Consider the following 111,756-nt stretch of genomic DNA (forward strand, 5'->3'; position numbering starts at 1 on the left):
GCCGGCACAGGCCGGCGGACCAGCCACGCCCACGACACCGACCGACCTCATCAGGCCACCGAAACCACCCAAGCCGAATCAGCGCGGTGGATCAGGGATCAGCGGCAGTACCCGCAATGCTTGGTTGCTTCTCACGGCTCAACACCCACGCCGAACACCTTCCACGAATCTTGCTCGAAGACAAGAAAAAGGTCTATGGGCTTCTCAGCGGCCATATCACTGCTATTGATAAGGGCACCATCCGCGGACAGGACCTGCGACGCAGATTCGGTTACGGACATGGAGACAACAGAACCAGCAGTCTCCGGCTCCGTCGCCACCGCAGCATGAACCGTAAACCGCACGCCTGAGAATCGCTGATCTAGATCGTAGGCCCGCCGAATCTCGTCCCTCGCTGCTGAGCAAGCACCACATTCGGAGGTCGCGACTTCCTCGAGGCGTTGAACGTCACCAGTCTCATAGGCGTGTTCCAGCACCTCGAAGAAGTAGCGTGCGAAAGCCTCCGCCCCAGCGGCGGTGAGCTCACGAGCCTCAGGCGGCATCTCCGGCGGAGCAGGCGTGCTGGTCGCCGCCGCAGTCTCCGACGCAGACGTCGTAGATATCCCACTCGACGACGGCGCAGCCGTGCCAGCACTTCGAGTAGTCGGACTACTCGGCGTACTCGAAGCCGTCTCCGGCTGCTCCCCCGAGCACCCCGTGACCAGCAGGCCCAGCGCGAGCGCCAGCGAGGTTCCCCGTCGACCCATGGCGGCAGACAGTACTTTCCAGAACCCGACCTGACGAGACCCAGCAGCTCACCTGTGCACAACGACTTCCCGACGCCGCCCAGCCCGTAACCGCTGGCTCAGCTCACGCCGTCCGGCGCACCCACGCTCAGGTACCTGGGAGCGGCACCGGCTGCTGTTACGTTGACCGCCGTGACCGAGCCGGACTGCCGTCCGCTGCGCCGCAGTGACATCCACGCCACCGCCCGGCTGCACCGGCAGCACCTGGGCCAGGGACTGTTCCTCAACCTCGGTCCCAGGTTCGTCCGCCGGTGGCACCGCACGTTCATCGACAACCCGTACGGCTGCGCTCACGTCGTCACGGACCACGACGGCGAGCTCCTCGGGTTCATCCTGGCCGCCACCGACCAGCGTCGGTACGTCGGTGCCACGCTCGGCTCGGACAAGTGGTCGCTGATGGCGCTGGGGGCCCTCGGACTCGCCGTCCGGCCCCGCCTGGCCTTCCACTTCGTCCGCACCCGCGGACGCGCCTACGCCCGCCGGCTACTGGGCCTTGGACGTCGCCAGCGAGCAGCAGCCCCGGGCGGGACGTCTGCGGACGACGCCTCGCAGGCCCCGGTCGCCGTCGTCCACGCCATCGTGACCTCCGAGCAGGCCCGCGGCCGGGGGGTGGGACGCCGGTTGCTGGCCCAGTTCGAAACCTGCGCCGCCGAGGCCGGAGTGACCCGGCTCGAGCTCGTCACCGACGCCGACGGCGACGCCCCGGAGTTCTACCGGCGGCTCGGCTGGGTGCAGACCGAGGAGCGGCTCAACCGCGACGGGCGACGCGTGCTGCTGTTCACCAAGACACTGTCGGACGACGCTCCTCCCCAGGGGCGCACCGCCTCATGACGGACACTGGTGACATGACGGTTCCCCGCCGACGGCCCCCGACCGCCACCGAGCCCCGCGTGCTGCTCTCCCGTCGCCGGCTGCTCCAGCTGTCTGCCGGCGGTCTGCTGCTGGCCGGCTGCGGCACGGTCGGCGGCGAGAGCGAGCCCGGTTCGACCGAGGCCACCTGGCCGGACCCCGAGGTGACCCCGTCAGCCGCCCCCACCGGTCAGCCCGTCCCCGAGCCGGAGCCCGAGCCCGAGGACACCGCCGTCCCGCCGGTCGACATCCAGCCGTACACGGTGCTCCCGGGGGAGGTGGAGCCGGAGTGCAAGACGGCTGCGGTGCGCAGCCTGGAGACCGCGTTGACGTGGCGCGACGGCGAGACCGGCATGCAGGCCGCGGTGGACCGGCTCGCGGCGCTCGGCATCACCGGGGCCGCCGCGACGACGCTGGCGCCGGCGCTGGTGGGCGAGCGCTGGTCGTCGCTGCGGGTCACCTACCCGCAGTACGGCGGGATGCTCCCGGACCGCAGTCAGGCCAGCGTCATGGTCACCGGCACACAGATCGTCCCGCAGGACGGCGAGGCGAAGGAGCGCGGTCTCATCGTCGACGTCCGGCTCGCCAAGCAGGACGGCGCGTGGACCGTGACCGAGATGCTGCTGCCGCAGCGACCCGAGCCGACCGGTCCGACCGCGGCCGGCCAGGCGGTCATCGACCACGACAACATCATCCTTCCGGGCCCCGCGCGCCGGGACATCGAGGCGCGTCTCGTCGACGACCTCGTCTGCGAGCTGCTGCTGACCCTCGCCGAGACCTGGCGGCTCGACGTCCAGGTACTGAGCTCGGGCCATCCCTGGGACGTGTTCATGACCGGCCGGCAGTCCAACCACACGAAGGGCCGGGCGGTCGACCTCTGGGCACTGAACGGTATCCCGGTGATCGACCACGAGAACTCGCCGTGGCGCGAGGTGATGGAGGCGGCGGTCGCGGCCGGCGCCGGCCAGGCCGGCGGCCCGGAGGACCTCGACGGCGTCCGGGGCCGGCGGCCGTACTTCACCGACGCCGTGCACCAGGACCACCTGCACCTGGGATTCACCGACGACCAGTTCGACCCCACTCCGACGACGACCGCCCCACCGGTGGACGGCTGACCCGCAGCTGCGGACGCGATGCCGGTGCCCGCTCCGCGACTGCGGCGGCTAGAGTCCGGATGTGACGAATCTGCGAGTCAGTGACGTCGCCGCCCTGCTCCGGGTCAGCGACGACACGGTACGGCGCTGGATCGACCAGGGCAGGCTCACCGCAGGGCGGGACGACGCTGGGCGCATGGTCGTCCCTGGGGCCGAGGTCGCCGCGATGGTGCGCCGCCAGCGGGACGACGACGCGGACGGGACCTGGCGACAGTCCGCACGCAACCGGTTCGACGGCATCGTCACCGAGGTCCTCCGCGACGGACTGATGGCCCAGGTCGAGATCCAGGCCGGCCCGTTCCGAGTCGTGTCCCTCATGACCCGCGAAGCGGCCGACGAGCTGCACCTGGAAGCGGGCGCCCCGGCCACCGCGGTGGTCAAGGCGACCACCGTCATCGTCCAGGCGGGCGGCCACCAGTGAGCCCGTCGCGACGGCTGGCCGCCCTGGCCGGGACCGTCCTCCTCGCGCTCGCGGCCGCCGGCTGCGGGGTCACCGACGCGTCCTCCCCCGATGAGCCGGCGATCGTCCGGGTGGCGGCCGCCTCGGACCTCCAGCTGGCCCTGCCGGAGGTGCTCGAGGAGATCGACCCGGACGTCGAGGTGGCGGTGACGTACGGCTCCTCCGGCCAGTTCGTCCAGCAGATCGTCAACGGCGCCCCGTTCGACCTCTACCTGTCGGCCGACACCGGCTACGTCGACCGGCTCGTCGAGGCCGGGGCAGCCGAGGACGCCGACACCTTCACCTACGCCACCGGCCGGCTCGTGCTGTGGGTGCCGCAGGACTCCCCCATCGACCCCACCAAGGGCCTCGAGGTCCTCACCGATCCGGGCGTGCGCCGGGTCGCCCTGGCGAACCCGGAGCACGCCCCGTACGGCCGGGCAGCCGCCGCAGCGCTCACGGCCGCCGGCCTGGACGACGACCTCGCCGACCGGATCGTGCTCGGCGAGAACGTCTCCCAGGCCCTCGACCTCGTCGCCTCCGGCGGTGCGGACGCCGGCATCGTCGCCGCGTCCCTCGTCGCCGCCGGGCCGATGGCCGACCAGGGGCGGTGGTGGCAGCTGCCCCCCTCGGCGCACCCCCCGCTGGTCCAGGGTGGTGCCGTGCTGTCCGGGGCGCGCGACGTCGAGGCCACCCACGCCGTCCGCGAGGCCCTGCTCTCGGCCGAGGGTCAGGACGTCCTGCGCCGGTACGGGTTCGGACCGGCGCCGCAGACCGAGGAGGGCTGAGGTGGACTGGCAGGCCATCGGCCTGAGCATCCGGCTGGCGACGGCGACGACGGCGATCCTTCTCGTCGTCGCGGTCCCGCTCGCGGCCTGGCTGGCGTTCAGCCGCCGCCGCTGGACCGTTCTCGTCGAGGCGGTCGTCGCGCTGCCGCTCGTGCTGCCGCCCACGGTGCTGGGCTACTACGTGCTCGTCGCGCTCGGCAGCCGCTCCCCGCTGGGCCGCTGGTGGGAGCAGACCGTCGGGACGCCGCTGGCATTCAGCTTCACCGGACTGCTCGTCGCCTCCGTCCTGTACAGCCTGCCGTTCGCCGTCCAGCCGCTGCTCGCCTCGTTCGCGGGGGTGGACCGCCGGCTCGTCGAGACCTCGGCCGTCCTGGGCCGCGGCACCGCGGCAACCGTCCTGCGAGTCGTGCTGCCGCTGTCCCGCGCCGGTCTGGCCACCGCCGCGGTGCTGACCTTCGCGCACACCGTCGGGGAGTTCGGGGTCGTCCTCATGGTCGGCGGCAACATCCCCGGGGAGACGCGGACGGTGTCCATCGCCGTGTACGACGCCGTCCAGGCGTTCGACTACGCGACGGCCGGCCGCACCAGTCTGCTGCTGCTCGCCTTCTCCCTGCTCGTCCTCACCGCGACCTACGCCCTGCAACGTCGCGGCCAGGTGCCGGTGTGGCCGCGACCGTGACCGGCCGCCTGGACCTGCACGTCAGGCGGCACACCGTCGACGTCCGGCTCGACGTGCCGCTGGACGGCGTGACCGTGCTCTTCGGCCCCTCCGGAGCGGGCAAGACGACAGTGCTGCGCGCGGTGGCGGGCCTCGACCGCGCCGGCGGCCGGGTCGTCGTCGACGGACGAACCTGGGACGACGGCACTCGGTTCGTCCCCGCCCGCCGGCGGCGAGTGGGCTACCTGTCCCAGGAGCCGGCGCTGTTCCCCCACCTCGACGTCGACGCCAACGTCGGCTACGGCCTGGCCGGGGTCGTCCCCCGCCCCCGGCGGGCCGACGTCGTCCGCGAGGCGCTCGCGGCCGCCGGCGCCGGGCACCTCACCGGACGACGGGTGACCGAGCTGTCCGGAGGGGAGGCGCAGCGGGTGGCGCTGGCGCGCGCACTCGCGCCGGGCCCGCGGCTGCTCCTGCTCGACGAGCCGCTGTCCGCGCTGGACGCCCCCACCAGGGCGGTGCTGCGCGCAGACCTGCGCCGGCTGCTCGTCGCCCGGTCCCTGCCCACCCTGCTCGTCACCCACGACCGCACCGAGGCGCTCGCCCTGGGCGACCGCGTCGCCGTCGTCGTCGACGGGACGGTCCGGCAGGTCGGTGGTCCGGCGGAGGTGTTCGACCGGCCCGCCGACCCGGACGTCGCCCGGGTCGTGGACGTGGAGAGCGTCCTGCCCGGTGTGGTGCGCCGGGTCGCGGACGGCGTCACCACCGTCGCGGTCGGCGGACAGCTGCTCACCGCCGCCACCGGCGACGACCCCCCCGCCGGGCCAGGGGACGGCGTCCTGGTGTGCGTGCGCGCCGAGGACGTCGCCCTGGAGGCCCCCGGTGGGTCCCGGACGACGAGCCCGCGCAACCACCTGCCGGCCGTCGTCCGCGACGTCGTGGCCGAACGGGGCCTCGTCCGGGTGGACCTCGACTGCGGGTTCCCCCTGGCCGCGTACATCACCCGGCCGGCCCTCGAGGAGCTCGGTCTGCGCCCTGGGGTGCAGGTGACCGCGTCGGTCAAGGCACCCGCGGTCCACCTCATCCCCCGGGACGAGGCCTAGACTGGGGGGCTCAAGTTCTGTCCGGTTCATGCCGATGTACCGGCTCACCGTCCGCCCGGGCGGTTCCACGGAACCGGCTCCTTGCCGGAGAGGAGGCACGGTGGACGAACCGCAGACCGTCCCGAGCGACGAGGAGCCGTCGCCCCCCGAGGGTCACCCCGAGAAGGTGCTCGAGCTGCTGTCCGAGGGCGTCCCGGTGTCGCTCCTGCTGGATCTCACCGCACCGGCCGGACCGGACTCCGAGAGCATCCTCGACGAGGAGGGGGAGCCGGAGGAGGCCTGGTGGGAGCAGCCCTGACGGCGATTTCGTCGAGGCTCGGGCGGGTTGCTAGAGTCTACGGCGCGCGCCATTAGCTCAATTGGCAGAGCAGCTGACTCTTAATCAGCGGGTTCGGGGTTCGAGTCCCTGATGGCGCACTCTGACTGGCGGACCGGAAGTAGCACTACTGCTACCATCGCGCTGTGACGACCATCCCACAGAAGCAGCTGCGCAACGAGGTGGGCGATGTGCTGCGTCGCGTCGAAGCCGGCGAGACCTTCACCGTTACCGTTGCCGGCCGGCCCGTGGCCGAACTGGGACCGGCGCACCGGCGCCGCTGGGTCAGCGGACGCGCGCTCGCCGAGATCTGGCAGGGTCCGCCGCCACGAGACATGGATGACGACCTGACGCGACTCGGCGCCGAGCTGAGCGACCCGTTCGCCCGATGAGGGCGGTTCTCGACACCTCTGTGCTCATCGGCGCGGAGGCGCCGGGGGACGTGGAGGCGGCGATCAGCGTCGCATCGATCACCGAGTTGCACTTCGGCGTTCTGGTAGCCGCGGACGACGACGAGCGGGCCCGCCGCACGGACCGTTTGGCGTCGATCGAGGCGGCCTTCGACCCGCTGCCCGTCAGCGTCGAGGTGGCCCGGGCATGGGGCCGGCTCGCCGCCGCAGTCACGCGACGAGGCGGCAACCCACGGCGCCGGCAGATCGATCTCGCGATAGCGGCAACGGCCAACGTCGAGAAGGTTCCGCTGCTGACCTACGACCTCGCCGACTTCGAGATCATCAAGGACCTGGTCGACGCTCGCCACCCGCACTAGCGGCGCTCAACCGGTTGATGACGTCGGCGAAGTCCTCGAACCGGTCAGGCGTCACCGGATGCGTCTCCCACGTCACCGGACCCCTCCACCACACGAGGCCGGCGCCCGGACCGGCGTACCGTGATCCCCGCCGCCTACCACTGACGCCGCGCACCACTGACTGGAAGCCCGCCATCCGACGATGAACCCGAGCGAACCGCCCACCACCGGCGACCACGTCGACCCGCGCCGACTGCGGCGGGCCGTGCTCATCGTGGCGATGCTCAACCTGTCGTACTTCTTCGTCGAGTTCAGCGTGGCGCTGGTGGCCGGGTCGGTGTCCCTGCTCGCCGACAGCGTCGACTTCCTCGAGGACACCGCGATCAACCTGCTGATCTTCGTCGCCCTCGGCTGGCAGCTCGCCAGACGAGCGGTCATGGGCAAGGCGATGGCCCTGATCATCCTCGGGCCGGCCAGCGTCGCCGCCTGGACGGCGGTCCAGCGGTTCACCGACCCGGTCGCGCCCGACGTCCTGCCCGTCGTCCTCGCCTCGCTCGGCGCCATCGTCGTCAACGGCACGAGCGCGTGGCTGCTGGTCAGCGTGCGCCACCACGGGGGCTCGCTGAGCAGCGCGGCGTTCCTGTCGGCCCGCAACGACGTCCTCGTCAACGTCGCCATCATCGCCATGTCGGTGCTCACCGTCTGGACCGCGTCGGGCTGGCCCGACCTGATCCTCGGCTGCTTCATCATCCTGCTGGCGCTGCACGCCGCCTACGAGGTGTGGGAGGCCAGCGAGGAGGAGCGGCTGGCCGCCAAGGCCCTGGCCGGCGAGCCCATCGACTGACCCAACCCCGGTGCGGCGGCCAGGACGCCAGTGACCGTCGGTCCGCGCGCCGGTCATCCCCGCGGCAGCACTCGCAGGGGCAGACCGCCGTGCGGGCGCATCGTCACGAGCGCCTCGGCGCGGACCCGGTGCCCCGGCACGGGCAGCACGGCGTGGTCGCGCAGCAGCTCGGCGAGCACGAGCACGCTCTCCACGAGGGCGAAGTCCCGGCCGATGCACAGCCGCGGCCCGGCACCGAAGGGCAGGTAGGCCCCGCGCGGGACCGTGCGGGCGGCGTCCCCGAGGAACCGGTCGGGCCGGAACGCCTCGGGATCGGCGAACACGTCCGGACGCCGGTGCAGCAGCCACGGGCTGATGATCACGAGCGTGCCCGCGGGGACGGCGACGCCGTCGATCTCGTCGTCCACCACGGCGCGACGGCTCACCACCCAGGCCGGGGGGTAGAGCCGCAGGGACTCGTCGAGGACGGCGCGGGTGCGCGCCAGCGCCGGCAGGTCGGCCCACGCCGGCGCCCGCCCGCCCAGCACCTCGTCGAGCTCGGCGTGCACCCGTGCCTGCTCACCCGGATGGGTGGCGAGCAGGTGCAGCGTCCACGAGATGGCCGAGGCCACCGTCTCGTGGCCGGCGATCACCATCGTGACGAGCTCGTCGCGCACCTGCGTGGCGGTGAGCTCGCCGGCGTCCGCGGCCCGCAGCAGCAGGGCCAGCAGGTCGCCGTCGCCGTCCCGGACGCCGGCCTGGCGCCGGTGCGCGACAACGTCCGCCGCGGCCTGGTCGAGGGTCCGGACGGCGCGCGCCAGCCGCCGGTTGCGCGGGGTCGGGACGGCGGCCGGGACGACCGCGGGCGTGCGCACGCGGGACACGACGACGTCGAGGGCCTCCAGGACGGCGGCGACGACCCGTTCGCCGTCCTGCGCGACCGCACCGCCGAACAGGGTGCGACCGACCACCTCGAGGGTGGCCTGGAGGACTGCGGCGTCGACGTCGACGACTCCCCCACCGGCGGGGACCCGGGCGCGGACCCGCTGGGCGGCGGCCACCGCCTGGGAGGCGACCTCCTCGAGGCCGGAGTGGTGGAACGCCGGCTGGTCGATACGGCGGCGGTGGCGCCACTCCTCGCCGTCGGCGGTGAGCAGGCCGGTGCCGGTGACCAGGGACAGCGCGCCGTACTGGGCCGTTCGCTTGGTGTAGCCGGCGTGCCGCTCGACGAGCACCCGTCGGGCGGCGGGGACGGTGTTGGCGAGCAGCGCCGGCGTGCGGGGCATCGGGAAGGCGACGAGGTCGCCGTACCGTCCGACGAGGCCGGCGAGGAACGCCAGCGGGTCCCGCCGGATCGCCGGGACGGCCCGGACCATCTCCGCCGGCAGCGGCCCGTCGGCGTCCAGCGGGGTGTAGCGGGCGTTACGCCGCCGGCTGGGAGCGTTCAGAGGTACAACCCGGTGCTGCCGTCCTCGACCCGGGGGGCCGCGACGGCGTGGATGTCCCGCTCGCGCAGCAGCACGTAGTCGCGGCCCTGGAGCTCCACCTCACCGCGGTCCTCGGGGTCGAACAGGACCCGGTCCCCGACCCGGACCTGGCGCACGTGCTGGCCGACCGCGACGACACCGGCCCAGGCCAGACGACGTCCGACGGCGGCCGTGGCGGGGATGACGATCCCGGCCGAGGACCGGCGTTCCCCGCTGTCCCGGTCCAGGGCGACGAGGACTCGGTCGTGCAGCATCCGGATCGGCAGCCGGCTGTCCGGGGCGCTCTGCTCGCTCACCGGCGCGGTCAGCGGTACTGCGCCAACGGGTCGCGGCGACGACGCCGGCGACGCACGACGAGGACGACGACGGCGAGAACGGCGGCCGCAGCGGCGCCGATCCGCTCGACCCGCAGCGAACCGTCCTCGGCGGTGACGGCGGAGACGGCCCTGCCCCGGGCACCCGCAGCGGCACGACGGCCGACCTCCTTGGGGCTCAGGCGGGCGGTCAGCTCGTCGACGGTCGCGGCGAGCCTGGCCTGCCGCAGCGCGATCTCGCGCTCGATGGCCTCCGGGTCGCTCGGGATGTGGACCTTCGGCGGCGGCGTCGACGCGGCGTCGGCAGCGGGCGTACTCATGGGGGTCACGCTAGCGCCGACGTCTCACGCCTGCGCTCCGGGCACGGACAGCGGGTCGAAGCCGTAGGGCAGCTCCAGCCGGTGGGCGCTCATCAGCCGGCGGTCGGCGAGCAGGTCGCGGGTCGGGCCGTCGGCGACGACGCGGCCGTCGTCGAGCAGCACCGACCGCGGGCACAGCTGGAGCGCGTAGGGCAGGTCGTGGGTGACCATGAGCACGGTGACGTCGAGCCCGGTGAGGATGTCGGCGAGCTCGCGTCGGCTGGCCGGGTCGAGGTTGCTCGACGGCTCGTCGAGGACGAGCACGTCGGGCCGCATGGCCAGCACGGTGGCCACCGCCACCCGCCGGCGCTGCCCGAAGGACAGGTGGTGCGGAGGCCGGTCGGCGTGCTCGAGCATCCCGACCCGCTCCAGCGCCTCACGCACCCGCGCGTCGAGCTCGTCCCCCCGCAGTCCCGCGTTGGCCGGCCCGAACGCGACGTCGTCGCGCACCGTGGGCATGAACAGCTGGTCGTCGGGGTCCTGGAAGACGAGGCCGACCCGCTGCCGGACGGCGGTGAGGTGCTCGCGGGTCAGCTCCAGGCCGGCGATCCGGACGGTGCCCGTCCCGGTGCCCCCCGACACCGGGCCGAGGATGCCGTTGAGGTGCAGGACGAGCGTCGTCTTGCCGGCACCGTTGGGGCCGAGCAGGGCGACCCGCTCCCCCGGCTGGACGACGAGGTCGACGCCGTAGAGGGCCTGGCGGCCGTCCGGGTAGGCGAACGCGAGCCCCCGCACCTCGACGGCCGGGGTCCCGCCGGTCACCCTGCCACGCTCCACGCCACCACGGCGAGAACGGCAGCGGCCAGCGGCAGCACGGCGGCGCCGGCCCACTCGGCGGCAGTGGCGGCCCGGCCCTGGACCAGGACGCTGCGCCCGGTCCAGCCGCGGGCCAGCATGGCCTGCTGCACACGCTCTCCACGCTCGTAGGTGCGCACGAACAGTGCCCCGATGGTCGCGGCGACCGCGCGCAGCTGGCCCCACCAGCCGGGCGGGGCGCCGCGGGACTCCCGGGCGATGCGCATCCGGTGCAGGTCGTCGGCGACGACGGCGAGGTAGCGCAGCATGAAGGCGACGATCTGCACCAGGGCGTCCGGCACCCGGAGCCGCTCCAGCCCGGCGACGAGGTCCCGCGGGGTCGTGGTGGCAGCCAGGGTGATGGCCGCCACCACGCCGATGGTGGCCTTGGCGAGCAGGTTCCAGGCGCCGACCAGGCCCTCGACGGCGAGCGGGACGCCCAAGACGTCGACCCGCGGCCCGGTCGCCAGCACCGGCAGCAGCAGGGCGAACACGACGAACGGCACCTCGACCACCATCCGCCGGACCACGACGACGGCGGGCAGCCGGGCGACCCGGACGACGACGGCGAGGACGGCCGCGGCGGCGAGCAGGGCCCACCACTGCCGGGGCGGGACGAGGACGACGGCCACCACGAAGCCGAGCAGGGCGACGACCTTGACGTGCGCGGGCAGCCGGTGGACGGCGGTGTCCCCCGGGACCAGGAGCCCGTCGGCGGCGGCCACTGGCTCAGCGCCCAGCCCGGCGGACGTCCTCGGCCCGATCGGGCGGACGGCGACGGGCGGCGACCAGACGCCCGACGCCGGCGGCGACAGCGAGGGTGATCAGGACGCCGAGCACCCCGGCGAGGACGGCGCCGAGGCTCCCCAGCCCGCTGACGCCGTAGTCCGCCAGCGGGCTGCCGGCAACCGCCGAGTCGTGGGCGGCGCCGGCGAAGCCGAGCCGCTCGCCGACGTACTCCAGGCCGTCGGGGTTGCCGCTGGCGAGCAGGCTCAACCCGCCACCGACGAGCAGGCTGACCGCCAGCAGCGTGGCCAGCAGGCCGCGGCCGGACCGTTGCTCGACTGCGGTCGGGACGGTGTCCGCGGTGACCGTCCGCTGCCGGCCCTCGGCGTCGACGAGGACGAGCTGGCGCCGGACGTGGCGGGCGGCGTGGACCAGGTCGGGGCGGGTGGCGACGACCGCGCCGACGACGGCGGCGGTGATGACGGCCTCCCCGATCCCGATCAGCGTGTGCCACCCGAGCATCGCGGCGGCCAGCGTGCCGATCGGGATGCTGACCGCTCCCCCGACGGCGTACAGGCCGGTGAAGGCGAGGGCGGTGGCCGGGACCGACACGAAGGCCCCGACGGCGACCGCGGGCACGACGCTGCCCGGGTGGGGCGGCAGCACGGCCAGCACGGCCCGGGTCACGGCCCACCCCACGGCGACGGTCACGACGGCGATGAGGGTGACGTTCGTGCCCAGGGCGGTCAGGCCGCCGTCGGCGAACAGCAGGGCCTGGACGACGACCACCACGGCGACGGCGAGCAGGCCCGCCCACGGCCCGACCAGCGCGGCAGCGAGGGCGCCGCCCATGAGGTGACCGCTGGTGCCGGGCCCGACGGGGAAGTTGACCATCTGGGTAGCGAAGACGAATGCCGCGGTCAGGCCCGCCATCGGGGCGCCCGCGGTACGCAGCTGCGCGCCAGCCCGCTGCAGGGCGAGCCCGACCGCACCGGCGGCGACGGCGCCGGTGGCCAGGGAGGTGGGGACGTCGAGGAACCCGTCGGGCACGTGCACACGCCCATCCTCCCTCTTGTTGCGAACTGTTCGCAACAAGCGCGCCGGTAGCGTGGCGACGTGCACGTCCTCGTCGTCGACGCCGCGAACGTCGTGGGCAGCCGGCCGACCGGCTGGTGGCGCGACCGGGCCGGCGCCGCCGCCCGTCTGCACGCGTCCCTCCTCGCGGCGGACCTCGACACGAACCTCGACACGGACCTCGTCGTCCTGGTGCTCGAGGGCGCCGCCCGCGCCGGGCAGGCCGAGGGCACGGTGGGCCGGGTGCGCACGGTGCACGCCGAGGGCTCCGGGGACGACGCGGTCGTCGCGACCGTGCACGAGCACGTCGCCGGCGGGGACGACGTGACCGTCGTGACCGCCGACCGCGGACTGCGCGAACGGGTCACCGCCGCGGGCGGCACCTGCGTCGGGCCCTCGCGGCTGCTGGACCGACTGCCGGAGTGACGCCGCGAGCGCCTAGGCTGGCGAGCATGACCGAACGACTCCAGGTCGGCGACCCGGCGCCGGACTTCACCGCGCCCACCGCCGACGGCGGCACCTTCACCCTCTCGGAGCACCGCGGCCGGCACGTCGTCGTCTACTTCTACCCGGCGGCGATGACCCCGGGGTGCACGACCCAGGCGTGCGACTTCCGGGACAACCTCGGCTCCCTGCAGGCGGCCGGCTACGACGTCGTCGGGGTCTCCCCGGACGAGCCGGCCAAGCTGACGCAGTTCGCCGAGCAGGAGGGCCTGACCTACCCGCTGGTGTCGGACACCGACCGGGCGGTGATGACCGCCTACGGCGCCTACGGGGAGAAGACCTCCTACGGCAAGCCGAGCACCGGCGTGATCCGTTCGACGGTGGTCGTCGACCCGGAGGGCAAGGTCGAGCTGGCGCAGTACAACGTCAAGGCCACCGGGCACGTCGCGAAGCTCCGCCGGGACCTCGGGCTGGACTGACGGCCCTCGCCCGGCCGACGCGGGAGTGGTGTAACTGGCAGCCACGCAAGACTTAGGATCTTGTGCCTTCGGGCGTGCGGGTTCGAGTCCCGCCTCCCGCACCGAGCAGCCGGTCACCCGAGCACGGTGACGGTGACCGAGTGCCACCCGGACGCGCCGTCCGGGACGGGGTCGACCCGCTCGGCGGTCTGCGTCTCACCGGTGCCGTCGGTGGCCCGCACGCGCAGCGCGTGGCTGCCCGGGGTGGCGTCCCACTCCAGCCGCCACTGACGCCAGGAGTCGACGTCGTGCTGCTCGGCCAGCTGAGCGGCCACCCACGGCCCGTCGTCCACGCTGACCTCAACCCGCTCGATGCCGCGGGTCTGGGCCCAGGCGACGCCGGCGACCACCACCGGCCCGGGCTCCAGCCTCGCGGACGGCCGCGGGACGTCGATCCGCGAGGCGGTCTTGACCGGCGCCCTCTCGGCCCAGCCACGGTCGGTCCAGTAGGCGGTGGCGTCCTGGAACCTGGTGACCTCGAGGTCGACGACCCACTTCGTCGCCGAGACGTAGCCGTACAGGCCGGGCACCACCATCCGCACCGGGTAGCCGTGCTCGAGCGGCAACGGCTCACCGTTCATCCCGACGGCCAGCAGGGCCTGCGGGCTGCTCATCAGCACGTCGAGCGGCGTCGAGGCGGTGAACCCGTCCACGCTTCTCGACAGCACCATGTCGGCGCCCTGGTCGGGCCGGGCCCGGTGCAGCAGCTCGCGGACCGGCAGCCCCAGCCAGCGGGCGTTGCCGGCCAGGTCCCCGCCGACCGGGTTGGAGACACAGGTGAGGGTGATCCACTCCTCGACGAGGTCGGAGGCCACCAGGTCGTCGAAGGAGATCTCGACCTCCCGCTCGACGAGGCCGTGCACCCGGAGCCGCCAGTCACGCGGGTCGACGTGCGGCACCGCCAGCGCGGTGTCGATCCGGAAGAACTCGGCGTTCGGCGTCTGCCACGGCGTGATACCGGCCACGTCCAGGGTCACCGCGCCCGTCGGGGTGGGCGCCGCCCGCGCCGGCGGCGGCAGGTCCAGCGCCGCGCGGGTGGCGCTGACGTCGCGTGCGGAGCGTCCCACCAGGCGCCCGACGACCCCGCCCGTGGCCGCGGCCAGCACCGTGACCCCGACCGCGGTGAGGAAGGAACGACGGGCCGCGGCCGGCGTCGTCCGGCTCTGGGCGTCGCGGCGGCAGTCGGCCCCCGTGGCCAGCCGGTCGACGAGGCGCACCAGGACGACGGCACCGACGGCGACACCGGCCAGGCTCGGCAGCGCGTCGAGCGTCCCGGCCGCGGGGCGGGTCGTCGCCGCGACGACGGCCACGACGCCCAGCAGCGCGACGACGGCCACCCCCGCGTACCGCCGGCGCAGTGCCACCACCCCGGCCAGGGCGGCCAGCGCCGCCACGACGACCCCCATGCCGACGAACAGCGCGACCTTGTCGTTCGTGCCGAAGGCGGAGATGGCGACGTCCTTGAGCCACGAGGGCGTCACGTCCACGAACGCGTCCCCGACGACCAGCAGCGGCGCGGTGGTCGGCGAGATCACCGCCGCCAGCACCTCGGCGACGCCGAGCGCGAGCCCACCGGACGCCAGGCCGGCGGCGGCGGCGAGCGGCCACGGAGCGGTGGCTCTCATGTCGATGACGCGCCCCCGGGCCGCTCGGGGGCTGCTCCTCTCCTCAGACGACCACGCCGAGGGCTCGCGCCACGTGTGGCGCGAGCGCCCGGAACGCCTGCCCGCGGTGGCTGATCGCGTTCTTCTCCGCCGGGTCCAGCTCGGCGCAGGTCCGCCGGTACCCCAGCGGAGTCAGCACGGGGTCGTAGCCGAAACCGCCGTCCCCGCGCGGCGCGCGCTCGAGGGTCCCGACCAGCCGGCCGTGCTCGACGTGCTCCTCGCCCTGCGGGGTGACGAGCGCGGCGGCGCAGACGAACGCGGCACCGCGGTGGACGTCGGGGACGTCGGAAAGCTGGGCGAGCAGCAGCCGCAGGTTGGCCTCGTCGTCCCCGTGCCGGCCCGCCCACCGGGCCGAGAACACCCCGGGAGCCCCGCCGAGGACGTCGACGGTGAGGCCGGAGTCGTCGGCGACGGCCGGCAGCCCGGTCCGCTCGGCGACGAACCGCGCCTTGAGCAGCGCGTTCTCGGCGAACGTCACACCGGACTCGACGACGTCCGGCAGGTCGTACGCGTCCACCCCCACGACGTCCCGCTCGACGTCCAGGCCGGGAACGTGCCGGCCGAGCGCCTCGGTGAGGATGGCCCGCAGCTCGACGATCTTGCCCGGGTTGCGAGTGGCCAGGACGAGCCGGGGCATCAGCCCTCCAGGGCCTGGAGCTGGCGGCGGGTCAGGTCCGCGCACCCGGCGGTGCCCAGGTCGAGCAGGGCGTCGAGCTCGCGCCGGTCGAACGGCGCTCGCTCGGCGGTGCCCTGCACCTCCACGAACAGCCCGCGGCCGGTGACGACGAGGTTCATGTCGGTCTCGGCGCGCACGTCCTCGCGGTAGTCGAGGTCCAGGACGGGTGTCCCGTCGACGATCCCGACGCTCACCGCGGCGACGGAGTCGACGAGCGGGTCGGCGGGTAGCACGCCCTTCTCGCGGGCCCAGGTGCAGGCGTCGGCCAGGGCCACGTAGGCGCCGGTGATGGCGGCGGTGCGGGTGCCGCCGTCGGCCTGCAGGACGTCGCAGTCGAGCACGACCGTGTTCTCACCCAGGCGGGTCGTGTCGACGACGGCGCGCAGCGAGCGGCCCACGAGGCGGGAGATCTCGTGCGTCCGGCCGCCGATGCGGCCCTTGACCGACTCGCGGTCGCTGCGGGTGCTGGTGGCCCGCGGGAGCATCGCGTACTCGGCGGTGACCCAGCCCTTGCCGGAGCCCTTCAGCCAGCGCGGGACGCCCTCGGTGAACGACGCCGCGCACAGCACCCGGGTGGCGCCGAACTCGACCAGGACGCTGCCCTCGGCGTGGTCCAGCCACTTGCGGGTGATCCGTACCTCGCGCAGCTGGTCCGGCTCTCGGCCGTCGTGTCGGGTCATGAACCCCGAGCGTAACGGCCCACCCCGCGGGCGATCTCTGGAGGCTTTCCGGGGTCTCGGAGGCCTCGGAGACCCCGGAAGGCCTCCAGAGATCGAGGTCGGACGACGCGGGGGCGGGTCAGACGTCGAGGACGGCGCCGGGGTGGGCGAGCTCGAGCGGGCCGTCGTAGACCGCGCGGGCGTCGGCGAGGGCCCGGGCGGGGTCGTTCCAGGCCGGCAGGTGGGTGAGCACGAGGCGACGCGCGCCGGTGCGGGCGGCGACCTGGCCGGCACGCCGCCCGGTGAGGTGGATGCCGCGGACGCCGTCGTCACGGCCCTCCTCGAACGCGGCCTCGGCGAGCAGCAGGTCGGCGCCGGAGGCCAGGACGTCGAGACCGGGGCAGTCGTCAGTGTCTCCGGTGTAGGCGAGCACTCGGGTGCCGCCGTCCGGGCCGGGGCCCTCGACGCGCAGCCCGTACGCCTCGACCGGGTGACGGACCGGGTACGGCGTGACCGTCAGCGGGCCGACCCGGACCGGCGTCCCCGCGGTCCACTCCCGGACGGCGAGCTGGCGGCCCATCCCGGATCCCTCGGGCCGGCCGTACGCCTCGGCGATCCGCTGCGCGGTGCCGGTCGGCCCGTGGACCGGCACCTGCACCGAGCCGCCGCGCTCAGGGTCGTAGCGCAGCGCCACGTACAGACCGCACAGGTCGGCGAAGTGGTCGGGGTGCAGGTGGCTGATGAGGACCGCGTCGAGCTCGGTGAGCCGGGTGTAGCGCTGCAGCGGGCCCAGCGACCCGTTGCCGAGGTCGAGGACGACCCGCCAGGTGCGCCCGGCCGTGTCGTCGGCCTCGACCAGGTAGCAGGATGCGGGCGAGTCGGGGCCGGGGAACGAGCCCGAGCAGCCGACAACCGTCAGCCTCATACGGGCACCGCGACCAGTTCCGCGGCCGGGACGTCCAGCCCGAGGAACCGGCGGGCCAGGGCGGTGAACGCCTCCGGCTCGCCGGTGGTGAGGAAGCGGTGCTCCGGAGCGGGCAGGCCCTGCGCCCGGGTGAGGCCCTCGCGCACCAGCACCCGGTACACCTCCTGCGCGGTCTCCTCCGCGCTGCTCACCAGGGTGACGTCCGGGCCCATCACGTAGGACAGGACGCCGGTCAGCAGCGGGTAGTGGGTGCAGCCCAGGACGAGCGTGTCGACGGCTGCGGCCTGTACCGGCGCCAGGTACTCGCGGGCCACGTCGAGCACCTCCGGACCGGTGGTCGTGCCGGCCTCGACGAGCTCGACGAACCGCGGGCAGGCCTGGGTCACCACGTCGACGTGGGGCGCGGCGGCGAACGCGTCCTCGTAGGCGCCGGAGGTCACCGTCGCGGTCGTCGCGATGACGCCGACCCGACCGCTGCGGGTGGAGGACACCGCACGACGCACCGCCGGGCGGATCACCTCGACGACCGGCACCGGGTACCGCTCACGGGCGTCGTGGAGCACCGCCGCGCTGGCCGAGTTGCAGGCGATGACGAGCAGCTTGACCCCCCGCTCGACGAGCTCGTCGAGGCACTCCAGGGCGAACCTGCGGACCTCGGCGATCGGTCGCGGCCCGTAGGGCTGGCGGGCGGTGTCCCCGAGGTACAGGACGGGCTCGTGCGGCAGCTGGTCGATGACGGCCCGGGCGACCGTCAGGCCCCCGAAGCCGGAGTCGAAGATGCCGATGGGTGCGTCCGCCACGCAGGGCAGGGTAAGCGCTGCGCCGGGTCCGCCCCGCCCTCGCCGGCTGTCGGCTTCGTCACCGCCGCGGCTCACTCACCGCCGCGGCTCACTCACCGTCGCGGCTCACTCACCGTCGCTCAGGGCCCCGACGAGTGTCTCCTGCATCCAGGTGAGGAAGTCGTAGACCGCGGCCAGCCACACCCGCGGGTCGTCGGGGTCGGCGTCGGCGACGACGGCGGGCAGGCGCGCGGCGTCCTCGTCGGTGCGCAGCCCGAGCCGCTCGGCCAGCACCAGCCGGACGTCGGTGAGGGCGGTGAGCCAGGCCGCCGCCTCGGCGTCGCTGAGCCGCAGCGTGCGGCCGGACCGCTCGAGCGTGCCGCGCGCCGTCCGCAGCGCCTCCTGCTTGCGGGCCCGCAGGCCGCGCTCGGTGTACCGGCGGAACTCCGCCGCCTGCTCGGCGTCCTCGCGGGAGGCGTCGGGCAGCAGCCGGCGCAGCGCCGGGTCCGCCGGCGGCGTGGCGTCCTCGCTGATCCCGACGAGCTCGGCGAGCGGGTCGTCGTCGGCCGTCCGGCCGTCGTCCAGCATGTCGTGGACGTCGTCAAGCAGGCGGCCCACGAGGTCGCGCTCGGCGCGCTCGAGGCGGCCCTCGACCCCGTGCCGGGTGCGGCGGAACCGGCCCGCCATCAGGCGGGGGACCTGTCCTGGGAGTACGTGGCCCACAGGCCGAAGCCGTGCATGGCCTCGGTGTCCCGTTCCATCTCCTCGCGAGTGCCGGTGGACACGACGGCGCGGCCCTTCTCGTGGACGTCGAGCATCAGCCGTTCCGCGGTGGCCCGGTCGTAGCCGAAGTACGTCTGGAACACGTAGGTCACGTAGCTCATGAGGTTGACCGGGTCGTTCCAGACGATGGTGACCCACGGGACGTCGGGTGAGACGGTCTCCTGCGAGCGCGGCTCGTCGAGCTCGACGGGCGCGACTCCCAGGACGACGGGGCCGCTCCTCGCGGTGCACGCTGCGCCGGTCACGCCCACGACAATAGATTGGCGTCGTGACGACGGACCACAGCAGCGCCCTGCTGACCGACCGCTACGAGCTGACGATGGTGCAGGCGGCGCTGGAGGCGGGGACCGCCGAGCGGCACTGCGTGTTCGAGACCTTCGCCCGGCGCCTGCCGGACACCCGCCGGTACGGTGTCGTCGCGGGGACCGGCCGGCTGCTCGACCTGCTGGAGGACTTCCGGTTCGGCGACGACGAGCTCGAGGCCCTGCGGGCGCAGGGGGTCGTGGACGAACGCACCTGCCGCTGGCTGCGCGACTTCCGGTTCACCGGGGACGTCGACGGCTACCGGGAGGGCGACGTCTACTACCCCGGCTCACCTGTGCTGACCGTCAGCGGGACGTTCGCCGAGTGCGCGCTGCTCGAGACGCTCGTGCTGTCGGTGCTCAACCACGACAGCGCCGTCGCCGCCGCAGCCGCCCGGATGGTCGTGGCCGCCGGCGACCGCCCGGTCATCGAGATGGGGTCGCGGCGCACCCACGAGGAGTCCGCGATCGCCGCCGCCCGGGCCGCCTACCTGGCCGGGTTCGCCTCGACGTCCAACCTCGCCGCCGGGGCCCGCTACGGCGTCCCCACCGCCGGGACGGTCGCGCACTCCTTCATCCTGCTGCACGACTCCGAGACCGACGCGTTCCGTGCCGCGGTCCGGGCCCAGGGCACGCAGACCACCCTGCTGGTGGACACCTACGACATCCGCGAGGGCATCCGGCGCGCCGTCGAGGTGGCTGGTCCCGACCTCGGGGCCATCCGCATCGACTCCGGCGACCTCGCCGTCGTCGCCCACCAGGCCCGGGCCCAGCTCGACGAGCTCGGCGCGCACCGGACCCGCATCGTCGTGTCCGGCGACCTCGACGAGTACGCGATCGCCGCGCTGGCCGCCGCGCCCGTGGACGCCTACGGCGCGGGCACGTCGGTGGTCACCGGGTCCGGCGTGCCGACGGCCGGGATGGTCTACAAGCTCGTCGAGGTCGACGGCCGGCCCGTGGCGAAACGGTCGTTGAGCAAGGCGACCCAGGGCGGGCGCAAGGTCGCCGTGCGCCGCCACCGTCCCAGCGGCACCTCCACCGAGGAGGTGCTGCGCTCCCAGGCCCGTCCGGAGCGGCGTCCCGGTGACCGGGACCTGCAGGTACCCCTGGTGCGCAAGGGCGAACGGGTCGACGACGGGCACGACCTGCGGGCCGCCCGGGAGTTTCACCGCACCGCCCGGGTAGCACTCCCGTGGGACGGGATCAAGCTGTCCCGCGGGGAGCCGGCGATCCCGACGACGCTGATCCCGGCCCCGCCGCAGCAAGGAAGTCCCGAGCAGCAAGGAAGTCCCCAGCAGTGAGGAAGTCCCGAGGAGTGAGGAGCAGACCGTGACCGCTCAGAGCGCAGGCACCGCCGGGCTGTACGGGCCCGGGACGGCGCTCGTCGTCGTCGACGTGCAGGTCGACTTCGCCGACCCCAGCGGGAGCCTGTACGTCCCCGGCGGCGGGGACGTCGTCCCGGTGGTCAACGAGCACGTCGCCGCCGCGCGCGCGGCCGGCTCCCCCGTCGTCTACACCCAGGACTGGCACCCGCCGCACACACCGCACTTCGCCACCGACGGCGGCGTGTGGCCGGTGCACTGCGTGCGGGACACCCCCGGGGCCGAGCTGCACCCCGACCTGGACGTCGCCGGCCCGGTCGTGCGCAAGGGCACCGGTGGCGAGGACGGGTACTCGGCGTTCTCGGTGCGCGACCCGGTCTCGGGCGAGACGTCCGCGACCCGGCTCGGGTCCATCCTGGCCGAGCAGGACGTGCGACGGATCGTCGTCGTCGGGCTGGCCGGGGACGTCTGCGTCAAGGAGACCGTGCTCGACGGTCGCCGGCTCGGCTACGACGTCGTCGTGCCGCTGGAGGGCACCCGGTTCGTCGAGGTGTCGCCCGGCGACGGCGAGCGCGCCGTCCAGGAGATGCGCGCCGCTGGGGCTGACGTTCGTGGTGCGGCGGCGCTCTAGCGTTCCGCCGCACCACCGTTCTGGCCGGAGGCGGCCGGCGGGAGCGTGTGCTCCCACCGGCCGCCTCGTGCGTCCGACGACCGCGTCAGACGCGACCGCGTCGTCCGGTGAAGGAGAGGATCAGCCCGACGACGAGGACGGCGACGCCGAGCCAGATGAGGATCTCGCCGACGCCGGCGAAGCCGATGACGGCCAGGACGACCCCGACGATGATGAGCAGCAGCCAGAGCGACACGGTTACCTCCCGGACAGTTGGACAGCCCCGTACGCCGGCGAGCGTCCCACCTGCTCCGGGCCTGCGCACCTTGACCGTGGACGACCGTCGCTCAGCCCTGCGGACCTCGGCCCGACCAGGACCAGGCGTAGGCGCCGTCGTCGACGGCGACGCCGCCCTCGCCGAGCTCCAGGGGCTTGAACGTGTCGACCATGACGGCGAGCTCGTCGAAGTCCTCCTTGCCGAGCGCCTTCTCCACCGCACCGGGCTGCGGGCCGTGGCTGTGACCGCCCGGGTGCAGCGAGATCGAGCCCTGGCCGATACCGGACCCCTTACGGGCCTCGTAGTCGCCGCCGCAGTAGAACATCACCTCGTCGCTGTCGACGTTCGAGTGGTAGTAGGGCACCGGGACCGCCAGCGGGTGGTAGTCCACCTTGCGGGGCACGAAGTTGCACACGACGAAGTTCCCGCCCTCGAACACCTGGTGCACCGGCGGCGGCTGGTGGACCCGGCCCGTGATCGGCTCGTAGTCCTCGACGTTGAACGTGTACGGGTACAGGCAGCCGTCCCAGCCGACGACGTCGAACGGGTGCTCCGGGTGGACCACGACGCTGCCGACCACGCCGGAGGGGCCGTTGCCGCGGTGCTTGGTCCACACCTCGACGTCGGTGCCCTCGACGAGCAGCGGCTCGCTCGGCGCGGTGAGGTCCCGCTCGCAGTACGGGGCGTGCTCGAGGAACTGCCCGTACCTCGACAGGTACCGCTTGGGCGGGGTGATGTGGCTGTTCGCCTCGATCGCGTACAGCCGCAGCGGGTCCCCGCCGGTAGGCACCCACCGGTGCACGGTGGCGCGCGGCAGGACGACGTAGTCACCCTGGCGGGCCTCGAGGACGCCGAACATCGTCTCCACCGTCGCGGAGCCGGACTCGACGTAGACGCACTCGTCACCGATCGCGTTGCGGTACAACGGACTGGCCTCGCGGGCGACGACGTAGGAGATCCGCACGTCGCTGTTGCCCAGCACGAGCCGCCGGCCACGGACGGCGTCCACGCCCTCACCGGGCTTCTCGCCGGGGAACAGCTCGTGCAGCCGCAGGTGCCGCGGCTTGAGCGGGTGGTTGGGGGTGGTCGTCAGGTCCGGTAGGTCCCAGACGCGGGCGTCGACCATCGCCGAGGGGATACCGCGGTGGTAGAGCAGGGAGGAGTCGCTGGAGAAGCCCTCCTCCCCCATGAGCTCCTCGGAGTACAGGCCCCCGTCCGGACGACGGAACTGGGTGTGCCGCTTGTGCGGCACCTCCCCCACCCGCTGGTAGTGCGCCACGGCGTTCCTCCCTCACCACGCGCGTCCGCTCAGCGGACGTCCATGTATCTGTGGAGATACAGTGCGCTAGGCTCAGCGGACATGTCAACGGCCACCGCCGCACCGCCGCGCGCCCTGTTCCGGGGTCTCGTCGACGACGCCGCCGTGTTCCCGCCGGGCTCCGCGCCGATGCCGGAGGCGGTCCCGGCGCACCTGCGCCACCGGGCCGCCTGGTACGCCGACGTCGTCGGCCCGTTCCTCGTCCCGGCCACCGGCGTCGACGCCTTCCAGACCGCCGCCGGGCTGGCGACGCGAACACCGATCCGGGTCGGGGTGATCGCTGACCCCACCTCGGCGGACCCGCTGGCCGGGGCCCTGGACGCCGTCCGGCGCCTGGCGGACGGCGGACGGGCCGAGCCCGTCGCCGTCGAGGTCCCGCTCCCCCGGGGCACCCACCAGGGCGAGGCCGCCGCCGGGCTGCTCGCCCGGCTGGGCGAGACGCTGCCCAGCGGCGTGCGCGCCTGGGTCGAGGTCCAGCGCGAGGACGGCTGGCGGGAGGCGCTGCGCCGCATTGCGGACTCCGGCGCGCAGGTCGGCGGCAAGCTGCGCACCGGCGGCACCAGCGCGCAGGCGTTCCCCTCCGCCGCCGAGCTCGCCGCCTTCGTGCACGAGGCGGTGGCGGTGGGCGTCCCGGTGAAGCTCACCGCCGGCCTGCACACGGCGCTGCGGGGTCCGGACCCGACGGGGGCCCACCACCACGGCGTCCTCAACGTCATCTGCGCCGTGCACGCCGCGACCGGCGGGGCGACGGCGGAGGACCTCGTGGACCTGCTGGAGCAGACCGAGGCCGGCCCGCTCGTCGCCGCCGTCCGCGCGATGGGCCCGGGCGGGGTCGCCGCCGTCCGCGCGACCTTCGCGTCCTTCGGCTGCTGCGGGGTGACCGACCCGGTCGGCGACCTCGTCGGCCTCGGACTCCTCCAGGAGGTACCCGCGTGAGCGTGACGACCTGGGCCCCGGTCCCGCACGGTTCGCCGTTCGGCGTCCAGACCCTGCCCTACGGGGTGTTCTCCGTCTGGGGCGGGCCGCGGCGGACCGGCGTGCGGATCGGGGACCACGTCCTCGACCTGGCGGCTGTGGCCGGGACGCCGGCCGGCGACGGACTGCCCGCGGACGTCGGCGCGGCGCTGGCGGGGCCGTCGCTGGACGCGCTGCTCGCCCAGGGCCGGGACGGCTGGGCGGCGGCACGCCGCTGGGTCACCGACGTGCTCACCGACCCCGGCGCGCAGACCTGGGCCTCCGAGCACCTGCGCCCGCTGACCGACGTCCGGCTGCACCTGCCGTTCACCGTCGCCGACTACGTCGACTTCTACTCCAGCGAGCACCACGCGGCGAACGTCGGACGGCTGTTCCGGCCGGACGCCGAGCCGCTGCTGCCGAACTGGAAGCGGCTGCCCGTGGGGTACCACGGTCGGGCCGGGACGGTGGTCGTCTCCGGCACGGACGTCGTCCGCCCGTGCGGGCAGGTCAAGCCCGCCGACGCCCCCGAGCCGCAGTTCGGGCCGTCCCGCCGGCTGGACATCGAGGCCGAGGTCGGGTTCGTCGTCGGCACCCCCTCGCCGCTCGGCGAGCCGGTGCCCGCGTCCGCGCTGCCCGACCACGTCTTCGGTGTCGTCCTCGTCAACGACTGGAGCGCCCGCGACATCCAGGCCTGGGAGTACGTGCCGCTCGGGCCGTTCCTCGGCAAGTCGTTCGCGACGTCCGTCTCGGCGTGGGTCACCCCGCTGGAGGCGTTGGAGGCGGCGCGGGTGCCGCCGCCTCCTCGGACGCACGAGCTGCTGCCCTACCTGCGCGACGACCCGGACCAGCCGTGGGGCCTGGACCTGGATCTCGAGGTGGTGTGGAACGGCACCGTCGTCGCCCGCCCGCCGTTCGCGTCGATGTACTGGACGGCGGCGCAGCAGCTGGCCCACCTGACCGTCAACGGCGCGACCCTGCGGACCGGGGACCTGTTCGCCTCCGGCACCGTGTCGGGGCCCCAGCGGGACCAGCGTGGCTCGTTCCTCGAGCTCAGCTGGGGCGGTCAGGACCCGGTGCGCCTGGCCGACGGGTCGCTGCGGACGTTTCTCGAGGACGGCGACGAGGTCGTCATCACCGCGACCGCCCCCGGTCCCGAGGGCACCCGGGTCGGCCTCGGCGAGGTCCGCGGCCGCATCCTCCCGCCCCGCTGCTGAAGCGCCCCTGCTGCTGAACCACCCCCGCTGCTCGGCGGCTCAGAAGTGAGGTCCTAGGTCCCACCCCTCGCCCGGTGACCGGCTCCTACCCTGCAGGAAGGTAATCCTTTCCTCACAGGAGGGTGGCATGGCCGCTCAGGCGGGACCCCGCACACTCGCCGACCTGCCCCCGGGCTGTCTCGGGTGCATCGCCGAGATCGACGCCTCGCTGTCACCCGCGCAGGCGCAGCGCCTACGCGCCCTCGGCTTCCGCCCCGGCGCCGTCGTCGAGCGGTCTCGGACGGCGCCCCTGGGCGACCCCACCGTGTACCGGGTGTGCGACTACGACGTCTGCCTGCGGTCGGCGCAGGCGCGCGCCATCGTCCTCGCCGCATGAGCCACTGCGCCCCGGCCAGCCACGCCCCGGCCAGCGACGCCCCGGCCAGTGACGTCGTCCCGACGGGCACGAGGCACCTCGACATCGCGCTGGTGGGCAGTCCCAACGCCGGCAAGACGAGCGTCTTCAACCGGCTCACCGGCCTGCGGGCGCGCACCGGCAACTACCCGGGGGTGACGGTCACCCGCACGGTGGGCACGGCCCGCACCGCCGGCGGCGACGTCGTCACCATCGAGGACCTCCCGGGCACCTACAGCCTCACCCCGGTCAGCCCCGACGAGCAGGTCGTCGTCGACGTCGTCACCGGGCGAGTCCCGGGCACCCGTCCCCCCGACGCCTTCCTCGTCCTCCTGGACGCCACGACGCTGCGCCGGTCGCTGCCGTTGGTGGCCCAGACGATGGCGCTCGGACGCCCGGTCGCCGTCGTGCTGACGATGCTCGACGAGATGGCCGCCCGCGGCGGCCGCCTGGACGTCGGCGGGCTGGCCGCCGCCCTCGGCGTCCCGGTGGTACCCGTGCAGGGTCACCGCGGCCGTGGCACCGGGGCCGTGCGCGAGCTCCTCGACGACCCGGCCGCCTGGCCGCAGCCGCCCGTGCTGCCACCCGAGGACGACGACGAGGCGGCGGCCTGGGCGGCGTCCGTGCTGGCGGCGGCGTCGTGGTCCGCGCCGCGGCGTCACGCCCCCAGCGCCACGGTGGACAGGGTGCTGCTGCACCCGGTCTGGGGCGTGCTCGTCTTCGCCGTCGTCGTCTTCACCATCTTCCAGGTCATCTTCACGGTCGCGGCCCCGCTGCAGGGTGCGGTCGAGGCGGCGTTCGGCTGGCTCGGTGACCGGGTCGCCGCAGCGGTCTCGCCGCCGCTGCTGGCCGACTTCCTCGGCACGGCGGTCATCGGCGGCGTCGGCGCCGTCCTCGTGTTCCTGCCGCAGATCGCGCTGCTGTTCCTCGTCCTGTCCCTGCTCGAGACGGTCGGCTACATGTCGCGGGCCGCGTTCCTCATGGACCGGGTGATGGCGGTCTCCGGGCTGGACGGACGCTCGTTCGTCGCGATGCTGTCGGGGTTCGCCTGCGCGGTGCCCGGGATCATGGCGACCCGCACGATCCCGTCGTCCCGGGACCGCCTGGCGACCATCCTCGCGCTGCCGCTGATGACGTGCTCGGCCCGGCTGCCGGTCTACGTCGTGCTCATCGGCCTGCTCGTCGACCCGGGCACCCGCTGGGGACCGGTGTCCGCCCAGGGGCTGACGCTGTTCCTGCTGTACCTGCTCGGCGGCCTGGCGTCGATGGTCGCGGCCGGGGTGCTCAAGGCCACCGCGCTGCGCAGCGACGGGCTGCCGTTCTACATGGAGATGCCGCCCTACCGGCTGCCCACCGCCCGCACCGTCGCCCTGACCATGTGGGAGTCCGTCCGCGGCTTCCTCCGCAAGGCCGGCACGGTCATCCTCACCGCCTCGGTGATCCTGTGGGCGCTGATGAGCTTCCCCGCCCGGGACACCGCCGGGATGGACCCGGTCGCCGCCGACGCCTACGTGCTCGAGCACAGCTACGCCGCCACGGTGGGCAAGGCGATCGAGCCGGTGTTCGCCCCGCTCGGCTTCGACTGGCGCATCGACGTCGGGCTGGTGGGGTCGCTGGCCGCCCGCGAGGTGTTCGTCTCCACGATGGGTCAGGTCGTGGCCGCCGACCCCGGCGACCCCGCGGACGCGTTGGCGTCCCTCGTCCACGACGACGGGCCCCGCGCCGGCGAACCGGTGTTCGACGCACCGACCGTGGTGGCGTTGCTCATCTGGTTCGTGTTCGCCCTGCAGTGCATGTCCACCCTCGCCGTCATGCGCCGCGAGACCGGCTCCTGGAGGTGGCCCGCCGTGGCGTTCGGCTACCTGTTCGCCCTCGGCTGGACCCTCGCCCTCGCCGGCAGGTGGATCACGATCGCGGTGACGGGATGATCCCGCTGCACCCCGTGGCCACCACGGACCCGGCCACGCTGACGTGGGTGACGCCGGCGGCGGCCCGGCTCCGGCGGGGCGTCGTCCGGCGGGCTCCGGCGGCGCTGCAGACCCTGCTGGAGGACGGCACGCTGTCCCGCGCCGAGGTCGTCGGCGAGGGTGTGCGGACGACGCTGGCCACCGGCAGCTGGCGTGAGGCGGGCCCCCGGGTCCGGACGGCGCTGCACGCCTGCCTGGCCGCGGACGGCTGGGAGACGGACGACGGCACGCCGGCCGGCGAGGGACCGGAGGTGGCAGTCGGGCCCGGGCCGGACGCCGAGCTGCTCCGGACCGCGACCGAGGTGCTGGCCGGCGAGGTGGCCCCGTACGCGGCGACGCACGGCGGCGCCATCGACATCGTCGGCGTCCGCGACGGCGTCGTCGAGGTGACCCTGCGCGGGGCCTGCTCCGGCTGCCCCGCCGCGGCCGTGACCCTGCACGCCCGGTTCGAGGGGCTGCTGCGACGGCGGTGGCCGGCGCTGGTCGCCGTGCGGCAGGTCAGCCCGCGACGTCCAGGGCGAGGATGTCCTCGATCGTCTCGCGCCGCACGATGACCCGCGCCTCGCCGTCCCGGACGGCGACGACGGGCGGGCGCGGGACGTGGTTGTACTGGCTGGCGAGGCTGCGGCTGTAGGCGCCGGTCGCGGGGACGGCGAGCAGGTCGCCGCGCCGGACGTCGCCGGGCAGGTACTCGTCCTTGACGACGATGTCCCCGCTCTCGCAGTGCTTGCCGACCACCCGGGAGAGCACCGGCGGCGCGGTCGAGGCCCGGGAGGCCAGCGAGCACGAGTAGTCCGCGTCGTACAGGGCGGTGCGGACGTTGTCGCTCATCCCGCCGTCGACGGCGACGTACCGGCGCCGCAGCCCGCCGTCGAGCTCGAGGTCCTTGACCGTGCCGACCCGGTAGAGCGTGAACGTGCTCGGCCCGGCGATCGCCCGGCCCGGCTCGACCGAGACCCGGGGCACGGCGACGCCGAGGGCCCGGCACTCGGCGAGGACGACCCGGGCCATCCCGGCGGCGATCTCCTCGACCGGCTGGGGGTCGTGCTGGGAGGTGTACCGGATCCCGAACCCCCCGCCGAGGTCCAGCTCGGGCAGCTCGACGCCGTGGCGGCGGGCGATGTCGGCGTGCAGCCGCAGCACCCGCTGGGCGGCGACCTCGAACCCGGCGGTGTCGAAGATCTGCGACCCGATGTGGCTGTGCAGGCCGCGCAGCTCGAGCTGGGGGCGGGCCAGGGCGTCCGCGACGACCGCCGGGGCGTCGTCCATCGGGACGCCGAACTTCTGGTCCTCGTGCGCGGTAGCGATGTAGGAGTGGGTGTGGGCCTCGACCCCGACGGTGACCCGGACGAGCACCGGCACCGGCCGGGTGAGCCCGAGCCGGTCGGCGGCGTCGGCGACCCGGCCGACCTCCTCGGCGGAGTCCAGCACGAGGCGGCCGATCCCGGCGCGCAGCGCGGTCTCGATCTCCTCGTCGGACTTGTTGTTGCCGTGCAGCCCGATCCGCTGCGGCGGCACGCCGGCGCGCAGCGCGACCGCGAGCTCGCCCCCGGTGGAGGCGTCCAGGTGCAGGCCCTCCTCGGCCACCCAGCGGGCGATCGCCGTGCACAGGAACGCCTTGCCCGCGTAGTAGACGTCCGCTCCCCCGGCGGGCTCGGCGAACGCCTCGGTGAACGCGGCGCGGAACGCCCGGGCGCGGGCACGCAGGTCCTCCTCGTCGACGACGTAGGCCGGGGTGCCGAACCGCTCGGCGAGCTCGTGGACGTCGACGCCGGCGACGACGAGCGAGCCGCCGTCCGAGCGGCGCACGCCCGCCGACCACAGCCCCGGCAGCAGGGCGTTGACGTCGTGGGGCACCGGCAGCCAGGCCGGCCCGCCGTAGCCCTCGGCGTGCAGGGCGCCGGCCTCGTGGGCGCGCACGGCTACATCCGCTCCGGCGCGCCGACCCCGAGCAGGCGCAGGCCGTTGGCGAGGACCGTCCGGGTGGCCTCGTTCAGCCAGAGCCGGGTGCGGTGCACGTCGGTGACCTCCTCGTCGCCCATCGGGGTGACCCGCCTCTCGTCGTACCACTTGTGGTAGGCGGAGGCGAGCTGCTCGAGGTGCCGGGCGACCCGGTGCGGCTCGCGCAGCTCGGCCGCCTGGGCGACGACCCGCGGGAACTCCCCGAGCCGGGCGAGCAGCTCGGTCTCGGTCTCGTGGTCGAGCAGTCCGGGGTCGAAGCCGTCCTCGGTCCGCACGCCCAGGTCGCGGGCGTTGCGGCCGACGCCCGCGGTGCGGGCGTGGGCGTACTGGACGTAGAACACCGGGTTGTCGTTGCTGCGCCGCACGAGCAGGTCGAGGTCGACGTCGATGGGCGAGTCCACCGAGGAGCGGGTCAGGGCGTACCGGGCGGCGTCCACGCCGACGACGTCGACGAGGTCCTCCATGGTGACGACGGTGCCGGCCCGCTTGCTCATCCGCACCGGGACGCCGCCGGAGACGAGGTTGACCATCTGGCCGATGAGCACCTCGACGACGTCCGGGTCGTCGCCGAACGCAGCGGCGGCGGCCTTGAGCCGGGCGACGTAGCCGTGGTGGTCGGCGCCCAGCATGTAGATGCACAGGTCGAAGCCGCGGCGCCGCTTGTCGCGCAGGTAGGCCAGGTCCGCCGCGATGTACGCCGGGGAGCCGTCCGACTTGATCACGACCCGGTCCTTGTCGTCGCCGAAGTCGGTGGAGCGCAGCCACCACGCGCCGTCGGCGTAGTAGAGGTTGCCGCTCGCCTTGAGCTCCTCGACGACCGCCTCGACCTGGCCGGAGGAGTGCAGGTCGTCCTCGTGGAAGAACACGTCGAACTGGACGCCGAAGTCGCGCAGCGACGTCTTGATCTCCTCGAACATCAGCTCGACGCCGTGGGCCCGGAAGTACTCCTGGGCCTCGTCGTCCGGCAGGGTCGTGGGGTCGCTCGGCGCGGCCTGCACGACGCGGCGGGCGATGTCGTCGATGTAGGCGCCGCCGTAGCCGTCCTCGGGGACGGCCTGGCCGCGGGCCCGGGCGAGCAGGGAGCGCGCGAACCGGTCGATCTGCGCGCCGTGGTCGTTGAAGTAGTACTCGCGGGTGACGTCGGCACCGGAGGCCTGCAGGATGCGCGCCAGGGAGTCCCCGACCGCGGCCCAGCGGGTACCGCCGAGGTGGATCGGTCCGGTCGGGTTGGCCGAGACGAACTCGAGGTTCACCACCCGGCCGGCCATCGCGTCGTTGCGCCCGTAGGCCTCCCCCGCCTCGACGACGGTGCGGGCCAGCTCCCCGGCGGCCGCGGCGTCCAGGACGATGTTGAGGAACCCCGGCCCGGCGACGTCCACGCTCTTGACACCCGGCACCTCCGCCAGCCGGGCCGCGATCACTTCGGCCAGCTGCCGCGGGGGGATCCCGGCCCGCTTGCCGAGCTGCATCGCGACGTTCGTGGCCCAGTCGCCGTGCTCCCGGTTGCGGGGCCGCTCCACCCGGACGTCGTCCGGCACGTCGACGGTGAGGTCGCCGGCGGCGACCGCGTCGAGCAGGCACTGGCGGACGGCGCGGGCGAGGGCCTCGGGAGTCACCGGTCCAGGGTAGTGGCGGGCACGACGACGGCCGGTGCCGGCAGGTCGTCCTCGACCGCCCGCGGCCGGCTGATCACCCAGCCGGCGAGGACCTGGACGACGAGCGTGGCGGCGAGGAAGCCGAACGCCGCCCCCCAGCCGCCGGTGGCGTCCCGCAGCCAGCCGACGACGAACGGCCCGGCCCCGGCGACGGTGTAGCCGACACCCTGGGCGAACCCGGACAACGCGGCGGAGCCCTGCGTCGTCCGCGAGCGCAGGTTGACCATCGCCAGCGCCATCGGGAAGGCACCGGGGCCGGCCCCGGCGGCGACGACCCACAGCCAGGTGAGGTCGGCGGGGCGCAGCAGCAGCCCGAGGTAGCCGACGGCGTAGGCAAGGAGGAAGGTGAGCACCAGCCAGAAGGGGTTGCGCATCCGGAAGGTCAGCCACGGCACGAGCAGCGACATCGGCATCCCGACGGCGGCGAACAGGGCGAGCATCGTCCCGCCCTCGGCGGCGGTGAGTCCCGCGTCGAGCAGCAGCGTCGGCAGCCAGGCGAACATCGCGTACGTGTTGAGGGAGGTCATCCCCAGCAGACCGGCCAGTCCCCAGGCGACCGGGCTGCGCAGCAGCGCGCCGGCCGGCACGTGCGGGGCCGCGGGCAGGCCCGCGGTGTCGCGCCGGGCGCGGTGCGCGGTGACCAGCCAGGGCACGGCCGCCGCGAGGGACAGCAGCGACCAGGTCGCCACCGAGGCCCGCCAGCCCGCCAGGTCGGCGACCGGGACGGCGAGCAGCGGCGGCAGCGCCGTGCCGGCGGCGAGCAGCATGGCGTACAGGCCGGTGACGGCGCCGACGCGGTCGGGGAAGTAGCGCTTCACCAGCGGCGGCAGGACGACGTTGCCGACGCCCATCCCGCCGAGCGCCAGCAGCGACCGCGCGAGAAAGCTCACCGTGCCGGGGGCGACGGCCCGCAGCAGCAGACCTGCGGTGGTGAGCAGCATGGCGGCCCACGCGGTCCGCTCCAGTCCCCAGCGCCGGGCCAGCGCGGGGGCCGCGGCGCCGAACGCGGCGAACGCGACCGTCGGGACGGTGCCGAGCAGGCCGGCGGCCGTGGCGGACATGCCCAAGTCGGCGCGCACGTCGGCGAGCAGCGGGGAGACCGCGGTGACGGCCGGACGCAGGTTCAGCGCCACGAGCACCACGCCGAGGGCGACGGTGACCCGTCCCCCACGGGTGCCCCTGCTCTGGGACGATCGGCGCGGGCACACGACGGGGATGGTAGAGGTGAAACATAGGATGACTCGATGACGCGTCACGATGCGGACGCCGACGCCGCTCCGGTGCATGCCCGGCGGGCCAGCCGGATCGACCAGGTGATCGAGGTGCTCCGGGAGGAGCTCGGGTCGGGACGGTGGCCGGTGGGCAGCCGGATCCCGACCGAGCCCGAGCTGGCCGAGCTGACCGGCACCGGCCGCAACACCGTGCGCGAGGCGGTGCAGGCGCTCGTGCACGCGGGACTGCTCGAACGCCGCCAGGGCTCGGGCACGTACGTGGTCGCCGACAGCGAGCTCGCCGTGGCGGTGGGCCGCCGGGTGGCCGAGGCGCGCAACCGGGACGTCCTGGAGGTCCGCCGCACCCTGGAGGTGGGCGCGGCGCGGCTGGCCGCCACCCGTCGCACCGCCGCGGACGTCGCCGAGCTGCGTGAGCTGCTCGCCCGCCGGACGGCGGCGCGGACGGCCGGTGACCTGGACGACGTTGCCGCCGCCGACCTCGCGCTGCACCGGGCGATCGCCCGGGCGTCCCGGAACCCGGTGCTCAGCGAGCTCTACGACCACCTCATCGACGCGATCGCCGAGAACGTCCGGGTCAACATCGGCGTGCGGCTACGGACCGCCGACAACGACCACGCCGACCTCGTCGCAGCGATCGTCGACGGCGACCCGCAGCGCGCCGCCCTGGAGGCGGCGCGGTTCATCGACGAGCTCCTCGGCGAGGGGTGCTGACCGGCGCGCGAGCGCCACGAGAGCCGCCGAGAGCCTCCGGCCGCTTGCTCGCGTCAGGCCGACGACGCCTGGGCGAGGGTGTCGCTCCAGCGCCGGTTCCAGCGATCGATCGCGAGGAACACCGGCTCGAGGTCGCGGCCCATGTCGGTCAGCTCGTAGCGCGGGCAGCCGTCCTGGAGCCGGTGGCTGATGACGCCGGCCCGGCACAGCTCCTCGAGCCGCTGGGTGAGCAGTCGCGACGACAGGTGAGGTACCGCGTCGAGGAGGTCGGTGAACCGGACGGGCCCCTCGAACATGCGTCGCAGGATCGAGGCCGTCCACCGGCGTCCGAGGAACTCGATCGACTCCTGGAACCTCGGGCAGTGCGCGGCGTCCAACAACTCTCTCCTCACCACCCTCCAAGCATTGCATCGGCCCGGCGACCCCGCTACCTTACCCAAGGTAGTTACCAAAGATAGCAACGATGGGAGTCGAGATGGAATGGGTCGTGCTCGTAGGCCGGGTGCTGTTCGTCCTGCTGTTCTTCGGTAGCGGACTGGGGCACCTCACCCAGACCCAGGCGATGGCCGGGTACGCCGGCAGTAAGGGCGTGCCGGCGCCCCGCGCGTCGGTGCTCGGCAGCGGTGTGCTCATCGTGGTGGGCGGGCTCATGGTGCTGCTCGGCATCTGGGCCGACCTCGGCGCGCTCCTGCTGGTGGTCTTCCTGCTCCCGACGGCGTTCCTCATGCACAACTTCTGGAGCGTCACCGACCCGCAGGGCCGGCAGATGGAGCAGACCCAGTTCCTCAAGGACCTGTCCCTGGCCGGCGCCGCGCTGGCGCTGTTCGCCTTCTTCGCCACCACCCCGGACCTCGGGCTGACGATCACCGGCCCACTGCTGGACGGCTGGTTCGAGTGACGCTGCCCACCCCACTGCCGCCGCGGCCGGGGCCGCGCCCGCGCACCACGCCGTCCAACCCCCACACCCAGCTGGACCAGCAGCCGACGGACCCCAGCATCCGCGAGCAGCTGGCGGCCCGCCTGTTCGCCCTGCCGGGCGTCGTGGAGCGCCCGAGTGCGATCTCGGTGCCGGGTGCGCGGGCGCTGACGCTCCCGTCCGGTGGGCCGTCCCGGCTGTTCATCGTGGGCACCGAGTTCGCGCACCTGCACCCGGCGCCGGACTTCAGCGTGCACACCGTGCTGCCGCGAGAACTGGTGGCAGAGGCGATCGACGCGGGCTGGGCAGAGCGGCACCCGCTGGCGGGTCGCGGTCCGATCCCGGACGCCATCGTCATGCTCTACGCACCGCGCGACGAGACCGAGCTGGACGTCGTGGCCGGGCTGGTGACCGCTGCCCACGACCTCTTCGTCCCGGCCTGAGCGCGTCCCGGCCCGGAACGGGCCAAACAAGATCACCCGGTGCCCCCGGCAGGATTCGAACCTGCGCTCCCGCCTCCGGAGGGCGGTGCTCTATCCCCTGAGCTACGGGGGCCGGTCGTGCTCGGTGAGCCTATCAGTCGGCGGCTGACTGCCCGGCCACGTACTCCCAGTGCCACGGCTCGTACGGGCCGGCACCGCCGCGGCGGGCCCAGTCCGGGTTGTCCCACCCGAACGCCGGGGCGTTCTCCCGCAGCCACCGGTACCGGTGGTCAGCCACCTGGACGCCGCCCGCGAGGTCGACGGCCAGGCCCCAGCCGTGCTCGCTGGTCCCCGGGACGGCGGCCAGCCGGGGCTTGCGCGCGCGGACGGCGACCTGCGAGCGGTAGCTGCGGTAGGAGTCGGTGATGACGAGGTCCTCGCCGAAGTGGTCCTGGTAGGCGAACCGCAGCTTGGCCAGCGCCACGGCAGCGTCCGCGCGCAGCAGGTGGCCGGTGCCCCACAGCTCGCACAGGTCCCTCACCCGCAGGCGGCCGTTGGCGGCACCGACGTCGATGTTCGCGACGTCGCAGTCACCGACGGCCTCCTGCAGACGGGCCTGCTCCAGCGCGACCCGCTCACGCTCCCGGCTGGCCCGCTCGGCGCGCTCACGAGCGGCAGCCAGCTCCTCCGCAGTGGGCACCTCGGCGGTGTCCACCGCGAGCACCTCCGGGACGGCGACCACGTCGGTGACGCTGGGTAGCACCCGGAACGCCGTCCGAGCCGCCGCCGCGGGGGCGGCGGCCGCCGCCGTCGAGGTGGCGGCGTCCCCGTCGGTCGTGGGCAGGACGTCACCGGCCAGCGGAGCGACGATGGTGGCCAGGCCCAGGACGCCGACGACCCCGACCTGAGGCAGCCGGCCGACGACGAGGGCGCGGCGGCGGCGGCGGATCTCCAGCTCACGCAGCTGGCGCCGGGTCAGCGCGACGGCGGGACGGGAGGCCCGGTGCGCGGCCCGGTGCGCGGCCCGGCCCGCGGCCCGCCCAGCGACGTGCTCAGGAGCACGGTGGGCCGCTCGGCCAGCGGCACGGCCAGTCGCACGGCCAGAAGCCCGTCCAGAGGCGCGCTCTGCGGCCCGCAGCTCGCGGCGGCTCGGGAACTCTCCCGACGGCGTGGGGTTTGCGAGGACACGGGAGGGGGCACTACCGGGGAGACGCTCGGGCGTACGCCGCAGCGGGGTTCCGCTGGCACGGTGCGATGCCACGGGTGAGTACCTCCGCGGGAGACGACGGCAGACAACGGGCAGGGCAGGCAGTACAGCAGACCCGCACGGCCGACCCGAGACCGGCCGCGACCCACGGAGGGTGGACGGGTCACGGGACTATAACGGGACCGGCGGGTAGCGACGCAACCCTGGGTGAGCGGAGTCACCGGTTCAGTGGCGTCCTGCGGGTGACGTCTCGGATCTCCCCGACCAGCTCTTCGAGCACGTCCTCGAGGAACAGCACCCCCACCACGCGGCCCGAGTCGTCGAGCACCCGCGCCAGGTGGGACCCGCTGCGCTGCATGCTCGCCAGCGCGTCCTCGATCTCGTCGTCGTAGCGCACCGACACCAGCGACCGGACTCGCTTGTCGGGCACCGGCTCGTCGTGGGCGTCGTCCTCGGCGTACAGGACGTCCTTGAGGTGCAGGTACCCGACGAGGTCGCCGTCACCCGCCACGACCGGGAACCGGCTGAACCCGGTCCGCCCGACCAGCCGCTCGACGTCCGACGGGGTGCTGCCGAGCGGCAGGGTGACGAGGTCCTCCACCGGCACCATGACGTCGGTCGCCACGAGCTCGCTGAACTCGATCGCGCCGGTGAGCAGGCCGTGCTCGTCCTCCAGCAGCCCCTCGCGGGTGGACTCGGTGACGATGGAGTGCACCTCCTCGGCCGTGTACGCGGACACCACCTCGTCCCTGGGCTCGACGCCGACGAGCCGCAGGGCGAGGTTGGCGGCCGCGTTGAGCAGCCGGATCAGCGGGGAGACCACCCGGGCGACGAGCACGAGCGGCGGCGCGAGCAGGAGCGCGGCCCGCTCCGGGCCGGCGATGGCGATGTTCTTGGGGACCATCTCGCCCAGGACGACGTGCAGGTAGACGACGACGGCGAGGGCGAGCGCGAAGGCGGCCGGGTGGACCAGGTCCTCCGGCACGCCCAGCCACGCGAAGACCGGCTCGATGAGGTGCGCGAGCGCCGGCTCGGCGACCGCGCCGAGCCCGAGCGAGGCGACCGTGATGCCGAGCTGGGCGCACGCGAGCATGAGCGACACGTGCTCCATCGCCCACAGCGTCGTGCGGGCGGCCCGGCTGCCCGCCTCGGCACGCGGCTCGATCTGGCTGCGCCGCGCGGAGATGACGGCGAACTCGCCGCCGACGAAGAAGGCGTTGGCGGCCAGCAGCGCGACCCCGAGCAGGAGGGCGGCCCCGTCACTCACGACGCCACCTCCGCCCGCGCCGACGGGATGAACCGCAGCCGGTCGATCCGGCGTCCGTCGAGCCGCTCCACCCGGAGCACGCCGCCGGGGACGACGACCTCGTCGCCGACCCGGGCGAGCCGGCCGAGCCGGGCCACGACGAACCCGCCGACAGTCTCGTAGGAGGGTCCCTCGGGGATGTCCGCCCCGAGCCGGTCACGGACCTCGTCGGGACGCAGCAGCGCCGGCACCACCCAGGACCCGTCCCGCAGCCGGCGGGCCCCGGCCCGGGCCCGGTCGTGCTCGTCGGCCACCTCACCGACGAGCTCCTCGATGAGGTCCTCCAGGGTGACGATGCCGGCGGTCCCGCCGTACTCGTCGGTGACGACGGCCATCTGCAGTCCCTGCTCGCGCAGCTGGACGAGCAGCGGGTCGAGCCGGACGGTCTCGGGCACCCGCAGGGCCTCGGTCATCAGCGCGGCCGCGGGCACCTCCTCACGCTTGTGGTGGGGGACGGCGATGGCCTTCTTGACGTGCACGACCCCGGCGATGTCGTCGAGGTCGGTGTCGACCACCGGGAACCGGGAGTACCCCGTCGCACGGGCCAGCCGGACGACGTCCGCGGCGGTGTCCTCCCGACGGACGCTGACCATCCGCACCCGGTGGGTCATGACGTCGGCAGCGGTGCGCGTGCTGAAGCCCAGGGATCGGGCCAGCAGCGTCGCGGTGCCCTCGTCGAGGGTGCCGGCCTCGGCGGAGCGGCGGACGAGCGAGGCGAGCTCCTCGGGGGACCTGCTGGAGGACAGCTCCTCGCGCGGCTCGACACCGACGGCGAGCAGGACCCGGTTCGCCGAGCCGTTGAGGACCCGGATGAGCGGCCCCGTGACGAAGGTGAACGCCCGCTGCAGCGGGACCGCCCAGCGGGCGGTTGCCATCGGCACGGCAAGCGCCAGGTTCTTCGGGATGAGCTCGCCGACGAGCATCGAGGCCACGGTGGCGAGCAGCATTCCCAGGCCGACCGACGTCCCGCCGACCGCTGCCTCGGGCAGGCCGGCCGCCGTCAGCGGGCCGCGCAGCAACCGGGACAGCGACGGCTCGACGAGGTAGCCGACCAGCAGCGTGGTCAGGGTGATGCCGACCTGGGCCCCGCTCAGCTGGGTGGACAGCGTCCGCAGTCCGGCGAGCACGCCGGCGGCGCCGGGCTCACCGGCGTCCCGGGCGTGCTCGACCGCGGGGCGGTCCAGGGTGACCAGGGAGAACTCGGCGGCGACGAAGACCCCGGTGCCCAAGGTGAGCAGCACACCGAGGCCGAGGAGCAGCCACTCGGTCAGCACGGGGGTCCGCCGGGCGCGGACACCGATGAGGACCGGGCCGCAGATGAAGGATGATCGTCCATCGCGGAACCCATGCTAGCCGTGCGGGCACCGCCGCGGAGGTCACCAGCCGGTGGGCAGGGGCCGGCCCTCGTCGTAGCCGGCGGCGGACTGCACGCCCAGGACGGCCCGCTCGTGCAGCTCGGCCAGCGTCGAGGCGCCGGCGTAGGTGCAGGCGCTGCGCAGCCCCGAGGTGATGTGGTCGAGCAGGTCCTCGACCCCGGGACGCTGCGGGTCGAGCAGCATCCGGGAGGCGGAGATGCCCTCCTCGAACAGCGCCTTGCGGGCCCGCTCGAAGGCCGAGTCCCGGCGGGTCCGGGCGGCCACGGCCCGCGCCGAGGCCATCCCGAAGGACTCCTTGTACGGCCGGCCGGCCTCGTCGGTCATCAGGTCACCGGGGCTCTCGAGGGTGCCGGCGAACCACGACCCCACCATCACCTGGGAGGCGCCGGCGGCCAGGGCGAGGGCGACGTCCCGCGGGTGGCGCACGCCCCCGTCGGCCCACACGGCGGCACCGGCCTCGCGGGCCGCGGCCGCGCACTCGATCACCGCCGACAGCTGCGGCCGGCCCACGGCCGTCATCATCCGGGTCGTGCACATGGCGCCGGGGCCGACACCGACCTTCACGACGTCCGCCCCGGCCTCGACGAGGTCACGCACCCCGTCGGCGGTGACGACGTTGCCGGCCACGACGGGCACGGCCGGGTCCAGGGCCCGCACGGTGCGCAGCGCGGCCAGCATCCGCTCCTGGTGGCCGTGCGCGGTGTCGACGACGAGGACGTCGGCCCCGGCGGCGAGCACGGCCTCGGCGGTCGCCGCGACGTCGCCGTTGATGCCGATCGCCGCCCCGACCCGCAGCCGACCCGCCGCGTCGGTGGCCGGGGTGTAGAGCCGGGAGCGCAGCGCGCCGCGCCGGGTCAGCAGGCCGGCGAGGCGGCCCCTGTCATCGACGACGGGGGCCAGGTGCAGCCGGGCGCCGTCGAGGACGTCGAAGGCACGCTCCAGGCCGCCGTCGGCGAGCACGTCGGCGGCCTCGAGGGTGAACGGTCCGGCCGACATCACCTGGTGCACCTGGGTGAACCGGTCCACGCCGGCGCAGTCCGCCTCGGTGACGACGCCGACGGGCCGCTCGGCGTCGTCGAGGACGACCGCGGCGCCGTGCGCCCGCTTGGGCACGAGGTGCAGGACGTCGGTGACGGTGTCCGTGGGGCGCACGGTCACCGGGGTCTCCAGCACCGGGTGGCGCGACTTGACCCAGCGCACGACGTCGGCGACGACGTCGAGCGGGATGTCCTGCGGCAGCACGGCGAGGGCGCCGCGCCGGGCGACGGTCTCGGCCATCCGCCGGCCGCTCACCGCGGTCATGTTGGCGACGACGACCGGGACGGTGGCGCCGGTGCCGTCGGTGGGGGTCAGGTCGACGTCCAGCCGCGAGGCGACGGCGGACCGGCTCGGGACGAGGAAGGCGTCCGCGTAGGTGAGGTCGGTGGGCGGACGGCCGTCGAGGAAGCGCACGACACACCATGGTGGCACCCGGCCGTGACCTGCGGCGCGTCGTCCGGCAGGATGCCCGTCGAGGTCAGGGGGTGGCGATGGCGACCGACACGGTCCACCCGGGGCTGGTCGAGCTCCGCGGGCTGAGCAAGACGTTCGGGCCGGTGCGGGCCGTCGACGACCTCAGCGTGACGGTGCCACCCGGCAGGGTCACCGGCTTCCTCGGCCCGAACGGGGCCGGCAAGACGACGACGCTGCGGATGCTGCTGGGCCTCGTCACCCCCACCGCAGGGACGGCCACCGTCGGCGGTCGCCGGTACGCCGACCTCGAGGCGCCGCAGCGCACCGTCGGGGCGCTGCTGGAGGCCAGCGACGTGCACCCCGGTCGGACCGGTCGCGACCACCTGAGGGTGCTCGCCCTGACCGCCGAGGTCCCGGACTCTCGCGTCGACGCGCTGCTCGCTCTGGTGGGCCTCACCGACTCCGCTGACCGCCGCGCCGGCGGGTACTCCCTCGGCATGCGCCAGCGGCTCGGTCTGGCCGCCGCGCTGCTCGGGGACCCACCCGTGCTCGTCCTCGACGAGCCGGCGAACGGGCTGGACCCCGAAGGCATCGCGTGGCTGCGCGGGTTCCTGCGGGCGCTGGCGGCCGAGGGCCGCACCGTGCTGATATCCAGCCACGTGCTCGCCGAGGTGCAGCAGACGGTCGACGACGTCGTGATCATGGCCCGCGGCCGGCTGGTGCAGCACTCCTCGCTGGCCGACCTCGCCGAGACGGCGCGGCGCACGGTGCGGGTAGTCTCCCCGGACGCCGACCGGCTGGCCGGCGTCCTCACCGGGGCCGGGGCGAGCGCCACGACCGTGGACGGCGCCCCCGGGTCACTTCGGGTGCAGGGGATGACGGCCGCCGAGGTCGGCCACGCGGCGCACCGTGCCGGGATCGAGCTGCACGAGCTGCGGGCCGAGGACGAGGGGCTGGAGCAGACGTTCCTCCGGCTGACCGCCCACGAAGGGGTGGCGCGGTGAACGGGTTCCCCACGGCCCTGCGGGTCGAGCTGCGCAAGACGACGACCACCCGGATGTGGTGGGTGCTGCTCCTCGTCATGACCGGGTACGTGCTGGCGATCGCCGCCTTCCTCGCACTGGCCTTCACCGCCGGGCCGCAGGCCGCCGGGGGTCCGCCACCGCTGCCACCGGAGCAGATGCGTCTGGCGCTCTACACCGTCGCGATGCCGCTCGGGTACGTGTTCCCGCTGCTCGTCGGCACGCTCTCGATCACCACCGAGTACCGGTACCAGACGCTCACCTACACGTTCCTGGCGACACCACGACGCGGCCTCGCGCTGCTGGCCAAGCTGGTCTCGGCCACCCTGGTCGGCCTCCTTTTCGGCGTCGTCGGGGTGCTGGCCGGCCTCGGCGGCGCCGCGGGCGTGCTCGCGTTGCGCGGGGAGGACGCCGGGCTGACCGGTGAGGTGCTGCGCGCGCTGGCGCAGAGCGTGCTCGGCATGGGCCTGTGGGCCGCGGTCGGCGTGGGGGTCGGAGCGCTGCTGCGCAACCAGGTCGCCGCGGTCATCGTCGTCCTGGCCTTCTCCCAGCTCGTGGAGCCGATCCTGCGGCTGGGGCTGGGAGCGTGGTCGGCGACCCGCGAGGTGTCCCGCTACCTGCCGGGGGCCGCCGGTGACGCGATGGCGGGCGGGAGCCTTCTCACCGTCGGCAGCCCTGTCCAGCTGCTCGACTGGTGGGCCGGCGGTCTGGTCCTGGCCGGCTACGCCGTCGTGTTCTTCGTGCTCGGCTGGGCCTCCACGGTGCGCCGCGACGTCGCCTGACCGGCCTGCGGGCCGGCGTGCCCGCCGGCCCTGCCGACGACTAGGGTTTGGACCGGCGACCATTCAGCTCACGACCGTGGAAGAGGGCGATCCCCGCCGTGTCCCAGACCGACTCCTCCGGTTCCCGTCCCACCGGACCTGGGCAGAGCGTCCCGCCGGAGGCGGCGGCCGACTTCGGGCCCAACGAGTGGTTGGTCGAGGACCTCTACCAGCGCTACCTCGAGGACCGGAACTCGGTGGACCGTGCGTGGTGGGAGTTCTTCGAGGACTACAAGCGCGGCAACGGCGTCCGCGGCCAGGGCAGCGCACCCAGTGACCACGTCGAGCAGTCGTCGCCCGAGCCGGTCCGGCCGGGGCCGGCCCCGGAGCCGAAGGCCCGTGGGCCGGAGGCGGCGAACAGCGACTTCCGGCGCGCCGACGACACGGTGGCCGTCGGTGCTGCCGCCCCGCCGGTGCCCGCCGAACCGCGCACCCCCAAGCCCGCGGCCGCACCGCAGGCCGAGACCAAGCCGAAGAGCGCCCCCGCGGCGCAGGAGGGTGGCGGTGCGGAGCCGGTCGAGCCGGTCCGGCTCAAGGGCCCGGCGGCCCGGGTGGTCGCCAACATGGAGGCCAGCCTGGAGGTGCCGACCGCGACGAGCGTGCGGTCGGTGCCGGCCAAGCTCCTGGTCGACAACCGGATCGTGATCAACAACCACCTGGCCCGTTCCCGCGGCGGGAAGGTGTCCTTCACCCACCTCATCGGCTTCGCGGTCGTCGAGGCGCTCGCGGACATGCCGGAGATGAACTACGGGTACACCGAGGTCGACGGCAAGCCCGCCGTGCTGCGGAATCCGCACGTCAACCTGGGCATCGCCATCGACCTGCTCAAGGACGACGGCTCCCGCCAGCTCCTCGTCCCGGCCATCAAGAACGCCGAGACGATGGACTTCGCCCAGTTCTGGGCGGCGTACGAGGACGTCGTCCGGCGGGCCCGCAACGGCAAGCTCACCATCGAGGACTTCCAGGGCACGAGCATCTCGCTGACCAACCCCGGCACCATCGGCACCGTCCACTCGGTGCCGCGGCTGATGAAGGGCCAGGGCGCCATCATCGGCGTGGGGGCGATGGACTACCCGGCGGAGTACCAGGGCGCCTCGGAGGAGACGCTGGCCCGACTCGCCGTGAGCAAGGTGCTGACCCTGACCTCGACGTACGACCACCGGATCATCCAGGGCGCGCAGTCGGGGGACTTCCTGCGGATCATCCACGCCAAGCTGCTCGGCGAGGACGGCTTCTACGACCGGATCTACACCTCGCTGCGAATCCCCTACGAGCCGGTCCGCTGGGTGCGGGACATCTTCGTGTCCGAGGACGACGAGCTCAACAGGACCGCCCGCGTCTACCACCTGATCAACGCCTACCGGGTCCGCGGTCACCTCATGGCCGACACCGACCCGCTGGAGTACCGCCAGCGGCGCCACCCCGACCTCGACATCCAGACCCACGGCCTGACGCTGTGGGACCTCGAGCGGGAGTTCCCGACCGGTGGTTTCGGCGGCAAGCCGGTGATGAAGCTGCGCCACATCCTCGGGGTGCTGCGCGACTCGTACTGCCGCACGGTCGGCATCGAGTACATGCACATCCAGGACCCGGAGCAGCGCCGCTGGATCCAGGAGCGGGTGGAGCGGCCCTACGCCAAGCCGACCCGCGACGAGCAGCTGCGGATCCTCAAGCGGCTCAACGCCGCCGAGGCGTTCGAGACGTTCCTGCAGACGAAGTACGTGGGGCAGAAGCGGTTCAGCCTCGAGGGCGGGGAGAGCGTCATCCCGCTGCTCGACGCGCTGCTGTCCGAGGCCGCCCACGAGGGCCTCGACGAGGTGTGCATCGGCATGCCGCACCGTGGGCGGCTCAACGTGCTGGCCAACATCGCCGGCAAGAGCTACGGCCAGATCTTCCGCGAGTTCGAGGGCCAGCAGGACCCGCGTTCGGTCCAGGGCTCCGGCGACGTCAAGTACCACCTCGGCACCGAGGGGACGTTCAGCGCCGACAACGGGGACACCACGAAGGTCTACCTGGCCGCGAACCCCTCGCACCTCGAGGCGGTGAACCCGGTACTCGAGGGCATCACCCGGGCCAAGCAGGACCGCCTCAACAAGGGCGGGTCGACGTTCCCGGTGCTGCCCGTGCTGCTGCACGGCGACGCGGCGTTCGCCGGCCAGGGCGTGGTGGCCGAGACGCTGAACCTGTCCCAGCTCCGTGGCTACCGCACCGGCGGCACCGTGCACGTGGTGATCAACAACCAGGTGGGCTTCACCACGGCACCGGCGTCGAGCCGCTCGTCGTTCTACTCCACCGACGTCGGCAAGATGATCCAGGCACCGATCTTCCACGTGAACGGCGACGACCCGGAGGCGTGCGTGCGCGTCGCCCGGCTGGCGTTCGAGTACCGGCAGGCGTTCGACAAGGACGTCGTCATCGACCTGGTCTGCTACCGCCGCCGTGGCCACAACGAGGGCGACGACCCGTCGATGACCCAGCCGCTCATGTACTCGCTCATCGAGGCCAAGCGCTCGGTCCGCAAGCTCTACACCGAGTCGCTCATCGGTCGCGGGGACATCTCCGTGGAGGAGGCGGAGCAGGCGCTCAGGGACTACCAGCAGCAGCTCGAGCGGGTGTTCACCGAGACCCGCGAGGCGCAGTCCGAGGCCCAGCGGACCCCCGACCGTCCCGCGGACGACGACGCCCCGGCCGGGCTGGAGAAGCCGGCTGCCCAGCAGCACGAGCCGGTTGCCGAGGTGAAGGACACCTCGGTGAGCCTGGAGGTGCTCAAGCGCATCGGGGACGCGCACGTCTCCCCGCCCGAGGGCTTCGTCGTCCACCCCAAGCTGCGTCCGCTGCTGGAGAAGCGCTCCCAGATGTCCCGTGCCGGCGGCATCGACTGGGGCTACGGCGAGCTGCTCGCGTTCGGGTCGCTGCTCATGGAGGGCGTCCCGGTCCGCCTGGCCGGCCAGGACACCCGCCGGGGCACGTTCGTCCAGCGGCACGCCGTCCTGACCTCCAAGGCCACTGGCGAGGAGTGGACGCCGCTGCTGTACCTGTCCGAGGACCAGGCGCGGTTCTGGGTCTACGACTCGCTGCTGTCGGAGTACGCGGCGATGGGTTTCGAGTACGGCTACTCGGTGGAGCGGCCCGACGCCCTGGTGCTCTGGGAGGCCCAGTTCGGCGACTTCGCCAACGGAGCCCAGATCGTCATCGACGAGTTCATCTCCTCCTCCGAGCAGAAGTGGGGCCAGCGCTCCTCGGTCGTCCTGCTGCTGCCGCACGGCTACGAGGGCCAGGGCCCGGACCACTCCTCGGGCCGTATCGAGCGCTTCCTGCAGCTGTGCGCGGAGGGGAACATGACGGTCGCCATGCCCTCGACGCCGGCGTCGTACTTCCACCTGCTGCGCCGGCAGGCGTACGCCCGTCCGCGCCGCCCGCTCGTGGTGTTCACCCCGAAGTCGATGCTGCGGCTCAAGGCCGCCGCCTCGGCCGTGGAGGACTTCACCACCGGCTCGTTCCGCCCGGTCATCGGCGACACCGGTGACCTCGACCCCGGCGTGGTCGACCGCGTCCTGATGTGCACCGGCAAGGTGTACTGGGACCTCGCCGCGCACCGTGAGCGGGTCGGCGACCGCCGGACGGCGATCGTCCGGGTCGAGCAGCTCTACCCGCTCGACGGCGAGGCGCTGTCCGAGGCGCTCAGCCCCTTCGGGGACGCCGAGCTCGTGTGGGTGCAGGAGGAGCCGGCGAACCAGGGTGCCTGGCCGGCCACCGCCCTGGCCCTGCCCGACCTGCTCGGCGGGCGGACCGTGCGCCGGGTGAGCCGGCCCGCGTCGGCGTCGCCGGCGACCGGCTCCAGCCGCAAGCACCAGCAGGAGCAGCAGGCGCTGGTGGACGAGGCGTTCCAGCGCTGACCGCCGCTGAACGGAGGAGCATCCGGTGTACTTCACCGACCGCGGCATCGAGGAGCTGGAGTCCCGGCGCGGCGAGGAGGAGGTCTCGCTGGCCTGGGTGGCCGAGCGGCTGCGCGAGTTCGTCGACCTCAACCCCGAGTTCGAGACCCCGGTGGAGCGGCTCGCCACCTGGCTCGCCCGCCTCGACGACGAGGACGGCGAGTGAGCCAGGAGCGGCCGGCGCCGCTGCGGATCTGCGTCGTCGGGGACGAGCTCGTCGCCGGCGTCGGTGACCGCCGCGCGCTCGGCTGGGTCGGGCGGGTAGCCGCCCGCACCGCGGTGCAGGTGCCGGCGACCGGGGTGTTCGCGCTCGGGGTGCCCGGCGAGTCGACGTCCGGCCTGCTCGCCCGCTGGCGGGAGGAGACCGACCTGCGGTTCGCCACGGACGCCGACAACCGGCTGGCCGTCGGCCTGGGCCGGGCGGACGTCGATGCCGGGCAGTCGACGGCACGCAGCCGGCTGAACCTCGCCAACGTCCTCGACGACGCCGAGTCGCGAGGCATCGCGGCGTTCGTGCTCGGCCCACCGCCGACGCTGGACACGGAGGTCAACGCGCGGCTCGGTGACCTGTCACAGGCGTTCGCCGACGTGTGCCAGCGGCGCGGCGTCCCGTTCGTCGACGCGTTCGGCCCGCTGTCAGCGCACGACGCGTGGTTCGCCGACCTCGCCGGCGGGGACGGCACCCACCCGGGCCAGTCCGGCTACGGGCTGCTCGCCTGGCTGGTCCTGCACGGCGGCTGGCACGAGTGGCTCGGCGTCCCCCAGGACGCCTGAGCCGTCACGGCCGGGTGAAGACCACCTTGCCGAACAGGTCCCCGGAGACCATCCGGGCGAACCCGTCCCGCGCCTGCTCCAGCGGCATCGTCGCGTCGATGAGCGGCCGGACGCCGGTGCTCTCGCAGAACCGGACGAGCCGTTCCAGCTCGTCCCGGGTGCCCATGGTGGAGCCGACGACGGACAGCTGGAGGAAGAAGACCCGGTTGAGGTCGGCCGAGGGGTCAGCGCCGGAGGTTGCTCCGGAGACGACGAGGGTGCCACCGGGCCGCAGCGCGCGCAGGGAGTGCGCCCACGTCGCCTTGCCGACGGTCTCCATCACCGCGTCGACCCGCTCCGGCAGCCGCTCCCCAGGCTCGAACACCTGCTCCGCGCCCAGGTCGAGGGCGCGGGCCCGCTTGTCGACGTCCCGGCTCGTCGCCCACACCCGGTAGCCGGCGGCGGAGCCGAGGGCGATGAGCGCGGTCGCCACCCCTCCCCCGGCGCCCTGGACGAGGACCGTGCTGCCCGGCTGGGCGCCGGACTTCGTGAACAGCATCCGGTAGGCGGTCAACCAGGCCGTCGGCAGACAGGCCGCCTCCTCGAACGACAGCGAGGCGGGCTTGGGCACGAGGTTGCGCCGCGGCACGACCACCTCGTCGGCGAACGTGCCCTGGTACACCTCGGACAGCAGGGACCGGCGCGGGTCCTCGGTCTCGTCCCCGCTCCACCCCGGGCTGGACACGACGGCGTGGATGACCACCTCGTTGCCCTCGTCGTCCACCCCGGCCCCGTCGCAGCCGAGGATCATCGGCAGCCGGTCGGCGGGCAGGCCGACGCCGCGCAGGCTCCACACGTCGTGGTGGTTGAGGCTGGCGGCGCGCAGCCGCACCCGCGCCCAGCCCTCGGGCACCTCGGGCTCGGGCCGTTCGCCGAGCTCGAGCGCGCTCAGCGGGTCGTCGGTCGACTGTCGGGCGGCGTAGACGGCGAACACGGGACCGAACCTAGCGAAGGGACGCGGGCGACGGCAGCGGGGGCAGGATCAGCGCGGGCAGGTCAGCGGCGGGCGACGCCCTCGCGGCGCGCAGCCGCGGCCACCGCCGCGGCCACCGCGGGGGCGACCCGCTCGTCGAACACGCTCGGGACGACCTCCCCGGCGCTCGGGTGCTCGACGACGTCCGCGATCGCCCGGGCCGCGGCCAGCTTCATCCCCTCCGTCACCCGGCGAGCCCGCACGTCGAGGGCGCCGCGGAAGACCCCGGGGAAGGCGAGGACGTTGTTGATCTGGTTGGGGTAGTCGCTGCGCCCGGTGCCGACGACCGCGGCGTGCCGGGCGGCGACCTCCGGGGCCACCTCCGGGTCGGGGTTCGCCAGTGCGAAGACGATGGCGTCCTCGGCCATCGCGGCGACCGCCTCCTCGGGCACCGTGCCGCCGGAGACGCCGACGTAGACGTCGGCGCCGACCAGCGCGTCGGCGAGGGACCCGGCCAGGGCGCGCGGGTTCGTCGTGGCGGCGAGACGCCGCTTGTGGTCCGGCAGGTCAGCCCGGCCGGGCTCGACGACCCCGCGGCTGTCGCAGACGACGACGTCGAGCACCCCGGCGCGGCGCAGGATGGCGGCGACGGCGACGCCGGCGGCACCGGCGCCGGAGACGACGACCCGCAGACCGGCGAGGTCCTTGCCGACGACCTGCGCGGCGTTGACGAGACCAGCCAGCGTCACGATCGCGGTGCCGTGCTGGTCGTCGTGGAACACCGGGACGTCCAGGCGCTCCTGCAGCCGGCGCTCCACCTCGAAGCAGCGTGGGGCGCTGATGTCCTCGAGGTTCACCCCGCCGAACGTCGGCGCCATCCGGGCGACGGTGTCGACGATCTCCTCGACGTCGGTGGTGTCGAGGCAGATCGGGACGGCGTCCACGCCGGCGAAGTGCTTGAACAGCAGGGCCTTGCCCTCCATCACCGGCATCGCGGCACGCGGGCCGACGTCACCGAGGCCCAGGACGGCGGTGCCGTCGGAGACCACCGCGACAGTGTTGGCCCGTCCCGTGTACGTGTCGACGAGCGCCGGCTCGGCGGCGATCGCGAGGGACACCTCGGCGACGCCCGGGGAGTACGCGAGAGACAGGTCGGCGCGGTCGCGCAGCGCCAGGCGCGGCACCACTTCGAGCTTGCCGCCACGGTGCATGAGGAACACCGGGCGGCTCGGATCGTGGCCGGTACAGGCCGGTTCCACGGAGGATGCGGACATTCGTGACCCCTTGGATCGCTGGAGCGGTTCGCTGAGCGGTGCCGACCGCGGGATGACGATCACGACACGGTGGGCCGGGATCCTGCGGCTCGGCGGCGGGGGTCACCCGCGAGGTGGCTAGGGTGCCACAAGTTCTCACGTTCACCAAGGACCCGGGAGGATCCGTGATCCAGCACACCCGACGCCGTCTCGTCCTCACTGCGACAGCCGGCGTCACCGCCCTCACCCTCGCCTCCTGCGGCTCGGACGGCGACGTTGCCGGCACCGACGGCACCGACGGCGCGCAGTCGGGGGAGATCGAGCTCATCAGCGAGGGCAAGCTCACCACCTGCACGCACCTGCCGTACAAGCCGTTCCAGTTCACCGAGGGCGGCGAGATCGTCGGGTTCGACGTCGACATCGTCGACGAGATCGCGGCGGACCTGGGTGTCGAGCAGGAGATCATCGACACGCCGTTCGAAGGCATCCAGTCCGGCGAGGACCTCAACACGCTGAAGTGCGACATCGCGGCGGCCGGGATGACGATCACCGACGTGCGCGAGGAGAACCTGGACTTCTCCGACCCTTACTTCGACGCCACTCAGGCGCTGCTCGTCCCCGCCGACTCTGACGTCACGTCACTGGAGGACCTGTCCGGCGGCAAGCTCGCGGTCCAGCTCGCGACGACCGGTGAGATCTACGCCCAGGAGAACGCCCCGGACGACGTCGAGCTCGTCCAGTTCGAGGACCTGGCCCTGCTGCAGACCGCCGTCCAGACCGGACAGGTCGACGCGGCGATCAACGACAACGGCGTGCTGCTCGACTTCGCCGCGGAGAACGACGACGTCAAGGTGGCCGCCGAGTTCGACACCGGTGAGCAGTACGGGCTCGGCGTGCGCACCGGCAACGAGGCGCTGCTCGAACAGGTGAACGCCACCCTCGAGCGGATTCGCGAGGACGGCACCTACGACGAGATCTACGAGCGCTGGTTCGGTGAGGCGCCCGGCCAGAGCTGACGGTCGGCGCCGGCGGCCTGCTGACCGCCGGCGCCCCTCACCGGAGGAGTCCAGATGTCGCCTCGCAAGCGGGCGCAGTACATCCGCGGCGCGCAGTACCTGCTACTCCTCGTCGCCGTCGTGGCGATCGCCCTCCTGGCCGACTGGGAGCGCATCGGCGGCGCCTTCTTCGACCCGGAGGTCGCCGCCGCCCAGTTCCCCGAGGTCATCACCACGGCGCTGAAGAACACCGTGGTCTACACCGCACTGGGGTTCACGTTCGGCCTCGCCCTCGGCCTCGTCCTGGCGCTCATGAAGCTCTCCAGCGTCGCCCCCTACCGGTGGCTGGCGAACCTCTACATCGAGTTCTTCCGAGGCGTGCCCGCGCTGCTCGTGTTCATCGCCCTCGGCTTCGGCGTCCCGATCGCGTTCGGCACCCGGTTCGACAACTACACGACCGTCATGCTGGCCCTCGGCCTGGTCGGCGCGGCCTACATCGCCGAGACGCTGCGTGCCGGCATCCAGGCGGTGCCCAGGGGCCAGGCCGAGGCGGCCCGATCACTCGGCATGTCCGGCGGCCGCGCGATGGTCAGCATTGTCATCCCGCAGGCGTTCCGGATCGTGCTCCCCCCGTTGACCAACGAGCTCATCCTGCTGACCAAGGACTCGTCGCTGATCTACCTTCTCGGCCTGGCGGTGTCCGACTACGAGCTGACCAAGTTCGGCCGCGACCAGCTGAACCAGACCGGCAGCCTGACCCCCATCCTCATCGCCGGACTCTGCTACCTGATCATCACCGTCCCCCTCGGCCAGCTCGTCCGACGGCTCGAGGCCCGTTCCGCAAAGGCCAGGTGAACCCCGTGCCCGCCACCGGTGACGTGGTCGTCGACGTCCGGGACCTGCACAAGTCCTTCGGCCCCCTTGAGGTGCTCATGGGGATCGACCTGACGATCCGCCGCGGCGAGGTCGTCTGCGTGATCGGACCGTCCGGGTCCGGCAAGTCCACGCTGCTGCGCTGCGTCAACCTGCTCGAGCAGCCGACGTCAGGGACTATTCGGATCGGCGCGAACGAAGTCACCGACCCGGACGTCGACATCGACAAGGTCCGTACCCACGTCGGGATGGTCTTCCAGCAGTTCAACCTGTTCCCCCACCTCACCGTGCTGGGCAACTGCACCATCGCCCAGCGCAAGGTGCTCAAGCGGTCGGCCGAGGAGTCCGAACGAGTCGCCCGGGCCAATCTCGAGCGAGTAGGTCTGGCCGACAAGGTGGACGCCTACCCCGCGCAGCTGTCGGGTGGGCAGCAGCAGCGGGTCGCCATCGCCCGCTCGCTGAGCATGGACCCGGACCTCATGCTCTTCGACGAGCCGACGTCGGCACTGGACCCGGAGCTCGTGGGCGACGTGCTGACGGTCATGCGCCGCCTGGCCGAGGAGGGGATGACGATGATGGTCGTCACCCACGAGATGGCCTTTGCCCGAGAGGTGGCCGACCGCGTCCTGTTCATGGACGGCGGCGTGATCGTCGAGGAGGGCCCACCGGAGCAGGTGATCGGCGAACCGCGGCAACGACGGACCCGCGACTTTCTCCAGCGGGTCCTCGACCCCACCCACACGGACGTCAGCGGTAGCCGGTGAACGGTGGCCGGTCCTGCCTCAGACGCGCCGAGAACGCCCGCTGAGCCACCGGGGCAGCCGCCACAGCCCGACGGCCAGCACGTCGTCGTCCGGGACGGCCCCGACCAGCCAGGAGTCGACGCCGCGCTCGGGGTTGTCCCTCTCCACCCACCACCCCTCCGGCACCCGGCGGGCCAACCGCTTGACCGACAGCGGCCGTCCCCCGGGCAGGCGGACGACGGCAAGCCGCCCCGGCCGGGGACGGCCGCCCCACCGGACGAGCAGCAGGTCCCCCTCGCGCAGCGTGGGCTCCATCGACACGCCACGGACCCGGGTGAGCCCGAGCCCCCGCTGCGGCTGCACGACGTCTGGCACCGAGGTAGTGTCGCGGGAGATCGTTCCGGTCGTCGACGTCAACATGGAAGGGACTCCAGCATGCTCTCCCGTTTCCTCCGTCCGGTCGAGGTCAGCGCTCACTGCGACCTGCCCTGCGGCGTGTACGACCCCGCCCAGGCGCGGATCGAGGCGCAGTCCGTCAAGGCCATCGCCGAGAAGATGGCCGACAACGACGACCCCGACTACCGGGTCCGCGCGCTCATGATCAAGGAGCAGCGCTCCGAGCTCGTCAAGCACCACCTGTGGGTGCTGTGGACGGACTACTTCAAGCCCCCGCACTTCGAGAAGTACCCGCAGCTGCACCAGCTGTTCAACGAGGCGACGAAGCTCGCCGGCGGTGGCGGCGGGACCAAGGCCAGCAGCGACGTCGAGGTGGCAGACCAGCTGCTGGCGAAGATCGACGAGATCGCCGAGATCTTCTGGGAGACCAAGAAGGCCTGATCCCGCGCCTTGCTTCGGCCGCCGGTCGCGCGGTCCGTCTCACGGGAGCCGTAGACCCTGCTCGCACGCCCGCCGCAGCCGCTTGTGGCGGCGGACACGCTCGCGCAGGCCCGGCATCCCGGGGACGGTCCGCTCGGCCGGCGGTTCGGCGTCCAGGACCCCGTCGCGTAGCGGCCCGACGACCGTCCAGGAGGACCACCGCTCCAGGTCCGGCTCGGTGAAGTCGTGCCCGAGGAGCATCGCGGTGCCGGTGTCAGGCAGCGACTCACCGTCCAGAGGCTCCACCTGCAGCGGAGGGCCCCAGTGCGGGACGCGGACCGGCCGGACTCGGGGCACGTGGACGGCGCCGGGGTCGGCCGTCACCAGCAGGGCGTCGTCCGGCGCGGCGCGGGCGGTGAACGGCTGGACGTCGAGGACGTCGAGGTGGACCAGCAGCCGGGGCAGGTACCACCAGTGCTCCCGGCGCAGCAACGGTGAGTCGGCGAGGGCCCGCGACGGCGGGTGCTTGCGCAGCTCCTGGTCGAGCAGGGTCTCGACGAACACCTCGCCGCCCCGGTCCTCGACCAGCCGCGGGACGGCGGTCACCGCGAGCGGCGCCCACCCCGACGCTGTCAGGCGGGGGTCGGACAGGGTGAGCACGACGCGGGGGCGCGTGGCCAGGGTACGCGCCCAACCCGCCTCCGCGTAGGGGACGGCCAGGACCGGGTGGTCGACGTCGAGCAGCGGGACGACGGGACGGCCGGCCGGAGCGGCGTCCTCGGTCCAGCACACCTCCGCGGTGGCCGCGGCCCGCACCGAGCGGACGAGGACGTCCCCCACCGGCTGCTCGAGCACCGCTCCGCCTCCCCGACCGTCCGCCACCAGAGCCCTTGATCTCGGACAAGGCGGACACTAGCGTCGCCGCCAGGTTCGGCGACAACGGGGCCGCCGACCGTCACGGGAGGACTCCGATGCCCGCCATCGTCGTCGCTGTCGCCGTCCTGGCCATCTTCCTCGTCGGCTACCGCTACTACTCGGCGTACCTGGCCCGGCGCGTCTTCGGCCTCGACCCCGCGTTCGTGACGCCCGCGCACGAGCTGCGTGACGGCGTGGACTTCGTGCCGACGAACAAGCACGTGCTGTTCGGGCACCACTTCACCTCGGTTGCCGGCGCGGCGCCCATCGTCGGCCCGGCCATCGCGGTGTTCTGGGGCTGGGGTCCGGCGCTGGCGTGGATCGTGCTGGGGACCGTCTTCGCCGCCGGCGTCCACGACTTCGGGTCCATCGTCGTCTCGGTCCGTCACAAGGCCCGCAGCATCGGCACTCTCGCCGGCGACGTAATCAACAGGCGGGCGCGCATCCTGTTCCTGCTGATCATCTTTTTCCTGCTGACGCTGGTGAACGCAGTGTTCGCCGTCGTCATCGGCAACCTGTTCGTCGCCAACCCCGGAGCGGTGCTGCCGGTGATCCTGTCGATCCCGTTCGCGATCGGCATCGGGCAGTACATCTACCGGACCCGCAGCTCGGCGCTGGTGCCCTCGCTCGTCGGGGTGGCGATCCTGTACTTCTTCATCTGGGTCGGCGAGCAGGTGCCGCTGGACATCACCCCGCTGGCGACGGACCTCGGCTTCGACCGGCCGCGTGACCTGTGGGTCATCATCCTGTTCGTCTACACCTTCTTCGCCAGCCGGCTGCCGGTGTGGGTGCTCCTGCAGCCGCGGGACTACATCAACTCCCACCAGCTGTTCATCGCGCTCGGGGTCATCCTGCTGGGCATGCTCGTCGGGATGGACCGGATCGTCGCCCCGGTGCTCAACGACGTCCCCGAGGGCTCACCACCGATCTTCCCGTTCCTGTTCATCACCATCGCCTGCGGGGCGATCTCCGGCTTCCACTCCCTCGTGGCGAGCGGGACGACGGCCAAGCAGCTCGACAAGGACACCGACGCCCGTTACGTCGGGTACGTCGGCGCGGCCGGTGAGGGCAGCCTCGCGATGGGATCGGTCCTCGCCGTCTCCGCCGGCCTTGCCGCCACCCAGGTGGAGTGGGAGGCCTTCTACGTCGACTTCGCCACCGCCTCGGGCGGGGCGACCAACAACTTCGTCCAGGGCGTGGCGAACTTCGCCAACAACCTCGCGGTCCCGCTGGACGTCGCCGCCGTCTTCGCCGCGGTGGTCGTCATCAGCTTCGCCGCGACGACGATGGACACCGGCGTCCGTCTCCAGCGGTACGTCATCCAGGAGATCTCCGAGTCCGCCGGGTTCCGGCCGCTGGCCCGCAACCTCACGCTCGCGTCCCTGGTGGCAGTCATCGTGCCGCTGGTGATGGCGCTGCTGCCCGGTGGCGGCGAGGCCGGCTACACCTTCGGGGTGCTGTGGCAGCTGTTCGGGACCACGAACCAGCTCACCGCCGGGCTCGCTCTAGCGGTCATCGCGGTGTGGGTGACCCGCAGCGGGCGGCCGAGCCTGCCCGTGCTCGTGCCGCTGGTCTTCCTGCTGGTGATGACGTCGTGGGCGCTGGTCGTGAACCTCGGGAACTTCATCGAGGAGGGCCAGTGGGTGCTCGCCCCGCTGGACGCGATCATCTTCGTCCTGGCGGTCTGGCTGATCGTCGAGGCGGCGATCGCCCTGCGCTCGGCCCGTCGGCGTGACACCACCGAGCCGTCGGAGCCGGTCTCGGACCGACCGTGGACCGGCTGAGGCGGGCCTGGCGTCGCCTCGAGGCCGCTCATGACGCGGTCTTCGTGGCCCGGTGGCGCACGGAGCTGCGGCGAGAGGCGCGTCGCGAGGAGGAGGAGCTGCTCGGCGTCCTGCTGCTCGAGGCGATGGGGGCGCAGAGCCCGGTGTCGTACTACGCCCTCGAGGTGTACCCGTGGCTGCTGACCCGCACCCACCAGCTGCACGTCTCCCGGGGCATCGACCGGCTGTCCGGCAGTGCCTGCTGCTGAGGCGCTCACCGGCGTCCAGGTGCACCTCGTCGGCGGCAAGGGCGGGGTCGGCAAGACGACGGTGGCCGCGGCCCTCGCCAGGCTGCTCGCCAGCCACGGCCACCGGACGCTCCTCGTGTCGACCGACCCCGCCCACTCGACGTCCGACCTGCTGGGGGTGCACCCCCGGCGCGACCCGGTCCCGGCCGGACCTCGGTGGTCGGTGCTGGAGATCGACGCCGAGCAGGTGGCCCGCGAGCACGTGGCGCGAATCGCCGAGGACGCCCGCGACGTCGTCCCGGCAGCGGTGATGCCCGCGCTTCGGCGGCACCTGGACGCCGCGCTGGCCAGTCCCGGCACCCAGGAGAGCGCGCTGCTCGACCGGCTGTCCGACGTGCTGCTCGACGCGGTGACCGCGGGCACCTGGGACCGGGTCGTCGTCGACACCGCTCCGACGGGGCACACGCTGCGGCTGCTGACCCTGCCGGACCTGCTGTCCAGCTGGGTGGACGGTCTGCTGCGCACCCGCGAGTCGTTCCTGCGGACCGACTCCCTGGCCCGCGCCCTGGCCCGGGAGGACGCCGAACCGGCTCCGGACCCGGTCGCCACTCGGTTGCGGGCGCGACGCGACCGGCTCACCGCCGTGCGTGATCTGCTGCGGCGCGAGTCCGCCGTCCACCTGGTCGTCGTGCCCGAACGACTCGCCGTGCTGGAGACCGCACGAGCACGGGACGCCCTGCGAGCGGGCGGCTTGCCGCTGGGCCTGCTCGTCGTCAACCGGGTGCTCCCGAGCGGCAGTGCGGACCCGTTCCTCGCGGCGCAGGTCCGCGGCCAGCGCGCGTGGCTGGACCGGATCGACGCCGACCTCGGCGGGATGTCGCAGGTGCTGCTTCCCCACCTGCCCGAGGAGCCGGGGCCGCAGTCGCTCGACGTCCTGGGGGCGGTGCTGGCCGACGCGCTCGGCCGAGAGTAAGGAGGGGACAGACCGCTACTTCCAGCGCCTCCTGCTGCCCACGAGCTCCTGGAGGTAGCCGTACACGGCCACCGGCGACATCACCATCTGGTAGACCACGACGTAGGCGACGAAGCCGACGGCGTTGCGGCGCACCCGCAGGCCCAGCCGACCGAAGACGTGCCGGCGTTGGAACCGGTAGAGGATGACGTTGACCAGCAGGGTCAGCGGTAGGACGAACAGGGTCCAGGGGCCGACGACCCAGTAGTAGCCGGCCAGAGCGAGCACCAGCCCCGGCATCCAGATCAGCGTGTACCCGAGGTCGAGAGCCGGGATGACGAGGTCGAGCCCCGTCATCAGCCGGGTCATGGGTGTGTGCTGACGCCACGGCGGCACTGCACGCAGCCCTTCGAGCATCCCGCGGGCCCACCGCGCCCGTTGCCGGGCGAGGTGCCGAAGGCTCACGGGCACGTCGGTGAAGGCGACTGCGAGGGGTTCGAAGTACACCCGGCCGCGCTGTGCCAAGAGGTGCCAGGTGATGACGATGTCCTCGCCGATGGCGTCGGGCCACCCACCCACCGCCCGGACCGCATCGGTCCGGTACAGGCTGAAGGCGCCCTGGGCCACGAGGGTCCCCTGGTACAGGCCCTGCATCCGCTTGACCGAGGCGATGCCGAGGAAGTAGTCCCACTCCTGCATCCGGGCCCAGAACCCGTCCCGGCTGTTGCGGACGAGGATCGACCCGGCGACGGCGACGACGTCGTCCGGGGCGGACTCCAGGCGCGCCACCAGGCTCCGCAGCGCACTGGGGTGCAGCAGGGTGTCGGCGTCGAGCGTGACGACGAGGCCGGTGGTCACCCGGTCCAGAGCGGCGTTGAGCGCGTGACTCTTGCCCGGGACCGGGGCGTCCACGACGACGAGACGGACGCCGAGGTCCTGAGCAGCCTGAGCGGCGACCTCGGCGGTGCCGTCCGCGGAGCCGTTGTCCGCCAGTACCACCGTCACCGGCCCGGCGTAGTCCTGGTTCGCCAGGTAGCGCAGCGTCGTCCCGATGCCGGCAGCCTCGTTGCGCGCCGCGATGACGACGGTCACTGGGGTCGTCGGGGAGGTCACCCGCAGGGGCGGCTGCCGGTCCAGCACCAGGCTGGCGGCGAGGAACGCGACCACGCCGCCCGGGAGGTAGGCCACCAGCGTGATGACGAGGACGGCGATGACAGGGTGAGTGAGGTCGGCGAGGTCGCGGAGCCAGGGCAGTGACAGCCACACGGAGCCGGCCATCCACAGCACGGACCAGGCGAGGGCGATGGTGAACTTCACCTGGACGCTGAGGTACCGCCCGCTCCGCCGACGCGCCGCGGGCGGATCACGCAGCGGCGTGAGCAGCGACGGAACGCTCCCGGGCTCCACGGTCATCCATCGGCACGTGCGAACCGGCACTCAAGAGGCAATTGGGCGCGTACGGCACGATGGCGGCCGTGGACGACGCGACGGTGACGGGCCGGGTCCAGGTACGGCCGGCTGAGGACGACGAGATGGACGCGGCCGGGGCGGTGGTCGTCGCCGCCTACCAGGCTGACGGGCTCGGCGGGGACCGGGACTACCTCCAGGACGTCGGGAACGCGCGGAAGCGGGCCGCCCACGGGACGGTCCTCGTGGCGCTGGACGGCGACGAGGTGGTAGGCAGCGTGACGTACGCCCGGCACGGGTCGCCGCTGGCGGAGGTCTGCGCACCGGGGGAGGCGGAGTTCCGGATGCTCGGCGTCCACCCGGACGCGCGCGGCCGTGGCGTCGGCCAGGCGCTGGTGCAGGCGTGCATCGACCGGGCCCGTGCGGACGGCGCCCGCCGGCTCGTGCTGTCGACCGAGCCGCACTCGCACGCGGCCCACCGCATCTACCGCCGCCTGGGGTTCCGGCGCGAGCCGGCTCTCGACTGGACCCCGGTGCCGGGCGTGGACCTGCTCGTCCTCGCCCTGCCGCTCACGGATGATGCAGCCCAGGACGGCGGGGGCTGGTCATAGCGGTCCGGCGTCAGCCCTGCGCGGGTCCCCGGACCCGGGCGAGAAAGCGGTCAGCGTCGACGACGACGCGGGTCACCTCGCCGACCGCGAGCAGGCCCTGCTCGTCGTCCTCGGCCCGGACGGCGAACCGCACGAGCCGGCCGTCGACGGCGACGACCTCGGCCGTGACCGTCACCCGGGACCCGACCGCGCTGGGCCGCAGGTGCTCCATGCTGACCCGGGTGCCGACGCTCGTCCGGCCGGCGGCGAGGCGCTCCGGCACCGCGGCACAGGTGACGGCCTCGCACCACGCGAGCAGCCGCGGCGTCCCGAGAACCGGCAGGTCACCGCTGCCCAGTGCGGCGGCGGTGTCCTCGTCGGTGACGGTGAAGGTCCGGGTGACGGGGTCGCTGCTCACCGACCGCAGGCTACGTCAGGGGTCCGCTCAGGTGACCAGACCGAGCCGGCGCAGCTCGACCATGAGGTCGTGCGGGTGGCTCGAGGCGGCCATCGCGTCCTCGAGGGTGACCAGGCCGTCGCGCACGTAGGTGACGAGGTGCTGGTCGAACGTCTGCATCCCGTAGAACCCGCCGTCGGCGATGAGGTCGGAGATCGTGCTCGTCTTCTCCGGGTCCGCGACCGCGTCGGCGATCCGCCCGGTGCCCACGCAGACCTCCATGACGACGCACCGCCCCTGCCCGTCGGCACGCGGGACGAGCCGCTGGCACAGGATGCCGCGCAGGGACCCGGCCAGGGACAGCCGCACCTGCATCTGCTCGTGCGGGGGGAAGAAGTCGATGATGCGGTTGATCGTCTCCTGCGCGTCCGTCGTGTGCAGGGTCGACATGACGAAGTGCCCGGTCTCGGCGGCGGTGAGTGCGGCCCGGACGGTCTCGGCGTCCCGCATCTCCCCGACGAGGATGACGTCCGGGTCCTGCCGCATCGCGGCACGCAGCGCGGTGGCGAAGTCGGAGGTGTCGATCCGCAGCTCCCGCTGGTTGATCATGGCGAGCTCGTCGCTGTGCAGCACCTCGATCGGGTCCTCGATCGTGACGATGTGCACCTCGCGCTGGGTGTTGATGGCGTTGACCATCCCGGCCAGCGTCGTCGTCTTGCCGGAGCCGGTCGGCCCGGTGACGAGGACGAGACCGCGCGGCTCGAGGGCGAGCGTCCCGACGGCGGGCGGCACCCCGAGGTCCTCCAGCGGGATGGCACCGAAGGTCACCCGGCGGAACACCAGACCGGCGGACCCCCGCTGGCGGAACGCGTTGACGCGGAAGCGTCCGACGCCGGGCATGGAGTAGGCGAAGTCGGCCTCGTTCGTGGCCGCGAACTCCTCGACCAGGTCGGGCCGCAGCACCTCGGCCACCATGTGCTCGGTGTCCGCGGGGGTCAGCTCCGGGGCCTGCAGCTTGCGCAGGCGGCCGTCGATGCGGATCCGCGGCGGGGAGCCGACCTTGCAGTGCAGGTCGGAGCCGGCCAGCTCGACGAGGGCGAGCAGGTAGTCGACGACGGACAGCGGCGGGCGGTCGCCGTTCTGTGCGGGCTGCACCTCACTGACGCTCACCCCAGCAGTGTCGGTGCGTTCCGGCGCGGACTTGAGCGGACGCCGTCTCGTCGAACCTCGGCTCAGCTGCGGGCGAGGACCCGGGACAGGGCGGCGACCACCCGGGGGTCGTAGTCGTGCGCGAGGCCGAGGTGGATGCGCTCGAGCGCCACGGTGCGGGCGGCCTCGCCGCCGGACTCGCCGACGAGGTCGTCGTAGGCGTTGGCGACCCGGATGATCCTGCTGGCCAGCGGCACCTCGGCGTCCCCGGAGAGCCGGTCGGACGGCGTCCGGTAGGGGCGGTGCTGTCGGGCGACGGCGACGGCGACGGCCTCCGGGACGCCGGTGCTCGCGACGATGCCGGCGCCCAGCTCGGCGATCGTCTGCTGCTGCGCGGGGGACGCCATCACGGTCGCGCCACCGGGGATGGGGTCGGTCAGGGAGAGCTGGCCGATGTCGTGCAGCAGCGCCGCGTACTCCAGGTCGAGCAGCTCGGACTCGCCGAGCCCGAGGTCGCGGCCGATCGCGACGGCCAGTGCGCTGACCCGCTGGGAGTGCCGGGTCTCGGTGTACCCGCCGATCTCGGTGAGCCGGGACAGCGAGCGGATCGTCTGCAGGTAGGTCCGCCGCACCATGGCGTACCGGCGGAAGGCGAACTGCGTGATCAGCAGCGGGACGGCGAACACCGGCAGGGCCAGCAGGTCCATCGGACGGGCCGCCAGGGCGACGAGGACGCCGGTCGCGGAGATGGCCGCGCTGATCCCGGCCGCGGCGCGCACCTCGTCGACCAGCACGGGCCGCAGCGGGGCGTGCTGGCGGGCGGCCCGGACCGCGGCGGCGACGACCGAGTCGACGGCTGCGGCGAGCAGCGCGACGGCGATCATCACCAGGGCAGCGAGCCAGCGGTGGTCCTCCCAGTCGGTGACGTGCTCGACGAGCGGGCGTCCGGCCACCGGCACGGAGCGGAAGAGCACCGCGGCGATCGCCACGGTGAGCACCCGCCGGGCCAGCACGTCCGCGCGCGGCGCGCGGCCGGCCAGGGCGTGCGGCATGACGCCGACGAGGACGCCGACGGCGGTGACCGCGACGACCGCCCCGGCACCGAAGGTCAACGGCTCGTCACCGAGCTCGGGCACGAGGGCCAGCGCGAGCGCCATCGCCGCACCGATCGGTGCCGCGTCGCGGTCTCCCGGCAGGTTGAGGCGCAGCAGCTCACCGGCCGCGATGAGGACGGCGAAGGCGCCGAGCAGGACGACGGGGCCGAGCTCCCCGCGGCTCCACGACACCGCGGCGGACACGGTGGCCACGACGGTGACGAGCGCGGCGATCCCGGTGACGACGCCGGCCGGTGTCGTCCCCGGGACGGCGGGCCCGGCCCGCCCGGTCACGACGTCCCCAGGTCGGCGCCGTCCGGCAGCGGACGTGCGCCCCGGTGGAAGGAGGGGGCGTCGGGGTCGTCGTGGTCGAACCCACCGGCGTCCGCGGCGCCGGCGGCCACCTCGGCGGCCGGTGCGCGGGTCGGCTCCCACGGCTCGTGCTCGAGCGCGGCGACGAGCGCGTCGACGAACCGGGGCTCGAACTGCGTGCCCTTGCCGGCCTCGAGCTCCACCAGCGCCTCGTCCACCTCCCGGGCGCGGCGGTAGGAGCGGGTCGAGGTCATGGAGTCGAACGCGTCGGCGACGGCGATGATGCGCGCCAGCTCGGGGATGTCGTCGCCCGACAGCCCCATCGGGTAGCCCTTGCCGTCCAGCCGCTCGTGGTGGTGCAGGATCCCGGAGTAGGCGTCCTCGAGGAACTCGATACCGCGCACCATCTCCAGACCGCGGACCGGGTGCAGCGCGATGGCGGCGAACTCCTCGTCGGTGAGCCTGCCGCTCTTGCGCAGCACCCGGGTCGGGACGCCGATCTTGCCGACGTCGTGCAGCATCCCGGCGAAGCGCACCATCTCGACCCGGTCTGCGGCCAGGCCGACCTGGCGGGCGATGAGGACGCTGGCGTGCGAGACCCGCTCGTTGTGGCCGCGGGTGTAGAGGTCCTTGGCCTCGACCGCGCCGACCAGGGCGAGCACCGTCCGCTCGTACGCCTCCTGCTCGGCGGCGTACTGGGCCCAGGCCCAGCGGGCGACGTAGAGCGGGGCGAGGACGAGGACGGCCGAGAGCGGTCCGATGCCGGCGCCGTCCCAGAGCACGGCGAGCAGGACGCCGAACATGGCGTACCCGAGGTAGGGAGCGGCCCCGGGCCGGAGGGTCTCCCAGAAAACCCGTCCAAACGGAACGCCCTTGTGGAAGTGCACGATGCCGGAGACGAGAGCGGCGTTGACCAGGCACATCACCCCGGCGGCGAGCGTCATCGGCAGCAAGTTGCCCCAGACGAACTCCAGCCCGCTCAGGTGCGCGATGTCGAAGGACCCACCGGTGAGGCGATAGGTGGCGGCGGCAGCCAGAGTGGCCAGCCCGAACTGGGCCGCATTGAAGGTGCGGACGACGGGGTTCCAGCCGTTGATCTGGACGACGCCCGCCAGGGTCGCGACGAGTACGGCTCCCCACACCCCGAGCAGGGGGATTGCCGCGAGCTGGACGATGAAACCGACCGAGATCGCCTGACCGCCGTGGGACGAGACTCGAAGTGCGTACCCGCCGGCCCCCAGCACAACCAGGATGACGAGGGGGACCCAGCGCAGGTCGTGCCAGGGCTCGACAGCGGCACCCGTGGCAACAAGGTAGCCGACGTCCAGCACGACGAGCAGGGCGATGAACGCCCTCGCAGCACGCGGTAGGTCGAGCACGGGCTCCTCCGGTCAGAGGGAGCAACCGGGGTCGACAGCTCGTGGAGGATCAGCGACCCTCCCAGGACCAACCCGCCTCCGCGGAGAGCATGCGCTCCACCGCAGCCACGATGATCTTCATCTCGACATCACATCCTTCACGTGATGTCACGGACACCGCTGCTCGTCCGCGCGCGCTCCGCTCCGCTCCGTGGGAAACGCGTTCGAGGGTGAAGACTGACTCGGTCACGGGACTGTGAGCTGTCGGCCCCGCTTGCTCGCTCTGGAGTTGTGGCTCGGCGTCGCGGGAGTGCTGTGATCAGTGTGACCAGCGTGACGCCCAGGTACAGTGAAGTGATCGCCAGCCACCACGTCAAGCGAACAGTCCCTGACGTAGCGTGACTCACCCGTTCGCCGTACCGCCGAAACGGTCACGGGGTGACAATCGGTTGACGTCCCGCGATCCGGGCCCATTCTGCCCTACCCTCCGCGACGACGCGACCAACGACCGCTGGAGCCCGCCGTGCCCGCCCTACGCCTGCTGCCCGACCTCGAGGACGCCCTCTGCCAGCTGTCCGACGTCCGTGCGGTGAGCGTCGTCACCGACCCGGACGCCCGCCCCCAGGAGATCCACGTCCTGGCCAACCCGGGCAAGCCCGCCAAGCAGCTCGTCCGCGACGTCCAGTCCGTCGCCCTGGCCCAGTTCGACCTCGACCTGGACCACCGCATCGTGTCCGTCGTCCAGATCGGCGACCGGGACGCGACGCACGAGGAGGACTCCGCCGCCGAGGCGACGGCGGACCGGCCGGACCACGCGCGCGTGGTCGTGACGAGCATCGCCACCCGCACCGCCGGCGGCCAGTACGAGGTTGAGGTGACGCTGGGCGCCGGGGACGACGCGTTCACCGGCTCCGCGCTCGGCCCGCTCTCGCCCTCTCACCGGCCACGCATCGTGGCCTCGGCGACGCTGGCGGCCCTCCGCGAGCTGCTCGGCATGCGCTGCGAGCTGGAGACCGCGGACCTGGTCCGCACCGCCACCCGGGAGGTCGCACTTGTCGTTCTCGTCCTCGGTGTCCCGCGGGTGGGCGAGCAGGTGCTGACGGGCTCCGCGCCCGTGCGCGGAGACCACCCGGACGCCGTGGCCCGGGCCGTGCTCGACGCCCTCAACCGGACCCTCGCCGGCTGAGCCGCCCCTGCCAGTGTGGGACGATGCTGGCACGCAGACCACCGTCACCTCGAGGAGGACCCGGATGAGCAAGCGAGCCCGTAAGCGCCGCGCACGCAAGAACAGCGCCGCCAACCACGGCAACCGCCCCAACGCCTGACGGCGTCCGGGCTCAGTCCAGCTGGACGCGGACCTCGGTGATCCGCGCCATGATCCGGGTCCGCAGGCTGTCCGGGGCCGGCTCCTGACAGGACCGGCGCACGAGCGCCTTCAACGCCACCTCGAGGTCGAACTGCCGCAGGCACGGGGCGCACTCGTCGAGGTGCTGGCGGATGCGGACGAGGTCGTGGTGGGTGAGCTCGTCGTCCAGGTACTCGTAGACCCGGTCGAGGACGTCACGACAGTCCGTCTCGTGCGGGCGACCACAGCTCACGAGTCCTCCCCCGATCCTGACGTGGGCACCAGCCCACGCTCCCGGGCGTAGTCCTCCAGCATCGCCCGCAGCTGGCGACGTCCGCGGTGCAGCCGCGACATCACCGTGCCGATGGGCGTGCCCATGATCTCGGCGATCTCCTTGTAGGCGAAGCCCTCGACGTCCGCGAGGTACACCGCCATCCGGAAGTCCTCGGGCAGGGCCTGCAGGGCGTCCTTGACGTCGGAGTCGGGCAGCCGGTCGAGCGCCTCGGCCTCCGCCGAGCGCAGACCGGTCGAGGTGTGCGACTCGGCGCGGGCGAGCTGCCAGTCCTCGATCTCCTCCGCCTGCGACTGCTGCGGCTGCCGCTGCTTCTTGCGGTAGGAGTTGATGTACGTGTTGGTGAGGATCCGGTACAACCAGGCCTTGAGGTTCGTCCCGGGCCGGTACTGGTGGAACGACCCGAAGGCCTTGGTGTACGCCTCCTGGACGAGGTCCTCGGCGTCCGCCGGGTTACGGGTCATCCGCAGCGCCGCGGAGTACAGCTGGTCGAGGTACTGCAGCGCCTCGTCCTCGAAGCGGGCAGCGCGCTGCTCGGAGGTCTCCTCCTGAGGGGCGCGCGTCGTCTCCTCGCTCATCGCCGCTGAGCCTAGTGCTGCGCCTGAGCCGTCCGCGAACCGCGACGGGGCGACCCCGCCGGCAAGCACGGCGTCAAGGTTGACCAGCACGGGCGTGACCTCCGGACGGGGACGGGGCAGCGTTCTCACCCGGTGCGAACACCACCGCGACCGGGTGTGTTCCGCAGCCGCTGGAGCCAGGCGACGACGGCGCCGGCCACGGCGTCCGGGTCGGCTGCCAGGGCGTGGTTCCCGTCGACGGCGACGACCTCCACCTCGGCCCGGCCGTGGGGTGCCGCCGCCCGGACGTCGTCCGGGCTGCCGAAGGGGTCCCGGCGGCCCTGGACGACGAGGACCGGCCGGTCGTCCGGAAGCTCACCGGCCCGGCTTCGGTCGGGACGTCCCGGCGGGTGCAGGGGGAACGCCAGGCAGCACACCCCCACCGCGTCGAGGTCCGCGGCCGTCCGGCAGGCGACCCGCGCCCCGGCGCTGCGGCCGCCGACGACGAGCGGCCGGCGAGCGGGCAGGGCCCGCAGCACCTCGGTCCACGCGGCGTCGAGCCGGGCGGGTGCGGTGGCCACCCGGCGGCCGGCCACCTTCCACGGCTGGACGACGAGGGCCACTTCCCAGCCCGCGGCCACCGCCGCGTCCCGGACGGCGAGCAGGTCCGGGGCGTCGACCCCGCCGCCCGCCCCGTGACCGAGGACGAGCCGCCCGACCGGGCGTCCGGCAGGCTCGCTGAGCCGGACCTGCGCCGGGCCCTGCGAGGTCGGGACCTCGACCTCAGAAGAGCGCGGTGTCCTGGCCACCGAGCAGCTCCCCCGTCGCCGGGTCGACGACCCCGACCAGCTCCTCGACCGGCGCCGGCTGGGTCAGCTCTGGGCCGTTGTTGCGCACGTTGTTCACCCGCGGACTGACCGGGACGGCGGTGAACCGACCCGGTGGTACCGGTGCGAGCAGCCCGCGGACGTCGTCCGGGTCGGTGATCGCCGGGTCGAGCCAGGCGTCCCACCTCTCCCGGGGCAGGACGAACGGCATCCGCTCGTGGATGCGGTCGAGACCGGGCTCGGCGTCCGTCGTGACGATGGCGTACGTGGCCAGCCAGGCCGCCGGGTCGTCGGCGTCCCGGCCGGGGTCCCGCCACAGCTCGTACACCCCGGCGAAGGCGAGACCCTCGTCGTCGGCGGGGCGGATGTAGAAGGGCTGCTTGCGCGGCCGGCCCCGCCCGTCGGTGACGACCGGGCTGGCCTGCCACTCGTACCAGCCGTCCGCCGGCACCAGGCACCGGCGCACCGCGGCGGCGCGCCGGTAGGCCGGCTTGTCGAGCAGCGACTCGGCCCGGGCGTTGATCATCCGGTTTCCGACGGTGCGGTCACTGGCCCAGGACGGGACGAGCCCCCAGGTGAGCAGCCGCAGCCGGCGGGCGTCGTCCCGCTCGAGGACGACGGGGTTCGCCGTGGTCGGCGCGACGTTCCAGTCGGGGCCGTCGCGGCCCGGAGCGGCCGGCCGGTCCAGCTCCACCGTGTCCACCTCGAACTCCTCGGCGAGCTCGTCGGGGTGCCGGCTCGCCGCGTACCTGCCGCACATGGCACCCAGCCTGCCAGCAGCGCAGCCCCGGTGGTCTCGCGCCACGGGCCGTTCTGCGGTAGGACAAGGCACATGACGCTCGTCCGCCGCATCGCCCGTCCGCTGCTGTCCGCCGTCTTCATCACCACCGGCCTGGACCAGGTCCGGCACCCCGCCGCCAAGGCGGAGGCCGCGCGCCCGCTCGTGCACCGGGTCGCCGGACCGCTGCACCTGCCCGACGACCCGGAGACGCTCGTGCGGGCCAACGGCGCGGCGATGGCCGGGGCGGGCGCGCTGCTCGCCCTCAACCGCCTTCCCCGGGTGTCCTCGGCCGTGCTGGCCGCGACGCTCGTCCCGACGACGTACGTCGAGCACCCGTTCTGGACCGTGCGTGACCCGGAGGAGAGGCGCCGGCAGCGGACCCACTTCCTCAAGAACCTCGGGCTGCTCGGCGGCGTGCTGCTGGCCACCGTCGACACCGAGGGCCGTCCCGGCCTGGCGTGGCGGACCCGGCACGCGACGAAGGACGCCCGGCGCACCGCCCGGCACGCCGGCCGCGAGGCGCGGACCGTGGCGCGGCAGGCTCGCCGGGAGGCTGAGCGGGCGGCGCGGCGTGCCGGCAGCGCCGTCGGGGTCTGAGGCGTCAGGGGTCCGAGGCGTCAGGGTCCGAGAGCGAGCGTTCCGTGCACCGCACCGGGTCGTAGGCTCGCCACCTATGAGCCTGCCGCTGTGGCCGGCGCCGACCCCGGACCGGCCCGTCGACGCGACCGTCACCCTGCCCGGCTCCAAGTCGCTGACCAACCGCTACCTCGTGATCGCCGCCCTGGCCGCTCAGCCGTCCCGGCTCCGGGCGCCGCTGCGCTCCCGCGACACCCTGCTCATGGCCGGTGCCCTGCGGGCCCTCGGCGCCGGCATCGAGGACGTCCCGGGAGCGTCCCCGTTCGGTGAGGACTGGCTCGTCACGCCGGCCCCCCTGCACGGCGGCTCCGTCGACTGCGGTCTCGCCGGCACGGTCATGCGCTTCCTGCCCCCGGTCGCGGCCCTCGCCACCGGCGACGTCCGGTTCGACGGCGACCCCCGCGCCCGCGAGCGGCCGATGTCAGCGGTCCTCGAGGCCCTGCGCGCTCTCGGCGTCCGGGTCAGCGACGACGGGCGGGGGGCTCTGCCGTTCACCGTTCACGGCACCGGCGCCGTGACCGGCGGCGAGGTCGCCATCGACGCCACGGACTCCAGCCAGTTCGTCTCCGGGCTGCTGCTGGCCGCGGCCCGCTTCGAGCGGGGCCTCACGGTGCGGCACACCGGCGCGCCGATCCCGAGCCGGCCGCACGTGTCGATGACCGTCGAGGCGCTGCGCGACGTCGGCGTCGTCGTCGACGACCTCGAGCCGGACACCTGGCGGGTCGAGCCCGGGGAGATCGGCGGACTGGACGTCCAGGTCGAACCGGACCTGTCCAACGCCACCCCCTTCCTGGCCGCCGCGGCCGTCACCGGGGGTCGCGTCACGGTCCCGGGCTGGCCGCAGTGGACGACGCAGGCCGGCGACGCGATCCGGGACCTGCTCGACTCGATGGGAGCCGAGGTGACCCTCGAGCGGGACGGCCTCACCGTGCGGGGCACCGGGGAGCTGTACGGGGTGGACGCCGACCTGCACGACGCCGGCGAGCTCACCCCCACGGTGGCCGCGCTCGCCGCCCTCGCCGACACCCCGTCCCGGCTGTCCGGCGTCGCGCACCTTCGCGGCCACGAGACCGACCGGCTGGCGGCACTGGCCCGGGAGATCACCGGCCTGGGAGGCGACGTCACCGAGACCGCCGACGGGCTGGTCATCCGCCCCGCCCCGCTGCACGCCGGGGTGTTCCACACCTACGGCGACCACCGGCTGGCCACCGCCGGCGCGGTGATCGGCCTGCGGGTGCCCGGCGTCCAGGTCGAGGACGTCGGCACCACGGCGAAGACCCTGCCGGACTTCCCCGGCATGTGGTCGCGGATGCTCCAGCCCGCTCGGGAGGCCACCGGGTGACCCCCCGGTCGACGCGACGCCTGGACGAGAGCGACGTCCGGATCCGCCCCAACCCCAGAGGGTCTCGACCCCGGACGAAGGACCGGCCACGGCACGAGGACGCCGTCACCGGCCGGGTCCTCACCGTCGACCGGGGCCGGTACACCACCCTCGTCGACGAGGACGGCCCCACCGAGCGGGTCGTCGTCGCGATGCGGGCCCGGGAGATCCAGCGCACCGGCATCGTCGTCGGCGACCGGGTCGGAGTCGTCGGCGACGTCAGCGGGACGACGGACGCCCTGGCCAGGATCGTCCGGGTCCAGCCACGGGCCACGGTGCTGCGCCGGACCGCCGACGACAGCGACCCGGTGGAACGGGTCGTCGTCGCCAACGCCGACCAGCTCGTCGTCGTCACCTCGGTCGCCGACCCCGCGCCCCGGCACCGGATGGTCGATCGCGCGCTCGTCGCTGCGTACGACGCGGGCATCACGCCGCTGCTGTGCCTCACCAAGGCCGACCTCGCCGACCCCGCCCCGTTCCTGGCCGCCTACCGCGACCTCGACCTGACCACGCTCGTGACCCGCCGGCGTCCGGACGGCTCCATCGACGGGGTGGAGGACGTCCGCGCCCGGCTGACCGGGCACGAGACCGTGCTGCTCGGCCACTCCGGGGTCGGCAAGTCCACGCTCGTCAACGCCCTGGTCCCGGACGCCGACCGGGCCACCGGCAGCGTCAACGCCGTCACCGGACGGGGACGGCACACCTCGTCCTCGGCGGTCGCGCTGCGGCTGCCCGGCCGGTCCGGCTGGGTGACCGACACCCCGGGCATCCGCTCGTTCGGGCTCGCGCACGTGCAGCCGCAGCACCTGCTGCGCGCCTTCGAGGACCTCGAGCCCGGCAGCGCCGGCTGCCCCCGCGGCTGCAGCCACGACGAGCCGGACTGCGCCCTGGACGCGTGGGTCGAGGCGGGCAACGCCGGACCGCACGGCCGGGCCCGGCTGGACTCGCTGCGCCGGCTGCTGCGAAGCCGCACCGAGGCGGACGGGTGACCCGGGGGGACGCGGTCACCGCGGCCGCCGTCACCCTCGGTCTCGCCGCCTGGAACAACGGGCTCGGCGCGACGGACTGGCACTCCCGCCGCTACGTCCCGGCGAACAGCGCGGCCGCCGCCGGCCTACTGGTCCTGGCACGGGCCCGAGGGATCACCCCCGCCGAGCTCGGCACCGAGCTCGCGCGCGTCCCGGCCGGGCTGCGCCTCGGCGGAACCCTGGCCGCAGTGGTCGCCGGCGGCATCGCCGCCGCGGTCGCCGTCCCGGGGCTGCGCCGGCTGCTGGCCGACGAGCGGATCACCGAGCTGTCCGGTCGCGAGGTCGCGCACCACGTCGCGCTGCGGGTCCCCGTGGGCACGGCGCTGTGGGAAGAGGTCGCGTTCCGCGCCGTCCTGCCCGCGGTCCTCGGCCGGCTGCTGCCTCGGCGGCGCGCCGAGCAGGCCGCGGCGGTCGTGTTCGGTCTGTGGCACGTGCGGCCGGCGCTCGAGGCGGCCCGCGCCGACGGCGTCCGGGCGCCCCGGCGGCTCGCCGGGTCGACCGCGGCGGCCGTGGTGAGCACGTCGTTGGCCGGCTGGTTCCTCACCGCGCTGCACCGGCGCAGCGGCAGCGTCACCGCACCCCTCGTCGTCCACGCCGCGTCGAACGCCCTCGGCACGCTCGCCGTGGCGGCAGCGGACCGGCTGGCGCACCGGTAGCGTGCACGGGGTGAACCGAGGCTACGACGACGACCTGCGGCTGGCCCACGTCATCGCCGACTCCGTCGACGGCCTGACGATGGAGCGCTTCCGCGCCCAGGACCTGCGGGTGGAGGCCAAGCCGGACCTCAGCCCGGTCACCGACGCCGACCGCGGCGCCGAGCAGCTGGTGCGGGCCCAGCTCGGGCGCACCCGGCCTCGGGACGCGGTCATCGGTGAGGAGTACGCACCGACCGGACACGGCCCGCGGCAGTGGGTCGTCGACCCGATCGACGGCACGAAGAGCTTCGTCCGCGGCGTGCCGGTGTGGGCCACGCTCATCGCCCTCGTCGACGACGGGGAGCCAGTGCTCGGCGTGGTGTCGGCTCCCGCGCTCAACCGCCGCTGGTGGGCCGCGGTCGGCTCCGGGGCGTGGAGCGGGCCACGGCTGTCCTCGGCCACCCGGCTACGGGTCTCCGACGTCCGGCGGCTCCCCGACGCCTCACTGTCGTACTCGAGCCTCGCCGGCTGGGAGGAGCGCGGGTCGCTGCCGCAGTTCCTCGACCTCACCCGTCGGTGCTGGCGCACCCGCGCCTACGGCGACTTCTGGTCGTACGCGCTGCTCGCCGAGGGCGCGGTCGACATCGCCTGCGAGCCCCAGCTCGAGGTGCACGACATGGCGGCGCTCGTCCCGGTCGTCACCGAGGCGGGCGGCCGGTTCACCTCGCTGGACGGCGTCCCCGGTCCCTTCGGCGGCAGCGCCCTGGCCACGAACGGGCACCTCCACGACGACGTCCTCAGGGTGCTCCACCAGGACAGCACGGCGCTCCACCAGGACAGCACGGAGGGCGCGAGCAGGATCGCCCACAGGTCGAACCAGCCGTAGCCGCCGGCGGCGCCGCTCGGCGGGTTGCCCTGGGTGACGACCCCCAGGACCGGGTCCCGCTCGGCCCACTGCCAGGTGCCCCACGCCGTCCCGACCAGCTCCAGCCAGCTGACGACGAGGAACGCCCCCACGTAGAGCGTCCGGGAGCGGCCCCAGGCGAGGAAGCCGAGCAGGCAGGCGAACCAGAACGCGCCCAGGGCGTCGTGCCGCTCGGCCAGCGTCACGCCGTGCACCGCCCAGGCCCCGCCGACGACGACCGTCGCCGCGACGAGCGGGCGGGACCACTGCCGGAACAGCTCGCTGCGGCCGAGCGCCAGCGCGGCGAGGTAGACGAGCCCGTGCCCGGGCGGCACGTACGCGGGCACGGTCTCCAGCCGGTACGTGTACGCCTCGAGCAGCGGGGAGAACGTGTACTCGACCATCGTGGCGAGCACGACGACCACACCGGTCTGGGCCCGCACGAGCGGGGTCTCGCGACGGAGCAGAGCGATCAGCACTCCCCAGGTGAGGACGCCGAGCGCCACCTGCTCGAGCATCGGCCCGGAGCGGTCCAGCCACAGGACGACGCCGATCCAGGCCATCACCCCGGCGGCCAGGAGCAGGTCCCGGCGGCTGCGCCGGACCAGGTCACGGACGGTCACGGCGGCCACTGTGCCAGACGGCAGGACCGACACGGGCCGCTCAGTCCTGGCGGCCGGGAGCTCCCTGCGGGAGGCTGACCGCCATGCAGACACCAGGCGCCTCGTCGGAGACGACACCGGCAGTCCCGGGCAGCCGCGCGGCGACGCTGAACCTCGTCCTCGCCACGACGGGGTTCGCCCTGTCCTTCTGGGCGTGGGCCCTCCTGGGCCCGCTGGGTCCCCGACTTCAGGACGAGCTGTCGCTGAGCGCCGAGCAGCTGGCGCTGGTCGTCGCCGTCCCGGTGATCGTCGGCTCCTTGGGGCGCATCCCGGTCGGGGCGATGACCGACCGCTACGGAGCGCGGATCATGATGCCCGCGATCACGCTCGTCACCGTCCCGCCGGTCCTGTACCTCGGGTTCCTGGCGGACTCCTTCGTCAAGTACATCGTCGGCGGCTTCTTCCTCGGCATCGCCGGCACGTCCTTCGCCGTCGGGGTGCCGCACGTCAACGGGTGGTACCCCCCGGCCCGTCGGGGACTGGCGGTCGGTGTCTTCGGCGCCGGGATGGGTGGAACGGCCATCGCCGCCTTCACGACGGTCGGGCTGGTCGACGCCGTCGGGCCGTCCTTCCCGTTCGTCCTGGTGTCCCTGCTGCTGGTCGTCTACAGCCTCGTGGCGATGGCTCTCATCCGCCCCGCGCCCGGCCGCCCCGCACCGGCCACGGGGTCAGTGCTCGCCCGCTTCTGGACGACGCTGACGATGCCCGTGACCATCAAGGCCTCGCTGATGTACGCGCTGGGCTTCGGCGGGTTCGTCGCCTTCAGCGTGTACCTGCCTACGTACCTCAAGACGGCCTACGACCTCAGCCAGGAGGGGGCCGCGTTGCGGACCGCCGGCTTCGTCGTCCTCGCCGTCGTGATGCGACCTGCGGGAGGCTGGCTGTCGGACCGCCTCGGACCCCTGCCGGTGCTCGCCACCTGTTTCGGGGTCGCCGCCGTGGCGGCGGGGGCGGCCGCCCTGCACCCACCACTGGAGGTCCTCGCCGGCACGACGTTCCTCGTCCTCGCCGGTGCGCTCGGAGCGGCCGCCGGCGCCGTCTTCGCCTACGTAGCGCGTTTTGCCGACCCGGGCAAGGTGGGCGGGGTGACGGGGGTCGTCGGGGCCGCAGGGGGGATGGGCGGCTTCGTCCCGCCCCTCGTCATGGGCGCCGTCTACTCGACCACAGGTGGCTACGCGGCGGGTCTGTGGGCGCTGGCGGCTGTTGCTGCGACTGCCGCCGTCTGGGTGCTGGGGATGAACCGGTCGGCACGCACCGCACAAGGGCCGGTCCCCGCACACTGAGACGTCCGGAGCTGTCGCCGCGGGACGGCCGGTGTTCCCCCTTGCCCCAGCCGCCGCGGTGCGACAGGGTCACTGACAGGTACCGGGCGAGCCCGTACCGCCCGCTCGCTGCGAGGAGAGTCCGATGGCCACCGAGACGACGCCACGACGACGCGGCACGGGCGGTGGCGGGCTGGACGGTCCGCTGGTGAACGCCCTGGTCGGGACCCGTCGGTACTTCACGAAGGGGCGGGTGTCGGCAGACCGACGCACGCTGAGCCTCACCGGAGGCCGGCGCGCTGATGACTTCTACCGGGACCGCTGGAGCCACGACAAGGTCGTCCGCTCCACCCACGGCGTCAACTGCACCGGGTCGTGCTCGTGGAAGGTCTACGTCAAGGACGGGATCATCACCTGGGAGGCGCAGCAGACCGACTACCCGTCCGTCGGTCCGGACAGGCCGGAGTACGAGCCCCGCGGCTGCCCCCGCGGGGCCGCCTTCAGCTGGTACACGTACTCGCCGACCCGAGTCCGGTACCCGTACGTCCGCGGCGTCCTGCTCGAGATGTACCGGGAGGCGCGCGGACGTCTCGGCGACCCGGTCCTGGCCTGGGCGGACGTCGTCTCCGACCCTGAGCGGGCCCGCCGGTACAAGGCCGCCCGAGGCAAGGGCGGACTCGTCCGCGCCACCTGGGACGAGGCCACCGAGATGGTCGCCGCCGCCCACGTCCACACGATCAGGCACTGGGGTCCGGACCGTGTCGCCGGGTTCTCCCCCATCCCGGCGATGTCGATGGTCAGCCACGCCTCGGGCGCCCGCTTCATCTCGCTGATCGGCGGCACCATGCTGTCGTTCTACGACTGGTACGCCGATCTGCCGGTGGCGTCCCCGCAGGTGTTCGGCGACCAGACCGACGTGCCGGAGTCCGGCGACTGGTGGGACGCCGGCTACCTCGTCATGTGGGGGTCGAACGTCCCGCTGACCCGGACGCCGGATGCCCACTGGATGGTGGAGGCCCGGTACCGCGGGCAGAAGGTCGTCGCGGTCTCCCCTGACTACGCCGACAACGTCAAGTTCGCCGACGAGTGGCTCGCCGCACACCCCGGCACCGACGGCGCCCTGGCGATGGCGATGGGCCACGTCGTCCTCAAGGAGTTCTTCGTCGACCGCCAGGTCGGCTACTTCACCGACTACGTCAGGCGCTACACCGACCTACCCTTCCTCGTCTCGCTGGAGGAGCGGGACGGCGTCCACGTGCCGGGCAAGTTCCTCACCGCGGCCGACCTCGGCGGCGAGGAGGCCGAGGCCGAGAACGCCGCGTTCAAGACCGTCCTGCTGGACTCCCGGACCGGGCAGCCCGTCGTCCCCAACGGCTCTCTGGGATTCCGCTACGGGGAGTCCGGTGCCGGTCGCTGGAACCTCGACCTCGGCGAGGTCGACCCGCTGCTGTCCGCCGCCGGCGACGGAGCCGCCGTCGAGGTGGAGCTCCCCCGGTTCGACGGGATGGACGGCACGCAGGGCGCGATCCGCCGTGGCGTACCCACCCGTGAGGTGGCAGGACGCACGGTGACGACCGTCTTCGACCTGCTCCTGGCTCAGTACGGCGTCGGCCGGGACGGCCTGCCCGGCGAGTGGCCCACCGGCTACGACGACGCCACCCACCCCGGGACGCCGGCCTGGCAGGAGCAGTTCACCTCAGTCCCCGGTGAAGCCGCGGCGCGGATCGGCCGCGAGTTCGCCCGCAACGCCGAGGAGACCCGCGGCCGCTCGATGATCCTCATGGGCGCCGGCACGAACCACTGGTACCACTCCGACTCCATCTACCGGACCTTCCTGGCCCTCACCACGCTCACCGGGTGCCAGGGCGTCAACGGCGGCGGCTGGGCGCACTACGTCGGTCAGGAGAAGTGCCGCCCGGTCACGGGCTGGGCCCAGCTCGCGTTCGGGCTCGACTGGTCCCGGCCGCCACGCCAGATGACGCAGACCTCGTACTGGTACATGCACACCGACCAGTTCCGCTACGACCAGGTCAGCGCCGCGTCGCTCAACGGCACCCGGGCCGACGGCCTGTTCGCCGGCCGGACCACGGCCGACCTCATCGCCCAGTCGGTGCGGATGGGCTGGATGCCGTCCCAGCCGACGTTCGACCGCAACCCGCTAGACCTGGCCGACCAGGCCGAGACCGCCGGTGCGCCACCGGCCGAGTTCGTCGTCAACGAGCTCATGAGCGGCAGGATGCGGTTCGCCGTCGAGGACCCGGACTCCCCGGAGAACTTCCCCCGGGTGCTCAGCGTCTGGCGGGCCAACCTGCTGGGCTCCTCGGCCAAGGGCAACGAGTACTTCCTCCATCACCTGCTCGGCACCGACTCCTCCCTGCGCGCGGTGGAGGCGCCGCAGAGCGCCCGGCCCCGGGACGTGGTGTGGCACGACGAGGCACCCGTCGGCAAGCTGGACCTGCTGCTGAGCCTGGACTTCCGGATGACGAGCACGACGGTGTTCTCCGACGTCGTGCTGCCGGCGGCCACCTGGTACGAGAAGCACGACCTCAACACCACCGACATGCACCCGTTCGTGCACTCGTTCAACCCGGCCATCGCCGCGCCCTGGCAGACACGCACCGACTGGGACGCGTTCCAGGCCATCGCCCGCGCGTTCAGCACGCTCGCCGCACGGCACCTCGGCACCCGCACGGACCTCGTCGCCGTCCCGCTGCTGCACGACACCCCGGATGCGATGGCGACACCGCACGGCCGGGTCGCCGACTGGAAGGCCGAGGGCGTCCGACCGGTCCCCGGCGTGACGATGCCGAAGATCGTCACCGTGGAGCGCGACTACGCCGCCGTCGCCGACAAGATGACCGCGGTCGGTCCGCTGATGGACTCCCTCGGCGCCACCACGAAGGGAGTGACGTTCGACCTCACCCGCGAGGTCGAGTACCTCAAGCACAAGAACGGGACCGTCCACGGCGGTGTCGCGGACGGCCGGCCGTCGCTGGCACGCGACGTCCACGCCTGCGAGATGATCCTCGCCTTCTCCGGGACGACGAACGGGCACCTGGCGACCCAGGGCTTCCGGCAGGTGGAGAAGCGCACGGGCACCCGACTCGCTGACCTCGCCGCCGAGCACGAGGGCAAGCAGATCACCTTCGCCGACACCCAGGCGGCGCCCGTCCCCGTCATCACGAGCCCGGAGTGGTCCGGCAGCGAGACCGGCGGACGGCGGTACTCACCGTTCACCATCAACGTCGAACGGCTCAAGCCGTGGCACACCCTGACCGGTCGGCAGCACTTCTACCTCGACCACGACTGGATGACCGAGCTCGGAGAGAACCTGCCGACGTTCCGGCCGCCGCTGGACATGGCTCGCCTGTTCGGAGAACCCGAGATCGGGTCACAGGGCGAGCTGGGCATCTCGGTGCGCTACCTGACGCCGCACAACAAGTGGTCGATCCACTCGGAGTACCAGGACAACCTCTTCATGCTCAGCCTGTCCCGCGGCGGGCAGACCATCTGGATGTCCGACCGGGACGCCGCCAAGGTGGGCGTCAAGGACAACGACTGGATCGAGGCGGTCAACCGGAACGGGGTCGTGGTGGCCCGGGCCATCGTGTCGCACCGGATGCCGGAGGGCACGGTCTACATGCACCACGCCCAGGACCGGCTCATCGACGTCCCCCGTTCGGAGACCTCCGGCAAGCGCGGCGGCATCCACAACTCGCTGACCCGGCTGCTGGTCAAGCCGAGCCACATCATCGGGGGGTACGCGCAGCTCACCTTCGCGTTCAACTACCTCGGCCCGACCGGCAATCAGCGCGACGAGGTCACCGTCATCCGTCGTCGCTCGCAGGAGGTGCAGTACTGATGCGTGTCATGGCACAGATGGCCATGGTGATGAACCTTGACAAGTGCATCGGGTGCCACACCTGCTCGGTGACCTGCAAGCAGGCGTGGACCAACCGGGCCGGCGTCGAGTACGTCTGGTTCAACAACGTCGAGACTCGACCGGGTCAGGGCTACCCGCGCCGCTACGAGGACCAGGAGGAGTGGCAGGGCGGCTGGCAGCTGGACCGGCGAGGACGCCTGCGGCTGAAGGCCGGTGGCCGGATGAAGAACCTGCTCACCATTTTCTCCAGCCCCAAGATGCCGGACATCGGCGACTACTACGAGCCCTGGACCTACGACTACTCGACGCTGACGAACGCGCCGCTTCAGGAGCACACCCCCGTGGCGCGGCCCAAGTCGCTGATCAGCGGCAAGGACATGAAGATCTCCTGGAGCGCGAACTGGGACGACGACCTCGGCGGCGCACCCGAGCACGGCCACAAGGATCCGATGCTGGCGAACATCGCCGAGAAGGTGAAGTTCGAGTTCGAGCAGACGTTCATGTTCTACCTGCCGAGGATCTGCGAGCACTGCCTCAACCCGTCCTGCGCGGCGTCCTGCCCGTCCGGCGCGATCTACAAGCGCGAGGAGGACGGCATCGTCCTCGTCGACCAGGACCGCTGCCGCGGCTGGCGCAAGTGCGTGACCGGCTGCCCCTACAAGAAGGTCTACTTCAACCACCGCACCGGCAAGGCCGAGAAGTGCACGTTCTGCTTCCCGCGCATCGAGGTCGGCATCCCGACCGTGTGCGCCGAGACGTGCGTCGGCCGCCTGCGGTACATCGGGCTCGTGCTCTACGACGCCGACAAGGTGCTCGAGGCCGCGTCGGTGGAGGACGACCGCGACCTCTACATGGCCCAGCGGTCGGTACTCCTGGACCCCCGCGACCCCGAGGTGATCCGCCAGGCGGACCGGTCCGGCATCGCCCATGACTGGATCCAAGCCGCGCAGCGGTCGCCGGTCTACCGGCTCATCACCGACTACGAGGTTGCGCTGCCCCTGCACCCTGAGTACCGGACGATGCCGATGGTCTGGTACATCCCGCCACTGTCGCCCGTCGTCGACGTCATCCGCGACAGCGGCTACGACGCCGAGGACCAGGAGAACCTCTTCGCCGCCATCGACACGCTGCGGATCCCCGTCGAGTACCTCGCCGAGCTGTTCACGGCCGGGGACACCACGGTCGTGACGAACGTCCTGCAGCGCCTGGCGTCGATGCGCTCCTACATGCGGGACATCAACCTCGGCAGGGAGCCGAACGAGATGATCCCGGCCTCCGTCGGCATGTCCGAGGAGGACATGTACGAGATGTACCGCCTGCTGGCCCTGGCCAAGTACGACGAGCGGTACGTCATCCCTCCCGCGCACGCGGAGCAGGCCCACTCCCTCGAGGAGCTCGCCACCGAGTGCTCGCTGGACTACGACGGCGGGCCGGGGATGGGCGGCTGGGGACCCTTCGGTGAGGGCTCCGGCGGGGTGACGCCCATCGCGGTCGAGAACTTCCAGGCGTTGAAGGACCGGCAGACCGCCGACTTCGCGACCGACCCGGGTGACAAGGCGCGCCGGGTGAACCTCCTGAACTGGGACGGCAAGGGCTCGCCGCACGGTCTCTTCCCGCCCCAGGAGGGCGCCCACCGCGGAGCCCCGGACGTCGCCGGCAGCGGCGACCCGGACGCCGAGACGGAGCCCCGGCCGTGAACCGCCGGCTCGGTGACGAGGAGCGGGCGATCGCGTGGCAGGCTGCCTCGCTCCTGCTCGGATACCCGGACGACGACCTGCTGGCCCGCCTGCCGGCCCTGCGGGAGGCCGTCGGCCGGCTGCCCTCCCCCGTCGGGAAGCACCTCGGCCGGTTCGTCGAGCGCCTCGCGTCCGCTCCGCTGGGCGAGCTCCAGGAGCACTACGTGCAGACGTTCGACCACACTCTGCGGTGCTGCCCGTACCTGACGTACTACGCGTACGGCGACACCCGTCAGCGCGGGATGGCGCTGCTGAAGTTCAAGAACGCCTACCGGATCGCCGGTCTGGAGCTGACCGACGACGAGCTGCCGGACCACCTGGGCGTCGTCCTCGAGTTCGGGGCCACCGCCGACCGGCGGACCGCGGCCCGGCTCCTGCAGGACCACCGGGCCGGCGTGGAGCTCCTCCGGCTGGCGCTGCTGGACCGCGCCTCCCCCTACGGGGACGTCCTGGAGGCGGTGTCGTTGACACTGCCGCCGATCGGCGACCGCGACGCCGAGGCGGTCGCCCGGCTCGCCGCCGAGGGACCGCCGGCCGAGGAGGTCGGGCTCACCCCGTACAGCTCACCGGAGCTGCTGGCCGACCCGCGCGTGCGTGTCGCCGAACCGCCTTCGCCTGACCGCCAGGGGGCCCGATGAACGTCTCCACCGCCGAACTGCTGGCCTGGGTGGTCGTCCCGTACGTGTGCCTGGCCGTCTTCATCGCCGGCCACGTCTGGCGGTACCGCTACGACAAGTTCGGCTGGACCACACGCTCCAGCCAGCTCTACGAGTCGCGGCTGCTGCGGATCGGCAGCCCGCTGTTCCACTTCGGGATCCTGATCGTGTTCCTCGGCCACGTCATGGGACTGGGCATCCCGAAGAGCTGGACCGAGGCAGTCGGGATCGGGGAGGATGCCTACCACTTCATGGCCGTCTCGCTCGGCGCCCTGGCCGGGGTGTCCACCCTCGTCGGGATGGCGATCCTCATCTACCGACGACGGACGGTCGGGCCGGTGTTCAGCGCCACCACGACGATGGACAAGGTCATGTACCTGTTCCTCGCGATCGTCATCGTCCTCGGCCTGTGGAACACCGTCGCCTCGAACGTCCTCGACCACTACGACTACCGGGAGAGCGTCTCGGTGTGGTTCCGCGGCATCTTCCGCTTCGACCTGCAACCCGAGCTCATGGCCGACGCTCCGCTCGGCTTCCAGGCGCACGCGCTCGTGGCCTTCATGCTGTTCGCGCTGTGGCCGTTCACCAGACTCGTGCACGTCTTCAGCGCGCCGCTGGGGTACATTACCCGGCCATACATCGTGTACCGGTCCAGGGACGAGCAGCTCGGCAGCCGGACGCCGCGGCGCGGGTGGGAGAGGGTGGGCTGATGGACCACGTCGACCTGGGAGCCGTCGCCCGCGAGCAGGCCGAGGCCGCGGTCACCGCCGGCAGCGGCCGGGCCGCCGTCACCGTCTTCGGCGGCCAGGCGAACACCCTGCGCCAGACCGTCATCGCACTGCGCGCCGGCGCCGTCCTCGACGACCACGAGAACCCCGGCGAGGCGACGCTGCACGTGCTGTCCGGCCGGGTGCGGCTCGTCGGCGCGCAGACCGGCGACGCCGCCGAGGGGCAGACCGGGACCTTGCTCGTCGTCCCGGAGGAACGCCACCGGGTCGAGGCGGTCGAGGACTCCGTCATCCTGCTGACCGTCGGGAAGCACTAACCGGACGTCTACCCGACACGTCGAACGTCCCGAGCACCTCATGCATGGCGGGCTTCGTGGCCCCGATCTGACACGGCGAGCCTCCGCGACCCGACTCTGACCTGGACCTGCGGGTTGGCGGCACACGGGTCCGCGGACACCTGTACGTGTTCCTGGGAGATGTCCACCCGGAACCGCTGGCCCCGGTGCACGAGCGTAAAGCTCACCGCCTCCAGTCCCTCGGGTAGCCGCGGGTCGAACGTCACGGCGGCGTCTTGCAGCTGCACCCCGGCGAACGACCGAGTGACGATGTCGATCGTCCCTGCCATCGCCCCGAGGTGGACTCCCTCGCTCGTCGTCCCGCCCTGGGTGTCGTCCAGGTCGGCGGTCAGCGCCTCGCGGAACGTCCTCCACGCGCGTGCCGGGTCCATCCGGGCCAGCACCGAGGCGTGGACGACGCGGCTCAGGGTGGAGCCGTGCGCGGTGCGGGCCAGGTAGTAGTCGACGGTGCGGGCCAGCAGGTCCGGCGAGGTCTGGTAGCCCAGCCGCTGCAGCATCTCCTCCAGGCCGTCCGGCCCGAGCAGGTACACGAGCATGAGGACGTCGGCCTGCTTGGCGAGCTGGTAGCGGTTGGTCGTGTCGCCCTCGGCCTCCAGGATGAGGTCCAGCCGTCCGATGTTGCCGTAGGTGGTGCGGTAGCGGTCCCAGTCGAGCTCCTCCAGCGTCTCGTACCCGGCGAACTGGCTGATCACGCCGTCGTGGAAGGGCACGGCGAGGCGCCGGCTCAGGTGATCCCAGCGCTCGGGCTCCTCGACGGTGATCCGCAGGCGGGCGTGCAGCTCGTCGCAGTCGTGGCCGGCGGTCACGGCCAGGACGTCGCGGGCCCGCCGGCAGACCCAGGCGGCCAGCACGTTCGTGTACGCGTTGTCCCGCAGTCCTTCTCCCGGCGCGTCGGGGTAGCCGTCGTGGTACTCGTCGGGGCCCATCACGCCCTCGATGTGGAACCGGTCCTGGTCCGGGTCGTATGTCGCCATGCTGGCGAACAGCCGGGCGACCTCGATGATCAGGTCGGCGCCCCGGTGAGCCAGCCAGGCGACGTCCCCGGTGGCCTGGTAGTACTGCCAGGCGTTGTACGCGACGGCCAGCCCGACGTGGCGCTGCCGGTGGGAGTTGTCCGGCATCCAGCGTCCGGACCGCAGGTTGTACAGCTGCCGCGGGGTCTCCTCGCGGCCGTCGCTGCCGCTCTGCCACGGGAACAGCGCCCCCGCGAACCCCGCGCCGGCTGCGGCCCGGCGTGCCGCCCCGAGCCGCCGGTAGCGGTAGTCCAGCAGCGCCCGGCCGACCCAGGGCAGGTGCGGGGTCACCACCGGCAGCACGAACAGCTCGTCCCAGAAGACGTGGCCCCGGTAGCCCTCGCCGTGCAGGCCGCGGGCCGGCACCCCGGCGTCGACGTCGGCGGTGTGCGGCGACACCGACTGCAGCAGGTGGAAGACGTGCAGATTCAGCACGAGCTGCGTCTGGCGGTCGGCGTCCAGCTCGATCCCGAACCGCTGCCACAGCCGCGCCCAGGCGCTCTCGTGGTCAGGGAGCAGGTCTGCGAATGCCCGGGGCGGACACGACACGTCGCCCACTGCCGCCAGCCCGGGTGAGGCAATCGCCCGGTCCCGGGAGGTGTACACCGCCACGGTCTTCTCGACCGTGACCGGCTCACCGTCACGCAGCGGCAGGCCGAACTCGTGGCCCGGCCGCTGCCCTGACCTCCAGGTCGGAGCCGGAACCGCGCCGGCGCCGGCGACCGTCGTCCGGACGGCGGTTGCGATGCGCACCTGGCTCTGCGTCGTTTCCACCTCGACGAGGAACGTCCCGTCCCCGCACTCCTGCGCCTGGACCAACCGCAGGTGGCGGTCCGCCAGGGCCCGGTACTCCGCCACGTTGCGGTTGCGGACGGCGGTGTCGACACCGGACGCCACAGTCAGCCGGCCGCTCCAGCCATCGGCCACCAGGGTGGTCTGCAGGCAGGCCACGTGAGGGCGGGCCATGGAGACCAGGCGACGCTGGGTCAGCCTCAGCCGGCGCCCCGCTCGGTCGGTCAGGACCGCGCGTCTCGTCAGCACGCCGCGGCGCAGGTCCAGCTCGCGGCGCTCCCGGCTCGCTGTCAGACCGCCCTCGGACCACCACGGACCGGCGTCGGTGCGCAGGTCCAGGTGCAGCCAGTTCGGCGCGTTGACCAGGTGCTCGTCCTCCACCTGCCGCCCGTGCACCGTGGACGTCACGCGGTTGTACACCCCGGCGAGGTACGTGCCCGGGTAGTGCACGCCGTCGGCGGAGTGCTCCGGCGCCGCCCCCCGGGTGCCCAGGTACCCGTTGCCCAGAGCGGTCAGCGCCTCCCGGTGCCCCTCATGCGCCGGGTCGAAGCCCTCGTAGACGAGCACCCACGGGTCGGTTCGCAGCGCACCCAGGTCGAGCTGGGAGACGTCCTCGACGACGACGTCCGCCCCGGCACGCTCCAGCTGCTCCCGGTTACCGGACCGGGCCACGCCCACCACGAGCCCGAAGCCGCCACGACGCGCGGCCTCGACGCCCGACGTGGCGTCCTCCACGACGGCGGTCCTGGCCGCCGGCACCCCGAGCCGGCGAGCCGCCTCCACGAACGTGGCCGGGTCGGGCTTGCCGGGCAGCCCCTCGTCCGCCGCGACCTGACCGTCCACGACAACGTCGAACATCCCGGCCAGGTCCGCCGCCGCGAGCAGCGCCGCGGCGTTGCGGCTGGCCGTGACCAGGGCGACCGGCACACCGCCGGCGCGCAGTCGGCGCAGCAGGCCCACCGTGCCGCCGAACACCCGCACCCCGTGCCGGCCGAGCAGCTCCAGGTACATCTCGTTCTTGCGGGCCGCCAGGCCGTGCACGGTCCACTCCGACGGCCCGTCCCCGGGCGTCCCGAGCGGGACCTCGATCCCGCGGGACGCCAGGAAGGCCACCACGCCGTCCTCCCGGGACCGTCCGTCGACATAACGGCGATAGTCCACGTCCGGGTCGAAAGGTTCCCCGGCGGCGCCCACGCGGGGATCGGCCAGGACGCCGTCGAACAACTGCTTCCACGCCTGCGCGTGCACCCTCGCGGTGTCCGTGACGACGCCATCCATGTCGAAGATCACCGCGTCCTGCGGCGGAACGGCTCCCGTCGGCGCCACCCCGGCCGGCTCCGCTGAGCGACGCAGCATCTCCACAGCGACCTCTCCATCTGGTGCAGCGACACTAGTGCTGGTGACTTCCCCACAGGTGCGACGGGCTCGTTAGTGGTAGCCGTCCCTGCCGCCGTGTCGCCCAGACGCGCGGAGACTGCACGATGAGGTGCTGGCAGCGCTCGCTGCTACGACTCGACCTGGAACGGGTGCCGCCACCGTAGACCGGGAAAGCGCGCGAAGTCGCGATCCGTGGTGATCCACTCGCTGCCCGACTCGATCGCCAGCGCCGCGAGGTAGGCGTCAGGCACGAGATTGCCTGTGGCGCCTGACCGTCGACACAGGTCGACGAAGATCTCCCAGTGCCGTGGGCCAGGGGCGACGAGAACGCAGTTCGGTCGTGCGCGAAGCCTCCCGAGCTCGTCCAGCGCATGACCCAGGGGCGTCGGTGGCTGGAACACGCGGGGATGGGTGAGGACCCGTACGGCGCTACTGAGCACCATCTCGGCCAGTCCGAACGCGAGAGGCGTGGAGACTGCCTCCTCCAACCACCGCCGGTAGCGATCGTGCTGAGGAGCGTCGGCGCGCAGCGCGAGTACGAGCACGTTGACGTCGAAGAGGATCACGCGTCCTCGTCCATGAGGTCCAGGAGAGCCGCCGAGTCGTTCAAGTCGACACCCGGGCACAGGCCCGACCCCGCGAAAGGCCGCACCTGGTACGGCTCGACCGGCGCAGCCGCGCGACGTGACAGGGCCTCACGCAGCGCGTCCTCGACGACCGACGTGAGGGTGCGGCCCGATCGCGCCGCCTCCTCCTTGGCCTGCCGCATGAGCTGGTCATCAAGGTTCAGAGTCGTGCGCATGCAGAAAAGCATACTCCTCAGGCATCGATGTGCTCACTAGGGCGCACTCGACCCACCGCTACGGCTGGCGGTGCGGCGGCTGCGACTCCTGGTTCGCAGTCACCGCCGTGGTGATGGGCTGGATCGGTGCCGTCCTGTGGTGAACCGGCCAGGCCTTGGAACGGCGGTCGCGTGGTCGTACTGGACGCAGGTCGGCGACGATCGAGGTGGCGGATCCCCCCACGCCCGCGGGCCTCGACGCGCAGGAGCGACCGACGCGGCAGATGCCTTCGGTGCACGCCTGGTGGCGGAACCGGTCCACACGCCTCGGCGATGCCCAACGCCCGGCTGGAGGTACAGGCGCTCCCGGTGCAGCTGACGCTCCTCGTGGAGCTGGACGGCGGCGACCTCGGCTCGCGGTCAGAACGGGGGCTCCTCCGGCTCGTCGGCGTCCGCCGGCTCGGGCCCGGCGCCGGCGGCGTCCGTCGCGCTCAAGGCTGCGCGCAGCTCCTCGAGCGTCGCGGCGCCGAGGTCGTCGGCGTCCCAGTCGCCGAGCACCGGTGGGACGTCGGTGCGGTACGCGTGGCCGGTCGGGCTCGTCCACGTGACGCCGCCGTCGTCCCGGGACACGGACCAGCCGCCCTGGTGCCGGGCCCGGTGGTCGTGCGTGCACGGTGCATGGGTGTTGGCGGCACTGGTCGGCCCGTCCGGGAACACCACCACGTGGTCGATCTCGCCGGTCTCCGCTGGATGCATGCACGTCGGGGCTGTGCACGTGACGTCGCGGGCCACGACGTGGTCTCGCAGCTCCTGCGGTGGCACGTAGGTGGTGCGGCCGAAGTCGAGCAGTCGGCCGGTCAGCGGGTCGACGACGAGCCGCCGCCACGTTGCGTCCGCCGCGATGCGGCGGGCGACGTCGGCCGGCACCGGCCCATAGCCGCGCAGCTCCGCGGGCCGGTCGTCGAGCCCGAGCAGCGTGCTGGCGGCCACGACGACGTGCACCTGCGGCTTGCGTCCTTGACGCGTGGCCAGCGGTGTGGGACAGCTCTCCAGCGCGTGCCGAGCGAGCTCGACGAGCGCGTCGGTACGCAACGCGTCGAGCGGCCGGGCGTCACCTGCCTGACGCAGTGCCCGTGCCCGAGCGTCGAGCGCGTGGAACACCGACAGCGCGTCCTCCGCGGGCAGGTGGACGCCGAGCGTCGCCATCCCGTCCGGCTCGGGACGCAGCCAAACCGCCCGCCGCGCTCGCGCCTTCTCGTGCCGAGCCCGTGCGGCGTCCGGGTCCACGCGCAGCACTCGCCGCTGCACGCACGGCCGCAGCTGCCGGGCAGTCTGCTGCGGCGCGCGGCGCAGCACGTACTCCTCGACGGCACGGGCCTTGTTCGCCGTCAGCGTCGCGGTGTGCTCGATGACGACGCGGGCCCGCGCCCGGCAGATCTCCCCTTTCCGCAAGGCCTCCAGCGTCGCCGGCAACCGGCTCGTCAGGTCAACCGCCTCCGCGAGCCGGGTCTGCACGGCGCGCCGCGGCAGCTTGAGCCGGGCGGCGATCTCGTCAGCGGCGAACTCCGAGATGCCGCGCTCGTCGTCCGCGCGCGCCTCGCCCCGCCGGTTCGGCTCGACCGGCGCCGGACGCCGCCGGGCCAGCTCGGCCCACGCGACGTCCTTGGCCGCCTCGACCCAGGCCTCCAGCCGCGCCAGGCCGGCGATGTACTCGATGAGGTCGTAGCCGGCCAGGTGCGCCGGGTCCATCGAGGCGACCAGTGCGGCCAGCTCGGGGCCGGGCGCCATGCGCTCCAGCGCCGGCCGCGACACGACCGCCGCCCACCGCTCACCGTCCTGCAGGCGCCTTCCCTGCTCGGCATCCTCGACCAGGACCAGCTCCACCGGCTCGGGCTCCGGGCGCAGCGCCCGCCGAAGTCGTTCTGCCACATCCGTTGTCGTCGTCATGCGGCAACGCTAGAGGGCACCACTGACAACCAGTGGTCGTGCAAGAGCCCCTGCGGCGCAACGCATCCGGCCCATCTACTGCGCGTGTGACGATTCGACGGGCATCCGCCCGTCGATCGGGTTGCCCTTCAGAACCGACCGAGTTGCGAAGTTGCGAGGACAGCGCGCTAATGGGGTCGGTACCGCCATAGGCGTCGTCGGGGGAACCGTGGTCGGCACGATCGTCGGCACCTTCACTTCGGGAGCTGTGGACTCGCTGTGGGAAAGTGGGGCCGACAGCATCGGTGACGTCGGGGATGCGATCGTCGACGGGTGGCAGGAGGTGGCCGACACCGGTGCCGCTGTGGATGATCTCGCGGAGGACGCCTGGGATGCGATCTTCTAGGCGTTGGCTCGCCTCTGTCGGCGCCGGGGTGGCGGGAGCCATCGGCGTGCTCGTGCTCACCGTGCCACTCATGAGCGACGAGACGACGACGGCCGCCGTGCTGATCGGGCTCGTTCTCCTGGCGGTGGCTGCCGCGCTCTGGATCTTCGGCCGTGCACCCCGTGTGGTCGAGTCCGCGATCACCACGCGTGAGACCGCGGACGGACCAGAGCTTCACCTGCGCTTACGGCCCCATGTGCCGGTGGCGAACGTTCTCGTCCTGGGTGCGCTCAGCGCGTTGGTGCTCTACGGCGCTCTCGCGATCGGGCTTCGAAGCGGCGGGCTGCTGCTCCTCCCGGTGCTGCTTCTCGTCGCCCTGCCCCTCCCGGACACCGTGCGCGCTCTGCTGCGCCGTCCGGACGTCACGCTGACGAACCGGCACGTCGCGCTTCGGGGCTGGGGGGCCGATGCGCAGCTCGCCTGGGAGGATGTCACAGGTGCCGAGGTCGTCGTGCCACGTCCGCGCAGGCCCGTCGTTCGCATCCTCGGCCGCCCCGGTGCCACGTCGTGGACCTTCGCACCCCGGCGGATCCTGGTGCCCCTGGACACCCGCCCGGACGGGCCGCACGTGGACGTCCCCATCCTGGGGCTCGCCCGCCCGGGCGCCCTCCAGGTCGTGGTCGAGGAGCTCGCCGCACAGCGACCCGACGAGCGTGCGGCATTCCTGCGCGAGACGGCTCCTCAGCTGCTCAGCTGCGCTGGGCGATGAGCTCCGCCGCCCCGCGCAGCGTACGCAGCCGCGGGTAGTCGTCCTCGTCGAGCCGCACGCCGGTGCTTGCGGCCAACGTCTCCACGAACGCCAGGAAGTCGAGGGAGTCGAGCTCGAGCGCGTCACGCAGGTCCTCGTCGGCGCCGAGCTCGTCGAGGTCGGCGTCCGGCACGATGCCCAGGACGGCGCTACGGACCACGCGGGTGGCCTCGTCGATGCCCATGCTCACAGCCCCTCCGGACGCTGTAGGTACTTCTCGACCGCTGCCAGGAAGCGGGCACCGGTGAACCCGTCGGTCGCCCGGTGGTCCGCGGCGAGCGTCGCCGTGACGACCGGCCGGACACCGACCATCCCGTCGACCGCCCACGGCCGCTCCACGACGCGACCGAAACCGACGAGCGCGACCTGCGGCGCGTAGACGACCCCGTGCACGACCTCGACGCCCAGGTCGCCCAGGTTGGTCACGGTCGCCGTCGCCGACTCGAGCTCCTCGCGGCGCAGCCGGCCGCGCCGAGCTCGCTCGACGAGGTCACGAAGACCTCGCATCAGGTCCGCCAGCGGCAGCTGGTCGGCGTCCAGCAGCGCCGGCGCCACAAGTCCTCCACCGCGCAGCGACACCGCCACGCCCAGGTGCACCGTGGGCGACCCGGCGAAGGCGTCGTCCGTCCAGAACCCGTTGAGCTCCGGCACGTCTCGCAGGGCGAGGGCGGTGGCCTTGAGCAGCAGCGCCGCCGGCACGACCCGATCGCTGACCGGCCGGTCGAGGTTGGTCTGCCGCAGCCACGTCACGGCCGGGTGCAGGTCGATGGTCGACGCCAAGTGGTAGTGCGGCACCTCCCGCCACGACCGCGTCATGGCGCGGGCGATGGTCTCGCGCATCGGTGACGCCCGCATCGGTGACGCCGCACGCGGGGCCGGGGCCGGCGCGACCGTGGCCGCCGCCCGCACGTCGTCGGCGCGCACGGCACCACCTGGGCCGGTCCCGCGCACAGAGGCGAGGTCAACGCCCTGCTCGCGCGCGAGACGCCTGGCGTACGGCGAGACCGGCGGCCGGGTGGGACGACCGACGTCCGCGCGTCGCACCCGTCCACCCGGGCCGCTGCCGTGCACTCGCGTCAGATCCACACCGTGGGACCGAGCGTCCTTGCGCACCAGCGGAGAGGTCGCCGGCGCCGGCGCTGTCGGCGCCGGCGCCGCCGGGGCCGACGCTGCCGGGGCCGAGGCTGCCGGGGCCGGGGCGCTAGCGACGGCCGCGCTGCCCGGCGCGAGCCGGGCGAGCGGAGTGCCCACCGGCACCCGCGTTCCCTCCGGGACCAGCAGCTCCTCGACGACGCCGTCCGAGAACACCTCGACGTCGACGGCGGCCTTGTCGGTGTCCACGACGGCGACGACGTCCCCGCGGTGGACGACGTCCCCCGGCTTCACCAGCCACTGCAGGACGGTGCCCTCCTCCATGTCCGCGCCGAGGGACGGCATCACGAAGTCGGCCACGTCAGCCCACCACCGCACGTACCGCGTCCACGACGCGTCCGGGCTGAGGCAGCGCCGCCTGCTCGAGGTCGTGCGCGTACGGCATCGGCACCTCCACCGAGCAGACCCGCTGCACCGGCGCGTCCAGGTCGTAGAACGCCTGCTCGGTAATCCGGGCACTGACCTCGGCCGCGAGACTGCCTGTGCGCCAGCCCTCGTCGACCACCACCGCACGGTGGGTGCGGCGCACCGACCCGACGACGGTCTCGTCGTCCAGCGGCCGCAGCACGCGCAGGTCCACGACCTCGGCGTCCACGCCGTCGCCGGCCAGCAGGTCGGCCGCAGCCAGGGCGACGGACAGCGTCCCGCCGTAGGCGATCAGGGTCACGTCGGTGCCGGGACGTCGCACCGCCGCGCTGGTGATGTCCACCGGGCCGGCGTCGTCCGCGAGAGGCTCCTCGACGTTGTAGAGGCTCCCGTGCTCGAAGATCAGCACCGGGTCGGGGTCGAGCAGGGCCGGCCACAGCATGCCGCGGGCGTCGGCGACCGTCGCCGGCGTGAGCACCGTCAGCCCCGGGATCGCCGCGTACCAGCCCTCCAGGCTGTGGGAGTGCTGCGCCGCCAGCTGCCGTCCGCCGCCGGTCGTCATCCGGACGACGAGGGGCACGTTCACCTGTCCGCCGGACATGTGCAGCAAGGTCGCCGCGTTGTTGAGGATCTGGTCGAGCGCGAGCAGGCTGAAGTTCACGGTCATCACCTCGACGACCGGGCGCATCCCGCCGATCGCCGCGCCGATCCCGGCACCGACGAACGCGGCCTCCGACAGGGGCGTGTCGCGGACCCGCTCCGGCCCGAACTCCTCCAGCAGCCCGAGACTCACGCCGAAGGAGCCGCCGTACGCGCCGACGTCCTCGCCCATGAGGAACACCCGCTCGTCGCGGTGCATCGCCTCCCGCAGCGCCTCCCGGACCGCGACGCGGTAGCTGGTGAGCGTGGTCGTCGTCATGACGGCACCGGCTCGGAGCGGACGAAGCGGGTGAGGTCCTCGACCGGTTCGGTCGGCGCGGCCTCCGCGGCCTCCACGGCGGCGTCGATCTCCCGTGCCACCTCGGCCTCCATCGCCTCCCACGTCTCGTCGTCCAGAGAACCGTCGGCGCGCAGGCGCAGGGCCAGCGCGGGCAGCGGGTCCCGCTGCTTCCACGCCTCGACCTCGGTCTTGTCGCGGTAGCGGTCCGAGTCGTACATCGAGTGGGCCCGGAAGCGGTAGGTCCGCATCTCCAGGAAGCACGGGCCGGTACCCGAGCGCACCAGGGCGACTGCGCGCCGGGCGGCGGAGGCGACGGCGTCGACGTCCATGCCGTCGACCGCCCAGGACACCATCCCGTACCCGGCGGCCCGCAGGGCCAGGTCGGTCTGCGCCTGGTGCCGCGCGAGGGCGGTCCCCATCGCGTAGAGGTTGTTCTCGCAGACGAACAGCACCGGCAGCCGCCACAGCGCGGCGAGATTCATCGACTCGTGGAACACCCCCTCTGCCACCGCGCCGTCGCCGAAGAAGCACGTGGTCACCCGCGTCTGCCCCCGCATCCGGTCGGCGAGCGCCAGCCCCACCGCGAGCGGCAGCCCGCCGCCGACGATCGCGTTGCCGCCGTAGAAACGCCGTGCGGCGTCGAACAGGTGCATCGACCCGCCGCGGCCTCGTGAGCACCCGGTGACCTTGCCGAACATCTCCGCCATCAGCGACTCCATCGGCATCCCGCGGGCGAGTGCGTGCCCGTGCTCGCGGTACGTCGACACCACGGCGTCCTGCGGGTCGAGCGCGTCGCAGACACCGACGGCGACGGCCTCCTCGCCCACGTACAGGTGCATGAAGCCGCGGATCCGCTGCGCGCTGTACAGCTCCACGCAGCGTTCCTCGAAGCGGCGCACGCGCAGCATCTCCCGCAGCAGGTGCAGCCGGTCGCTCATGACCTGCCCTCCAGGGTGGACAGGTCGCCCTCGGGCAGCCCCAGCTCACGGGCCCGCAGCAGACGGCGCATCACCTTGCCGCTGCGCGTGTGCGGCAGGTTCTGGTCGAAGTCGATCTCGCGCGGCGCGACCGAGCCGAGCCGCCGGCGGCCGAAGGCGAGAATGTCCGCGCGCAGCGCCTCGTCCGGCTCGACCCCGGACCGTAGCGTCACGAACGCCTTGACAAGCTCTCCGGCAACCGGGTCCGGCTTGCCGATGACCCCGGCCTCGACGACCGCCGGGTGCTCCATCAGCACCGACTCCACCTCGAACGGTCCCACGAGGTGCCCCGCGCTCTTGATGACGTCGTCGGCCCGGCCGACGAACCAGAACCGGCCGACGGAGTCCACCCGCGCCAGGTCACCGGTGAGGTACCAGCCATCCGCGAACGCCGCGGCGTACCGCTCGGGCGCACCCCAGTAGCCGCGGAACATCGACGGCCACGGTGGACGCAACGCGAGCTCGCCGACCTGGTCCGGGTCCGTGAGCACCTCGACCGCGCCGTCGGTCACGCGGGCCCGACCGTCGTCCCCGCGTGCCAGCACGGCCGCCTCGATACCCGGCACCGGCCGGCCCATCGACCCGGGCACGGGCGCCTCTCCCGGCGGGTTGCCGATCATGATCGCGCCGGTCTCGGTCTGCCACCACGTGTCGTGGACCGGGTGGCCGAGCACCCGGGCGCTCCACAGCACGACCTCGCCGTTGAGCGGCTCACCCACGCTGGCCACGTGCCGCAACGCCGACAGGTCGTGCTCGCCGGCCAGCTCGTCCCCGGCCCGCATGAGCATCCGCAGCGCCGTGGGCGCCGTGTACCAGACCTCGACCCGCTCGGCGGCGAGCAGCTCGTACCAGCGCCGCGCCTCGAAGTCACCGGCGTCCACGACGCTGGTGGCGCCGAGCACGAGCGGGGCGATGATGCCGTAGGAGGTGCCGGTGACCCAGCCGGGGTCGGCCGTGCACCAGTAGACGTCGCCGCGTCGCAGCCCGAGCACCCCAGCCGCCGTCGCGGCGTGCGCCACCACGGCCTCGTGCACGTGCACCGCGCCCTTGGGGGTGCCGGTCGTGCCGCTGGTGAAGTGCAGCAGCGCGGGATCCTGCGGGTCGGTTCGCGGGACGACGAAAGCCCGGTCGCCCCGGGCGAGCGCCCCGTCGAACGCCGTCCCGCCCGGCACTCCGCCGGCGGACCCGCCGACGAGCAGCACGTGCTCGAGGTCGGGCAGGCGGTCGCGCACCGGGGCGACCTTGCGCCGGTACAGCTGCTCGGTGGTGACGAGCACGCGGCCACGGCCGAGGGCCAGCCGCTGCGCGACCGGCTCCGGCCCGAACGCCGAGAACAGCGGCGACAGCACGGCCCGCGCCTTCCACGTGCCGAGCGCGGTGACGTACAGCTCCGGCACCCGGCCGAGCAGGGTGAACACCGCGTCCCCGGGCCGCGTGCCGAGCTGCCCCAGCAGGTCGGCGAGGGCGCCGCTGTCGGCCGACAGCCCAGCGAAGGTAGCCACCGACCGCTCACCGTGCCGGCCGACGAACCGCAGCGCGACGTCCTGGCCGCGCCCCTCGGCGACGTGCCGGTCCACGGCCTCGACGGCGATGTTGAGACCCCCGCCCGGCTGGCCGGCCAGACGGGCCCGCGTGTCGTCCCAGACCGTCATGGGTCAAGTCAGCACCCGGCCGGGCCGCCGGGCCAGAGGCAAAGGTCACCGCACGCTGCGGCGTCCTGCTGACCGTCGGCAAGCACTGACCGGACGTTCACCCAATAGGTGGAAACCGGACACCTCGCCGCCCTAGCGTGACGGCCCGTGCCGCCGGTCGGGCGGCACGGCGGACACGACCCAGGGACGGCCATGCAGACACGGAACCGACGCACCGTGGCCGCGGCAACGACGCTCCTCGTCATCGGGCTCCTCGCCCCGGTGGCGACGGCGACGAGCGCCGCGGCGGCGACCACCGACGACCTGCTCATCAGCGAGTACGTCGAGGGATCGTCGTACAACAAGGCGATCGAGATCTACAACGGCACGGACGCCAGCATCGACCTGTCGGCGTACGCGCTCGCCCAGTACTCGAACGGGAGCACAACGCCGACATTCAGCATCCCGCTGAGCGGCACCCTCCCCGCCGGGGAGGTCCACGTGCTGGCGCACTCCTCGTCCGACGCGGCCATCCTCGCGGTCGCGGACCAGACCAGCGGAGCCGGGCTCTTCAACGGCGACGACGCCCTCGTCCTCACCCGCGGCAACACCGTCGTCGACTCGCTCGGTCAGGTCGGCACGGATCCGGGCACCGAGTGGGGCATCGGGCTCGTCTCGACCGCCGACAACACGCTGCGCCGTCTGCCGACGGTCTGCACCGGAGACACGAACACCGCCGACGCCTTCGACCCCGCCGCCGAGTGGGAGGGCTTCGCCACCGACACCTTCGACGGTCTCGGCACCCACACCGTCACCGAGTGCACCCCCGGCGGCGGGGGCGGTACCGACCCGGGCCCCGAGCCGGAGCCGCAGCTGGTGCCGATCGGCGCCGTCCAGGGCGACGGTGACACGACCCCGCTCGACAGGCAGCCGGTGACCGTCGAGGCGGTCGTGACCGGCGACTTCCAGACCGGCGGGTTCGACGGGTTCTTCGTCCAGGACGCCGGTGACGACGACCCGGCGACCTCCGACGGCATCTTCGTCTACGCCCCCGGTGCGGTGGACGTCGCCGTGGGCGACGTCGTCCGGGTCACCGGCACCGCCGGCGAGTACTACGGCAGCACGCAGCTCAGCGGCGAGGTCGAGATCGAGGTGCTCGGGACCGCCGACGTGCCGGAGCCGCTGGAGCTCAGCGTGCCGATCGGCGACGAGGAGCGCTACGAGGGGATGCTCGTGACGTTCCCGCAGGAGCTGACGATCCTCGAGTACTACAACTTCGGCCGGTACGGGGAGATCGCGCTCGGCACCGAGCGGCAGTACCAGCCGACCGCGGTGCACGAGCCCGGCAGTCCCGAGGCGGCCGCCCTGGCCGCGGCGAACGCGGAGAACCGGATCACCCTCGACGACGGCCGGAGCGTCCAGAACCCGGACCCGGCGCGGCACCCGAACGGCGAGGAGTTCACCCTCGACAACCTCTTCCGCGGCGGGGACGTCCTGACCGACGTCACCGGCATCCTGGACTACCGGTACAACCTGTGGCGGATCCAACCGACGCAGCCCGCCGGCTACGAGGCCCGCAACCCGCGCCCGGACGTCCCGGAGGTCGGCGGCACCCTGCAGATCGCCTCGTACAACGTGCTGAACTACTTCACCACCCTGGGCTCGCGGGGCGCCGACACCGCCGAGGAGCTCGAGCGGCAGCAGGCGAAGATCGTCGCCGCCCTGGCGGAGATGGACGCCGACGTCTACGGCCTCGTGGAGATCGAGAACAACGGCACCGCGGTGCTTGACCTCGTCGACGCGCTCAACGAGCACATCGGGACCGACGGCTACTACGCCGCGGTCGAGACCGGCGTCCTCGGTGACGACGAGATCACCAACGCCCTCATCTACCAGCCCGCCACGGTCACGCCGGTCGGAGAGTTCGCCGCACTCGACTACGCCGACGGCCGCAACCGACCGACGCTGCTCCAGACCTTCCAGGAGAACGCGACCGGCGCGCTCGTCGACGTCGCGGTCAACCACCTGAAGTCGAAGGGGTCAGCGTGCGAGGAGGCGCCGGACACCGGTGACGGCCAGGGCAACTGCGCGGGCGTCCGCACCGCGGCGGCGCAGCAGATGGTGGACTGGATCGCCGGCGACCCGACCGGCAGCGGCAGCCCGAACGACCTCGTCATCGGCGACCTCAACGCCTACGACCACGAGGACGCCGTCGACGTGTTCATCGATGCTGGTTACACCGACCTGGTCAAGGCGTTCGGCGGCGAGTACGCCTACTCGTACGTGTTCGACGGCCAGCTCGGATACCTCGATCACGCCCTGGCCAGCGCCGCGCTCACCGAGCAGGTGACCGGCGCCGCCGCCTGGCACGTCAACGCCGACGAGGTGAGTCTCATCGACTACGACATGACCTACAAGAAGGACGCCCAGGACGCGCTGTGGGCGCCGGACCCGTACCGGTCCTCCGACCACGACCCGATCCTCGTCGGGGTCGGGCTGCACGTCCCCGACACCACGGCCCCGGAGCTCGCCGTGTCGGTGAGCCCGGAGCGGATCTGGCCGCCGAACAACACGCTGGTGCCGGTGTCCGTGTCGGTGGAGGCCTCCGACGACAGCGGTGAGGTCACCGTCGAGCTGACCGACGTCACCGCGACGTCGCCGAAGGCCTCGTGGACGTCGCCGAAGGCGTCGTGGGTGGTCGTCGACGACACGGAGGTTCTCGTGCGGGCGGTCAAGGGCACGCGGTACACCCTGACGTACACCGCGACGGACGCCGCCGGGAACGCCACGGTCGAGTCGGTCACCGTCGCCGTCGGGACGAACCAGGGCTGGGACCGCAAGGGCTTCACCCCCGGCCGCTGACGTCAGCACGACCAGGGCCGGCGGGTCACCGCTCAGTGCGCGGTGATCCGCCGGCCCTGCACGACGGTCAGCGGGATCCGGACGACGACGTCCCTGATACCCGGCACCCACGGCTCGAGCCGCGCCATCATCGCGGACCGCGTCGAGGGGTCGGTGACGACCTCGGCGTTGCCGGTGACGACCACGCTCCACCCGGTGCGGGACGCCGGGCTCAGCATGTCGGCCTGGAAGGTGAGCACCTCGTCGTCCCCGGCCCGGGCTAGCCGCGAGCCCTCCGCCGTCCGGAAGAACACGGCGTCTCCCTCGAGCAGAAAGGTCACCGGCAGGACCGCGGGCAGACCGCGGTCGGCGAACACGACGCGGCCGATCGACACAGTGCCGAGAAGCGCCCGAGCCTCGACAGGGGTCAGCCTCTCGACTCGACGGGTGAGGGCCACCCCTGCAGGCTGGGCCGTGCTGGCCGGGTGCCCGTAGAGCCTTAGGTCCCGGTCAGGACTCCAGGGTCCGCAGGGCCGCAGCGAGCCGCAGCGCGGCCTCGTCGGCCACCGACTTGAGGTCGTCGTTGCCGGTCAGCTCGACCATGGTCTGAGGGTCGATCGCCTCCACCACGGTGCGGTCACCGTCGGCACGCACGACGACGTTGCACGGCAGCAGCAGGCCCAGACCGGCTTCGGCGTCCAGGCCGCGCTTGGCCAGCGGCGGGTTGCACGCCCCGAGGATGAGGTAGGGGGCCATGTCGTGGTCGAGCTTCTTCTTCAACGTGGCCTGGACGTCGATCTCGGTGAGGACGCCGAATCCCTGGTCGGCGAGCGCCTCCCGGACCGCGGTCACGGTCTCCTCGAACGGGCTGTCAACGGTGACGGAGGTTCCGTAGCTCATCTGCTCTGCTCCTCGGGTCTCGGTTCGGGATCGGGTCGTGGCTCAGGCGGTCTGCCGGGCGTCCCGCTCAGCAACCTGCCGTCGGATGTCGTCCATGTCCAGTCCGCGAACTGCCTCGATGAGCTGCTCGAGAGCTGGAGCGGGCAGGGCCCCCGGCTGGGCGTGCACCAGGATCCCCTCACGGAACGCCATGAGGGTGGGGATCGACGTGATGCCCGCGGCGGCTGCGAGCGGGCGCTCCGCCTCGGTGTCCACCTTGCCGAAGACGATGTCGGGGTGCTGCTCGGAGGCCTTCTCGAAGACGGGGGCGAACATGCGGCACGGGCCGCACCAGGCAGCCCAGAAGTCGACGAGGACGATGTCGTTGCCGCGAACGGTCTGCTCGAAGTCCTCGACGGTGAGGGCGACGGTGCTCATGGCTGGGTCCTTCCTTGCGGGACGGGGTTGGTGTCGTCGAAGCCCGGTGCAGGCGCAGCGCCGGGGGCTATCAGGCCACGACGCCGGGGCGGTTGCGGCCGTCGACGACTGCCCCGCCGGCGGCCTGCCAGGCTCGCATGCCGCCACGGAGGTTCACCGCGTCGATGCCCAGCTCACGCAACCTGCGGGTGGCTTGCCGCGACCGGTTGCCGCTGCGGCACACGACGACGACCTGCCGGCCCGCCCGTAGCCGCTTCGGCGCCTCCGCGATCCGCCCCAGCGGGACGTGGACGGCGTGCGGAGCGTGCCCGGCCCGCCATTCTGTGGCCTCGCGGACGTCGAGCATGACGGCCTCGCCGGCCACGAGCTCCCGGGCGGTCTCGGCGTCGACGGCCGGCAGCCGGTTGCCGAACAGGTTCCACAGTCCCACGCTTGTCCTCCAGCAGATCGGCGGCAGGTGCGACAACATACCCCCCTGGGTATGTATTCCAAAGGAGGACCTATGGACGGCTCCCGGTGGGACGAGCGGTACGCGGCAGCTGACCTCGTCTGGTCGGCCGGTCCCAACCGGTTCGTCGAGGAGGTGGCGGGGCCGCTGACGCCCGGCAGGGCCCTCGACGTCGCCGCCGGCGAGGGACGCAACGGGCTGTGGCTTGCCGAGCGGGGCTGGCAGGTGACCGCGGTGGACTTCTCCGCCGTCGGCCTGCAGCGGGCCCGCGAGCTCGCGCAGCACCGGCTCGGTGACGCCGCAGACCGGTTCGTCACGGTACAGGCCGACGTGACTCGCTGGTCGCCCCCGGTGGCGGCCTTCGACCTCGTCGTCGTGGCCTACCTCCAGCTGCCGGCGGAGCAGCGGCGGGTCGCCCTGCGCAACGCCGCCGCCGGCACCGCCCCCCGCGGGACACTGCTCGTCGTCGCCCACGACCGGGACAACCTGACCGCAGGTGCCGGCGGCCCTCAGGACCCGGCCGTCCTGTACACGGCCGACGACGTCGTCGCCGACCTCGCCGGCAGTGGACTGGTGATCCACCGGGCGGAGCAGGTGCGACGTCCGGTACCGGCCGAGGACGGCCCGGACCGCACGGCCCTGGACTGCCTCGTCGTCGCGGTCCGCCCTCCGGAGGACCGCGCGTGAGCCCAGCAGACCGGGATCGAGCAGACCGGGATCGAGCAGACCGGGGTCGAGCAGACCGGGGTCGAGCAGACCGGGACCAAGGACCCTGGAGCGAGGCGCGGGACACCGCGGACGCTGGTCCGGACATGTCTGCCTCCATCCGGTCCTCCACCGTGCGCGGGCCCTGGTTCAGCCAGCGGCCCGCGCTCACGCTCGCCGTCGCCGGGGTCCTGTTCGCCGCGGTCACCGCGCTGCGGTTCGCCGGCGGCGCCGGCTCCGACACCGTGGCCCTGCTGTACGCCCTTCCAGTGACGCTGCTCGCCGCGGCGTTCGGCCGCCAGGCTGGTGTCTGGTCAGGACTGTTCTCGCTGCTGCTGCTCGGCGTGTGGGCGGGCGTGACGGGGGCAGGGCTGTCGCTGCTGGACTGGGCGTCCCGGGCCGTCCCGCTGCTGCTGCTCGGCTGGCTGCTCGGGGACGCGACAGACCGGCTGCGGACGGCGGAGCGCCAGCGAGCGGCGCTGGAGGCCGCCGCGCGACGTCACCGGGACGCCATCGAGATCAACGACACCGTCGTGCAGGGCATGTCGTCGGCGAAGTGGGCGCTCGAGGCCGGGCGGCTCGACGTCGGCCTGGAACGGCTCTCCGAGACCCTGGAGACGAGCCGTCGGCTGGTCTCGGAGCTGCTGCGGGACTCCGGCATGGCGCCCGGCGAGCACCACGGCGGCGGCCCGGGCCCCGCTGCGGCACCGGCGCAGCGAGACTCGGGAGGTGTCGGCAGCGACCTGACCAGGTAGACCGGTGGAGCGATCACCCCACACTCCCCCACCCCGCCGTGATCATGCAATCCCGCCACCCAGCCCGGTGAACGAACCGCTTCAGCCGGGGAAGGAGCGGTCCCCGAACAGCACACGCCGGGCCGCGTAGCGCCCCACCGGAGTGCCCAGGACGGCGAACGCGGCGGTGACCGTCCGGTGGTCGCGGACCCCCGCCAGCACCCTGCGCAGGGCGAGCCGGCCACGGAACCGGGTCCGCAGGCTCGCTCCGTCGTAGCGCTGCAGCGCGTCTCGGCGGCCGGTGCGCAGCGCGTCGTCAAGCACGTCGACGGCCAGACCGGCCTGACGCAGGCACGGGTCGAGCCCGCCGGCAGTGAGCGGGGACACCGCACCGGCGGCATCCCCGACCAGCAGCCCGTCCGGGCCGGCGATGCGGCGCAGCAGCCCCCCGACCGGGATCGGCCCGCCGCGGCGCTCGACCTGCCCGGCCCGCCGGACGCCGACCCTGGCGGGCGCGGTGGCGGCGAACCGGTCGAGGGTGGGTCGAAACCCGGTGCGGAACCGGTCGGGGTACCCGGCGATGCCGACGTGGGCGTGCTGGCCGTCGTCGACGACCCAGGCCAGGTACCCGGGGGCGAGCCGCGGGTCGAGCAGGCAGTGGAACGAGGGCTCCTCGTCGTGGGCGGCGACGGCGTAGACCTCCTCGGCGCCGATGAGCAGCGCGGTGTTCCGGTCCAGCCCGAGGTCGCGGGCGACCCGCGAGCGGGCCCCGTCCGCGCCGACGACGAACCGCGCTCGGACGGCGTCCGGGACGCCGGACCGCTCGAGGTAGGCGACGCCGTCCGCGTCCCGCCCGCGGTAACGGGTCCCGGTGGCGACCTGGACGCCGGCCGCGGTCGCCTCCCGGGCGGCGGACTCGTAGAGCGCGGCCATGTCGCCGACGCGGTACTCGTCCCGGCCGCTGGTCAGCGGCACCGAGCGGCGCATCCCGGGCGGGTAGAGGACGACTCGCCGGATAGGCGGCCCCAGGTGCGCCTCGGGCAGCGGGAAGTCGTCGAGGGTTCGACGCACGAAGATGCCGGTGGTCCGGACGGCTGCGGACAGTGACGTCCGCCGGTCGACAAGCAGGACGTCGTGGCCCCGCCGGGCCAGCCCGGTGGCGGTGGAGAGGCCGGCGAGACCGGCACCGACGACCAGGACGTCGACACAGGTTGAGGTCGGCACCCCACCATCGTGGCTGCGCGGCACCTCCGGCGAGGTGCCGGGCGCTGTCCCTGCACAGGATCTGCACATCGCGTCCCCGCTCTGACGGCGCGGTGCTCATAGCCTGCCTCCATGACACCCCGCCGCCGCGTGCTCGTCGTCGAGGACGACCCGGTGATCGCCGGGTCGGTCAGCGACCGGCTCGTCGCCGAGGGCTACCAGGTGGTCCGGGCCGTGGACGGGCCGGCGGCGGTCGCGGCGTTCGCCGCGCACTGTCCCGACGTCGTCGTCCTCGACGTCATGCTGCCCGGCTTCGACGGGCACGAGGTGTGCCGGCGCATCCAGGCCCAGCGGCCGGTGCCCGTGCTCATGCTCACCGCGCGCACGGAGGAGGCGGACGTCCTGCGCGGCCTGACCGCGGGCGCGGACGACTACCTCACCAAGCCGTTCCGGATGCGCGAGCTCGTCGCCCGGGTGGCCGCGCTGCTGCGCCGGGTGGAGCGGGCCGCGGCACTGGCCGGCGGACCTCGCGACCTCGGCGACCTGCGCGTGGACGGCACCACCCGGCGGGTGTGGGTCGCCGGCCGGGAGGTGCGGCTCACGCCCACCGAGCTGGACCTGCTGCTGTTCCTGGCCGCGACCCCGGGCGCGGTCGTCACCCGCGAGCGCCTGCTCACGGAGGTCTGGGACTGGCCCGGTGCGTCCGGGACCCGGACGGTGGACAGTCACGTCAAGGGCCTGCGCGCGAAGATCGGCGCGCAGCGGGTCCGGACCGTGCACGGCGTGGGCTACGCGCTCGAGCCGGTGAGCCCCGGGACGGAGCGGTGACCGGTCAGCCGCTGGCGGGGGTGTCCTCGCTGAAGGTCAAGCTCGGCCTGCTCGTCGTCGTCAGCGTGCTCGTCACCGCCGGGGTGGCGGTTCTCGGCGACACCGCCGGCGTGCCGTTGTGGCTGAGCCTGCCGGTGACGGTGCTCATCGCGCTCGCGGTGACCCAGCTGCTGGCCGCGGGGATGATCGCCCCGCTGCGGCAGATGACAGAGGCGGCCCGGCGGATGGCGACTGGCGACACGACCGTGCGCGTCGACGAGGCGTCCGCGGACGAGGTCGGTGACCTTGCCCGGGCGTTCAACACGATGGCCCGTGACCTGGCCGCGGTCGACCGCCAGCGACGCGAGCTGGTCGCCAACGTCAGCCACGAGCTGCGCACCCCCCTGGCCGGCCTGTACGCCGTGCTGGAGAACGTCGCCGACGGGGTCGTCACGCCGCAGGACCGATCGCTCGCCGTCGCCCTCGTGCAGGCCGAGCGGCTCAACCGCCTCGTCGGCGACCTGCTCGACCTCGCCCGGGTCGACGCCGGGCGGGCGCCGCTGGACCCCGTCCCGGTGCCACTCGCGGAACTGCTGCAGGACGCCGCCGCCGAGGTCGGGGTGCTGGACCGGTCGGTCGACGTCCAGGTCGAGGTGCGGCCGGAGGGCCTTGTCGTCCGCGCCGACCCGGCCCGGCTGCACCAGCTGGTCGCGAACCTGCTCGACAACGCCTCCCGGCACGCCCCGGCCGGCAGCACGGTCCACGTCAGCGCGACCGTGCACGGCGATCGGTACCGGCTCGAGGTCCGCGACCACGGACCCGGCATCGCCCCCACGGACCGGCAGCGGGTGCTCGAACGGTTCGGCACGTTGCGGGCCGCTGAGGGCGGCGGGGGCACCGGCCTCGGCCTGGCCATCGCCCGCTGGGTCGCCGAGCTGCACGGCGGGCGCATCGCCGTCCTCGACCCACCGGACGGCGGGCCCGGAGCCCTCGTCCGGGTGGACCTGCCGGTCGAGGCGACGGCGCGGGCCGCGGGCCCGGACGACGACCCGGACGACGTCCAGGACGGCGTCCCGGACGGCGTCCGGGACGCTGACGCCGGGACGCGGCTCGTCACCGCCCGGCCGCTCGTCGAGGAGACCCTGGGCCGGTTCTGGCCCGAGCGGGACCCGCGCCCGCGACCGGGTCTGCTGGCCGGTGCGGCGGCGGTCGGGGTGCTGGCGGCCGCGCTGCTGCCCGACCTCGGTCTCGGCACGTTCCTCGTGCTGCTGGCGGCCGGGGCGGTGGTGCTGGCGGCGGCGTGGAGCCGTCGGTCCCCGGCGCTGCTCACCGGCGCGGTGCTCTGCTTCCTGCTGGCCGGGACGAGCGTCCTGCGGGACGCCGACTGGGTCGTCGTTCTGGCTCTGGTCGTCGGCGCGGCCCTGTGCGTCGTCACCGTCACCGCGACCCGCACCGTGCCGGGCACTGTGCTGTCCGGGCTGGCCTGGCCGGTGGCCGGCCTGCGGGGGCTGCCCTGGTTGGGGCGCACGCTGGCACAGCTGACCGGCCGCGGCCGCGGGGCCGCCGTGCTGCGGACGACGGTCTGGTCCCTGGTCGGGCTCGTCGTGTTCGGTGCGCTGCTCGTCTCCGCGGACGCGCTGCTGGCGCGGTGGGCGGACGCGGTGCTGCCTGCGGTCCGCACGGACACGCTCGTCCTGCGCGGCTTCGTCACGGTCGCAGTCGGCGGGGCGGTGCTCGCCGCGGCGTACCTCGCGCTCAATCCTCCGCCCGTCGACCGGGCCGCAGCACGGGGTCCGTCCGCCCGCCTTGGTCACCGTTTCGAGTGGCTGGCGCCGGTTCTCGTCGTCGACGGCGTGCTTGCGGTGTTCCTCCTCGCCCAGACCACCGTCCTCCTCGGTGGCCACGACGTCCTGCGGACGACGGGACTGACCTACGCCGAGTACGCCCGGCAGGGGTTCGGACAGCTCACCGTGGTCACTGCCCTGACCTTGCTCGTGGCCTCGGCCGCCGCACGGCGTGCCCGGGTCGACGACCGGCTGGACCGACTGTGGCTGCGGATCTCGCTAGGACTGCTGGGCGCCCAGACGCTCGTCGTCGTCACCTCAGCGCTGCACCGGCTGTCGCTGTACCAGGAGGCGTACGGCGTGACCAGGCTGCGCCTGCTCGGAGGCGTGTTCGAGACCTGGCTCGGCCTCGTCGTCCTCGCCGTGCTGGTCGCCGGCGTACGACTGCGCGGCAGCTGGCTGCCCCGGTTCACCGTGCTGACCGGCGTCGCGACCCTGCTGGGGCTCGTGGCACTGAACCCGGACGCGTGGATCGCCGAGCGCAACCTCGAACGGTACGCCGCGACCGGGAAGGTGGACTGGGACTACCTGGCCGGTCTGTCCGCCGACGCGGTCCCGGTGCTCGTGGAGCTGCCGGCCGGTCAGCGGGCGTGCGTGCTGACCGGGGACGACGGGGCACCCGTTCGCTGGCAGGACTGGAACCTCGGGTGGGCCCGCGCGCACGCCGCCCTGACCGAGGCCCCCGCAACGGGTGTCCCCGCCGTCGACGTGCGGTGCGCCGACACGCAGGGCTGACCCGCAGGGCTGACCCGGACGACCACTGGCCACGGACCGGGTTGCGGTCCGTGGCCAGCTCGTCCGGCCAGCCTGTCGGCCGGGTGGTGGTCGGCGCCTAGGAACGCGCCCCGGCGATGGTGCTCGGCTCGACGGCAATCGTGTCGAGGCCCGTGCGGTGCACCGCGCGACGCTGGACGGGGATGTAGTAGACGCTGGGGTTCGTGCCCATGTCCGTCTGCAGCTGCAGGGCGCCCTCCTCACGGATGAGGCGGGAGACCTCGGAGTCCGGGTCGTTGAGGTCGCCGACGAACCGGGCCCGGGCCGGGCAGGTCTCGATGCACATCGGCAGCGCTCCGGCGTCGATCCGGTCGATGCAGAAGTCGCACTTCTCCACCGTGCCGCGGACCCCTGAGGTGACCGCCGAGGAGCCGAGCGCGTGCTCGGTGGGGCGCTTGGGCGCCTTCTCGTTGAAGATCCGGACGCCGTAGGGGCAGGCCTGGATGCAGGCGCGGCAGCCGATGCAGTCGTCGGAGTGGATGCCGACGATGCCGTCGTCGCGCTTGTAGGTGGCCCCGGTGGGGCACACCGGCAGACAGGCCGGCTCCTCGCAGTGCTGGCAGGCCAGCGGCAGGAACGTCAGGGCGGGGTGCTCGACCGAGCCGCCGACCTGGTCGATCTCGTCGCCCTCGACCGTGAGCACCCGGTTCCACCAGACGCCTTCAGGCAGGTTGTTCTTGATCTTGCAGGAGACCGAGCAGCTCTGGCAGCCGATGCACCGGTTGAGGTCGATCACCATGCCCCACCGGCGTGCACGAGCCGGTGTCTTGGTGGAAGCGTTCGACATGGTCACTTCTCCTTCACGAGGGTCGGGGCGCCGCGTCGCTGGGCTTCGGGCATGGCAGGGACCGTGGCCGGGTCGACCTTGGCCACCTGCACCAGGACGTCGAAGAACGAGCAGCTGTAGTGCCGGACGTTGGCTTGTTCGTGGGTGAGCTCCTGGTAGCCACCGGCCAGGAACTGGTGCCGTTGCCACCCCTTGTTGATGTTGCAGGTGTTGTCGGGGTAGGCGTTGTTGGTGCGGACCTTGAGGTAGACCTCACCGCGGTCGTTGAACACTCTGACGACGTCCCCGTCGACGAGACCACGGGCGGCCATCTCCCGCTCGTTGAGCTCGACCAGGGGCTCGGGGTCCATCTCGCGCAGTACCGGCACCTCGTACCAGGTGCTGTGCACCCGGTACTTGGAGTGCCGTTGGTTGAGCACGAGCGGGAACCTGGCGAACTTGGGGTTGTCCCGCCACGCCTCGAACGGGGGCTCGAAGTGCGGCAACGGGTCCACCCCGCGGGTCACCGGGACTCGCAGCGACGGCATGGACTCGGGGAAGTTCACGATGACACCTTCGGCGTAGAACTCCGCCTTGCCGGACGGGGTCATGAACCCTCCGTCGGCCAGCGGGATGTAGCCGGCGTCGAAGAGCCGGGCCACTCCGTCGCGCCGGAACTCCTCGGCCACCTGCGGCCGCTGCAGCACCTCGGCGATCCTGTCCACGATGTGGTCGATCCACACGGTGGGCTCCTCGGTGAAGTACTCGCCGACGCCGAGGCGCTGGGCGAGCGCACCGAAGATCTCGTAGTCCGACCGTGCCTGACCGACGTTGGCGATGGCCTTCTGCTGCCGCATGAGGAACGGGTGCATCCCCGCGCACAGGTCGTCGTTCTCGAACCAGCTCGTGACCGGCAGGACGATGTCGGCCATCCGCGCCGTGTCGTTCATGACCATCTCGAGGCTGACGACGAGCTCGAGGTTGTCCTCGGCAAGCATCTCGTTGCGGATGCGGTTCTGGTTCGGGAAGTTGCTGACGAAGTTCGAGGCGTTGAAGATGATCGCCTTGACTGGCCACTCCACCGGCTCAGGGGTGTCCGATCGCGGTCCCGCGAAGGGGTTGTCCGGGTCGGCGGGTACCCACTGCTGGACGACGCCCTTGGCCACGGCGTCGTAGAGCAGCAGGTAGTTCAGCTTGGCCGTGTGGGTGCCGGTCGGCATGGTCCACTCGTCCAGGACGCCGGGGGTGAAGATGATGCTGATCGCGGTGCCACCCATGAGGGAGCCGAGTGGCGTGGCACCGGGCTTGCCGATCTGCCCGGTGATGACGCCGAGCGTAGCCAGTCCCCGGCCGACGAGATCGGCGTTGTCCCACCGGTCGATGCCCATCCCTGAGTAGATGAAGGACGGTCCAGCGGTGGCGTAGCGACGGGCGACCTCGCGCACCAGCGCGGGCTCGACGTCGGTGACGTCCCACATCGCCTCGGGGCTGTGCTGGGCCGCCGTGTCGGCCAGCAGCTGGAAGGCCGGCCGGACGGTGACGGCGCCGTCGGCGGTGTCCACCTGGAACGTGCCGAAGATGGCCGTCGTGGCGGTGTTGTCGTCAGCCGGGACCGGCTTCCCGGTGCCGGGGTCCATAGCCAGCACGACCGCGTCCGCCGCCGGGTCCAGGTCGTTGGCGCGCAGGAACAGACCGTTGTCCTCGCGGACCAGGTAGGTGGCCACGGTGTGCGCACGCAGGTAGGTCTCGTCGTAGAGCCCTTCCTCGATGACCGTGTTCACCATGGACATGGCCAGCGCACTGTCCGAGCCAGGGCGGGGGCGGACCCAGATGTGAGCCTTGCTGGCTGCCTCCGAGAACCGGGGGTCGATGACGATGAGCTTGGCGCCGTTGTCGAGGGCGTCGGCGAAGAAGTGCCAGTTGTGCACCTGCGACTCGGTGACGTTGGTGCCCCACGCGATGATGGTGCGCGCGTTCGCGATGTCCTCGGGCTGGTGGGCCAGCATCCAGGCTGCCATCCCGCTGGCCAGGTTGGCCGCGACCTGGGTCTCGCCAGTGGCCAGGCCGAGGTCGATGGAGTCGACCGCCAGCGTGCCCCCGAGCACGTTGGCCATGCGGTGCGCAGCACCGGCCAGTGCGCCGTTGAGGATGGCGTAGCTGCCGGACAGTGGCGCGAAGCACACGGCCTTGTTGCCGTACCGCTGCCTGATTCCGGTCAGCTTGGTGGCAATCTCGTCGAGCGCCTCGTCCCAGGAGATCTCCTCCCAGAGGTTCTCTCCGCGCTTGCCGGCTCGACGCAGCGGGGTGGTGATCCGGTCGGTGCCGTACACGCGCTGCGGGTGGCTGAGACCCCGCAGGCAGATCCGGTTGTACCGCGGGTCCGGCAGCGGAGCCGCGGTGGTCTCCACGAGCTTTCCGTCACGGACGTGCGCGTAGATCCGGCAGTTCATCCAGCAGTTTGGCGTGCAGGCGGTGGAGAAGACCTGCTCACCCTCGGCGGGCAGCAGCGGTAGAGGTGCTGTCAGTGTCATGGGAAGGACTCCAGTAGGTCGGTGCGATCGAGGGGCGGCGGTTCAGCCGAGCGGGGTGACCTTGACGCCGGCGCAGAGCTGGGCGTAGCGGAACTGCAGGCTGCCGAGCACGCTGAGCGCGCCGCCGGTGGCCAGCAGCACGGCACCGGTGCTGGGAGCAGCGAGGGCGATGAGGGTGAGGATGACCGGGACGCCGTACCCGACCAGGACGCTGACCCAGAAGTGGCCGGCCATGCGCCCCCGCAGCAGGCGGTGCAACCCGGCCCGGGCGGCCGGAGAGTGCTCGTGGGCACGCTCGACGACGTACATGTGGGTAAGGCCCAAGGTGGCGACGAGTCCGACGAGGAAGCCGATCGCGAGCTCGGTCTGCACCTGCTCGAGACGTCCCCCCACGGCGAGCACGAGCAGCGTCAGCCCCATCGACGAGGTCAGCGCGTGGGCGATGAACTGTGCCGGCACCAGCGCGGAGTGCCACAGGCGGATCGACAGTCCCTCGTACATCACCATGCCGGGGTAGGCGATGATGAGCGCAGCGGCGGCGAAGGCGACGGCGATCATCACCTGTGCCGTCAGGTTGGCCTCGAGGAAGGGCTCGTCGGTCCACGGCAGAGCCTCGAACCAACCGGGGAGCAGGTAGACGGCGCCGACGATGAGGAAGACGAAGTCGGCGATCGCGCCGCGTGCGATCCACGACCGGTCAGGCCGCTTCAGCGCCTTGAGCACGCGTTCCGGACGACCGAGGTCGAGGATCAGGATCAGCCCGCCGATGCCGACGAGGACCAGACCCAGGACGTCGAGGAGGGACAGTCCGAGAACCGTTCCGGTGTCGGCGATCGAGAAGGCGTGCCGCACCATGAACGTGCCGGCCCCCAACCCCATCGCCCAGAACCACAGAGCGTGCGGAAACCGCCAGTACGGCTGCGGAACCAGGTGGGGAGCGAACCGGTCGTAGGTCCGCTCCCGTTCGATCAAGGTGGGTTCGATCAGGGTCGGTGTGGTCATGCCTGCCTCCGGTCAAGGGTGCCGGCGTCGCCGGCCTGCGGTGCCAGGGTCGCGGCCCGGGCCCGAGGTTCGTAATAGGTCCTTGGACCCTGAAACCTCGGGCGACCTTGCGCCGGTAGGGTGCCGCTCACGGCGGCCCTCGCCGCGACGTGAGGAGTCCGGGAGGTCCCGGCACGAGGAGGCACAGGACTATGGCGGAGCCAGCGGAGTACCTGCCGGCGGTCTACCAGGAGTTCCGGGACCGCTACCCGGCGGTCGCCACGGCCCAGGACGCCCTGGCACGGGAGATGACGGCTGCTGCGCCGTTCGACGAGCGCACCGTGCGGCTGCTCAAGCTGGCCCTCGCCGTCGGCTCGCAGTCCGAGGGTGCGGTGCGCTCGAACGCCCGCAAGGCCCTCTCGCTAGGTGTCACCCCCGACGAGCTGCGGGCGGTCGCCATGCTGGCGGTGACGACGTGCGGGTTCCCCACCGCGATCAGCGGCCTCGGGTGGGTCGACGACGTGGTGGCTGCGCAGCCGCAGCAGGGCTGAGCCCCGCCGCGACAGCGCAGCCAGCCGTCGCGGCGCGGTTACCGCCTCCCCACGGCAGCGGGCCGAGGCGTCTCCTTGCTGTCCGGGTCCTGGGTGAGCATCCGGGTCAGGCGGTGGCCCTCGACGTCGAGGTTGGGCAGGATGCGGTCCAGCCAGCGCGGCAGCCACCACGCCTTGTCGCCGAACAGCGCCATCAGCGCCGGGGTCAGGGTGATCCGGACCAGGAACGCGTCGATGAGGATGCCGATCGCCAGGGCGAACCCGATCTGCTTGATCATCACGTCGTCGGTGAAGACGAAGCCGGCGAACACCGAGACCATGATGACGGCGGCGGCGACCACGACCCTGCTGGCCTGGTCGAACCCGTGCACCACGCTGGCGCTGCCGTGATGACCGTGCACGTAGGCCTCTCGCATCGAGGAGACCAGGAAGACCTGGTAGTCCATCGCCAGGCCGTACAGGATCCCGGTGGCGATCACCGGGATGAAGCTCATCAGCGGCCCGCCGGTGTCGATGCCCACCAGCCACCCGAGCCAGCCCCAGGAGAACACCGCGGTGGTCACCCCGAGCGTCGCCAGGATGCTGAGCAGGAACCCGATGGTCGCCTGGACGGGGACGACGACCGAGCGGAACACCACCAGGAGGATGAGCAGCGACAGGACGACGATGAGCGCCAGGTAGACCGGGACGATCTCGGCGAGGCGATCGGACATGTCGATCGCGATGGCGGTGAAGCCGGTGACACCGATCACGACGTCGTGGGCCTGCGCGACGGGCGACGTGGGGGCACGCAGGCTCTCGACGAGGTCGGCGGTGGCGTCGTCGTCCGGGCCCGTGGTGGGGATCACGCTGAGCACGGCCATCTGCCCGTCCCGGCTGATCCCGACGGGCACAGCGGCCACGACCTCCTCGCGCTGCTGCAGCTGCTGCGTCACCGCGCCCATGGTCTGGACGTCGAGCGCGTCACCCTGGCGGGACTCCACGGTCACCAGCAGGGGACCGTTGAACCCCTCACCGAACCCACGGGTGACGGCCTCGTAGCTCTGCCGGGCGGCGGTGTCGGTGTTGGCGGTCGCACCCGTGGGCAGGCCCAGGTCCATGCTCACCGCCGGGACGGCTCCGACCCCGAGCAGCGTGACCACACCGACGATCACCGGCCAGCGGAACCGGACCACGGTGCTGACCCAGCGGTCAGCCACGCCGCGGCGCTCTGCCTCACGGCGCGCGTGCCCGGTGCGGCGGCTCCGGGCGGAGACGATCCGCTCCCCGACGAGTCCGAGCAGCGCCGGGAGCAGGGTCATGGCGATGAGGACGGCGAGCAGAACCGTACCCGCCGCGACCAGAGCCATCGTGGTGAGCAGCGAGATCCCGATGACCGTCAGGGCAACGAGGGCCACGATCACCGTCAGACCGGCGAAGAGCACCGCACTGCCCGCCGTACCGACCGCCCGGCCGGCAGCCTCCCGGGCATCGAGGCCCTGGTCGATGATCAGCCGCCGCTGCCGGTTGACGACGAACAGGGCGTAGTCGATCCCGACCGCCAGGCCGATCATCAGCCCTAGGACGGGGGTGAAGCTGTTCATCTCCACCGTCGTCGACACCGCGAACGCCGTGCCCACCCCGATCCCCACCCCGACCAGGGCGGTGACCAGCGGGAGACCCGCGGCGACCAGGGAGCCGAGCGTCAGCACCAGGACCACGGCAGCGACTGCGAGACCGACGACCTCGGCAGGACCGACGGGGATCGTGATCGCCTTCAGCGAGTCGCTCGGGAGGACCTGCAGACCGGTGCCCGCTCCGGCGTCCTCGACCACGTCGAGGACCGAGGACACCTGCTCGTCCGTCAGCGACGTCGACGGCACGGTGAACTGGAACTGGAAGAGCGCCACGGGTGCCTGGGTGGAGACCAGCACACCGGGGACCGGGACGCCGTCGACGACCAGCGGCCGGTACGGCGGGATCTGGGCGCCGAGGTCAGTCGGGGGCTGCGTCTGCGCAGCGGGCGGCGCCTGCTCACCACCCGGCGGCTGCTCCGCGCCGGGTGCCACTGGCGACTGCCCAGCGGCCTGGGCCAGGTCCGCGGGATCGACCACCTGCTCGAGCGCGTAGACCTCCTGCACCGTCCCGGCGATGGCGGCAATCCGCTCCGGGGTCTCCAGCTGCTCCCCCTCCGGCACGGTGAAGACCACGCTGGCCTGGCCACCGGAGGCCTCCGGCAGCTCCTCGGCGACGCGGTCGAGCACCTGCTGGGCCTCGGTGTTGTCGATCTTCATCTCCGAGGTGACCCTCACCCCGTTCAGCACCAGGGCGGCCCCGACCGCTGCGAGCACGAGCAACCACCCGATGATGAACGGCCACGGCCTGCCGTAGACGGTGCGACCCAGGCGGTACAGGAACGTGGACACGCGGTCCTCCTCAGTAGGTGCTCGATGTCCGGACGCGGCTCAGAAGCCGGTCCGGAGGTGCCTGAAGGCGAGGTCGAGGAACTGCTCGAACTCCATGGACTGGGGGCTCGGTCGCCGGTCCCCCGGCAACCGGACGTCGACGAGCCCTTCCAGCGCGGAGGTGACCATGCCGTACAGGGCACCGAAGAGCAGGGAGACGTAGGCCTGGGGGTAGCGGTCCCCCGCCACGGAGCGGAGCCGCTGCTCCGCCTCGAGGCGCATCCGGTGGTGGACGCTGTGCACGTAGGGCTCCAGCGACGGGAACCTCCGGGAGAGCCCGATGACCTCCCGCATCCGGGACAGGGTCGCCCTGGTCAGCTGCAGGCGCAGGACGGCGTGGATCGCGTCGAGCAGTGGGACCCCGCCGGACAGCTTCTCCAGGGCGTCGCTCGCCGCGTCGAGACCGGAGTAGGCGACCGACGCGACCGCGGCCTCCTTGCAGGGGTAGTGGTTGGCGAAGGTCCGCCGCGAGTACCCCGCCCGCTGGGCCACGTCGTCGATGACGAAACCGTCGAGGCCCCGTTCCTTCGCCAGCTCGAACGCCGACTCGGCAAGGGCCTGGGCGGTCGCTGCGCGCTTCTTCTCCCGCAGGCCGGTCCGGCTCACGCCGGCACTCTCCCGCCAACGTTGCCCAAAGAGCAAGGTTTCCCAGTGCGCACTTCGTCACACTCGCTCGGCAGTTATGCTTGGCACATGCAACTAAAGGCCGACGAGACGCGCGACGTGCTCGATCGGGTCGAGCGGGAGATGACCCGACTGGTCCGCAGGGCCCAGCACGTCACCCTGCACACCGACGCACCGGGACAGCCGCTGGAGCGCAGCGCCTACCTGATCCTCGGCCTGCTGAACGACCGCGGCCCGATGCGCAACACGGCGCTGGCGGAGCTGCTGCAGCTGGACGGCTCGACGGTGAGCCGGCATGTCGCTGGCCTGCAGCGCGACGGCCTGGTCACCCGAGAGGCCGACCCGGACGACGGTCGGGCGGCCCAGGTGCGACTGACACCGACCGGTCGGCGCGCCGTCGAGTCCACCCGGCGTGCCCGTCGGGGCGCCCTGCGCGAGCTCATCGGCTCCTGGCCGCCGGAGGACCAGCAGACCCTCGCGGTGCTGCTGGCACGGTTGAACGCAGGGCTCGACGACGCCTATACCCAGGCTCACGAGAAGGAGAACGCACCCGCATGACCACACCCGCGGATCCACCGCAGGCCACGGCGGACCAGCCGGCCATGCCCCGGTTGGAGCACCGACAGATCCTCACGGTGCTCTTCGGCCTCATGCTCGGCATGCTCGTCGCGGCGCTGTCCCAGACGATCGTCGCCACCGCACTACCGACGATCGTCGGCGAGCTGGGCGGGCAGGAGCAGCTGGCGTGGGTCGTCTCGGCGACGCTGCTGACCTCGACCGCGTCCACCCCGATCTGGGGAAAGCTCTCCGACCTGTACGGCCGAAAGATCATGTTCCAGCTGGCCATCGGGATCTTCCTGGTGGCGTCACTGGCCAGCGGGTTCTCCCAGAGCATGGGCCAGCTGATCGCCTCCCGGGCGGTCCAGGGTCTCGGCGCAGGCGGGTTGATGGCGCTGTCCCAGGCCATCATCGGGGACGTCGTGAGCCCCCGGGAACGGGGGCGCTACCAGGGCTACATGGGCTCGGTGTTCGCGCTGTCCACCGTGGCCGGGCCGCTGCTCGGCGGGTTCCTGGTGGAGCACCTGTCCTGGCGGTGGACGTTCTGGGTGGGTATCCCGATCGGCCTGGCCGCGCTGGTGGTGACCGAGCGGGTGCTGCAGCTGCCGTTCCCCCGACGGCAGCACTCGATCGACTGGCTCGGTGCGTTCTTCATCGTGGCGTCGGTCAGCTCACTGCTGCTGATGCTGTCGCTGGGGGGCAAGGAGTTCGCCTGGAACTCGCCGTGGACCTACGGTCTGAGCGCCGCGGCCGCCGTGCTGCTGGGACTCGCGGTCTGGCAGGAACGGCGCTCCCCCGAGCCGATCATGCCGCCGCGCCTGTTCAGCAACCACACCTTCGCGATCACCAGCCTGGCCGGGTTCGTCGTGGGCGTCGCCATGTTCGGTGCGATCATCTTCCTGCCCCAGTACCTGCAGATCGTCAAGGGCCAGTCGCCCACCGCGTCGGGACTGCTGACCCTGCCGATGGTGGCCGGCCA

The 111,756-nt window shown here is 73.0% G+C and carries 114 protein-coding genes and 3 tRNA genes (1 of these 117 only partly in view); 60 read left to right on the plus strand and 57 right to left on the minus strand.

From position 1 onward, the window contains the following. Positions 1-131 precede the first annotated feature (131 nt). Positions 132-746 carry a DUF6318 family protein gene (locus ACFP6A_RS12400; protein ID WP_379603977.1) on the minus strand — a complete coding sequence of 205 codons (615 nt, stop codon included), beginning with the start codon at positions 744-746 and terminating at the stop codon, positions 132-134. 171 nt (positions 747-917) lie between these two features. Between ACFP6A_RS12400 and ACFP6A_RS12405 the strand changes: the two genes are divergently transcribed. From ACFP6A_RS12405 to ACFP6A_RS12455, 11 genes are all read left to right on the plus strand, one after another. Continuing rightward, complete coding sequence (locus tag ACFP6A_RS12405; protein ID WP_379603979.1) at positions 918-1,616, plus strand: GNAT family N-acetyltransferase; 699 nt, start codon at positions 918-920, stop codon at positions 1,614-1,616. Positions 1,617-1,630: 14 nt separating this feature from the next. Further along, entirely contained in the window at positions 1,631-2,749 is a 1,119-nt protein-coding gene (locus tag ACFP6A_RS12410) for a hypothetical protein (protein WP_379603980.1), read from the plus strand. Between the two features lie 61 nt (positions 2,750-2,810). Beyond that, entirely contained in the window at positions 2,811-3,209 is a 399-nt protein-coding gene (locus ACFP6A_RS12415) for a molybdopterin-binding protein (RefSeq protein WP_379603982.1), read from the plus strand. Next, complete coding sequence (modA, locus tag ACFP6A_RS12420) at positions 3,206-4,015, plus strand: molybdate ABC transporter substrate-binding protein (protein ID WP_379603984.1); 810 nt, start codon at positions 3,206-3,208, stop codon at positions 4,013-4,015. The genes ACFP6A_RS12415 and modA overlap by 4 nt, the downstream gene beginning before the upstream one ends. Position 4,016: 1 nt before the next feature. Then, complete coding sequence (gene modB / locus ACFP6A_RS12425; RefSeq protein WP_379603986.1) at positions 4,017-4,694, plus strand: molybdate ABC transporter permease subunit; 678 nt, start codon at positions 4,017-4,019, stop codon at positions 4,692-4,694. Beyond that, the gene (locus ACFP6A_RS12430) at positions 4,679-5,773 is read left to right on the plus strand and encodes an ABC transporter ATP-binding protein (protein WP_379603988.1); all 1,095 of its coding nucleotides are present in this window, start codon (positions 4,679-4,681) and stop codon (positions 5,771-5,773) included. The genes modB and ACFP6A_RS12430 overlap by 16 nt, the downstream gene beginning before the upstream one ends. Positions 5,774-5,873: 100 nt before the next feature. Next, complete coding sequence (locus ACFP6A_RS12435) at positions 5,874-6,071, plus strand: hypothetical protein (RefSeq protein WP_379603990.1); 198 nt, start codon at positions 5,874-5,876, stop codon at positions 6,069-6,071. Between the two features lie 46 nt (positions 6,072-6,117). Next, a tRNA-Lys gene (locus tag ACFP6A_RS12440) sits at positions 6,118-6,190 on the plus strand. 45 nt (positions 6,191-6,235) lie between these two features. Continuing rightward, positions 6,236-6,481, plus strand: coding sequence for a type II toxin-antitoxin system Phd/YefM family antitoxin (locus ACFP6A_RS12445; RefSeq protein WP_379603992.1), 246 nt, complete (start codon positions 6,236-6,238; stop codon positions 6,479-6,481). After that, positions 6,478-6,858, plus strand: a complete 381-nt coding sequence (locus ACFP6A_RS12450; protein ID WP_379603994.1) for a PIN domain-containing protein — start codon at positions 6,478-6,480, stop codon at positions 6,856-6,858. Before ACFP6A_RS12445 ends, ACFP6A_RS12450 begins: the two co-directional genes overlap by 4 nt. Before the next feature lie 181 nt (positions 6,859-7,039). Continuing rightward, on the plus strand, positions 7,040-7,681 hold the full coding sequence (locus ACFP6A_RS12455; protein WP_379603996.1) for a cation transporter: 642 nt from the start codon (positions 7,040-7,042) through the stop codon (positions 7,679-7,681). Between the two features lie 53 nt (positions 7,682-7,734). Here the strand turns inward: ACFP6A_RS12455 and ACFP6A_RS12460 are convergent, their stop codons facing one another. From ACFP6A_RS12460 to ACFP6A_RS12485, 6 genes are all read right to left on the minus strand, one after another. Further along, positions 7,735-9,036, minus strand: coding sequence for a cytochrome P450 (locus tag ACFP6A_RS12460; RefSeq protein ID WP_379603998.1), 1,302 nt, complete (start codon positions 9,034-9,036; stop codon positions 7,735-7,737). Positions 9,037-9,104: 68 nt separating this feature from the next. Continuing rightward, positions 9,105-9,401 (minus strand): GroES family chaperonin, encoded by a 297-nt coding sequence (locus tag ACFP6A_RS12465; RefSeq protein WP_379604223.1) that lies wholly within the window; start codon positions 9,399-9,401, stop codon positions 9,105-9,107. A gap of 50 nt (positions 9,402-9,451) precedes the next feature. Continuing rightward, entirely contained in the window at positions 9,452-9,781 is a 330-nt protein-coding gene (locus ACFP6A_RS12470) for a DUF3618 domain-containing protein (RefSeq protein WP_379604000.1), read from the minus strand. Positions 9,782-9,805: 24 nt separating this feature from the next. Beyond that, positions 9,806-10,582: an energy-coupling factor ABC transporter ATP-binding protein gene (locus ACFP6A_RS12475; protein ID WP_379604002.1), complete on the minus strand. Its 777-nt coding sequence runs from the start codon at positions 10,580-10,582 to the stop codon at positions 9,806-9,808. Further along, positions 10,579-11,340 carry a cobalt ECF transporter T component CbiQ gene (gene cbiQ / locus ACFP6A_RS12480; protein ID WP_379604004.1) on the minus strand — a complete coding sequence of 254 codons (762 nt, stop codon included), beginning with the start codon at positions 11,338-11,340 and terminating at the stop codon, positions 10,579-10,581. Before cbiQ ends, ACFP6A_RS12475 begins: the two co-directional genes overlap by 4 nt. A gap of 4 nt (positions 11,341-11,344) precedes the next feature. Continuing rightward, positions 11,345-12,397: an energy-coupling factor ABC transporter permease gene (locus ACFP6A_RS12485; RefSeq protein ID WP_379604006.1), complete on the minus strand. Its 1,053-nt coding sequence runs from the start codon at positions 12,395-12,397 to the stop codon at positions 11,345-11,347. Between the two features lie 60 nt (positions 12,398-12,457). Between ACFP6A_RS12485 and ACFP6A_RS12490 the strand changes: the two genes are divergently transcribed. From ACFP6A_RS12490 to ACFP6A_RS12500, 3 genes are all read left to right on the plus strand, one after another. Beyond that, entirely contained in the window at positions 12,458-12,841 is a 384-nt protein-coding gene (locus ACFP6A_RS12490; protein WP_379604008.1) for a hypothetical protein, read from the plus strand. 26 nt (positions 12,842-12,867) lie between these two features. Further along, entirely contained in the window at positions 12,868-13,338 is a 471-nt protein-coding gene (bcp, locus tag ACFP6A_RS12495; RefSeq protein WP_379604010.1) for a thioredoxin-dependent thiol peroxidase, read from the plus strand. A gap of 19 nt (positions 13,339-13,357) precedes the next feature. Then, positions 13,358-13,439: transfer RNA gene (locus ACFP6A_RS12500), tRNA-Leu, on the plus strand. Positions 13,440-13,451: 12 nt separating this feature from the next. Here ACFP6A_RS12500 and ACFP6A_RS12505 read toward each other — a convergent pair. From ACFP6A_RS12505 to clpS, 7 genes are all read right to left on the minus strand, one after another. Further along, positions 13,452-15,002, minus strand: coding sequence for a molybdopterin-dependent oxidoreductase (locus ACFP6A_RS12505; RefSeq protein WP_379604011.1), 1,551 nt, complete (start codon positions 15,000-15,002; stop codon positions 13,452-13,454). Between the two features lie 43 nt (positions 15,003-15,045). Next, positions 15,046-15,678, minus strand: coding sequence for an RdgB/HAM1 family non-canonical purine NTP pyrophosphatase (gene rdgB / locus ACFP6A_RS12510; protein WP_379604013.1), 633 nt, complete (start codon positions 15,676-15,678; stop codon positions 15,046-15,048). Beyond that, positions 15,678-16,397, minus strand: a complete 720-nt coding sequence (gene rph / locus ACFP6A_RS12515) for a ribonuclease PH (protein WP_379604015.1) — start codon at positions 16,395-16,397, stop codon at positions 15,678-15,680. The genes rdgB and rph overlap by 1 nt, the downstream gene beginning before the upstream one ends. 118 nt (positions 16,398-16,515) lie before the next feature. Then, complete coding sequence (locus tag ACFP6A_RS12520) at positions 16,516-17,301, minus strand: MBL fold metallo-hydrolase (RefSeq protein WP_379604017.1); 786 nt, start codon at positions 17,299-17,301, stop codon at positions 16,516-16,518. Further along, complete coding sequence (gene murI, locus ACFP6A_RS12525; RefSeq protein ID WP_379604019.1) at positions 17,298-18,101, minus strand: glutamate racemase; 804 nt, start codon at positions 18,099-18,101, stop codon at positions 17,298-17,300. The genes ACFP6A_RS12520 and murI overlap by 4 nt, the downstream gene beginning before the upstream one ends. A gap of 105 nt (positions 18,102-18,206) precedes the next feature. After that, the gene (locus ACFP6A_RS12530; RefSeq protein ID WP_379604021.1) at positions 18,207-18,767 is read right to left on the minus strand and encodes a DUF2017 domain-containing protein; all 561 of its coding nucleotides are present in this window, start codon (positions 18,765-18,767) and stop codon (positions 18,207-18,209) included. Beyond that, positions 18,767-19,066, minus strand: coding sequence for an ATP-dependent Clp protease adapter ClpS (gene clpS, locus ACFP6A_RS12535; RefSeq protein WP_379604224.1), 300 nt, complete (start codon positions 19,064-19,066; stop codon positions 18,767-18,769). Before clpS ends, ACFP6A_RS12530 begins: the two co-directional genes overlap by 1 nt. 116 nt (positions 19,067-19,182) lie before the next feature. Between clpS and ACFP6A_RS12540 the strand changes: the two genes are divergently transcribed. Both ACFP6A_RS12540 and ACFP6A_RS12545 read left to right on the plus strand, forming a co-directional pair. Next, positions 19,183-20,466 (plus strand): nicotinate phosphoribosyltransferase, encoded by a 1,284-nt coding sequence (locus tag ACFP6A_RS12540; RefSeq protein WP_379604226.1) that lies wholly within the window; start codon positions 19,183-19,185, stop codon positions 20,464-20,466. Positions 20,467-20,494: 28 nt separating this feature from the next. Continuing rightward, a complete protein-coding gene (locus tag ACFP6A_RS12545; protein WP_379604023.1) occupies positions 20,495-21,118 on the plus strand; it encodes an isochorismatase family protein in 624 nt (207 codons plus the stop codon). A gap of 85 nt (positions 21,119-21,203) precedes the next feature. Here ACFP6A_RS12545 and ACFP6A_RS12550 read toward each other — a convergent pair whose 3' ends face one another. Next, positions 21,204-21,353, minus strand: coding sequence for a hypothetical protein (locus tag ACFP6A_RS12550; RefSeq protein ID WP_379604025.1), 150 nt, complete (start codon positions 21,351-21,353; stop codon positions 21,204-21,206). 91 nt (positions 21,354-21,444) lie between these two features. Then, positions 21,445-22,653 (minus strand): homogentisate 1,2-dioxygenase, encoded by a 1,209-nt coding sequence (locus tag ACFP6A_RS12555; RefSeq protein WP_379604027.1) that lies wholly within the window; start codon positions 22,651-22,653, stop codon positions 21,445-21,447. Between the two features lie 81 nt (positions 22,654-22,734). On the opposite strand from ACFP6A_RS12555, the gene ACFP6A_RS12560 reads away from it, so the two are divergent. The 5 genes from ACFP6A_RS12560 to ACFP6A_RS12580 all read left to right on the plus strand — a co-directional run bounded on the left by ACFP6A_RS12560 (position 22,735) and on the right by ACFP6A_RS12580 (position 27,778). Then, positions 22,735-23,628, plus strand: coding sequence for a hypothetical protein (locus tag ACFP6A_RS12560; RefSeq protein ID WP_379604028.1), 894 nt, complete (start codon positions 22,735-22,737; stop codon positions 23,626-23,628). Continuing rightward, a complete protein-coding gene (fahA, locus tag ACFP6A_RS12565) occupies positions 23,625-24,863 on the plus strand; it encodes a fumarylacetoacetase (protein ID WP_379604030.1) in 1,239 nt (412 codons plus the stop codon). The genes ACFP6A_RS12560 and fahA overlap by 4 nt, the downstream gene beginning before the upstream one ends. A 127-nt stretch (positions 24,864-24,990) precedes the next feature. Next, a complete protein-coding gene (locus ACFP6A_RS12570; protein ID WP_379604032.1) occupies positions 24,991-25,239 on the plus strand; it encodes a ferrous iron transport protein A in 249 nt (82 codons plus the stop codon). After that, positions 25,236-27,185, plus strand: a complete 1,950-nt coding sequence (locus ACFP6A_RS12575; RefSeq protein WP_379604034.1) for a ferrous iron transporter B — start codon at positions 25,236-25,238, stop codon at positions 27,183-27,185. Before ACFP6A_RS12570 ends, ACFP6A_RS12575 begins: the two co-directional genes overlap by 4 nt. Then, on the plus strand, positions 27,182-27,778 hold the full coding sequence (locus ACFP6A_RS12580) for a NifU family protein (RefSeq protein WP_379604036.1): 597 nt from the start codon (positions 27,182-27,184) through the stop codon (positions 27,776-27,778). The genes ACFP6A_RS12575 and ACFP6A_RS12580 overlap by 4 nt, the downstream gene beginning before the upstream one ends. On the opposite strand, the gene lysA is transcribed toward ACFP6A_RS12580, so the two are convergent. Genes lysA through ACFP6A_RS12595 form a run of 3 tightly spaced genes read right to left on the minus strand, consistent with a single transcriptional unit; the run spans position 27,723 to position 32,049 of the window. Continuing rightward, a complete protein-coding gene (gene lysA / locus ACFP6A_RS12585) occupies positions 27,723-29,144 on the minus strand; it encodes a diaminopimelate decarboxylase (RefSeq protein ID WP_379604038.1) in 1,422 nt (473 codons plus the stop codon). The genes ACFP6A_RS12580 and lysA overlap by 56 nt on opposite strands. A gap of 2 nt (positions 29,145-29,146) precedes the next feature. Beyond that, on the minus strand, positions 29,147-30,802 hold the full coding sequence (gene argS / locus ACFP6A_RS12590) for an arginine--tRNA ligase (RefSeq protein WP_379604040.1): 1,656 nt from the start codon (positions 30,800-30,802) through the stop codon (positions 29,147-29,149). Then, positions 30,799-32,049 (minus strand): CynX/NimT family MFS transporter, encoded by a 1,251-nt coding sequence (locus ACFP6A_RS12595; RefSeq protein WP_379604042.1) that lies wholly within the window; start codon positions 32,047-32,049, stop codon positions 30,799-30,801. The genes argS and ACFP6A_RS12595 overlap by 4 nt, the downstream gene beginning before the upstream one ends. A gap of 36 nt (positions 32,050-32,085) precedes the next feature. Here ACFP6A_RS12595 and ACFP6A_RS12600 point away from each other — a divergent pair, with 36 nt between their 5' ends. After that, positions 32,086-32,784: a FadR/GntR family transcriptional regulator gene (locus ACFP6A_RS12600; protein WP_379604044.1), complete on the plus strand. Its 699-nt coding sequence runs from the start codon at positions 32,086-32,088 to the stop codon at positions 32,782-32,784. Positions 32,785-32,837: 53 nt separating this feature from the next. Here ACFP6A_RS12600 and ACFP6A_RS12605 read toward each other — a convergent pair whose 3' ends face one another. Further along, positions 32,838-33,161, minus strand: coding sequence for a winged helix-turn-helix transcriptional regulator (locus ACFP6A_RS12605; protein ID WP_379604046.1), 324 nt, complete (start codon positions 33,159-33,161; stop codon positions 32,838-32,840). A gap of 98 nt (positions 33,162-33,259) precedes the next feature. Between ACFP6A_RS12605 and ACFP6A_RS12610 the strand changes: the two genes are divergently transcribed. Continuing rightward, on the plus strand, positions 33,260-33,682 hold the full coding sequence (locus tag ACFP6A_RS12610) for a DoxX family protein (RefSeq protein ID WP_379604048.1): 423 nt from the start codon (positions 33,260-33,262) through the stop codon (positions 33,680-33,682). After that, positions 33,679-34,143 (plus strand): luciferase family protein, encoded by a 465-nt coding sequence (locus ACFP6A_RS12615; RefSeq protein WP_379604050.1) that lies wholly within the window; start codon positions 33,679-33,681, stop codon positions 34,141-34,143. The genes ACFP6A_RS12610 and ACFP6A_RS12615 overlap by 4 nt, the downstream gene beginning before the upstream one ends. A gap of 40 nt (positions 34,144-34,183) precedes the next feature. On the opposite strand, the gene ACFP6A_RS12620 is transcribed toward ACFP6A_RS12615, so the two are convergent. From ACFP6A_RS12620 to ACFP6A_RS12640, 5 genes are all read right to left on the minus strand, one after another. Then, positions 34,184-34,255: transfer RNA gene (locus ACFP6A_RS12620), tRNA-Arg, on the minus strand. Positions 34,256-34,276: 21 nt separating this feature from the next. Further along, positions 34,277-35,383: a D-alanyl-D-alanine carboxypeptidase family protein gene (locus tag ACFP6A_RS12625; RefSeq protein WP_379604052.1), complete on the minus strand. Its 1,107-nt coding sequence runs from the start codon at positions 35,381-35,383 to the stop codon at positions 34,277-34,279. Between the two features lie 163 nt (positions 35,384-35,546). Further along, a complete protein-coding gene (locus ACFP6A_RS12630; protein WP_379604053.1) occupies positions 35,547-36,596 on the minus strand; it encodes a hemolysin family protein in 1,050 nt (349 codons plus the stop codon). Next, a complete protein-coding gene (locus ACFP6A_RS12635; protein ID WP_379604228.1) occupies positions 36,593-37,906 on the minus strand; it encodes a hemolysin family protein in 1,314 nt (437 codons plus the stop codon). Before ACFP6A_RS12635 ends, ACFP6A_RS12630 begins: the two co-directional genes overlap by 4 nt. A gap of 105 nt (positions 37,907-38,011) precedes the next feature. Beyond that, on the minus strand, positions 38,012-39,463 hold the full coding sequence (locus ACFP6A_RS12640) for a GuaB1 family IMP dehydrogenase-related protein (RefSeq protein WP_379604055.1): 1,452 nt from the start codon (positions 39,461-39,463) through the stop codon (positions 38,012-38,014). Between the two features lie 77 nt (positions 39,464-39,540). Here ACFP6A_RS12640 and ACFP6A_RS12645 point away from each other — a divergent pair, with 77 nt between their 5' ends. The 5 genes from ACFP6A_RS12645 (at position 39,541) to ACFP6A_RS12665 (ending at position 46,015) form a co-directional block, all read left to right on the plus strand. Beyond that, positions 39,541-40,467 carry an ABC transporter ATP-binding protein gene (locus ACFP6A_RS12645; protein ID WP_379604057.1) on the plus strand — a complete coding sequence of 309 codons (927 nt, stop codon included), beginning with the start codon at positions 39,541-39,543 and terminating at the stop codon, positions 40,465-40,467. Next, entirely contained in the window at positions 40,464-41,267 is an 804-nt protein-coding gene (locus ACFP6A_RS12650) for an ABC transporter permease (RefSeq protein WP_379604058.1), read from the plus strand. Before ACFP6A_RS12645 ends, ACFP6A_RS12650 begins: the two co-directional genes overlap by 4 nt. A gap of 98 nt (positions 41,268-41,365) precedes the next feature. Continuing rightward, positions 41,366-45,202, plus strand: coding sequence for a multifunctional oxoglutarate decarboxylase/oxoglutarate dehydrogenase thiamine pyrophosphate-binding subunit/dihydrolipoyllysine-residue succinyltransferase subunit (locus ACFP6A_RS12655; protein ID WP_379604059.1), 3,837 nt, complete (start codon positions 41,366-41,368; stop codon positions 45,200-45,202). Between the two features lie 25 nt (positions 45,203-45,227). Next, positions 45,228-45,407, plus strand: a complete 180-nt coding sequence (locus ACFP6A_RS12660) for a DUF6104 family protein (RefSeq protein WP_379604061.1) — start codon at positions 45,228-45,230, stop codon at positions 45,405-45,407. Continuing rightward, the gene (locus ACFP6A_RS12665) at positions 45,404-46,015 is read left to right on the plus strand and encodes a GDSL-type esterase/lipase family protein (RefSeq protein WP_379604062.1); all 612 of its coding nucleotides are present in this window, start codon (positions 45,404-45,406) and stop codon (positions 46,013-46,015) included. Before ACFP6A_RS12660 ends, ACFP6A_RS12665 begins: the two co-directional genes overlap by 4 nt. A 4-nt stretch (positions 46,016-46,019) precedes the next feature. Here the strand turns inward: ACFP6A_RS12665 and ACFP6A_RS12670 are convergent, their stop codons facing one another. Beyond that, positions 46,020-46,988: a zinc-binding dehydrogenase gene (locus ACFP6A_RS12670; RefSeq protein WP_379604064.1), complete on the minus strand. Its 969-nt coding sequence runs from the start codon at positions 46,986-46,988 to the stop codon at positions 46,020-46,022. Positions 46,989-47,050: 62 nt separating this feature from the next. Further along, complete coding sequence (locus ACFP6A_RS12675; protein WP_379604066.1) at positions 47,051-48,241, minus strand: NADP-dependent malic enzyme; 1,191 nt, start codon at positions 48,239-48,241, stop codon at positions 47,051-47,053. Between the two features lie 164 nt (positions 48,242-48,405). Between ACFP6A_RS12675 and ACFP6A_RS12680 the strand changes: the two genes are divergently transcribed. Genes ACFP6A_RS12680 through ACFP6A_RS12690 form a run of 3 tightly spaced genes read left to right on the plus strand, consistent with a single transcriptional unit; the run spans position 48,406 to position 50,852 of the window. Further along, the gene (locus ACFP6A_RS12680; RefSeq protein WP_379604067.1) at positions 48,406-49,236 is read left to right on the plus strand and encodes a basic amino acid ABC transporter substrate-binding protein; all 831 of its coding nucleotides are present in this window, start codon (positions 48,406-48,408) and stop codon (positions 49,234-49,236) included. A 54-nt stretch (positions 49,237-49,290) separates the two neighbouring features. Next, positions 49,291-50,070: an amino acid ABC transporter permease gene (locus ACFP6A_RS12685; protein ID WP_379604069.1), complete on the plus strand. Its 780-nt coding sequence runs from the start codon at positions 49,291-49,293 to the stop codon at positions 50,068-50,070. Next, the gene (locus ACFP6A_RS12690) at positions 50,067-50,852 is read left to right on the plus strand and encodes an amino acid ABC transporter ATP-binding protein (protein ID WP_379604071.1); all 786 of its coding nucleotides are present in this window, start codon (positions 50,067-50,069) and stop codon (positions 50,850-50,852) included. Before ACFP6A_RS12685 ends, ACFP6A_RS12690 begins: the two co-directional genes overlap by 4 nt. A gap of 18 nt (positions 50,853-50,870) precedes the next feature. Here ACFP6A_RS12690 and ACFP6A_RS12695 read toward each other — a convergent pair whose 3' ends face one another. Next, entirely contained in the window at positions 50,871-51,308 is a 438-nt protein-coding gene (locus ACFP6A_RS12695; RefSeq protein WP_379604073.1) for a S24 family peptidase, read from the minus strand. Here ACFP6A_RS12695 and sodN point away from each other — a divergent pair. Continuing rightward, positions 51,267-51,668: a superoxide dismutase, Ni gene (gene sodN, locus ACFP6A_RS12700; RefSeq protein ID WP_379604075.1), complete on the plus strand. Its 402-nt coding sequence runs from the start codon at positions 51,267-51,269 to the stop codon at positions 51,666-51,668. The two genes, ACFP6A_RS12695 and sodN, sit on opposite strands and share 42 nt — an antisense overlap. A 39-nt stretch (positions 51,669-51,707) precedes the next feature. On the opposite strand, the gene ACFP6A_RS12705 is transcribed toward sodN, so the two are convergent. After that, positions 51,708-52,502, minus strand: a complete 795-nt coding sequence (locus tag ACFP6A_RS12705) for a pyridoxamine 5'-phosphate oxidase family protein (RefSeq protein ID WP_379604076.1) — start codon at positions 52,500-52,502, stop codon at positions 51,708-51,710. Between the two features lie 116 nt (positions 52,503-52,618). On the opposite strand from ACFP6A_RS12705, the gene ACFP6A_RS12710 reads away from it, so the two are divergent. The 3 genes from ACFP6A_RS12710 to ACFP6A_RS12720 are packed head-to-tail and all read left to right on the plus strand — an operon-like array spanning position 52,619 to position 55,546. After that, positions 52,619-54,346, plus strand: a complete 1,728-nt coding sequence (locus ACFP6A_RS12710) for a carbon starvation protein A (RefSeq protein ID WP_379604078.1) — start codon at positions 52,619-52,621, stop codon at positions 54,344-54,346. After that, complete coding sequence (locus ACFP6A_RS12715) at positions 54,334-54,594, plus strand: hypothetical protein (protein ID WP_379604080.1); 261 nt, start codon at positions 54,334-54,336, stop codon at positions 54,592-54,594. Before ACFP6A_RS12710 ends, ACFP6A_RS12715 begins: the two co-directional genes overlap by 13 nt. Next, positions 54,581-55,546 carry an ArsA family ATPase gene (locus tag ACFP6A_RS12720; protein ID WP_379604081.1) on the plus strand — a complete coding sequence of 322 codons (966 nt, stop codon included), beginning with the start codon at positions 54,581-54,583 and terminating at the stop codon, positions 55,544-55,546. The genes ACFP6A_RS12715 and ACFP6A_RS12720 overlap by 14 nt, the downstream gene beginning before the upstream one ends. A gap of 15 nt (positions 55,547-55,561) precedes the next feature. Here the strand turns inward: ACFP6A_RS12720 and ACFP6A_RS12725 are convergent, their stop codons facing one another. Then, entirely contained in the window at positions 55,562-56,938 is a 1,377-nt protein-coding gene (locus ACFP6A_RS12725) for a glycosyltransferase (protein WP_379604083.1), read from the minus strand. Between the two features lie 53 nt (positions 56,939-56,991). Between ACFP6A_RS12725 and ACFP6A_RS12730 the strand changes: the two genes are divergently transcribed. Further along, entirely contained in the window at positions 56,992-57,543 is a 552-nt protein-coding gene (locus ACFP6A_RS12730; protein ID WP_379604085.1) for a GNAT family N-acetyltransferase, read from the plus strand. A 10-nt stretch (positions 57,544-57,553) separates the two neighbouring features. Here ACFP6A_RS12730 and ACFP6A_RS12735 read toward each other — a convergent pair whose 3' ends face one another. The 4 genes from ACFP6A_RS12735 to ACFP6A_RS12750 form a co-directional block, all read right to left on the minus strand. After that, the gene (locus ACFP6A_RS12735; protein ID WP_379604086.1) at positions 57,554-57,940 is read right to left on the minus strand and encodes a thioesterase family protein; all 387 of its coding nucleotides are present in this window, start codon (positions 57,938-57,940) and stop codon (positions 57,554-57,556) included. A gap of 27 nt (positions 57,941-57,967) precedes the next feature. Beyond that, complete coding sequence (locus ACFP6A_RS12740) at positions 57,968-59,089, minus strand: type IV pilus twitching motility protein PilT (RefSeq protein WP_379604088.1); 1,122 nt, start codon at positions 59,087-59,089, stop codon at positions 57,968-57,970. Positions 59,090-59,151: 62 nt separating this feature from the next. Beyond that, on the minus strand, positions 59,152-60,456 hold the full coding sequence (locus ACFP6A_RS12745; RefSeq protein WP_379604090.1) for an HD-GYP domain-containing protein: 1,305 nt from the start codon (positions 60,454-60,456) through the stop codon (positions 59,152-59,154). Continuing rightward, positions 60,453-61,853: an HD-GYP domain-containing protein gene (locus ACFP6A_RS12750; protein ID WP_379604092.1), complete on the minus strand. Its 1,401-nt coding sequence runs from the start codon at positions 61,851-61,853 to the stop codon at positions 60,453-60,455. Before ACFP6A_RS12750 ends, ACFP6A_RS12745 begins: the two co-directional genes overlap by 4 nt. 502 nt (positions 61,854-62,355) lie before the next feature. On the opposite strand from ACFP6A_RS12750, the gene ACFP6A_RS12755 reads away from it, so the two are divergent. Then, positions 62,356-63,018, plus strand: coding sequence for a hypothetical protein (locus ACFP6A_RS12755; RefSeq protein ID WP_379604094.1), 663 nt, complete (start codon positions 62,356-62,358; stop codon positions 63,016-63,018). A gap of 64 nt (positions 63,019-63,082) precedes the next feature. Beyond that, a complete protein-coding gene (locus ACFP6A_RS12760; RefSeq protein WP_379604230.1) occupies positions 63,083-63,157 on the plus strand; it encodes a 50S ribosomal protein bL37 in 75 nt (24 codons plus the stop codon). Between the two features lie 12 nt (positions 63,158-63,169). On the opposite strand, the gene rsrA is transcribed toward ACFP6A_RS12760, so the two are convergent. The 4 genes from rsrA to ACFP6A_RS12780 form a co-directional block, all read right to left on the minus strand. Continuing rightward, positions 63,170-63,430, minus strand: coding sequence for a mycothiol system anti-sigma-R factor (rsrA, locus tag ACFP6A_RS12765; protein WP_379604096.1), 261 nt, complete (start codon positions 63,428-63,430; stop codon positions 63,170-63,172). Continuing rightward, positions 63,427-64,047 carry a sigma-70 family RNA polymerase sigma factor gene (locus ACFP6A_RS12770; protein ID WP_379604097.1) on the minus strand — a complete coding sequence of 207 codons (621 nt, stop codon included), beginning with the start codon at positions 64,045-64,047 and terminating at the stop codon, positions 63,427-63,429. The genes rsrA and ACFP6A_RS12770 overlap by 4 nt, the downstream gene beginning before the upstream one ends. 125 nt (positions 64,048-64,172) lie before the next feature. Beyond that, positions 64,173-64,835, minus strand: coding sequence for an alpha/beta family hydrolase (locus tag ACFP6A_RS12775; RefSeq protein ID WP_379604099.1), 663 nt, complete (start codon positions 64,833-64,835; stop codon positions 64,173-64,175). After that, the gene (locus ACFP6A_RS12780; protein WP_379604101.1) at positions 64,810-65,613 is read right to left on the minus strand and encodes an SOS response-associated peptidase; all 804 of its coding nucleotides are present in this window, start codon (positions 65,611-65,613) and stop codon (positions 64,810-64,812) included. The genes ACFP6A_RS12775 and ACFP6A_RS12780 overlap by 26 nt, the downstream gene beginning before the upstream one ends. A 72-nt stretch (positions 65,614-65,685) precedes the next feature. On the opposite strand from ACFP6A_RS12780, the gene ACFP6A_RS12785 reads away from it, so the two are divergent. From ACFP6A_RS12785 to ACFP6A_RS12835, 11 genes are all read left to right on the plus strand, one after another. Beyond that, complete coding sequence (locus ACFP6A_RS12785; RefSeq protein ID WP_379604102.1) at positions 65,686-66,231, plus strand: DoxX family membrane protein; 546 nt, start codon at positions 65,686-65,688, stop codon at positions 66,229-66,231. 76 nt (positions 66,232-66,307) lie between these two features. Continuing rightward, on the plus strand, positions 66,308-67,612 hold the full coding sequence (gene aroA / locus ACFP6A_RS12790; RefSeq protein ID WP_379604104.1) for a 3-phosphoshikimate 1-carboxyvinyltransferase: 1,305 nt from the start codon (positions 66,308-66,310) through the stop codon (positions 67,610-67,612). After that, the gene (gene rsgA / locus ACFP6A_RS12795) at positions 67,609-68,640 is read left to right on the plus strand and encodes a ribosome small subunit-dependent GTPase A (protein ID WP_379604105.1); all 1,032 of its coding nucleotides are present in this window, start codon (positions 67,609-67,611) and stop codon (positions 68,638-68,640) included. The genes aroA and rsgA overlap by 4 nt, the downstream gene beginning before the upstream one ends. Continuing rightward, positions 68,637-69,335, plus strand: coding sequence for a CPBP family intramembrane glutamic endopeptidase (locus ACFP6A_RS12800; protein ID WP_379604107.1), 699 nt, complete (start codon positions 68,637-68,639; stop codon positions 69,333-69,335). Before rsgA ends, ACFP6A_RS12800 begins: the two co-directional genes overlap by 4 nt. Before the next feature lie 10 nt (positions 69,336-69,345). Further along, positions 69,346-70,200 (plus strand): histidinol-phosphatase, encoded by an 855-nt coding sequence (gene hisN, locus ACFP6A_RS12805; RefSeq protein ID WP_379604109.1) that lies wholly within the window; start codon positions 69,346-69,348, stop codon positions 70,198-70,200. Positions 70,201-70,924: 724 nt separating this feature from the next. Beyond that, a complete protein-coding gene (locus tag ACFP6A_RS12810; protein ID WP_379604111.1) occupies positions 70,925-72,163 on the plus strand; it encodes an MFS transporter in 1,239 nt (412 codons plus the stop codon). Positions 72,164-72,287: 124 nt separating this feature from the next. Then, positions 72,288-76,004, plus strand: a complete 3,717-nt coding sequence (locus tag ACFP6A_RS12815; protein WP_379604113.1) for a nitrate reductase subunit alpha — start codon at positions 72,288-72,290, stop codon at positions 76,002-76,004. Beyond that, positions 76,004-77,722 carry a nitrate reductase subunit beta gene (gene narH, locus ACFP6A_RS12820; RefSeq protein WP_379604115.1) on the plus strand — a complete coding sequence of 573 codons (1,719 nt, stop codon included), beginning with the start codon at positions 76,004-76,006 and terminating at the stop codon, positions 77,720-77,722. Before ACFP6A_RS12815 ends, narH begins: the two co-directional genes overlap by 1 nt. Beyond that, positions 77,719-78,399 (plus strand): nitrate reductase molybdenum cofactor assembly chaperone, encoded by a 681-nt coding sequence (gene narJ, locus ACFP6A_RS12825; RefSeq protein ID WP_379604116.1) that lies wholly within the window; start codon positions 77,719-77,721, stop codon positions 78,397-78,399. The genes narH and narJ overlap by 4 nt, the downstream gene beginning before the upstream one ends. After that, entirely contained in the window at positions 78,396-79,127 is a 732-nt protein-coding gene (gene narI, locus ACFP6A_RS12830) for a respiratory nitrate reductase subunit gamma (protein WP_379604118.1), read from the plus strand. Before narJ ends, narI begins: the two co-directional genes overlap by 4 nt. After that, complete coding sequence (locus ACFP6A_RS12835; RefSeq protein WP_379604119.1) at positions 79,127-79,462, plus strand: LuxR family transcriptional regulator; 336 nt, start codon at positions 79,127-79,129, stop codon at positions 79,460-79,462. Before narI ends, ACFP6A_RS12835 begins: the two co-directional genes overlap by 1 nt. A 38-nt stretch (positions 79,463-79,500) precedes the next feature. On the opposite strand, the gene ACFP6A_RS12840 is transcribed toward ACFP6A_RS12835, so the two are convergent. The 4 genes from ACFP6A_RS12840 to ACFP6A_RS12855 all read right to left on the minus strand — a co-directional run bounded on the left by ACFP6A_RS12840 (position 79,501) and on the right by ACFP6A_RS12855 (position 85,411). Further along, complete coding sequence (locus ACFP6A_RS12840) at positions 79,501-82,662, minus strand: beta-phosphoglucomutase family hydrolase (protein ID WP_379604121.1); 3,162 nt, start codon at positions 82,660-82,662, stop codon at positions 79,501-79,503. A gap of 149 nt (positions 82,663-82,811) precedes the next feature. Further along, entirely contained in the window at positions 82,812-83,249 is a 438-nt protein-coding gene (locus tag ACFP6A_RS12845) for a type II toxin-antitoxin system VapC family toxin (protein WP_379604122.1), read from the minus strand. Next, a complete protein-coding gene (locus ACFP6A_RS12850; protein ID WP_379604124.1) occupies positions 83,246-83,485 on the minus strand; it encodes a DUF2191 domain-containing protein in 240 nt (79 codons plus the stop codon). The genes ACFP6A_RS12845 and ACFP6A_RS12850 overlap by 4 nt, the downstream gene beginning before the upstream one ends. A gap of 399 nt (positions 83,486-83,884) precedes the next feature. Next, the gene (locus ACFP6A_RS12855) at positions 83,885-85,411 is read right to left on the minus strand and encodes a DUF222 domain-containing protein (RefSeq protein ID WP_379604125.1); all 1,527 of its coding nucleotides are present in this window, start codon (positions 85,409-85,411) and stop codon (positions 83,885-83,887) included. A gap of 208 nt (positions 85,412-85,619) precedes the next feature. On the opposite strand from ACFP6A_RS12855, the gene ACFP6A_RS12860 reads away from it, so the two are divergent. After that, the gene (locus tag ACFP6A_RS12860; RefSeq protein ID WP_379604127.1) at positions 85,620-85,796 is read left to right on the plus strand and encodes a hypothetical protein; all 177 of its coding nucleotides are present in this window, start codon (positions 85,620-85,622) and stop codon (positions 85,794-85,796) included. Between the two features lie 70 nt (positions 85,797-85,866). Then, a complete protein-coding gene (locus ACFP6A_RS12865) occupies positions 85,867-86,544 on the plus strand; it encodes a hypothetical protein (RefSeq protein ID WP_379604129.1) in 678 nt (225 codons plus the stop codon). On the opposite strand, the gene ACFP6A_RS12870 is transcribed toward ACFP6A_RS12865, so the two are convergent. Genes ACFP6A_RS12870 through acsA form a run of 5 tightly spaced genes read right to left on the minus strand, consistent with a single transcriptional unit; the run spans position 86,525 to position 91,670 of the window. Next, the gene (locus ACFP6A_RS12870; RefSeq protein ID WP_379604130.1) at positions 86,525-86,767 is read right to left on the minus strand and encodes an acyl carrier protein; all 243 of its coding nucleotides are present in this window, start codon (positions 86,765-86,767) and stop codon (positions 86,525-86,527) included. The two genes, ACFP6A_RS12865 and ACFP6A_RS12870, sit on opposite strands and share 20 nt — an antisense overlap. A 2-nt stretch (positions 86,768-86,769) precedes the next feature. Further along, positions 86,770-88,035 carry a dihydrolipoamide acetyltransferase family protein gene (locus ACFP6A_RS12875; protein ID WP_379604132.1) on the minus strand — a complete coding sequence of 422 codons (1,266 nt, stop codon included), beginning with the start codon at positions 88,033-88,035 and terminating at the stop codon, positions 86,770-86,772. A gap of 1 nt (position 88,036) precedes the next feature. Beyond that, positions 88,037-89,020 carry an alpha-ketoacid dehydrogenase subunit beta gene (locus tag ACFP6A_RS12880; protein ID WP_379604134.1) on the minus strand — a complete coding sequence of 328 codons (984 nt, stop codon included), beginning with the start codon at positions 89,018-89,020 and terminating at the stop codon, positions 88,037-88,039. Then, positions 89,017-89,979 carry a pyruvate dehydrogenase (acetyl-transferring) E1 component subunit alpha gene (gene pdhA, locus ACFP6A_RS12885; protein ID WP_379604136.1) on the minus strand — a complete coding sequence of 321 codons (963 nt, stop codon included), beginning with the start codon at positions 89,977-89,979 and terminating at the stop codon, positions 89,017-89,019. Before pdhA ends, ACFP6A_RS12880 begins: the two co-directional genes overlap by 4 nt. After that, positions 89,976-91,670 (minus strand): acetate--CoA ligase, encoded by a 1,695-nt coding sequence (gene acsA, locus ACFP6A_RS12890; RefSeq protein WP_379604137.1) that lies wholly within the window; start codon positions 91,668-91,670, stop codon positions 89,976-89,978. The genes pdhA and acsA overlap by 4 nt, the downstream gene beginning before the upstream one ends. Before the next feature lie 192 nt (positions 91,671-91,862). On the opposite strand from acsA, the gene ACFP6A_RS12895 reads away from it, so the two are divergent. Beyond that, positions 91,863-94,511 (plus strand): ExeM/NucH family extracellular endonuclease, encoded by a 2,649-nt coding sequence (locus ACFP6A_RS12895; protein ID WP_379604139.1) that lies wholly within the window; start codon positions 91,863-91,865, stop codon positions 94,509-94,511. 32 nt (positions 94,512-94,543) lie between these two features. Here ACFP6A_RS12895 and ACFP6A_RS12900 read toward each other — a convergent pair whose 3' ends face one another. From ACFP6A_RS12900 to ACFP6A_RS12915, 4 genes are all read right to left on the minus strand, one after another. Beyond that, the gene (locus ACFP6A_RS12900) at positions 94,544-94,948 is read right to left on the minus strand and encodes a pyridoxamine 5'-phosphate oxidase family protein (RefSeq protein ID WP_379604141.1); all 405 of its coding nucleotides are present in this window, start codon (positions 94,946-94,948) and stop codon (positions 94,544-94,546) included. Between the two features lie 52 nt (positions 94,949-95,000). After that, entirely contained in the window at positions 95,001-95,390 is a 390-nt protein-coding gene (locus tag ACFP6A_RS12905; protein ID WP_379604143.1) for a DUF302 domain-containing protein, read from the minus strand. Between the two features lie 42 nt (positions 95,391-95,432). Continuing rightward, the gene (gene trxA, locus ACFP6A_RS12910) at positions 95,433-95,807 is read right to left on the minus strand and encodes a thioredoxin (RefSeq protein ID WP_379604145.1); all 375 of its coding nucleotides are present in this window, start codon (positions 95,805-95,807) and stop codon (positions 95,433-95,435) included. Positions 95,808-95,877: 70 nt separating this feature from the next. Then, complete coding sequence (locus ACFP6A_RS12915; RefSeq protein ID WP_379604147.1) at positions 95,878-96,237, minus strand: rhodanese-like domain-containing protein; 360 nt, start codon at positions 96,235-96,237, stop codon at positions 95,878-95,880. A 72-nt stretch (positions 96,238-96,309) separates the two neighbouring features. Here ACFP6A_RS12915 and ACFP6A_RS12920 point away from each other — a divergent pair, with 72 nt between their 5' ends. Together ACFP6A_RS12920 and ACFP6A_RS12925 are read left to right on the plus strand one after the other, a co-directional pair. Beyond that, the gene (locus tag ACFP6A_RS12920) at positions 96,310-96,942 is read left to right on the plus strand and encodes a class I SAM-dependent methyltransferase (RefSeq protein WP_379604149.1); all 633 of its coding nucleotides are present in this window, start codon (positions 96,310-96,312) and stop codon (positions 96,940-96,942) included. A 125-nt stretch (positions 96,943-97,067) separates the two neighbouring features. Further along, a complete protein-coding gene (locus tag ACFP6A_RS12925; RefSeq protein ID WP_379604151.1) occupies positions 97,068-97,715 on the plus strand; it encodes a hypothetical protein in 648 nt (215 codons plus the stop codon). 81 nt (positions 97,716-97,796) lie between these two features. On the opposite strand, the gene ACFP6A_RS12930 is transcribed toward ACFP6A_RS12925, so the two are convergent. Further along, on the minus strand, positions 97,797-98,918 hold the full coding sequence (locus tag ACFP6A_RS12930; protein WP_379604152.1) for an NAD(P)/FAD-dependent oxidoreductase: 1,122 nt from the start codon (positions 98,916-98,918) through the stop codon (positions 97,797-97,799). Positions 98,919-99,029: 111 nt separating this feature from the next. Here ACFP6A_RS12930 and ACFP6A_RS12935 point away from each other — a divergent pair, with 111 nt between their 5' ends. Beyond that, complete coding sequence (locus ACFP6A_RS12935) at positions 99,030-99,725, plus strand: response regulator transcription factor (protein WP_379604154.1); 696 nt, start codon at positions 99,030-99,032, stop codon at positions 99,723-99,725. Beyond that, entirely contained in the window at positions 99,722-102,283 is a 2,562-nt protein-coding gene (locus tag ACFP6A_RS12940; RefSeq protein ID WP_379604156.1) for a DUF4153 domain-containing protein, read from the plus strand. The genes ACFP6A_RS12935 and ACFP6A_RS12940 overlap by 4 nt, the downstream gene beginning before the upstream one ends. Positions 102,284-102,380: 97 nt before the next feature. Here the strand turns inward: ACFP6A_RS12940 and dsrO are convergent, their stop codons facing one another. Genes dsrO through ACFP6A_RS12955 form a run of 3 tightly spaced genes read right to left on the minus strand, consistent with a single transcriptional unit; the run spans position 102,381 to position 106,621 of the window. Continuing rightward, positions 102,381-103,109 (minus strand): sulfate reduction electron transfer complex DsrMKJOP subunit DsrO, encoded by a 729-nt coding sequence (gene dsrO / locus ACFP6A_RS12945; RefSeq protein WP_379604157.1) that lies wholly within the window; start codon positions 103,107-103,109, stop codon positions 102,381-102,383. 2 nt (positions 103,110-103,111) lie between these two features. After that, positions 103,112-105,619, minus strand: a complete 2,508-nt coding sequence (locus tag ACFP6A_RS12950) for a molybdopterin-dependent oxidoreductase (protein ID WP_379604159.1) — start codon at positions 105,617-105,619, stop codon at positions 103,112-103,114. A gap of 42 nt (positions 105,620-105,661) precedes the next feature. Further along, positions 105,662-106,621, minus strand: a complete 960-nt coding sequence (locus ACFP6A_RS12955; RefSeq protein WP_379604161.1) for a DmsC/YnfH family molybdoenzyme membrane anchor subunit — start codon at positions 106,619-106,621, stop codon at positions 105,662-105,664. Between the two features lie 191 nt (positions 106,622-106,812). On the opposite strand from ACFP6A_RS12955, the gene ACFP6A_RS12960 reads away from it, so the two are divergent. Then, a complete protein-coding gene (locus tag ACFP6A_RS12960) occupies positions 106,813-107,151 on the plus strand; it encodes a carboxymuconolactone decarboxylase family protein (protein ID WP_379604163.1) in 339 nt (112 codons plus the stop codon). 38 nt (positions 107,152-107,189) lie between these two features. Here ACFP6A_RS12960 and ACFP6A_RS12965 read toward each other — a convergent pair whose 3' ends face one another. Both ACFP6A_RS12965 and ACFP6A_RS12970 read right to left on the minus strand, forming a co-directional pair. After that, positions 107,190-109,556: an MMPL family transporter gene (locus ACFP6A_RS12965; protein ID WP_379604164.1), complete on the minus strand. Its 2,367-nt coding sequence runs from the start codon at positions 109,554-109,556 to the stop codon at positions 107,190-107,192. Between the two features lie 39 nt (positions 109,557-109,595). Continuing rightward, positions 109,596-110,201, minus strand: a complete 606-nt coding sequence (locus ACFP6A_RS12970) for a TetR/AcrR family transcriptional regulator (protein ID WP_379604165.1) — start codon at positions 110,199-110,201, stop codon at positions 109,596-109,598. Between the two features lie 87 nt (positions 110,202-110,288). Here ACFP6A_RS12970 and ACFP6A_RS12975 point away from each other — a divergent pair, with 87 nt between their 5' ends. Next, a complete protein-coding gene (locus ACFP6A_RS12975; protein ID WP_379604166.1) occupies positions 110,289-110,777 on the plus strand; it encodes a MarR family winged helix-turn-helix transcriptional regulator in 489 nt (162 codons plus the stop codon). Further along, positions 110,774-111,756 carry the 5' portion of an MDR family MFS transporter gene (locus tag ACFP6A_RS12980; protein ID WP_379604167.1) on the plus strand. The gene runs 658 nt beyond the window's last position, so the window shows 983 of its 1,641 coding nt (coding positions 1-983); its start codon is at positions 110,774-110,776; the stop codon falls past the right edge of the window. The genes ACFP6A_RS12975 and ACFP6A_RS12980 overlap by 4 nt, the downstream gene beginning before the upstream one ends.

This window comes from Quadrisphaera sp. GCM10027208 (genome assembly GCF_042658805.1).
Classification (GTDB): domain Bacteria; phylum Actinomycetota; class Actinomycetes; order Actinomycetales; family SCSIO-59966; genus SCSIO-59966.

Excerpts from the sequence above, each read along its gene's own strand:
- ACFP6A_RS12400 (WP_379603977.1), bottom strand. The coding sequence starts at position 746 with ATGGGTCGACGGGGAACCTCGCTGGCGCTCGCGCTGGGCCTGCTGGTC.
- ACFP6A_RS12410 (WP_379603980.1), top strand. The coding sequence starts at position 1,631 with ATGACGGTTCCCCGCCGACGGCCCCCGACCGCCACCGAGCCCCGCGTG.
- ACFP6A_RS12450 (WP_379603994.1), top strand. The coding sequence starts at position 6,478 with ATGAGGGCGGTTCTCGACACCTCTGTGCTCATCGGCGCGGAGGCGCCG.
- ACFP6A_RS12455 (WP_379603996.1), top strand. The coding sequence starts at position 7,040 with ATGAACCCGAGCGAACCGCCCACCACCGGCGACCACGTCGACCCGCGC.
- ACFP6A_RS12460 (WP_379603998.1), bottom strand. The coding sequence starts at position 9,036 with ATGGTCCGGGCCGTCCCGGCGATCCGGCGGGACCCGCTGGCGTTCCTC.
- ACFP6A_RS12465 (WP_379604223.1), bottom strand. The coding sequence starts at position 9,401 with ATGCTGCACGACCGAGTCCTCGTCGCCCTGGACCGGGACAGCGGGGAA.
- ACFP6A_RS12470 (WP_379604000.1), bottom strand. The coding sequence starts at position 9,781 with ATGAGTACGCCCGCTGCCGACGCCGCGTCGACGCCGCCGCCGAAGGTC.
- bcp (WP_379604010.1), top strand. The coding sequence starts at position 12,868 with ATGACCGAACGACTCCAGGTCGGCGACCCGGCGCCGGACTTCACCGCG.
- ACFP6A_RS12505 (WP_379604011.1), bottom strand. The coding sequence starts at position 15,002 with ATGAGAGCCACCGCTCCGTGGCCGCTCGCCGCCGCCGCCGGCCTGGCG.
- rdgB (WP_379604013.1), bottom strand. The coding sequence starts at position 15,678 with ATGCCCCGGCTCGTCCTGGCCACTCGCAACCCGGGCAAGATCGTCGAG.
- rph (WP_379604015.1), bottom strand. The coding sequence starts at position 16,397 with ATGACCCGACACGACGGCCGAGAGCCGGACCAGCTGCGCGAGGTACGG.
- ACFP6A_RS12520 (WP_379604017.1), bottom strand. The coding sequence starts at position 17,301 with ATGAGGCTGACGGTTGTCGGCTGCTCGGGCTCGTTCCCCGGCCCCGAC.
- ACFP6A_RS12530 (WP_379604021.1), bottom strand. The coding sequence starts at position 18,767 with ATGGCGGGCCGGTTCCGCCGCACCCGGCACGGGGTCGAGGGCCGCCTC.
- ACFP6A_RS12540 (WP_379604226.1), top strand. The coding sequence starts at position 19,183 with ATGGTGCAGGCGGCGCTGGAGGCGGGGACCGCCGAGCGGCACTGCGTG.
- ACFP6A_RS12560 (WP_379604028.1), top strand. The coding sequence starts at position 22,735 with ATGTCAACGGCCACCGCCGCACCGCCGCGCGCCCTGTTCCGGGGTCTC.
- ACFP6A_RS12570 (WP_379604032.1), top strand. The coding sequence starts at position 24,991 with ATGGCCGCTCAGGCGGGACCCCGCACACTCGCCGACCTGCCCCCGGGC.
- ACFP6A_RS12575 (WP_379604034.1), top strand. The coding sequence starts at position 25,236 with ATGAGCCACTGCGCCCCGGCCAGCCACGCCCCGGCCAGCGACGCCCCG.
- ACFP6A_RS12580 (WP_379604036.1), top strand. The coding sequence starts at position 27,182 with ATGATCCCGCTGCACCCCGTGGCCACCACGGACCCGGCCACGCTGACG.
- ACFP6A_RS12600 (WP_379604044.1), top strand. The coding sequence starts at position 32,086 with ATGACGCGTCACGATGCGGACGCCGACGCCGCTCCGGTGCATGCCCGG.
- ACFP6A_RS12610 (WP_379604048.1), top strand. The coding sequence starts at position 33,260 with ATGGAATGGGTCGTGCTCGTAGGCCGGGTGCTGTTCGTCCTGCTGTTC.
- ACFP6A_RS12645 (WP_379604057.1), top strand. The coding sequence starts at position 39,541 with ATGGCGACCGACACGGTCCACCCGGGGCTGGTCGAGCTCCGCGGGCTG.
- ACFP6A_RS12675 (WP_379604066.1), bottom strand. The coding sequence starts at position 48,241 with ATGTCCGCATCCTCCGTGGAACCGGCCTGTACCGGCCACGATCCGAGC.
- ACFP6A_RS12685 (WP_379604069.1), top strand. The coding sequence starts at position 49,291 with ATGTCGCCTCGCAAGCGGGCGCAGTACATCCGCGGCGCGCAGTACCTG.
- sodN (WP_379604075.1), top strand. The coding sequence starts at position 51,267 with ATGCTCTCCCGTTTCCTCCGTCCGGTCGAGGTCAGCGCTCACTGCGAC.
- ACFP6A_RS12710 (WP_379604078.1), top strand. The coding sequence starts at position 52,619 with ATGCCCGCCATCGTCGTCGCTGTCGCCGTCCTGGCCATCTTCCTCGTC.
- ACFP6A_RS12725 (WP_379604083.1), bottom strand. The coding sequence starts at position 56,938 with ATGACCGTGGAGCCCGGGAGCGTTCCGTCGCTGCTCACGCCGCTGCGT.
- ACFP6A_RS12730 (WP_379604085.1), top strand. The coding sequence starts at position 56,992 with ATGGCGGCCGTGGACGACGCGACGGTGACGGGCCGGGTCCAGGTACGG.
- ACFP6A_RS12770 (WP_379604097.1), bottom strand. The coding sequence starts at position 64,047 with ATGAGCGAGGAGACGACGCGCGCCCCTCAGGAGGAGACCTCCGAGCAG.
- ACFP6A_RS12780 (WP_379604101.1), bottom strand. The coding sequence starts at position 65,613 with ATGTGCGGCAGGTACGCGGCGAGCCGGCACCCCGACGAGCTCGCCGAG.
- ACFP6A_RS12785 (WP_379604102.1), top strand. The coding sequence starts at position 65,686 with ATGACGCTCGTCCGCCGCATCGCCCGTCCGCTGCTGTCCGCCGTCTTC.
- aroA (WP_379604104.1), top strand. The coding sequence starts at position 66,308 with ATGAGCCTGCCGCTGTGGCCGGCGCCGACCCCGGACCGGCCCGTCGAC.
- ACFP6A_RS12810 (WP_379604111.1), top strand. The coding sequence starts at position 70,925 with ATGCAGACACCAGGCGCCTCGTCGGAGACGACACCGGCAGTCCCGGGC.
- ACFP6A_RS12815 (WP_379604113.1), top strand. The coding sequence starts at position 72,288 with ATGGCCACCGAGACGACGCCACGACGACGCGGCACGGGCGGTGGCGGG.
- narH (WP_379604115.1), top strand. The coding sequence starts at position 76,004 with ATGCGTGTCATGGCACAGATGGCCATGGTGATGAACCTTGACAAGTGC.
- narI (WP_379604118.1), top strand. The coding sequence starts at position 78,396 with ATGAACGTCTCCACCGCCGAACTGCTGGCCTGGGTGGTCGTCCCGTAC.
- ACFP6A_RS12835 (WP_379604119.1), top strand. The coding sequence starts at position 79,127 with ATGGACCACGTCGACCTGGGAGCCGTCGCCCGCGAGCAGGCCGAGGCC.
- ACFP6A_RS12840 (WP_379604121.1), bottom strand. The coding sequence starts at position 82,662 with ATGCTGCGTCGCTCAGCGGAGCCGGCCGGGGTGGCGCCGACGGGAGCC.
- ACFP6A_RS12850 (WP_379604124.1), bottom strand. The coding sequence starts at position 83,485 with ATGCGCACGACTCTGAACCTTGATGACCAGCTCATGCGGCAGGCCAAG.
- ACFP6A_RS12855 (WP_379604125.1), bottom strand. The coding sequence starts at position 85,411 with ATGACGACGACAACGGATGTGGCAGAACGACTTCGGCGGGCGCTGCGC.
- ACFP6A_RS12865 (WP_379604129.1), top strand. The coding sequence starts at position 85,867 with ATGAGCGACGAGACGACGACGGCCGCCGTGCTGATCGGGCTCGTTCTC.
- ACFP6A_RS12870 (WP_379604130.1), bottom strand. The coding sequence starts at position 86,767 with ATGGGCATCGACGAGGCCACCCGCGTGGTCCGTAGCGCCGTCCTGGGC.
- ACFP6A_RS12880 (WP_379604134.1), bottom strand. The coding sequence starts at position 89,020 with ATGACGACGACCACGCTCACCAGCTACCGCGTCGCGGTCCGGGAGGCG.
- pdhA (WP_379604136.1), bottom strand. The coding sequence starts at position 89,979 with ATGAGCGACCGGCTGCACCTGCTGCGGGAGATGCTGCGCGTGCGCCGC.
- acsA (WP_379604137.1), bottom strand. The coding sequence starts at position 91,670 with ATGACGGTCTGGGACGACACGCGGGCCCGTCTGGCCGGCCAGCCGGGC.
- ACFP6A_RS12895 (WP_379604139.1), top strand. The coding sequence starts at position 91,863 with ATGCAGACACGGAACCGACGCACCGTGGCCGCGGCAACGACGCTCCTC.
- ACFP6A_RS12905 (WP_379604143.1), bottom strand. The coding sequence starts at position 95,390 with ATGAGCTACGGAACCTCCGTCACCGTTGACAGCCCGTTCGAGGAGACC.
- trxA (WP_379604145.1), bottom strand. The coding sequence starts at position 95,807 with ATGAGCACCGTCGCCCTCACCGTCGAGGACTTCGAGCAGACCGTTCGC.
- ACFP6A_RS12920 (WP_379604149.1), top strand. The coding sequence starts at position 96,310 with ATGGACGGCTCCCGGTGGGACGAGCGGTACGCGGCAGCTGACCTCGTC.
- ACFP6A_RS12925 (WP_379604151.1), top strand. The coding sequence starts at position 97,068 with ATGTCTGCCTCCATCCGGTCCTCCACCGTGCGCGGGCCCTGGTTCAGC.
- ACFP6A_RS12935 (WP_379604154.1), top strand. The coding sequence starts at position 99,030 with ATGACACCCCGCCGCCGCGTGCTCGTCGTCGAGGACGACCCGGTGATC.
- dsrO (WP_379604157.1), bottom strand. The coding sequence starts at position 103,109 with ATGTCGAACGCTTCCACCAAGACACCGGCTCGTGCACGCCGGTGGGGC.
- ACFP6A_RS12950 (WP_379604159.1), bottom strand. The coding sequence starts at position 105,619 with ATGACACTGACAGCACCTCTACCGCTGCTGCCCGCCGAGGGTGAGCAG.
- ACFP6A_RS12955 (WP_379604161.1), bottom strand. The coding sequence starts at position 106,621 with ATGACCACACCGACCCTGATCGAACCCACCTTGATCGAACGGGAGCGG.
- ACFP6A_RS12960 (WP_379604163.1), top strand. The coding sequence starts at position 106,813 with ATGGCGGAGCCAGCGGAGTACCTGCCGGCGGTCTACCAGGAGTTCCGG.
- ACFP6A_RS12975 (WP_379604166.1), top strand. The coding sequence starts at position 110,289 with ATGCAACTAAAGGCCGACGAGACGCGCGACGTGCTCGATCGGGTCGAG.